107 protein-coding genes and 1 riboswitch (1 of these 108 only partly in view) are annotated in these 114,003 nt (G+C 56.0%); of the genes, 45 read left to right on the top strand and 62 right to left on the bottom strand.

The annotated features are described in order from the left end of the window. On the top strand, positions 1 to 489 hold the 3' end of the coding sequence (polA, locus tag HFD97_RS19390; protein WP_140925487.1) for a DNA polymerase I. The gene continues 2,298 nt to the left of window position 1, outside the view; 489 of the gene's 2,787 nt are visible here — the last part of the coding sequence; the start codon falls outside the window, past its left edge; it ends in the stop codon at positions 487 to 489. 418 nt (positions 490 to 907) lie between these two features. Here the strand turns inward: polA and yihA are convergent, their stop codons facing one another. Continuing rightward, the gene (gene yihA / locus HFD97_RS19385) at positions 908 to 1,543 is read right to left on the bottom strand and encodes a ribosome biogenesis GTP-binding protein YihA/YsxC (RefSeq protein WP_167432394.1); all 636 of its coding nucleotides are present in this window, start codon (positions 1,541 to 1,543) and stop codon (positions 908 to 910) included. Positions 1,544 to 2,092: 549 nt separating this feature from the next. Here yihA and yihI point away from each other — a divergent pair. After that, entirely contained in the window at positions 2,093 to 2,617 is a 525-nt protein-coding gene (yihI, locus tag HFD97_RS19380) for a Der GTPase-activating protein YihI (protein WP_009088161.1), read from the top strand. 233 nt (positions 2,618 to 2,850) lie between these two features. Continuing rightward, positions 2,851 to 4,224 carry an oxygen-independent coproporphyrinogen III oxidase gene (gene hemN / locus HFD97_RS19375; protein WP_167432393.1) on the top strand — a complete coding sequence of 458 codons (1,374 nt, stop codon included), beginning with the start codon at positions 2,851 to 2,853 and terminating at the stop codon, positions 4,222 to 4,224. 40 nt (positions 4,225 to 4,264) lie between these two features. On the opposite strand, the gene glnG is transcribed toward hemN, so the two are convergent. The 3 genes from glnG to glnA all read right to left on the bottom strand — a co-directional run bounded on the left by glnG (position 4,265) and on the right by glnA (position 8,279). Next, positions 4,265 to 5,674: a nitrogen regulation protein NR(I) gene (gene glnG / locus HFD97_RS19370; RefSeq protein WP_009088155.1), complete on the bottom strand. Its 1,410-nt coding sequence runs from the start codon at positions 5,672 to 5,674 to the stop codon at positions 4,265 to 4,267. Positions 5,675 to 5,681: 7 nt separating this feature from the next. Next, positions 5,682 to 6,731 carry a nitrogen regulation protein NR(II) gene (gene glnL / locus HFD97_RS19365; protein ID WP_009088153.1) on the bottom strand — a complete coding sequence of 350 codons (1,050 nt, stop codon included), beginning with the start codon at positions 6,729 to 6,731 and terminating at the stop codon, positions 5,682 to 5,684. Between the two features lie 138 nt (positions 6,732 to 6,869). Continuing rightward, positions 6,870 to 8,279, bottom strand: a complete 1,410-nt coding sequence (gene glnA / locus HFD97_RS19360) for a glutamate--ammonia ligase (RefSeq protein WP_009088151.1) — start codon at positions 8,277 to 8,279, stop codon at positions 6,870 to 6,872. 438 nt (positions 8,280 to 8,717) lie between these two features. Between glnA and typA the strand changes: the two genes are divergently transcribed. The 5 genes from typA (at position 8,718) to fabY (ending at position 13,659) form a co-directional block, all read left to right on the top strand. Continuing rightward, the gene (typA, locus tag HFD97_RS19355) at positions 8,718 to 10,541 is read left to right on the top strand and encodes a ribosome-dependent GTPase TypA (RefSeq protein ID WP_009088150.1); all 1,824 of its coding nucleotides are present in this window, start codon (positions 8,718 to 8,720) and stop codon (positions 10,539 to 10,541) included. 210 nt (positions 10,542 to 10,751) lie between these two features. After that, on the top strand, positions 10,752 to 11,348 hold the full coding sequence (gene yihX, locus HFD97_RS19350) for a glucose-1-phosphatase (RefSeq protein ID WP_140029965.1): 597 nt from the start codon (positions 10,752 to 10,754) through the stop codon (positions 11,346 to 11,348). Positions 11,349 to 11,351: 3 nt separating this feature from the next. Beyond that, positions 11,352 to 12,221, top strand: a complete 870-nt coding sequence (locus HFD97_RS19345) for a virulence factor BrkB family protein (RefSeq protein WP_009088146.1) — start codon at positions 11,352 to 11,354, stop codon at positions 12,219 to 12,221. Continuing rightward, a complete protein-coding gene (dtd, locus tag HFD97_RS19340; protein ID WP_009088144.1) occupies positions 12,218 to 12,655 on the top strand; it encodes a D-aminoacyl-tRNA deacylase in 438 nt (145 codons plus the stop codon). The genes HFD97_RS19345 and dtd overlap by 4 nt, the downstream gene beginning before the upstream one ends. Positions 12,656 to 12,711: 56 nt before the next feature. After that, positions 12,712 to 13,659 (top strand): fatty acid biosynthesis protein FabY, encoded by a 948-nt coding sequence (gene fabY / locus HFD97_RS19335; RefSeq protein ID WP_009088141.1) that lies wholly within the window; start codon positions 12,712 to 12,714, stop codon positions 13,657 to 13,659. A gap of 32 nt (positions 13,660 to 13,691) precedes the next feature. Here fabY and HFD97_RS19330 read toward each other — a convergent pair whose 3' ends face one another. From HFD97_RS19330 to gmk, 7 genes are all read right to left on the bottom strand, one after another. Next, positions 13,692 to 15,371 carry an AsmA family protein gene (locus HFD97_RS19330; RefSeq protein WP_167432392.1) on the bottom strand — a complete coding sequence of 560 codons (1,680 nt, stop codon included), beginning with the start codon at positions 15,369 to 15,371 and terminating at the stop codon, positions 13,692 to 13,694. A gap of 118 nt (positions 15,372 to 15,489) precedes the next feature. Next, positions 15,490 to 16,863 (bottom strand): uracil-xanthine permease family protein, encoded by a 1,374-nt coding sequence (locus tag HFD97_RS19325; RefSeq protein ID WP_167432391.1) that lies wholly within the window; start codon positions 16,861 to 16,863, stop codon positions 15,490 to 15,492. Between the two features lie 104 nt (positions 16,864 to 16,967). Continuing rightward, positions 16,968 to 19,046 carry an ATP-dependent DNA helicase RecG gene (recG, locus tag HFD97_RS19320; protein ID WP_140029963.1) on the bottom strand — a complete coding sequence of 693 codons (2,079 nt, stop codon included), beginning with the start codon at positions 19,044 to 19,046 and terminating at the stop codon, positions 16,968 to 16,970. Further along, positions 19,043 to 19,741, bottom strand: coding sequence for a tRNA (guanosine(18)-2'-O)-methyltransferase TrmH (gene trmH / locus HFD97_RS19315; protein ID WP_009088135.1), 699 nt, complete (start codon positions 19,739 to 19,741; stop codon positions 19,043 to 19,045). The genes recG and trmH overlap by 4 nt, the downstream gene beginning before the upstream one ends. 3 nt (positions 19,742 to 19,744) lie before the next feature. After that, complete coding sequence (gene spoT, locus HFD97_RS19310) at positions 19,745 to 21,850, bottom strand: bifunctional GTP diphosphokinase/guanosine-3',5'-bis pyrophosphate 3'-pyrophosphohydrolase (RefSeq protein ID WP_009088134.1); 2,106 nt, start codon at positions 21,848 to 21,850, stop codon at positions 19,745 to 19,747. A 20-nt stretch (positions 21,851 to 21,870) separates the two neighbouring features. Beyond that, positions 21,871 to 22,146, bottom strand: a complete 276-nt coding sequence (gene rpoZ, locus HFD97_RS19305; protein ID WP_003851346.1) for a DNA-directed RNA polymerase subunit omega — start codon at positions 22,144 to 22,146, stop codon at positions 21,871 to 21,873. Between the two features lie 54 nt (positions 22,147 to 22,200). Continuing rightward, on the bottom strand, positions 22,201 to 22,824 hold the full coding sequence (gene gmk / locus HFD97_RS19300; protein WP_009088132.1) for a guanylate kinase: 624 nt from the start codon (positions 22,822 to 22,824) through the stop codon (positions 22,201 to 22,203). 239 nt (positions 22,825 to 23,063) lie between these two features. On the opposite strand from gmk, the gene ligB reads away from it, so the two are divergent. Then, entirely contained in the window at positions 23,064 to 24,815 is a 1,752-nt protein-coding gene (gene ligB / locus HFD97_RS19295; protein ID WP_167432390.1) for an NAD-dependent DNA ligase LigB, read from the top strand. Here the strand turns inward: ligB and HFD97_RS19290 are convergent. The 9 genes from HFD97_RS19290 to HFD97_RS19250 all read right to left on the bottom strand — a co-directional run bounded on the left by HFD97_RS19290 (position 24,753) and on the right by HFD97_RS19250 (position 33,046). Further along, positions 24,753 to 25,370: a trimeric intracellular cation channel family protein gene (locus HFD97_RS19290; protein WP_167432389.1), complete on the bottom strand. Its 618-nt coding sequence runs from the start codon at positions 25,368 to 25,370 to the stop codon at positions 24,753 to 24,755. The genes ligB and HFD97_RS19290 overlap by 63 nt on opposite strands. 432 nt (positions 25,371 to 25,802) lie before the next feature. Beyond that, on the bottom strand, positions 25,803 to 26,447 hold the full coding sequence (locus HFD97_RS19285; RefSeq protein WP_111207998.1) for an oligosaccharide flippase family protein: 645 nt from the start codon (positions 26,445 to 26,447) through the stop codon (positions 25,803 to 25,805). Positions 26,448 to 27,209: 762 nt separating this feature from the next. After that, entirely contained in the window at positions 27,210 to 27,605 is a 396-nt protein-coding gene (locus tag HFD97_RS19280) for a hypothetical protein (protein WP_009088126.1), read from the bottom strand. A gap of 135 nt (positions 27,606 to 27,740) precedes the next feature. Then, a complete protein-coding gene (locus HFD97_RS19275; protein WP_167432388.1) occupies positions 27,741 to 28,883 on the bottom strand; it encodes an alanine racemase in 1,143 nt (380 codons plus the stop codon). Between the two features lie 218 nt (positions 28,884 to 29,101). Then, positions 29,102 to 30,025: a kdo(2)-lipid IV(A) palmitoleoyltransferase gene (gene lpxP, locus HFD97_RS19270; RefSeq protein ID WP_167432387.1), complete on the bottom strand. Its 924-nt coding sequence runs from the start codon at positions 30,023 to 30,025 to the stop codon at positions 29,102 to 29,104. Then, positions 30,003 to 30,179 carry a hypothetical protein gene (locus HFD97_RS19265; protein WP_158000249.1) on the bottom strand — a complete coding sequence of 59 codons (177 nt, stop codon included), beginning with the start codon at positions 30,177 to 30,179 and terminating at the stop codon, positions 30,003 to 30,005. The genes lpxP and HFD97_RS19265 overlap by 23 nt, the downstream gene beginning before the upstream one ends. Positions 30,180 to 30,593: 414 nt before the next feature. Beyond that, positions 30,594 to 31,073, bottom strand: coding sequence for a DUF943 family protein (locus tag HFD97_RS19260; RefSeq protein ID WP_009088120.1), 480 nt, complete (start codon positions 31,071 to 31,073; stop codon positions 30,594 to 30,596). Then, positions 31,073 to 31,885: a DUF3289 family protein gene (locus HFD97_RS19255; protein WP_167432386.1), complete on the bottom strand. Its 813-nt coding sequence runs from the start codon at positions 31,883 to 31,885 to the stop codon at positions 31,073 to 31,075. Before HFD97_RS19255 ends, HFD97_RS19260 begins: the two co-directional genes overlap by 1 nt. Positions 31,886 to 32,182: 297 nt before the next feature. Then, complete coding sequence (locus HFD97_RS19250) at positions 32,183 to 33,046, bottom strand: YicC/YloC family endoribonuclease (protein WP_009088118.1); 864 nt, start codon at positions 33,044 to 33,046, stop codon at positions 32,183 to 32,185. A 158-nt stretch (positions 33,047 to 33,204) separates the two neighbouring features. Here HFD97_RS19250 and HFD97_RS19245 point away from each other — a divergent pair, with 158 nt between their 5' ends. Continuing rightward, positions 33,205 to 33,630 (top strand): DUF3574 domain-containing protein, encoded by a 426-nt coding sequence (locus HFD97_RS19245; RefSeq protein WP_140029957.1) that lies wholly within the window; start codon positions 33,205 to 33,207, stop codon positions 33,628 to 33,630. A gap of 35 nt (positions 33,631 to 33,665) precedes the next feature. Here HFD97_RS19245 and HFD97_RS19240 read toward each other — a convergent pair whose 3' ends face one another. Then, positions 33,666 to 34,850, bottom strand: a complete 1,185-nt coding sequence (locus HFD97_RS19240; protein WP_167432385.1) for a NupC/NupG family nucleoside CNT transporter — start codon at positions 34,848 to 34,850, stop codon at positions 33,666 to 33,668. A 150-nt stretch (positions 34,851 to 35,000) separates the two neighbouring features. Here HFD97_RS19240 and rph point away from each other — a divergent pair, with 150 nt between their 5' ends. Next, positions 35,001 to 35,717 (top strand): ribonuclease PH, encoded by a 717-nt coding sequence (gene rph / locus HFD97_RS19235; RefSeq protein WP_009088115.1) that lies wholly within the window; start codon positions 35,001 to 35,003, stop codon positions 35,715 to 35,717. A 49-nt stretch (positions 35,718 to 35,766) separates the two neighbouring features. After that, entirely contained in the window at positions 35,767 to 36,408 is a 642-nt protein-coding gene (gene pyrE / locus HFD97_RS19230) for an orotate phosphoribosyltransferase (protein ID WP_009088114.1), read from the top strand. A 28-nt stretch (positions 36,409 to 36,436) separates the two neighbouring features. Here pyrE and slmA read toward each other — a convergent pair whose 3' ends face one another. From slmA to coaBC, 3 genes are all read right to left on the bottom strand, one after another. Next, positions 36,437 to 37,033, bottom strand: coding sequence for a nucleoid occlusion factor SlmA (gene slmA, locus HFD97_RS19225; protein WP_009088113.1), 597 nt, complete (start codon positions 37,031 to 37,033; stop codon positions 36,437 to 36,439). A gap of 118 nt (positions 37,034 to 37,151) precedes the next feature. Next, entirely contained in the window at positions 37,152 to 37,610 is a 459-nt protein-coding gene (gene dut / locus HFD97_RS19220; protein WP_033736106.1) for a dUTP diphosphatase, read from the bottom strand. Then, positions 37,588 to 38,808, bottom strand: a complete 1,221-nt coding sequence (gene coaBC, locus HFD97_RS19215) for a bifunctional phosphopantothenoylcysteine decarboxylase/phosphopantothenate--cysteine ligase CoaBC (protein ID WP_167432384.1) — start codon at positions 38,806 to 38,808, stop codon at positions 37,588 to 37,590. Before coaBC ends, dut begins: the two co-directional genes overlap by 23 nt. Before the next feature lie 180 nt (positions 38,809 to 38,988). On the opposite strand from coaBC, the gene radC reads away from it, so the two are divergent. The 4 genes from radC (at position 38,989) to mutM (ending at position 41,189) form a co-directional block, all read left to right on the top strand. Continuing rightward, positions 38,989 to 39,645, top strand: coding sequence for a DNA repair protein RadC (gene radC, locus HFD97_RS19210; RefSeq protein WP_009088110.1), 657 nt, complete (start codon positions 38,989 to 38,991; stop codon positions 39,643 to 39,645). Positions 39,646 to 39,885: 240 nt separating this feature from the next. Then, positions 39,886 to 40,122, top strand: coding sequence for a 50S ribosomal protein L28 (gene rpmB / locus HFD97_RS19205; RefSeq protein ID WP_006121249.1), 237 nt, complete (start codon positions 39,886 to 39,888; stop codon positions 40,120 to 40,122). A gap of 20 nt (positions 40,123 to 40,142) precedes the next feature. Beyond that, on the top strand, positions 40,143 to 40,310 hold the full coding sequence (gene rpmG / locus HFD97_RS19200) for a 50S ribosomal protein L33 (protein WP_001051798.1): 168 nt from the start codon (positions 40,143 to 40,145) through the stop codon (positions 40,308 to 40,310). A gap of 69 nt (positions 40,311 to 40,379) precedes the next feature. After that, complete coding sequence (gene mutM, locus HFD97_RS19195; RefSeq protein ID WP_167432383.1) at positions 40,380 to 41,189, top strand: bifunctional DNA-formamidopyrimidine glycosylase/DNA-(apurinic or apyrimidinic site) lyase; 810 nt, start codon at positions 40,380 to 40,382, stop codon at positions 41,187 to 41,189. On the opposite strand, the gene coaD is transcribed toward mutM, so the two are convergent. From coaD to rfaD, 11 genes are all read right to left on the bottom strand, one after another. Next, entirely contained in the window at positions 41,186 to 41,665 is a 480-nt protein-coding gene (gene coaD, locus HFD97_RS19190) for a pantetheine-phosphate adenylyltransferase (protein ID WP_046100859.1), read from the bottom strand. The two genes, mutM and coaD, sit on opposite strands and share 4 nt — an antisense overlap. Next, positions 41,662 to 42,438 carry a glycosyltransferase family 2 protein gene (locus tag HFD97_RS19185; RefSeq protein ID WP_167432382.1) on the bottom strand — a complete coding sequence of 259 codons (777 nt, stop codon included), beginning with the start codon at positions 42,436 to 42,438 and terminating at the stop codon, positions 41,662 to 41,664. Before HFD97_RS19185 ends, coaD begins: the two co-directional genes overlap by 4 nt. After that, positions 42,438 to 43,712: a lipid IV(A) 3-deoxy-D-manno-octulosonic acid transferase gene (gene waaA / locus HFD97_RS19180; RefSeq protein ID WP_009088102.1), complete on the bottom strand. Its 1,275-nt coding sequence runs from the start codon at positions 43,710 to 43,712 to the stop codon at positions 42,438 to 42,440. The genes HFD97_RS19185 and waaA overlap by 1 nt, the downstream gene beginning before the upstream one ends. Before the next feature lie 92 nt (positions 43,713 to 43,804). Next, on the bottom strand, positions 43,805 to 44,938 hold the full coding sequence (locus HFD97_RS19175) for a glycosyltransferase family 4 protein (protein WP_167432381.1): 1,134 nt from the start codon (positions 44,936 to 44,938) through the stop codon (positions 43,805 to 43,807). Next, a complete protein-coding gene (rfaQ, locus tag HFD97_RS19170) occupies positions 44,931 to 46,007 on the bottom strand; it encodes a putative lipopolysaccharide heptosyltransferase III (RefSeq protein ID WP_009088099.1) in 1,077 nt (358 codons plus the stop codon). Before rfaQ ends, HFD97_RS19175 begins: the two co-directional genes overlap by 8 nt. Before the next feature lie 73 nt (positions 46,008 to 46,080). Then, the gene (locus HFD97_RS19165; protein WP_223812786.1) at positions 46,081 to 47,067 is read right to left on the bottom strand and encodes a glycosyltransferase; all 987 of its coding nucleotides are present in this window, start codon (positions 47,065 to 47,067) and stop codon (positions 46,081 to 46,083) included. Positions 47,068 to 47,392: 325 nt separating this feature from the next. Beyond that, the gene (locus HFD97_RS19160; RefSeq protein WP_167432380.1) at positions 47,393 to 48,382 is read right to left on the bottom strand and encodes a glycosyltransferase family 8 protein; all 990 of its coding nucleotides are present in this window, start codon (positions 48,380 to 48,382) and stop codon (positions 47,393 to 47,395) included. A gap of 9 nt (positions 48,383 to 48,391) precedes the next feature. After that, a complete protein-coding gene (locus HFD97_RS19155; RefSeq protein ID WP_009088095.1) occupies positions 48,392 to 49,468 on the bottom strand; it encodes a glycosyltransferase family 9 protein in 1,077 nt (358 codons plus the stop codon). Further along, complete coding sequence (gene rfaC, locus HFD97_RS19150) at positions 49,465 to 50,442, bottom strand: lipopolysaccharide heptosyltransferase RfaC (RefSeq protein WP_167432379.1); 978 nt, start codon at positions 50,440 to 50,442, stop codon at positions 49,465 to 49,467. Before rfaC ends, HFD97_RS19155 begins: the two co-directional genes overlap by 4 nt. Continuing rightward, entirely contained in the window at positions 50,430 to 51,485 is a 1,056-nt protein-coding gene (rfaF, locus tag HFD97_RS19145; protein WP_167432378.1) for an ADP-heptose--LPS heptosyltransferase RfaF, read from the bottom strand. Before rfaF ends, rfaC begins: the two co-directional genes overlap by 13 nt. A 17-nt stretch (positions 51,486 to 51,502) precedes the next feature. Next, a complete protein-coding gene (rfaD, locus tag HFD97_RS19140; protein WP_009088090.1) occupies positions 51,503 to 52,435 on the bottom strand; it encodes an ADP-glyceromanno-heptose 6-epimerase in 933 nt (310 codons plus the stop codon). A 230-nt stretch (positions 52,436 to 52,665) separates the two neighbouring features. Between rfaD and HFD97_RS19135 the strand changes: the two genes are divergently transcribed. Continuing rightward, positions 52,666 to 53,862 (top strand): glycine C-acetyltransferase, encoded by a 1,197-nt coding sequence (locus tag HFD97_RS19135; protein ID WP_167432400.1) that lies wholly within the window; start codon positions 52,666 to 52,668, stop codon positions 53,860 to 53,862. Between the two features lie 10 nt (positions 53,863 to 53,872). Beyond that, a complete protein-coding gene (gene tdh / locus HFD97_RS19130; RefSeq protein WP_058957367.1) occupies positions 53,873 to 54,901 on the top strand; it encodes an L-threonine 3-dehydrogenase in 1,029 nt (342 codons plus the stop codon). 28 nt (positions 54,902 to 54,929) lie between these two features. Here the strand turns inward: tdh and HFD97_RS19125 are convergent, their stop codons facing one another. The 4 genes from HFD97_RS19125 to envC all read right to left on the bottom strand — a co-directional run bounded on the left by HFD97_RS19125 (position 54,930) and on the right by envC (position 59,374). Continuing rightward, the gene (locus HFD97_RS19125) at positions 54,930 to 55,841 is read right to left on the bottom strand and encodes a hypothetical protein (RefSeq protein ID WP_009088083.1); all 912 of its coding nucleotides are present in this window, start codon (positions 55,839 to 55,841) and stop codon (positions 54,930 to 54,932) included. Further along, the gene (locus HFD97_RS19120) at positions 55,834 to 57,063 is read right to left on the bottom strand and encodes a glycosyltransferase (RefSeq protein ID WP_167432377.1); all 1,230 of its coding nucleotides are present in this window, start codon (positions 57,061 to 57,063) and stop codon (positions 55,834 to 55,836) included. The genes HFD97_RS19125 and HFD97_RS19120 overlap by 8 nt, the downstream gene beginning before the upstream one ends. 103 nt (positions 57,064 to 57,166) lie before the next feature. After that, positions 57,167 to 58,069 carry a divergent polysaccharide deacetylase family protein gene (locus HFD97_RS19115; RefSeq protein WP_058957365.1) on the bottom strand — a complete coding sequence of 301 codons (903 nt, stop codon included), beginning with the start codon at positions 58,067 to 58,069 and terminating at the stop codon, positions 57,167 to 57,169. 3 nt (positions 58,070 to 58,072) lie between these two features. Beyond that, positions 58,073 to 59,374 (bottom strand): murein hydrolase activator EnvC, encoded by a 1,302-nt coding sequence (envC, locus tag HFD97_RS19110; protein ID WP_167432376.1) that lies wholly within the window; start codon positions 59,372 to 59,374, stop codon positions 58,073 to 58,075. Positions 59,375 to 59,626: 252 nt separating this feature from the next. Here envC and HFD97_RS19105 point away from each other — a divergent pair, with 252 nt between their 5' ends. The 5 genes from HFD97_RS19105 (at position 59,627) to cysE (ending at position 62,754) form a co-directional block, all read left to right on the top strand. Then, on the top strand, positions 59,627 to 60,058 hold the full coding sequence (locus HFD97_RS19105) for a rhodanese-like domain-containing protein (protein ID WP_009088074.1): 432 nt from the start codon (positions 59,627 to 59,629) through the stop codon (positions 60,056 to 60,058). Between the two features lie 26 nt (positions 60,059 to 60,084). After that, complete coding sequence (grxC, locus tag HFD97_RS19100; RefSeq protein WP_008926942.1) at positions 60,085 to 60,339, top strand: glutaredoxin 3; 255 nt, start codon at positions 60,085 to 60,087, stop codon at positions 60,337 to 60,339. Between the two features lie 38 nt (positions 60,340 to 60,377). Beyond that, a complete protein-coding gene (gene secB, locus HFD97_RS19095; protein WP_009088070.1) occupies positions 60,378 to 60,848 on the top strand; it encodes a protein-export chaperone SecB in 471 nt (156 codons plus the stop codon). Continuing rightward, complete coding sequence (gene gpsA / locus HFD97_RS19090; protein ID WP_185155365.1) at positions 60,848 to 61,864, top strand: NAD(P)H-dependent glycerol-3-phosphate dehydrogenase; 1,017 nt, start codon at positions 60,848 to 60,850, stop codon at positions 61,862 to 61,864. The genes secB and gpsA overlap by 1 nt, the downstream gene beginning before the upstream one ends. 68 nt (positions 61,865 to 61,932) lie before the next feature. Further along, positions 61,933 to 62,754 (top strand): serine O-acetyltransferase, encoded by an 822-nt coding sequence (gene cysE / locus HFD97_RS19085; protein ID WP_009088067.1) that lies wholly within the window; start codon positions 61,933 to 61,935, stop codon positions 62,752 to 62,754. Here cysE and trmL read toward each other — a convergent pair. Genes trmL through cpxR form a run of 3 tightly spaced genes read right to left on the bottom strand, consistent with a single transcriptional unit; the run spans position 62,751 to position 65,335 of the window. Further along, the gene (gene trmL, locus HFD97_RS19080) at positions 62,751 to 63,224 is read right to left on the bottom strand and encodes a tRNA (uridine(34)/cytosine(34)/5-carboxymethylaminomethyluridine(34)-2'-O)-methyltransferase TrmL (RefSeq protein WP_009088065.1); all 474 of its coding nucleotides are present in this window, start codon (positions 63,222 to 63,224) and stop codon (positions 62,751 to 62,753) included. The genes cysE and trmL overlap by 4 nt on opposite strands. A 36-nt stretch (positions 63,225 to 63,260) precedes the next feature. Continuing rightward, positions 63,261 to 64,640, bottom strand: a complete 1,380-nt coding sequence (gene cpxA, locus HFD97_RS19075; RefSeq protein ID WP_009088064.1) for an envelope stress sensor histidine kinase CpxA — start codon at positions 64,638 to 64,640, stop codon at positions 63,261 to 63,263. Further along, positions 64,637 to 65,335 carry an envelope stress response regulator transcription factor CpxR gene (gene cpxR / locus HFD97_RS19070; protein ID WP_009088062.1) on the bottom strand — a complete coding sequence of 233 codons (699 nt, stop codon included), beginning with the start codon at positions 65,333 to 65,335 and terminating at the stop codon, positions 64,637 to 64,639. The genes cpxA and cpxR overlap by 4 nt, the downstream gene beginning before the upstream one ends. 148 nt (positions 65,336 to 65,483) lie before the next feature. Here cpxR and cpxP point away from each other — a divergent pair, with 148 nt between their 5' ends. The 6 genes from cpxP to HFD97_RS19040 all read left to right on the top strand — a co-directional run bounded on the left by cpxP (position 65,484) and on the right by HFD97_RS19040 (position 70,973). Beyond that, the gene (cpxP, locus tag HFD97_RS19065; protein ID WP_046100843.1) at positions 65,484 to 65,993 is read left to right on the top strand and encodes a cell-envelope stress modulator CpxP; all 510 of its coding nucleotides are present in this window, start codon (positions 65,484 to 65,486) and stop codon (positions 65,991 to 65,993) included. Positions 65,994 to 66,447: 454 nt separating this feature from the next. Next, positions 66,448 to 66,603, top strand: coding sequence for a general stress protein (locus tag HFD97_RS19060; RefSeq protein WP_003851267.1), 156 nt, complete (start codon positions 66,448 to 66,450; stop codon positions 66,601 to 66,603). A 241-nt stretch (positions 66,604 to 66,844) separates the two neighbouring features. Next, positions 66,845 to 67,747 carry a CDF family cation-efflux transporter FieF gene (fieF, locus tag HFD97_RS19055; RefSeq protein WP_167432375.1) on the top strand — a complete coding sequence of 301 codons (903 nt, stop codon included), beginning with the start codon at positions 66,845 to 66,847 and terminating at the stop codon, positions 67,745 to 67,747. 205 nt (positions 67,748 to 67,952) lie between these two features. Next, positions 67,953 to 68,915 (top strand): 6-phosphofructokinase, encoded by a 963-nt coding sequence (gene pfkA / locus HFD97_RS19050; protein WP_009088057.1) that lies wholly within the window; start codon positions 67,953 to 67,955, stop codon positions 68,913 to 68,915. 143 nt (positions 68,916 to 69,058) lie between these two features. Next, positions 69,059 to 70,048: a sulfate ABC transporter substrate-binding protein gene (locus HFD97_RS19045; RefSeq protein WP_167432374.1), complete on the top strand. Its 990-nt coding sequence runs from the start codon at positions 69,059 to 69,061 to the stop codon at positions 70,046 to 70,048. A 151-nt stretch (positions 70,049 to 70,199) separates the two neighbouring features. Further along, complete coding sequence (locus HFD97_RS19040) at positions 70,200 to 70,973, top strand: CDP-diacylglycerol diphosphatase (RefSeq protein ID WP_167432373.1); 774 nt, start codon at positions 70,200 to 70,202, stop codon at positions 70,971 to 70,973. Positions 70,974 to 70,999: 26 nt separating this feature from the next. Here HFD97_RS19040 and tpiA read toward each other — a convergent pair whose 3' ends face one another. Then, positions 71,000 to 71,767 (bottom strand): triose-phosphate isomerase, encoded by a 768-nt coding sequence (tpiA, locus tag HFD97_RS19035; RefSeq protein WP_009088051.1) that lies wholly within the window; start codon positions 71,765 to 71,767, stop codon positions 71,000 to 71,002. Between the two features lie 120 nt (positions 71,768 to 71,887). Next, entirely contained in the window at positions 71,888 to 72,478 is a 591-nt protein-coding gene (locus HFD97_RS19030) for a DUF1454 family protein (RefSeq protein WP_009088047.1), read from the bottom strand. A 96-nt stretch (positions 72,479 to 72,574) separates the two neighbouring features. Between HFD97_RS19030 and HFD97_RS19025 the strand changes: the two genes are divergently transcribed. Next, entirely contained in the window at positions 72,575 to 73,009 is a 435-nt protein-coding gene (locus tag HFD97_RS19025) for a DUF805 domain-containing protein (RefSeq protein WP_009088044.1), read from the top strand. Here HFD97_RS19025 and fpr read toward each other — a convergent pair. Beyond that, a complete protein-coding gene (fpr, locus tag HFD97_RS19020) occupies positions 73,000 to 73,746 on the bottom strand; it encodes a ferredoxin--NADP(+) reductase (RefSeq protein ID WP_009088043.1) in 747 nt (248 codons plus the stop codon). The genes HFD97_RS19025 and fpr overlap by 10 nt on opposite strands. Positions 73,747 to 74,019: 273 nt before the next feature. Here fpr and emrD point away from each other — a divergent pair, with 273 nt between their 5' ends. Continuing rightward, complete coding sequence (emrD, locus tag HFD97_RS19015) at positions 74,020 to 75,213, top strand: multidrug efflux MFS transporter EmrD (RefSeq protein WP_280117075.1); 1,194 nt, start codon at positions 74,020 to 74,022, stop codon at positions 75,211 to 75,213. Here the strand turns inward: emrD and glpX are convergent. The 3 genes from glpX to HFD97_RS19000 form a co-directional block, all read right to left on the bottom strand. After that, entirely contained in the window at positions 75,203 to 76,213 is a 1,011-nt protein-coding gene (glpX, locus tag HFD97_RS19010) for a class II fructose-bisphosphatase (protein ID WP_009088038.1), read from the bottom strand. The two genes, emrD and glpX, sit on opposite strands and share 11 nt — an antisense overlap. A gap of 96 nt (positions 76,214 to 76,309) precedes the next feature. After that, the gene (gene glpK, locus HFD97_RS19005; protein ID WP_009088036.1) at positions 76,310 to 77,821 is read right to left on the bottom strand and encodes a glycerol kinase GlpK; all 1,512 of its coding nucleotides are present in this window, start codon (positions 77,819 to 77,821) and stop codon (positions 76,310 to 76,312) included. A 30-nt stretch (positions 77,822 to 77,851) separates the two neighbouring features. Continuing rightward, positions 77,852 to 78,706 carry an MIP/aquaporin family protein gene (locus tag HFD97_RS19000; protein WP_009088034.1) on the bottom strand — a complete coding sequence of 285 codons (855 nt, stop codon included), beginning with the start codon at positions 78,704 to 78,706 and terminating at the stop codon, positions 77,852 to 77,854. Between the two features lie 405 nt (positions 78,707 to 79,111). On the opposite strand from HFD97_RS19000, the gene zapB reads away from it, so the two are divergent. Beyond that, positions 79,112 to 79,351, top strand: coding sequence for a cell division protein ZapB (gene zapB, locus HFD97_RS18995; protein ID WP_003851242.1), 240 nt, complete (start codon positions 79,112 to 79,114; stop codon positions 79,349 to 79,351). Positions 79,352 to 79,422: 71 nt separating this feature from the next. On the opposite strand, the gene rraA is transcribed toward zapB, so the two are convergent. The 6 genes from rraA to priA form a co-directional block, all read right to left on the bottom strand. Continuing rightward, a complete protein-coding gene (gene rraA, locus HFD97_RS18990; protein ID WP_009088032.1) occupies positions 79,423 to 79,908 on the bottom strand; it encodes a ribonuclease E activity regulator RraA in 486 nt (161 codons plus the stop codon). A gap of 158 nt (positions 79,909 to 80,066) precedes the next feature. Then, on the bottom strand, positions 80,067 to 81,404 hold the full coding sequence (gene hslU, locus HFD97_RS18985) for an HslU--HslV peptidase ATPase subunit (protein WP_046100836.1): 1,338 nt from the start codon (positions 81,402 to 81,404) through the stop codon (positions 80,067 to 80,069). A 10-nt stretch (positions 81,405 to 81,414) separates the two neighbouring features. After that, a complete protein-coding gene (gene hslV, locus HFD97_RS18980; protein WP_009088029.1) occupies positions 81,415 to 81,945 on the bottom strand; it encodes an ATP-dependent protease subunit HslV in 531 nt (176 codons plus the stop codon). A gap of 88 nt (positions 81,946 to 82,033) precedes the next feature. Beyond that, positions 82,034 to 83,023: a cell division protein FtsN gene (gene ftsN / locus HFD97_RS18975; RefSeq protein WP_167432372.1), complete on the bottom strand. Its 990-nt coding sequence runs from the start codon at positions 83,021 to 83,023 to the stop codon at positions 82,034 to 82,036. A gap of 152 nt (positions 83,024 to 83,175) precedes the next feature. Continuing rightward, the gene (gene cytR / locus HFD97_RS18970) at positions 83,176 to 84,213 is read right to left on the bottom strand and encodes a DNA-binding transcriptional regulator CytR (RefSeq protein WP_009088024.1); all 1,038 of its coding nucleotides are present in this window, start codon (positions 84,211 to 84,213) and stop codon (positions 83,176 to 83,178) included. Positions 84,214 to 84,375: 162 nt separating this feature from the next. Further along, the gene (gene priA / locus HFD97_RS18965) at positions 84,376 to 86,571 is read right to left on the bottom strand and encodes a primosomal protein N' (RefSeq protein ID WP_150030381.1); all 2,196 of its coding nucleotides are present in this window, start codon (positions 86,569 to 86,571) and stop codon (positions 84,376 to 84,378) included. A 226-nt stretch (positions 86,572 to 86,797) separates the two neighbouring features. Here priA and rpmE point away from each other — a divergent pair, with 226 nt between their 5' ends. Beyond that, positions 86,798 to 87,013 (top strand): 50S ribosomal protein L31, encoded by a 216-nt coding sequence (gene rpmE / locus HFD97_RS18960; protein WP_003851227.1) that lies wholly within the window; start codon positions 86,798 to 86,800, stop codon positions 87,011 to 87,013. A gap of 76 nt (positions 87,014 to 87,089) precedes the next feature. Here rpmE and HFD97_RS18955 read toward each other — a convergent pair whose 3' ends face one another. From HFD97_RS18955 to metJ, 3 genes are all read right to left on the bottom strand, one after another. Further along, positions 87,090 to 88,679, bottom strand: coding sequence for a filamentous hemagglutinin N-terminal domain-containing protein (locus HFD97_RS18955; RefSeq protein ID WP_167432371.1), 1,590 nt, complete (start codon positions 88,677 to 88,679; stop codon positions 87,090 to 87,092). Between the two features lie 62 nt (positions 88,680 to 88,741). After that, positions 88,742 to 90,346 carry a ShlB/FhaC/HecB family hemolysin secretion/activation protein gene (locus tag HFD97_RS18950; RefSeq protein WP_244319832.1) on the bottom strand — a complete coding sequence of 535 codons (1,605 nt, stop codon included), beginning with the start codon at positions 90,344 to 90,346 and terminating at the stop codon, positions 88,742 to 88,744. 401 nt (positions 90,347 to 90,747) lie between these two features. After that, the gene (gene metJ / locus HFD97_RS18945) at positions 90,748 to 91,065 is read right to left on the bottom strand and encodes a met regulon transcriptional regulator MetJ (protein ID WP_009088019.1); all 318 of its coding nucleotides are present in this window, start codon (positions 91,063 to 91,065) and stop codon (positions 90,748 to 90,750) included. A gap of 273 nt (positions 91,066 to 91,338) precedes the next feature. Between metJ and metB the strand changes: the two genes are divergently transcribed. The 3 genes from metB to metF all read left to right on the top strand — a co-directional run bounded on the left by metB (position 91,339) and on the right by metF (position 96,036). After that, positions 91,339 to 92,499: a cystathionine gamma-synthase gene (gene metB / locus HFD97_RS18940; RefSeq protein WP_009088017.1), complete on the top strand. Its 1,161-nt coding sequence runs from the start codon at positions 91,339 to 91,341 to the stop codon at positions 92,497 to 92,499. A 2-nt stretch (positions 92,500 to 92,501) separates the two neighbouring features. Then, positions 92,502 to 94,937, top strand: coding sequence for a bifunctional aspartate kinase/homoserine dehydrogenase II (locus HFD97_RS18935; RefSeq protein ID WP_009088015.1), 2,436 nt, complete (start codon positions 92,502 to 92,504; stop codon positions 94,935 to 94,937). 199 nt (positions 94,938 to 95,136) lie between these two features. Further along, a complete protein-coding gene (metF, locus tag HFD97_RS18930) occupies positions 95,137 to 96,036 on the top strand; it encodes a methylenetetrahydrofolate reductase (protein ID WP_009088014.1) in 900 nt (299 codons plus the stop codon). Between the two features lie 93 nt (positions 96,037 to 96,129). Here metF and ppc read toward each other — a convergent pair whose 3' ends face one another. Together ppc and argE are read right to left on the bottom strand one after the other, a co-directional pair. After that, positions 96,130 to 98,781 carry a phosphoenolpyruvate carboxylase gene (gene ppc / locus HFD97_RS18925; protein ID WP_046100828.1) on the bottom strand — a complete coding sequence of 884 codons (2,652 nt, stop codon included), beginning with the start codon at positions 98,779 to 98,781 and terminating at the stop codon, positions 96,130 to 96,132. 353 nt (positions 98,782 to 99,134) lie between these two features. Continuing rightward, on the bottom strand, positions 99,135 to 100,283 hold the full coding sequence (gene argE, locus HFD97_RS18920) for an acetylornithine deacetylase (protein WP_167432369.1): 1,149 nt from the start codon (positions 100,281 to 100,283) through the stop codon (positions 99,135 to 99,137). A gap of 167 nt (positions 100,284 to 100,450) precedes the next feature. On the opposite strand from argE, the gene argC reads away from it, so the two are divergent. The 4 genes from argC (at position 100,451) to argH (ending at position 104,956) form a co-directional block, all read left to right on the top strand. Continuing rightward, positions 100,451 to 101,455: an N-acetyl-gamma-glutamyl-phosphate reductase gene (gene argC, locus HFD97_RS18915; RefSeq protein ID WP_046100827.1), complete on the top strand. Its 1,005-nt coding sequence runs from the start codon at positions 100,451 to 100,453 to the stop codon at positions 101,453 to 101,455. A gap of 14 nt (positions 101,456 to 101,469) precedes the next feature. Next, positions 101,470 to 102,246 carry an acetylglutamate kinase gene (argB, locus tag HFD97_RS18910; protein WP_058957349.1) on the top strand — a complete coding sequence of 259 codons (777 nt, stop codon included), beginning with the start codon at positions 101,470 to 101,472 and terminating at the stop codon, positions 102,244 to 102,246. 24 nt (positions 102,247 to 102,270) lie between these two features. Continuing rightward, the gene (locus HFD97_RS18905; RefSeq protein WP_167432368.1) at positions 102,271 to 103,491 is read left to right on the top strand and encodes an argininosuccinate synthase; all 1,221 of its coding nucleotides are present in this window, start codon (positions 102,271 to 102,273) and stop codon (positions 103,489 to 103,491) included. A 91-nt stretch (positions 103,492 to 103,582) separates the two neighbouring features. After that, positions 103,583 to 104,956 carry an argininosuccinate lyase gene (argH, locus tag HFD97_RS18900; RefSeq protein ID WP_009088004.1) on the top strand — a complete coding sequence of 458 codons (1,374 nt, stop codon included), beginning with the start codon at positions 103,583 to 103,585 and terminating at the stop codon, positions 104,954 to 104,956. 120 nt (positions 104,957 to 105,076) lie between these two features. On the opposite strand, the gene HFD97_RS18895 is transcribed toward argH, so the two are convergent. Next, the gene (locus tag HFD97_RS18895; RefSeq protein ID WP_140029930.1) at positions 105,077 to 105,811 is read right to left on the bottom strand and encodes a glutathione peroxidase; all 735 of its coding nucleotides are present in this window, start codon (positions 105,809 to 105,811) and stop codon (positions 105,077 to 105,079) included. Between the two features lie 122 nt (positions 105,812 to 105,933). Here HFD97_RS18895 and oxyR point away from each other — a divergent pair, with 122 nt between their 5' ends. Next, on the top strand, positions 105,934 to 106,851 hold the full coding sequence (gene oxyR / locus HFD97_RS18890) for a DNA-binding transcriptional regulator OxyR (protein ID WP_009088000.1): 918 nt from the start codon (positions 105,934 to 105,936) through the stop codon (positions 106,849 to 106,851). Here the strand turns inward: oxyR and sthA are convergent. Beyond that, a complete protein-coding gene (sthA, locus tag HFD97_RS18885; protein ID WP_009087998.1) occupies positions 106,834 to 108,234 on the bottom strand; it encodes a Si-specific NAD(P)(+) transhydrogenase in 1,401 nt (466 codons plus the stop codon). The genes oxyR and sthA overlap by 18 nt on opposite strands. Positions 108,235 to 108,426: 192 nt before the next feature. Here sthA and fabR point away from each other — a divergent pair, with 192 nt between their 5' ends. Both fabR and HFD97_RS18875 read left to right on the top strand, forming a co-directional pair. Next, the gene (gene fabR, locus HFD97_RS18880; RefSeq protein WP_009087996.1) at positions 108,427 to 109,071 is read left to right on the top strand and encodes an HTH-type transcriptional repressor FabR; all 645 of its coding nucleotides are present in this window, start codon (positions 108,427 to 108,429) and stop codon (positions 109,069 to 109,071) included. A 17-nt stretch (positions 109,072 to 109,088) separates the two neighbouring features. After that, on the top strand, positions 109,089 to 109,442 hold the full coding sequence (locus tag HFD97_RS18875) for a YijD family membrane protein (RefSeq protein ID WP_009087994.1): 354 nt from the start codon (positions 109,089 to 109,091) through the stop codon (positions 109,440 to 109,442). Between the two features lie 40 nt (positions 109,443 to 109,482). Here the strand turns inward: HFD97_RS18875 and trmA are convergent, their stop codons facing one another. Continuing rightward, on the bottom strand, positions 109,483 to 110,586 hold the full coding sequence (gene trmA / locus HFD97_RS18870) for a tRNA (uridine(54)-C5)-methyltransferase TrmA (RefSeq protein WP_167432367.1): 1,104 nt from the start codon (positions 110,584 to 110,586) through the stop codon (positions 109,483 to 109,485). A 110-nt stretch (positions 110,587 to 110,696) separates the two neighbouring features. Further along, a riboswitch (cobalamin riboswitch) is annotated at positions 110,697 to 110,879 on the top strand. A 69-nt stretch (positions 110,880 to 110,948) separates the two neighbouring features. Here trmA and btuB point away from each other — a divergent pair. Continuing rightward, positions 110,949 to 112,829 (top strand): TonB-dependent vitamin B12 receptor BtuB, encoded by a 1,881-nt coding sequence (btuB, locus tag HFD97_RS18865; RefSeq protein ID WP_009087992.1) that lies wholly within the window; start codon positions 110,949 to 110,951, stop codon positions 112,827 to 112,829. Then, positions 112,774 to 113,625, top strand: a complete 852-nt coding sequence (gene murI, locus HFD97_RS18860; protein ID WP_009087991.1) for a glutamate racemase — start codon at positions 112,774 to 112,776, stop codon at positions 113,623 to 113,625. The genes btuB and murI overlap by 56 nt, the downstream gene beginning before the upstream one ends. Positions 113,626 to 114,003 lie beyond the last annotated feature (378 nt).

Genomic DNA, 114,003 nt, shown 5'->3' with positions numbered 1-114,003 from the left:
ATGAGTGCCTTTGGCCTGTCACGTCAGCTCAACATCGGTGCAGGTGAAGCGAAAAAGTATATGGACCTCTACTTTGAACGCTATCCGGGCGTACTGCGCTATATGGAGAACACCCGGCAGCTGGCGGCGAATAAAGGCTATGTCGAAACGCTGGAAGGGCGCCGGCTCTGGCTGCCGGATATTAAATCCAGCAATGCGATTCGCCGCAAAGCTGCAGAGCGTGCCGCCATCAATGCGCCAATGCAGGGAACGGCAGCAGACATCATCAAACGCGCGATGATTGCCGTGGATGAGTGGCTTCAGCAGCAGAATGACAGCGCAGTAAGAATGATCATGCAGGTTCACGATGAACTGGTGTTCGAAGTGAAATCGGAGGCGGTGGAAGCGGCCAGCCAGAAAATCCGTGCGTTAATGGAAGGCAGTGTGAAGCTCGACGTACCGTTACTGGTTGAAGTCGGCGTCGGTGACAACTGGGACGAAGCACACTGATTACCGCCTCCGGGCCGGTTCTGTCGCACAAAACTGGCCCTGATTCAGGCATAAGTAATTCGTTTAGTTGAGCGGTCAGCTGTAACCGGGCGACACCGGGAGCGAAAGCGCGTTTCTAACTGCTTATCGGCTAAACATTTTTTTCGTCATTAAACTACATCACAACGCTATTTTTGTGACGGGTATGGTAAAAAAAGTCCTGTTTTGATGTAAGTAAGCAACAAAAAAGCCTTTGTCAGGCACAAAAAATCAGGTAAAGTTCGTCGCGTAGGGTACAGAGGTAAGATGTTCTATCTTTCAGACCTTTTACTTCACGTAATCGGATTTGGCTGAATTTAGCCGCCCCAGTCATTCTGTGACTGGGGCGTTTTTTATTGGGGTTTTTGTTACCGCAGTGTCAGCGGATCAGAGATGCTGCTCACGCGTCCCCGTGCTGATCCTCAGTCGTCTCATCAGGCATCGCATACCAGCTGTCCAGTTTCTGACGAACCTTATCCACGCCGATTTTCTTCAGCGATGAGAAGAGCTCTACCTGGATATCGCCGCCGAAGCTAAGCGCCGCCTCACGCACGACGTTGAGCTGGGCTTTGCGGGCACCGGAAGCGAGTTTATCGGCTTTGGTGAGCAGCAGCAGAACCGGAATTGCGCTTTCCACCGACCACTGAATCATCTGGCGGTCGAGATCTTTCAGCGGATGACGAATGTCCATCAATACGACCAGCCCCTTCAGCGCCTGACGCTTTTGCAGGTACTCGCCTAACGCACGCTGCCACTTCAGCTTCATCTCTTCCGGCACTTCGGCATAACCGTAGCCTGGCAGGTCGACCAGACGCTTCCCTTCTTTGACTTCAAACAGGTTGATCAGCTGGGTACGTCCCGGTGTTTTACTGGTGCGCGCCAGGCCTTTCTGATTGGTTAACGTGTTCAGCGCACTCGATTTTCCCGCGTTCGAGCGGCCAGCAAAAGCCACCTCAATTCCGGTATCGGCAGGCAGATGACGGATATCCGGCGCGCTCATGACAAAGTGGGTAACGTGATAATTCAATTCAGACAAGGTAACACTCCAGAAAACGCATTAGGGCAATGGCGGCGATTATACGCGTTATGGCGCGAAAGTGCTCAATCGCGTCGTGATAACAGTCCATGTAAGAGATTGACCATTCGCGCTGCGGGTTATGTCGATTTTTACGCGGATTTCTGAAAATAAAATCATCATAATTTCAATGATTTAATAAATTTTGCTCTTTTTTTAAGCCAACTATTGGTGGCGCTGACTTGAGGCTTTTACCAGTTGGTCTACATTATTGTGCAGTGAATGGCAGCACACATCAGGATGATGCGCTCAGGGATGTCAGGATGGCAATGAGCGATGGAATGGAACAGGTCAGGGACATGGCCAGACAGGGACAGGGAATAGCTCAGGAGTTGAGCAGGCGCGGGATTGACCGGGATGTTACGAGCCGAAAAGGATTTAAAACATGATTCCTTCTTGTGAAGGTATGAAATAAGGCGACAGCTTGAGCTGTCGCCTTTTTTCTTTGTCGGGTTTCTGCTAGATTTCGCCGCAATTCTATACTGAATAAAAAAGCCAGGACCGAATACTATGAAGCAACCTGCACGAGCTGCCCACGGCAAACCTGCCGTCAAAGCCAAACGCAAATCGCGTGACGAAATTAACCTCGAAGCGCGCGATCGCAAACGCGATAAAAAGCATCGCGGACATGCATCTGGCAGCCGTGCTAATCCGGCGGCGTCGGACAGCAATGGCGCACGCCAGTCAGCCCCCGCAAAAGATCCGCGCATCGGGAGTAAGAAGCCGGTGGCCCTGATCGCCGATGGCAAAACCACCGCCGTCAGGCCACAGAAAAGTGCAGATAAACCGGCAGCCCCGAAGAAAGTGCGCCTGACGCCGGAAGAAGAGCTGGCGAAGCTGGAAAACGATGAACGTCTGGATGCGCTGCTGGATCGCCTGGAAAATGGCGAAACGCTGTCGGCAGAAGATCAGGGCTGGCTGGATGCCTCGCTGGATCGCATCGACGAACTGATGGAGCAGTTAGGCATTGTGATGGACGATGGCGAAGATGAACAGGCAGAAGAAGATATGTACCGTCTGCTGAAGGGCAACTAAGCAAATTTGATCGGCATGCGAGTTCCGCATGCCGTGCTTCTCAGGTAAACGACAATGTTTTGGCCTGGATCAATTTTCGCGCTGCTGGCGACATGTTATCTGCTGTGGTTATTGTTTAAACTACGACGCCTGTCGCGTCTGAAGCAACGTTTACGTCGGGTCTCATCCCGCTCACCTTTCATCCCTTCTTCTTCGCGACCTTCTCTCAGACGACGTCACCGGAAGGAGTGAGCATGCCATCGCTGCAGATTGCCTGGGATCAGGCGTTAATTGAAAAGTACAATTACGCCGGGCCACGTTACACCTCCTATCCCACTGCGCTGGAGTTCAGCGAAGACTATACGGAAACCGATTTTCAGCATGCTGTGGCACGCTATCCCGGGCGTCCGCTGTCGCTTTACGTTCATATCCCTTTCTGCCACCGTCTCTGCTACTTCTGCGGCTGTAATAAGCAGGTGACGCGTCAGCACCACAAAGCGGACCGCTATCTGGATGTGCTGGAGCAGGAGATTATTCAGCGCGCGCCGCTGTTCCGCCAGCGCCGGGTGACACAGCTTCACTGGGGCGGCGGCACACCGACCTTTCTCGACAGGCAGCAGGTTTCGCGGCTGGTGGGCCTGCTGAAGCAACACTTCAATGTGACCGATGATGCCGAAATGTCGATCGAGGTCGATCCGCGGGAAATGGCGCTGGATATGATCGATCATCTCCGATCGCTGGGCTTTAATCGTCTCAGTATGGGCGTGCAGGACTTCAACAAAGCGGTGCAGGCGCGGGTTAACCGGGTGCAGGATGAGGAGGTGATCTTCAGTCTGATGGCCCGCGCTCGTGAACAGGGCTTCCGCTCAACCAGCATCGATCTGATCTACGGTTTACCTCTGCAGACGCCCGACAGCTTCGCCTGGACGCTGGAGCGGGTCGTGGCGCTGAATCCGGACCGTCTCAGCGTCTTCAACTATGCGCATCTGCCGGCGCTGTTTGCGGCACAGCGCAAAATCAAAGAGGATGAACTCCCCTCGGCCCGGCAGAAACTGGATATTTTGCAGCAGACCATCGCGACCCTGACGCAGCAGGGCTATCACTATATCGGCATGGATCACTTTGCGAAGCCGCAGGATGAGCTTGCTGTCGCGCAGCGCGACGGGAAGCTGCATCGCAATTTTCAGGGTTACACGACGCAGGGCGACAGCGACTTGCTGGGGCTGGGTGTCTCCGCCATCAGCATGGTGGGTGACAGCTATGCGCAGAACCAGAAAGACCTTAACAGCTGGTACAGCAGTGTGGAACAGCAGGGGAATGGCCTGTGGCGCGGCGTCGCCTTAACCCGCGATGACTGTCTGCGGCGGGATGTGATTAAAACACTGATTTGCCACTTTTCGCTCGAATTTGCCGCAACAGAGGCGCAGTGGGGAATCTGCTTTCATGACTACTTTGCTGAAGATCTGGCGCTGCTGAAACCCTTAATTGCCGACGGGCTGGTGGAGCAGACGACGACGGGGCTGGAAGTGACGGGGATTGGCCGGTTGCTGGTCCGCAATATCTGCATGTGCTTTGATCGCTATCTGCGGCAGAAAGTTCGTCAGCAGCAGTTTTCGCGCGTGATCTAAAGAAACGGGCTGGCAGACCTCGCCAGCCCGAACTGAACCTCTATTCCATCCCCAGCTCTTTCAGCTTGCGCGTCAGGGTGTTGCGTCCCCATCCCAGCAGACGTGCGGCTTCCTGCTTGTGGCCCTGGGTATGGCGCAGCGCCGTAGTGAGCAGCGTCCGCTCCATCTCGGGCTGGGCTTCTGACAGCAGATTCTGATGACCGGAACGCAGGGCGCGGTCGGCCCACTGAGCCAGCAGTGTAGCCCAGCTGTCAGGCAGTGACTGCACCGGGTTTTCCGGTGTGCTGGACTCAAACAGCTCGCCGGGCAGATCCTGAATCAGCACTTCCTGACCGGCCGCCATTACCGTCAGCCAGCGACAGGTGTTTTCCAGCTGGCGCACGTTACCTGACCAGTGCAGACGGGTCAGCGCCGTTTCGGTTTCCGGATGCAGAATCTTCGCTTCTACCCCCAGCTCACGGGCCGCCACCTGCAGGAAATAACGTGCCAGACGCGGGATATCTTCACGACGCTCACGCAGCGGCGGCAGATGCACACGGATCACATTCAGACGATGGAACAGATCCTCACGGAACTTGCCTTCCTGCACGCGTAATTCCAGGTTCTGGTGGGTAGCCGCAATGATCCGCACATCCACTTTGACCGGCGCATAGCCGCCGACGCGATAGAACTGACCATCGGCCAGCACGCGCAGCAGTCGGGTCTGCACATCCAGCGGCATGTCGCCAATCTCATCCAGAAACAGCGTGCCCCCATCTGCCTGCTCAAAACGGCCCTGACGGATCTGGTTTGCACCAGTAAAGGCGCCTTTCTCGTGACCGAACAGTTCTGACTCAATCAAATCTTTGGGGATCGCCGCCATATTCAGCGCGATAAACGGTGCTTTGGTGCGCGGGCTGTGCCGGTGCAGCGCATGGGCGACCAGCTCTTTACCGGTGCCCGACTCACCATTGATCAGGACGCTGATTGAGGAGCGCGACAACCGCCCGATGATGCGGAACACATCCTGCATCGCGGGTGCTTCCCCGATAATATCGGTGGTCGGTCCGCTGACCGGCTGATTACGCGGCTGCTGCTGCTCCTGATAGTGACTGATGGCACGCTCTACCAGCGCAACCGCCTCATCAATATCGAACGGCTTAGGCAGGTAATCAAACGCCCCCTGCTGATAGGCGCTGACTGCGGCATCGAGATCGGAATGTGCCGTCATAATGATGACCGGCAGCATCGGATGACGCTGTTTAATCTGTTTCAGCAGCGCCAGGCCATCCATACCGGGCATGCGAATATCTGACAGTAAAACGTCCGGGGTTTTGGTTGAGAGGGCATCCAGCACCTCACCTGCGCTGTCAAACGTCGCACAGCTCAAACCGGCTCCAGTGAGCGCGCGTTCAAGCACCCAGCGGATGGAGCTATCGTCATCGACGATCCAGACTATCCCTCGTTGCATAGAAACCTCACTGGCGAATAGGCAGGTAGACCGAGAATTCGGTGTGACCCGGCCAACTGTTAAATTCTATTTTTCCTGAATGCTGATCAATCAGGCTACGGGCGATGGAGAGACCTAAACCGGTTCCGCCTTCACGTCCACTGACCATCGGATAGAAAAGCGTATCCTGCAGCTGGGCCGGAATACCGGGGCCATCATCTTCAATATCTATTCGTGCTACCAGGCGATAACGGGTGCCGTGCAGCGTCAGCTGAAAAGCCGTACGGGTGCGAATAACAATCGTCCCGCCGTCGTCGCCCAGCGCCTGAAGCGCATTGCGTACGACGTTAAGCAGCACCTGTTCAATCTGGTCAGGGTCGTGCGGCAGTTCCGGCAGGCTGGGATCGTAATCCCGCACCAGGGAGACATTCTCCGGCAGCTCCATCGACACCAGATTAACCACCCGCTCAGCCACCTGGTGAATGCTCTGGGTAATGTGCATCCCCGGCTGCTGTGGCCCTAACAGACGATCCACCAGATTCCGCAACCGGTCGGCCTGTTCAATAATGACCCTGGTATATTCATTCAGCGAGGGATCGGGCAGGGCGCGTGATAAAAGCTGTGCCGCGCCGCGCAATCCTCCCAGCGGATTTTTTATCTCATGGGCCAGGCCGCGAACCAGATCGCGTGCTGCCACCTGCTGGGCGTGCTGTAACTGCTCCTGACTGAGGCGACGCTGGTTATCCATCGGCGCCATTTCCATCAGAATCAAGCCATCGGGTAAACGCTGTGCGGTCAGCGACATAATATGTGCGCGACCATCGACTACCAGCGTGACCTCACTGTCAGTGAATCCCTGGCCAGCCTCAAGACTCTCGCGCATCACCTCAATATTCAGCGAAAAGTAGCCGGTTAAATCCGGTAACGGCGTGCCGAACAACTTGCGTGAGCTCTGCGCCAGTAATTGCTGCGCCGCCGGGTTGGCGTAATGAATAACCAGGTCGTTATCCACCAACAAAATACTGTTGATTAAAGCGTTGAGAATCTGCCCGGCGTCGGGCAGAGAGCCAGTTGCCATACAACGTTCCTCTGCACTAAATAGGTGCATTCTGGTGTTTAAGCCGAAAAGCGGGAGAATGAACGGTGAATTCGCGGAGAAAAAAGCCCATCCGAAGATGGGCTAAAAGTTTCCACGGCAACAAAAACGTCTGATCAGTTAAACGCTATAGTACAGCTCGAACTCAACCGGGTGTGGCGTCATGCGAACGCGGTCCATCTCAGTTTTACGCAGTTCGATGTAAGCATCGATAGATTCATCAGTGAAGACACCACCGCGGGTCAGGAACTCGCGATCTTCGTTCAGTGCATTCAGCGCTTCTTCCAGCGAGCCTGCAACTTTTGGAATCTCAGCTTCTTCTTCCGGTGGCAGGTCGTACAGGTTTTTATCCATCGCATCGCCAGGGTGGATTTTGTTGATGATGCCATCAAGGCCAGCCATCAGCAGTGCGGTGAACGCCAGGTATGGGTTAGCCGCTGGATCCGGGAAGCGCGCTTCAATACGACGGGCTTTCGGGCTGGCCACGACCGGGATACGGATAGATGCGGAACGGTTACGGGCAGAGTAAGCCAGCATAACCGGTGCTTCGTAACCCGGAACCAGACGCTTGTAGGAGTTGGTGGTCGGGTTCGCCAGGGCGTTGATCGCTTTAGCGTGCTTGATGATACCGCCGATGTAGAACAGCGCCATTTCAGACAGGCCGCCGTACTTATCGCCCGCGAACAGGTTCTGGCCACCTTTAGAGAGTGACATGTGGCAGTGCATGCCTGAACCGTTGTCGCCAAACATTGGCTTCGGCATAAAGGTCGCGGTCTTACCGTAAGCGTGCGCGACGTTGTGAACGACATATTTGTAGATCTGAATTTCGTCAGCTTTTTTGGTCATGGTATTGAAGCGGGTCGCCACTTCGTTCTGACCCGCAGTCGCCACTTCGTGGTGATGCGCTTCAACTACCAGACCCATCTGCTCCATGGTCAGACACATGGCAGAACGGATGTCCTGTGATGAGTCAACCGGTGGAACCGGGAAGTAGCCGCCTTTCAGACCTGGACGGTGACCTTTGTTACCGCCTTCGTACTCTTTACCGGTGTTCCATGCCGCTTCGATATCGTCGATAGCAACGTGTGAGCCGGAAGTCGATGAACCGAAACGGATGTCATCGAACAGGAAGAATTCAGGTTCTGGTCCAAACAGGACGGTATCGGCGATACCGGAAGAGCGCAGGAAATCTTCAGCGCGTTTGGCGATAGAACGTGGATCGCGGTCGTAGCCCTGCATGGTGCCTGGCTCGAGAATGTCACAACGGATGATCAGCGTAGAATCTTCGAAGAAAGGATCCATGACCGCCGTGGTAGCGTCAGGCATCAGCACCATGTCTGATTCGTTGATGCCTTTCCAGCCGCCGATAGACGAACCATCGAACATTTTGCCTTCTTCGAAGAAGTCAGCGTTAACCTGGTGAGCAGGGATCGTAACGTGCTGTTCTTTACCTTTGGTATCGGTAAAACGCAGGTCAACAAACTTAACTTCATGCTCGTTCATCATCGAGAGAACGTGTTCAGCGGACATACTCAACTCTCCTGGAAATGGTCTTTCATTATCTACATGGCGAGGAAACGTCGTTTCCGGAGGGCGTGGCGGGAAAGGAAATTCCTGACCACTCTTTTCCGGCACGCTCTTCAACCGACATCTGACTGGCGTTTACGCTTGTTACAGATAAAGCGAATTCTGTGCCAACTTTTTTGATGTTGCTTAAATCGCCTTATGATGCACCTTTTTGTCGTAATGCGGCTGCACCACGATGGTTTTAGTGCACCATAACAGTGCTGAAGGTGAATTTACAGGCACCATTTTGGTGCATAGGACCAACTTAGTGCATTTTCTGCACCGGGAACAGTGCGAATTTGCGTCAATGCAATAATCTTTCAGTGAAAAGTGTGATCGTGTTCAGTCTTCCGCTTAATCCGTGTACAATAGCGCGCTATTTCTAATGCCTGAGGCAAAGCTGTGATCGAAAATTTGCGTAACATCGCCATCATCGCGCACGTTGACCATGGAAAGACCACCCTGGTTGACAAACTGCTGCAACAATCCGGTACTTTTGATGCCCGTACCGAAGCAACCGAGCGCGTGATGGACTCCAATGATTTGGAGAAAGAGCGTGGGATTACCATCCTCGCAAAAAACACCGCCATTAAGTGGAATGACTACCGTATCAACATCGTTGATACCCCAGGACACGCCGACTTCGGTGGTGAAGTTGAGCGCGTCATGTCCATGGTGGACTCGGTGCTGCTGGTTGTAGATGCGATGGATGGCCCTATGCCGCAAACCCGCTTCGTGACCAAAAAAGCGTTCGCGCATGGTCTGAAGCCGATTGTGGTTATCAACAAGGTAGACCGCCCGGGCGCACGTCCGGATTGGGTTGTGGATCAGGTGTTTGACCTGTTCGTTAACCTGGATGCGACTGATGAGCAGCTCGACTTCCCTATCATTTTCGCCTCTGCGCTGAATGGTATTGCAGGTCTTGACCACACCGATATGGCTGACGATATGACCCCGCTGTACCAGGCCATCGTTGACCACGTTTCACCTCCACAGGTTGAAGTTGAAGCGCCACTGCAGATGCAAATCTCGCAGCTGGACTACAACAACTACCTGGGCGTGATCGGCATCGGCCGCATCAAGCGCGGTAAAGTGAAGCCTAACCAGCAGGTCACTATCATCGATAGCGAAGGCAAAACCCGTAACGGTAAAGTCGGCAAAGTCCTGACTCACCTGGGTCTTGAGCGTATCGACAGCGATCTGGCTGAAGCGGGCGATATCATTGCTATCACCGGTCTGGGTGAGCTGAACATCTCTGACACCATCTGTGACACGCAGAATGTGGAAGCGCTGCCAGCCCTGAGCGTCGATGAACCTACCGTAACCATGTTCTTCAACGTCAACACCTCACCGTTCTGCGGTAAAGAAGGTAAGTACGTGACGTCGCGCCAGATCCTGGAGCGTCTGAACAAAGAACTGGTTCACAACGTGGCACTGCGCGTTGAAGAAACCGAAGACTCGGACGCATTCCGCGTTTCAGGTCGTGGTGAGCTGCACCTGTCTGTTCTGATCGAAAACATGCGTCGTGAAGGTTTCGAACTGGCGGTATCCCGTCCGAAAGTTATCTTCCGCGAATTCGAAGGCCGTAAACAGGAGCCATTCGAGAACGTCACGCTGGATATCGAAGAAACGCATCAGGGTTCCGTTATGCAAGCCATGGGCGAGCGTAAAGGCGACCTGAAAAACATGGACCCGGACGGTAAAGGCCGCGTACGTCTTGACTACGTGATCCCAAGCCGTGGTCTGATCGGCTTCCGTAACGAATTCATGACCATGACTTCCGGTACCGGTCTGCTTTACTCCACCTTCAGCCACTACGACGACATTCGTCAGGGCGAAGTGGGTCAGCGTCAGAACGGCGTCCTGATCTCTAACGGTCAGGGTAAAGCGGTTGCGTTCGCCCTGTTCGGTCTGCAGGATCGCGGTAAGCTGTTCCTGGGTCACGGTGCAGAAGTCTATGAAGGCCAGATCATCGGTATTCACAGCCGTTCTAACGACCTGACCGTGAACTGTCTGACCGGTAAGAAGCTGACCAACATGCGTGCTTCCGGTACAGATGAAGCCACCACCCTGGTTCCACCGCAGAAAATGACGCTGGAGCAGGCTATCGAGTTCATCGATGATGACGAACTGGTAGAAGTGACTCCGCTGTCAGTGCGTATCCGTAAACGCCATCTGACCGAAAACGACCGTAAACGTGCTTCACGTGGTCCTAAAGACGCGTAATCGCGCTTTAGCGTAATAAAGAGCCCCGCCATGCGGGGCTTTTTTTTGCCTGCGATTCCGCGCCTGCCCGCCGGGCCAGCCAATTATTGTCTGCTGTGACACGCTTTTTGCCCACCCGCTGCCGTTTACGCTTTTCTCTCCGGTGCTGGCTGTTCAGCCTGCGTTTTTGCCGCTAGAGTGAATACTCCAGGGAACCGAAGGAGGCGCACCATGCTGTATATCTTTGATTTAGGCAATGTGATTATCGATATCGACTTTAACCGCGTGCTGGGCGTCTGGAGTGACCTTAGCCGTGTGCCGCTGGCCTCACTGCAAAGCCATTTCCGGATGGATGAGGCGTTCGAACAGCATGAACGCGGTGAGATCAGCGATGAAGATTTTGCGCTGGCCCTCTGCGAAAAGCTGGAGATCGCTCTCAGCTATGAACAGTTTGCCGCGGGCTGGCAGGCGGTGTTCGTTGACGTGCGTCCGGAAACGCTGGCGCTGATGAACCGGCTGCGGCTGGAGGGGCATCGGGTCGTGATCCTCTCCAATACCAATAAGCTGCACTGCGCCTTCTGGCCGACGCAGTACCCCGACGTGCAGCAGGCGGCTGACAAGCTCTACCTGTCACAGGAGCTGGGCATGCGGAAGCCGGAAGCCCGCATTTATCAGCATGTGCTGGATGCGGAAGGGGTAACGGCCGAGCAGGCGGTCTTTTTTGATGATAATGCAGAAAATATCGAGGCGGCCCGGGCGCTGGGTATCGAAAGCGTGCTGGTGACGGACAGCCGCACGGTTCCCGACTGGTTTGCAGGTCGACAGTAACGCATGAAGTCACGAACATTTCGTCCCGGGCTGCATGCCTTCTGGCTGTGGCTCAGGCTGCTGTGGAAACGCATTGACGAAGATGGCATGACAACCCAGGCGGGCAACCTGGCCTATGTCTCACTGCTGGCGCTGGTGCCGCTGATTGCGGTGGTGTTTGCGCTGTTTGCGGCGTTTCCGGTCTTCTCCGACATCAGCGTGCAGCTGAAGCAGTTTGTCTTCAACAACCTGATGCCCGCCGCAGGCAATACGCTGCAACGTTATCTTGAGCAGTTTGTGGCTAACGTCAACCGGATGACGGCGGTCGGGGCCGTCGGCCTGATTGTGACCGCCCTGCTGCTGATGCATTCGGTCGATACCGCGCTGAACACCATCTGGCGCAGCCACAAGAAGCGGCCGATGGTTTACTCTTTTGCGGTCTATTGGATGATCCTGACTCTCGGCCCGCTGCTGGCCGGTGCCAGCCTGGCGATCAGCTCCTATCTGCTGTCGCTGCGCTGGATTAATGCCACCGGAGTCACCAGCCTGGTTGATCAGATGCTGCGTATTTTTCCACTTCTGCTCTCGTGGCTCGCCTTCTGGCTGCTCTACAGTATTGTGCCCACCCAGCGCGTGCCGCCGCGTGATGCGCTGATTGGTGCACTGGTCGCCGGGGCGCTGTTTGAGCTGGGCAAAAAGGCCTTTGCGCTCTATGTTACGATGTTCCCCTCTTATCAGTTGATCTACGGTGTTCTGGCCGTGATCCCGATTCTGTTTCTCTGGGTCTACTGGACCTGGTGTATTGTGTTGCTGGGCGCTGAAATAACCGTGACGTTAGCCGATTACCGGCAGCTGAAACAGCAGCACAAAGATGAGCAACGCGAGGAAAGATGATTGCATTGATTCAGCGCGTAACGCGCGCCAGCGTCAGCGTCGATCAGGATGTGACCGGTGAAATTGGTGCCGGACTACTGGTCCTGCTGGGGGTGGAGAAGGGCGATGACAATGCGCGTGCGGAACGTCTCGCAGAACGCGTACTGGGCTATCGCATCTTTAGTGATGAGCAGGGCAAAATGAACCTGAGTCTCCGCCAGACGGGGGGAAGCGTGCTGGTGGTGTCCCAGTTTACGCTGGCTGCTGACACGCAAAAGGGGATGCGCCCCTCCTTTTCTGGTGGCGCCGAGCCGGCTGAGGCTGAGCGTCTGTATGAGTACTTCAGCGACTGCTGTCGGCAGCAGGGCATTACCACGGCGAATGGCCGTTTCGCGGCAGATATGCAGGTTTCACTGGTGAACGATGGTCCGGTGACGTTCTGGTTACAGGTGTGAGATCGTCAGCTGAGCGGCAGGGAACAGGCCACACCTCCGAGCGGGAGAAACATTTTATGTATCACCTTCGTGTGCCTCAGACAGCGGAAGAGCTGGATATCTACTATCAGTTCCGCTGGGAAATGTTACGTAAACCGCTGCGTCAGCCGCAGGGGTCTGAACGTGACGCCTGGGATGCCTTAGCGCATCATCAGATGGTGGTGGACGAGCAGGGAAATCCGGTCGCCATCGGTCGTCTCTACATTAATGCCGACAACGAGGCCGCGATCCGCTTCATGGCCGTTCATCCCTCCGTGCAGGGCAAAGGGCTGGGAACGCTGGTGGCAATGACGCTGGAGTCAGTGGCGCGTCAGGAAGGCGCCAAGCGGGTGACCTGCAGTGCCCGGGAAGATGCTGTCGCTTTCTTCGCGAAACTCGGCTACGTCAATCAGGGCGAGATAACCGCGCCGCAGACCACACCGGTTCGTCACTTTCTGATGATTAAGCCGGTCATTACGCTGGATGACATTCTGCACCGCGCCGACTGGTGCGGGCAGCTGCAACAGGCCTGGTACGATCACATCCCGCTCAGCGAGAAGATGGGGGTCCGCATTCTGCAGTTTACCGGGCAGAAATTTATTACCACTATGCCCGAGGCGGGCAACCAGAATCCGCACCATACCCTGTTCGCCGGCAGCCTCTTTTCGCTGGCAACACTGACCGGCTGGGGCTTGATCTGGTTGCTGCTGCGCGAGCGTCATCTCGGTGGAACGATTATTCTGGCAGATGCCCACATTCGCTATAGCCATCCCATCAGCGGGCGGCCCGGCGCGATTGCCGATCTGGGCTCATTGAGCGGCGATCTCGATCGTCTGGCGCGTGGCCGTAAAGCGCGCGTGCAGCTTGAAGTGGAGCTGTTCGGCGATGATGAGTGTGGCGCAGTGTTTGAAGGCGTTTATATCGTGCTGCCCGCCGATCCCGACGGACCGCTGGAAGAGGGCGGTTCCGGCGCACGTATCAATTAATCAGCAGGGCCGCACCCGCGGCCCTGCTGCGATTATCGGACCTCACCGGCCTGCATGGTCTGCTGCAGCTGCTGACTGTCGGTTGTCACCGACAGCGTGCCATTTACCGTCGGACGCAGTGGCTGATCAGCGCGTAACGCACCGCTGAGTTGCAGCTGCATATTGCTGTCTCCCGTTAGCGGCAACGCGGGCCATCCCCAGTTCTGCAATACGTTCACCGGCACCGCACGGCCGGTCAGCTGCAGCGTCAGCGGACGGGCGGATTGCTGGCCCACGCTGGCCGTTCCTTCGAGCAGTCCCTTGTTACTGAACGCGCTCAGCTCCGTTACCTGAATCTGCTCTGCGTCAGCACTCAGCGCAATGGATGGGTGACGCAGATCGGTACGGTTAAAGGTGGACTCCGCCGCATTCAGGCTCAGCTTACCCGACCAGATCCCCCACTGATGCTGCTGCGCCAGTCGCAGATTCTCACCCGTACCATCCAGTGATGTCAGCTGGAAAGGAAAGGCCGGATTGATATCGATAATCAGGTTCCGGTTCGACATAAAACGCGTCACCTCTACACTATCCACCCACGCGGGCAGGGTTGCCTGCCAGCGGTCGCGCCAGTCCTGCGGCAGGGTATATTCCAGCCCGGCAACGGCCAGATTTTTCAGGGTCAGGCGTTTATCGCTGCGCGACCAGTCACCGTCAGCCCGAATCACACCGTTCGCCCAGCGTGAACTGAACTGCGTCAGTGCGATGCCCTGCGGAGAAAAATCCAGGTTAACGATAGGGTCGTTAAGCTCGAAACCCCCGTTGATAAAATTGCTGGCATTTAGCGCCAGTGAACCATCATTACTCTGCCAGTCGTCTCCCTGCCAGTTAACGTTTCTCAGCGTCAGGTCGAGGTCGGTTACCGCCCAGTCCGGTCCCTGCAGACGGGCATCGGTCAGATCGAGGCGCGTAATCGCGATGGAGGGAACCACCTGCAGGCTGTGCAGGAAATCTTTCAGGCTGCTGGCGGTCTGCAGACGGATATCGTTCAGTCGCAACTGGTTAATTTTCCAGTTGCCCTGGGCATCCCGTTCACCGTTACCGGTCATGGAGCCGCGCGCCAGATCGGCACCGATGTTGTCAAAGCGCATCCGGCCCTGGGAAACACTTCCCTGAATCAGTACGTTCTCGCCCGCCACATTGTTCAGCGTCATGCTGCCGGCGCTCATCTGGAAGCGGGCATCGCGGCCCAGCATATCGCGGGCGGTCGGTTTCCACGGCAGAATGCCGCCATTCACCTGCTGAGCAAACAGCGGTAACGCGCTGCCGGGGCTGTCGAGACGCATGTTATTGAGTTGCAGGCGGTCAGCCTGAATCGGAAGCGCGCTGTCTGGCGTCAGGTTGGCCAGATTCACTTCCCCGTCGCGCAGCTCAAGGCTGCTGAAATGCAGCGGGTCGCTGAACTGAATCAGGGCCAGACCGAGATCGACCCGCTTTGCTACCAGCACCGCCGGCTGCCCATCGTGACCAAAGCTGAAATCATCCAGAATGATGTGAGAGGGCGAGGAGAAATTGTGTTCAATTTTACTCAGGGAGAGATGCCATTCGGTTTTGTCGCTCACCCACCGGCTAAACCAGCCTGCACCCCACTGTGTCTGCAGCAGCACATAGATCACCACCAGGGTGAAAAGCAGCAGTAACAGTATGGTGAGGAAAAACTTTCCAAGAAATTTCATCGCATCCTTCCCGCGTTCAATCCGGTGAGAGGTTGTTATGCCTGAATTACCGTTACAGCTCAACAGCCTGGATGTAAATACGAAGAAATAGCAGGCAGGCCGAAGCCTGCCCGTGGACTTACTTCTCTGGCGGGAAAATCAGGTTGAGCAGGATAGCGGTAATACCGCCCGCGGCAATGCCCGAAGAGAGCAGGGTTTTCAGCCAGTCAGGGGCAAACTGCAGGATCAGTGGCTGCTGGGAAACACCCAGGCCCACGGCCAGCGACAGCGCGATAATCATGATGGCGCGGCGGTTGAGCGGCTCGCGTGACACGATGCGAACGCCCGATGCAGCAATGGTGCCGAACATCACAATGGTGGCACCGCCAAGCACCGGCTCAGGGATCAGCTGCACCAGACCACTGACCGCCGGGAACAGCCCCAGCACAATCAGCATCAGCGCCACCACAAAGCCCACGTAGCGGCTGGCCACGCCGGTTAACTGAATCACCCCGTTATTCTGTCCGAAGCAGGAGTTAGGGAAGGTGTTAAACAGCGCAGAGACAAAGGAGTTCAGGCCATTCGCCAGCACGCCGCCCTTCAGGCGTTTCATATAGAGAGGGCCGCTCACCGGCTGCTCTGATACATCCGAGGTGGCCGTGATGTCGCCGATAGTCTCCAGTGAGGTCACCATAAACACCAGCATCAGCGGGATGAGCAGGTTCCAGTCAAAGCCCAGTCCGTAATAGAGCGGGCTGGGCACCCTGATCAGCGGTTGATCGGTCGGGAGACCTGAGCCAGGCAGCATGCCCATGGCCCAGGCCAGCAGATAGCCGACCGCCATCGCAATCACCAGGGAGGCGACACGCAGGTAAGGGTTTTTCTGCCGGTTAAGCAGCACGATCACCAGCAGCACCGCGCCAGCCAGCATCAGGTTTTTCGGCGCGCCAAAGGTGTGATCGTTAATCGCACCGAATCCCCCGCCGATAGAGGTGAGTCCCACCTGAATCAGCGACAGGCCGATAATCATTACCACGATACCGGACACCAGCGGGGTAATGATCCGGCGTGCCAGGTGGAGAACACGGGACAGCACCATTTCAGTACAGGAGGCCACCATCAGCGTACCAAACAGGGCCGCCATCATGGTGGGAACATCCGCACCGCCGTTTTTCAGCGCCATCCCCCCCATGATTAAGGGGGTGACGAAGTTGAAGCTGGTTCCCTGAATCGACAGCAGGCCCGAACCGACCGGCCCCCAGGTTTTGATCTGCAGCAGTGATGCCACACCCGAGGCAAACAGCGACATGCTGATAATGTGCCGGGTGTCTTCTGCGGGCAGGCCCAGTGCCTGACAGATCAGTATCGCGGGCGTGATGACGGCAACAAACATGGCCAGCAGATGCTGAGCGGCAGCAAACAGCGTCTGCGGAAGGGGAGGACGATCGTCGAGGCGGTAAATCAGTTCGCTTTGCAGGGCGTAGGGCTGGTCTGGCTGCGGATTGGTGGACATCTTCTGCTCTTCCCGAAAAAGTGTGTGGCGATTGTAATCATCCGCAGGCCAAAAGCAATCGTTTGCCCGGCTAAGTGAAAAGTGGGTGCGGGCAGGGGCGTGACTCAGACGTTGGTATAACGGGTATTTTCAGGCAGCCAGCGTTCAATCAGGGCGCTGGCCTGTTCGGGATAGTGCTGGTGGATGTGACGCGCGACACGCTGAACTTCGGGCACCATCGCCTGATCGCGCAGCAGGTCGGCCACTTTAAACTCGGCGTTACCGGTCTGGCGGGTGCCCAGCAGCTCACCTGGCCCGCGGATCTCCAGATCGAACTGGGCAATGACAAAGCCATCGTTGCTGTCTCGCAGCACCTGCAAACGCTTCTGCGCCGTCTTGCTGAGCGGCGCTTTGTAGAGCAGCACACAGTGTGAGGCTACCGCACCGCGACCGACCCGGCCCCGCAGCTGATGCAGCTGTGCCAGGCCTAACCGTTCCGGATTCTCAATAATCATCAGGCTGGCGTTAGGCACGTCTACCCCGACTTCAATCACGGTGGTCGCCACCAGCAGTTGCAGCTCGTTCGCTTTAAATGCCTGCATCACCGCCTGTTTCTCTGCGGGTTTCATCCGGCCATGCACCAGGCCTATATTCAACGCAGGCAGCGCCGTTTTAAGGGCTTCCCAGCTCGCCTCTGCCGCCTGCGCCTCCAGTAATTCTGACTCTTCAATCAGGGTGCAGACCCAGTAGGCCTGACGCCCTTCGCGGCAGGCGTGTTCCACCCGTGCGACGATCTCATCCCGCCGGGAGTCGGGAATGGCCACGGTGGTCACCGGTGTGCGTCCCGGCGGCAGCTCGTCGATGGTTGAGGTATCCAGATCGGCATAGGCGGTCATCGCCAGGGTGCGCGGAATGGGGGTGGCGGTCATGATCAGCTGATGCGGATGGAAACCCTGCTCCTCACCTTTTTCCCACAGCGCGAGGCGCTGGTGGACGCCGAACCGATGCTGTTCATCAATGATGACCAGCGCCAGTCCCTTAAACTGCACCTGTTCCTGAAACAGAGCATGGGTGCCGACGACCATCGCCACCTGACCGCTGGCGATCGCTTCCTGCTGCGCCTGACGCGCTTTGCCTTTCTGTTTCCCGGCCAGCCAGCCGACTTCAATTCCCAGCGGTGCAAACCACTGACGGAAGTTACTGGCGTGCTGTTCAGCCAGCAGTTCGGTCGGTGCCATCAGCGCCACCTGTTTACCGTGGGCGATCACGTTCAGCGCAGCGAGCGCAGCCACCAGCGTCTTGCCTGAGCCAACATCACCCTGCACCAGCCGCATCATCGGAAAGTCATTCGCCAGATCGTTTTCTATCTCCGCCACCACGCGCTTCTGCGCCTGGGTGGGCGAGAAGGGCAGCGCGGCCAGCAGCTGGTCACTCAGGTTATGGCGCGGCGGCATGGGCAACGCATAATAGCGCTGCGCACCGGCGCGCACCGCCAGCATACTCAGGTTGTGCGCCAGCAGCTCTTCCAGAATCAGGCGGCGCTGGGCCGGATGGCGGCCACTCTCCAGTTCGCTGAGCCGGAGGTCGGGCGGTGGGCGATGCAGCGTGCGTAAAGCATCGGGCAGGCTGATCAGACCGCCGCTCAGCTCCTGCGGCAGCAGTTCGGCTATCGGGCAGCTCTCCAGCAGCGTCAGCGCCTGATCGGTCAGATTACGCAGCGTGGCCTGGCGGATACCTTCGGTGGTGGGATAAACCGGCGTTAAGGTCTCTTCCAGCGTCACACTGCTCTGTTCGCCCTGGATGCGGTATTCAGGATGGATAATCTCAGCACCACGCTGGCCGCGCTTGATTTCACCATAGGCGGTAACGTGACGACCCGGCGACAGGTTGTTCTTCATACCGGCATTGAAATTGAAGAAGCGCATGGTCAGCACGCCGCTGCCATCGCTGATCTGGCAGACCATCATCCGGCGGCGACCAAAGGTGATATCCGTGTGCAGCACTTCGCCTTCTACGGTGGCCCAGATGCCAGGCAGCAGATCGTTAATGGCATAGAGCTGAGTGCGGTCTTCGTAGCGCAGCGGGAGATGAAGCAGAAGATCCTGGATGGTGTGCAGGCCTATTCTGGCCAGCTTTGCTGCCTGGCTGGCACCGACGCCGGTCAGGGTACTGAGCGGGATGGCATCCAGCAGACGGCCTTTCATCGTCTTTTACCGGTCGATTGCATCGTCGCCCACCAGCTGGGATCGGCGTCGACTTCGCCCTGGGCGTTGATACGCGGATAGGGCAACCCTTTCTGTCTGGCGACGCGTGCCAGCACCGGGAATCCGCCTTCGAACAGCAGGCGCTGCTGTTCCTCTTCGTCCAGCAGGCTGTAGTCGCGCAGATAGAGCCCCGCATTCTGCCGCTGCCGCTGTGCTTCGTACAGGATCAGCGCGCAGGCGACCGAGACATTCAGCGACTGAACCATCCCCACCATCGGAATAACGATCTGCCGATCGGCCAGCGCCAGTGCTTCTTCGGTAATCCCGGTTTTTTCCTGTCCCATCAGGATGCAGGTCGGCAGGGTGTAATCGATCTCGCGGAAATCAACGGCATCCGCAGAGAGATGGGTCGCTAAAACCTGCATCTTCTGCTGTTTAAGCTGCTTTACGGCATCGCCGATGGTGGGATGGGTGACCACTTTCACCCAGCTGTTGCTGCCGGCAGAGGCAGAAGCCTGCGTGCGCATCCGCTGGCTGGGCCAGACCGCATGCACTTCGTGGATGCCCACGGCGTCGGCCGTGCGGATCACTGCGGAAACATTGTGCGGCTTATGCACCTGCTCCATACAGACCGTGAGATCGTGCTGGCGCAGTGCCAGCATCGCCTGAATCCGGGCAAAACGTTGATCGTTCATGCACTAATTACGGTTACGGTGGACTTTAATCACATCCGGCATCACGCGGATTTTCCGCATAATGTTGGCCAGATGGACGCGGTCACGCGCGGTCAGGCGGATAAAGGCGCTGTAAACGCGGCCATCGCGCTCTTCGGTATTCAGGCTCTGAATATTCGAGCCGGCGGTATTAATCGCCGCCGTCAGGTTAGCCAGCGCGCCCTGATGGTTAAACATGTCGACCTTGATCTCCGCCACGAACTCCTGCTCGGTGACTTTGTCCCACTCGACCGGCATGAATTTTTCGGGCTCTTTCTGATAGCCGCGAATATTCCGGCAGGATTCGTGATGCACCACCAGCCCTTTTCCGGGGCTGACGTGGGCCACAATCGGGTCACCAGGAATAGGGCGGCAGCATTTGGCGAAGGTAATCAATACGCCATCAGCGCCCTTGATCGGCAGCTTACCGCGTTTGCTGTTGCTGATCGTCTTGTTGTCAGCCTGCAGCAGGTTCTTCGCCACCACCACGCTCATCGCGTTGCCCAGACCGATCTCGGCCAGCAGATCGTCGAGCGAGGTCAGCTTCATGCGATCCAGCTCCTGGCGGATATTCTCAGCCGGGATTTCAGCCAGTTTACGGCTGCCGCCCAGCGCATGGCTGAGCAGGCGGCGACCCAGATTGACCGAGTCTTCGCGCTTAAGATTTTTCAGCAACTGACGGATTTTGGCACGGGCTTTGGAGCTGACGACGAAGTTAAGCCAGGCGGCGTTAGGCCGGGCGCCTGGAGCGGTAATGATCTCAATCGTCTGCCCGCTGGTCAGCGGCTGCGACAGCGGATAAGGCTGGCGATCGACGCGCGCACCGACGCAGGCATGACCAATATCGGTGTGAACCGCATAGGCGAAGTCCACCGGTGTCGCGCCGGTGGGCAGTTCCACAATGCGGCCTTCAGGCGTAAAGACGTAGATCTCGTCAGGAAAGAGATCGGACTTCACGCTCTCAATAAATTCAAATGAGCTGCCCGCACTCTGTTGCAGCTCCAGCAGGCTTTGCAGCCAGCGCTGGGCGCGAATCTGTGCGGTGGTGCCACTTTCGCCCGCCTGTTTGTAGGCCCAGTGCGCAGCGACCCCCATCTCCGCCATCTGATCCATATCCTCGGTGCGAATCTGCACTTCAACCGGCACGCCGTGCGGGCCAATCATGGAGGTATGGAGCGACTGATAGCCGTTAGCTTTGGGGATGGCGATGTAATCTTTCACGCGACCGGGACGCGGCTTATAGAGGCTGTGCATCTGGCCCAGAACGCGATAGCAGGTATCCAGGTCTTTCACGATGACGCGAAAGGCGTAGATATCCATGATCGAGTGAAAACGCTGCTCTTTCAGCGTCATTTTGCGGTAGATCGAGTAAAGATGCTTTTCACGACCGCTGACGCGGCAGGGGATGCCCGCTTCCTGCAAACGGCCATCGATCTCAGAAAGAATCTTCTGGATCATCTCTTTACGGTTACCGCGCGCGGCTTTCACCACCTCTTTAATCACCCGATAGCGGTTCGGATAGAGGGCCTCAAAACCGAGCTCTTCCAGCTCCGTTTTCAGATGGTGAATACCCAGGCGGTGCGCCAGCGGACTGTAAATCTCTAACGTCTCCAGCGCAATGCGGCGACGTTTGTCCGGGCGTAATGACCCCAGGGTGCGCATATTGTGGGTGCGGTCAGCCAGCTTGATGAGAATGACGCGGATATCCTGCACCATCGCCATAATCATCTTGCGGAAGTTCTCTGCCTGCGCCTCTTTCTTGTCGCGGAATTTCAGCTTATCCAGCTTGGAAACGCCTTCGACCAGTTCCGCCACGCTTTTACCGAACAGCTGTTCCATGTCCTGGTAAGTGGCAGGCGTATCTTCGATGACGTCATGCAGCAGCGCGGCCATGAGGGTCTCATGGTCGAGCTTCATTTCCGCCAGAATACAGGCTACGGCAACCGGATGGGTGATATAAGGCTCACCGCTGGAGCGTGTCTGTCCCTCGTGGGCATCACGTGCGACAAGATAGGCTTGCTGGAGGCGCTTGATCTGCTCCTCTGGCAAGTATTTTTCAATCAGTTGATTGAGGCTCTCAAACAGATACAAGGGCGACCTGCAGGTGGCTGTTAACGACGACCTTCAGCGATAGCGGTAACGGCCTGTAACTCAGCGGCTTCCTGCTCTTGCTGTTCCTGACGATCACGCACATCTAAAATCTGATTGGTGACCAGACCTTCTTCGATTTCGCGCAGAGCGATAACGGTAGGTTTGTCGTTCTCTTCCGGAACCAGCGGATCTTTACCGCCAACCTGCATCTGACGTGCACGACGTGCAGCGACCAACACCAGGTCAAAACGATTACCAACTTTTTCTACTGCGTCCTGAACGGTTACGCGTGCCATAGGTGTGCTACTCCACAGATGAAGAAATGACTGCGCATCATACTGAAACTGTATTCAGACTGCCAACAGTTTGCTGATTAAAGCATCGTGACGCGCCTTCTGACGTGCCATGCGCAGACGTTCTGCGCGAATGATGGTTTTCAGATCGGACAGCGCCAGATCGAAATCATCATTCACAATTAAATAGTCATATTCGGCGTAGTGGCTCATTTCCGCGACGGCCTGCGCCATGCGGCGCGTGATGACCTCTTCGCTGTCCTGGCCACGACCGCGCAGACGGCGATCGAGCTCTTCTTTCGACGGCGGCAAAACGAAGATGCTGCGTGCGCCGGGCATTTTTGCGCGAATCTGCTGCGCGCCCTGCCAGTCGATATCGAGAAAAACATCCACGCCGGTCGCCAGCACCTGCTCAATTGCCTGACGTGAGGTGCCGTAGTAATTGTCGAAAACTTTAGCATGTTCGAGAAAAGCTTCTTCCTCGATCATCCGCTCAAATTCATGTTTTTCAACAAAGAAGTAGTGTTCGCCATGGGTTTCACCCGGACGCATACCGCGCGTCGTGTGCGAAACAGAGACCTGCGTGTCATACAACGGCTGGGTCTTTAACAGTGCCTGAATCAGGCTGGATTTACCTGCGCCGCTGGGAGCAGAAACAATATAGAGCGTGCCTTGAGCCATGGTTTTCTTGAATTGATTAAAAGCGGAGTCGATTTCCTGCACAGTATACACAGCTTCCGGTTGCCACGCAGCGTTTGCGCAGCGGCAATAGCCAGTTTTTGCGCATCCTGACGCAATGACCTGTCGTGCCGCTGCAATAGCGGGCAGATGACGACAGCCTCTCTTCCATCATTCTTCATCGCCGCTGGCTGGTGCTGATGGCCTGAGGTTGAATGCCATAAAACTTCAGGAGAGAGAAGATGAAAGGAGTTGGCTGGAGGCTGTTTGGGGTGGCGCTGGGGTTCGTCCTCTGTCCGGCGCACAGCGCCCTGTGTCCGGTCTGGACCCCCATCCGGGCGGAGAATGAGATCGCTCGCCTGCAGCAGCAGCTGCAACACTGGGACGAGGCCTACTATCAGCAGGGGCAGAGCCCGGTGGCGGACAGCGATTACGATGCGCTGCAGCAGCGCCTGAATCACTGGCAGCACTGCTTCAGTCCTTTGCAGCCTGCCTATACACCGCAACTGCCGCACAAGGGAGAGCATCTGCATCCGGTTGCGCATACCGGCGTGAAAAAGCTGCGGGACAAGCTGGCTCTGGCCTACTGGATGCAGGGACGGCACGATCTCTGGGTACAGCCGAAAGTCGATGGCATTGCTGTTTCGCTGGTTTATCGCCAGGGCCGGCTGGTTTCCCTGTTGAGTCGCGGCGATGGCTTACGCGGTGAAGAGTGGCTGAGTAAAGCCGCTGAGATTCCGGCGATCCCACAGCATATCGACACCCGCCTTGATGAGGTGGTGCTGCAGGGTGAGCTCTTCCTGTCGATGACCGGTCATCAGCAGGCAACGGATGGCGGCAGGAATGCGCGCGCGCAGGTGGCGGGTGCCATGATGAGCAAAACGCGGGCTCCGCTGCGGCAGTCGCTCGATATCTTTATCTGGGCCTGGCCCGATGGTCCCGCCGCAATGACGGAACGCCTGCAGCAACTCAGCCGCTGGGGACTGGGTGTGGCGGAAAAATGGAGTCACCGGGTAAACGACGAAGAGGATGTCGCCGCCTGGCGAACGCGCTGGTTCCATGCTGCGCTGCCTTTTGTGACTGACGGTGTGGTGGTACATCAGGCCCGGCGACCTGCGGGTAAAAACTGGCTGCCGGGCGAGGGGAGCTGGGCCGTTGCCTGGAAATATGATCCTCCTGAAGTGAGCGCGGAAGTGCTTTCGGTCGATTTCCCCATCGGCCGGACCGGGAAAATCGCGGCGGTTCTCAATCTGCAGCCGGTTCAGCTGGATGATAAGACCGTCAGACGGGTCAGCATCGGATCGCTGCGTCGCTGGCAGGAGATGGACATCGTTGCAGGCGATCTGATTACGCTGAGCCTGGCGGGCCAGGGTATTCCCCGGCTGGAGCGGGTGATCTGGCGCGTGGCAGAAAGGCACTACCCTCAGCCTCCCGATGTGGCGCGCTACACGCCGCTGAGCTGTTTCACCTTCAGTGCCGCATGTCAGAAACAGCTGCTGGCAAAATTACGCTGGCTCAGCCAGAAAGCGGTGCTGAATATTCCGGGCGTAGAGCGCAGCACCTGGCTGCGCTTACTGGAAAGCGGCGCAATGACGCACCTCTTTGGCTGGCTGACGTTAACACCGGAACAGATCGCCGCCGCAACAGGCCTCTCTCCGGAACGGGCAAAGGCAATCTGGCACCGCTTTAATCTCACCCGCCAGCAGCCCCTTCGCCGCTGGGTGGCGGCGTCAGGCGTTTCGCTACCACGCAAGGCGCTGAACACGCTGCCCGACAGGCAGTGGGAAAGCTTAACGCAGCGGGATGTGGCGGGCTGGCAGGCGCTACCGGGCGTTGGCGCAGCACTGGCCCGGCGCCTCGTTGCGCAGTTTCATGATGCCCGGCTGCAGGCCGTGATCGCGTTCCTGCAGCAGCAGAACATCCCCGCTTCCTCAATGCTCGGGATGGGGATAGTTGAAAATGGGCAAACCGAGACGGAAGCGCAGCGCCAGTAAGCGCGCAAAGAATCCGAACAGCAGAGTAATGATGATGACGGCTTCATGCGCCAGGGTTGTTTTCAGCAGCAGGATATACATCCAGCCCGAGGCGAAGGCGATACCGGCGTAGAGCTCTTTCTGAAACACCAGCGGAATGCGATTACAGAACATGTCGCGCAATACGCCGCCGAAGACACCGGTAATAACCGCGCTGATGGCGGCAATAATCATGGCATGTCCGGAATCCAGTGCAACCTGTGCGCCAATGATGGAGAAGACCACCAGGCCCAGCGCATCCAGCACCAGAAACACTTTGCGCAGGTGCGTCATCAGGGGAGCCACGAATGTCGTCACCACCGCTGCTGCCGCAACGATCATGATGTATTCAGGATGCTTCACCCAGCTCAGCGGATAGTGACCGAGCAGAATATCGCGCACCGACCCGCCGCCAATGGCGGTCACCGAGGCGATAATAATGACGCCGAACAGATCCATTTTGCGGCGACCGGCCGCCAGCGCGCCGGTCATGGCTTCGGCGGTAATACCAATGATGTAGAGAACAGTCAGTAACATAGCAGGCTCCAGTGAGACGGCGACAAGGCTACGCCATTGCCTTAGCGCCAGCGACTGAGATTTTCTGGCGTCCGGCGTCCGGGATGAGCGCAGTTTATACCAGCCAGCCACGACGTCAGCATATAAAGGCTCTCTGACGAGCGGACTGTGCTGAACGCATGAGAAAATCTGAGATGAAGGCGCAGAGATCCGGGGCATGTTTCTGTCCGGATTGCGCTTACGCAGAACGGGGTATACCGTGACCGCAAAGGCTTTTTCGCTACCCGGCGGAGATTCGTCCGGACAGGAAGGAATAAGCAGAGGTGAGGATAGAGGAAATAACCGGTCAGAGGGAAAAGATATCCGGCGCAATAAAAAAGAAAGGCGTGCTGGTTAACAGCACGCCAACGCATCGTTTCGGATGCTCAGAGCCCACCTAACAGACTTATTATATTATTTGTTTCTTGCACGAATTTTAGCAAAGGCATTCAGGCTAAAACGATATTCTGGCTGGAACCATGAACGACCGTAGTAGCAGTAAATCAGCATGCGAATAGACGCCATCGCCAGATAACCCCAGATTGCACATAATACGGAAGGTGTCAGCCAGACGGTAAATAAGGTCACGCCCAGTCCGGCCAGTACTGACGATGTTTCCGCAAAGGCGATACGGGTGTACTGTTTTTCGCGCTGTAATATCGCACGATAATGCTGGCCCTGTGGAATAATAATAAAGACCACTGAGACCATCTGCAGCATTAATGCCAGCTCGGGCTGATCAAACAGGTTACTGAGCAGATGGCTGCCAGAAAAGAGCAGGCCAAATATTGCCACACCCACCAGGACATTCCCCCAGTAAAGGATGGACAGATCATTGATCGAGAGCATGCAGCGGCGGATCAGTGAGTTTGAGAAGCCACGATCGGCCAGCGTATCGATAGCCAGCAGAGCAATCACGGCGATCGCCAGCAGGTTCAGTTCGTTTGCCTGCAGAATCTGCGCCAGCAACGAAAGTTGCAGAACGCCGATGCCAATAATTTTAATGGAAGAGAGCAGAGACCATTTTGCGCTATTAAGACTGCTTTCGCGTATTGCCATAATATACTCGTTAGAGTCCGGCGACTCTGTGAGAATGTTGTCTTTGTGCAACGGCAAGAGATGATTGCTGTGACACCGTTAATGAGTGCAATTCTTTCTGAGCGGAGTCCTGGAAAAATTTATCAGGCTTGCCCTGTTATTATGTGCTGCTTTAAATAATCCCGGAAAGTATCCCTGGTAAAGTCCCTGTTTCGTGTCATGGCGGAATTCCCTGCTATCACAAAGAATTCCGCCAGATCACGAATAAATCCTGTTGTTGTTTTATATTCTCCTGCCAGCATCCTTGCGGCAAACTCAACGCTTTCATTTAACGATGCGCTGAGCGGTCCATGACTTTTTACTGCTTTATCATTATGGTTATTGCTGTGTGTGAAATGATTTATACATTGTTTTATTTAATTTAACACCATAAGAAAAGTCTGATAACGGGGCCGCAGAAATAAATGGTTTCACTTTGTGCATGATAAATATTAAATCCTCAGTGGTGGCATAATAAACGCCGATTAAGGATTAATGTGTGCAGGAAACAATCAAAACATGCAGGAGACATTAAAAGCCCTGAAATCCCGGGGAATCCCTGCTTCTGACAGGGTTTTCCCAGGAATTTTCCTGGAAGGGAAGCTTAAGCAGGGTTGTTACTAATGGTGAAGGCGCGGTCACCAATCAGATAAGTGCTTTATGCTTTCTCCGCGCAAAATTTTCTGTTTTTTTTCATTACCGGCCAGCCATAATTACAGAAAGAAATCGCGCTAAGTTATTGATTTACTGAGTCAGCAGATGATTGAGTTTTTCCAGATCGTTGCTAACCCATTCAATATCCTGCTTAAATTTCTCATCAGAGGTAAATGGCTGGCGATAGACCGTCACCATCACTTCGGCGCCCTGTTCATTCGCTATCACGCGCATAGGCACGTAGATCTCTCTGCCAGAGCCGCTATCAATCCAGTGATCCATCACACCAAACGGATTATGGGGCGAGAAACGGAGCTTCACATTTCCCTGCGGGCCTTTAGCACGCCAGCGATTGCCATCAGGTTCTAACGCGCTGTGCGTCAGGCCGGAAGCCCACTTAGGAAAAAATTCGGGCTTCCAGATGGTTTCATAGAGATCTAACCAGTGGCGCGGAATCGTCAGGCTCAGCGTGCGCGAGGAGAGCATATAACCTCCGGGGGAGAAGCAAAAATGCATTAAAGCACGGCCACCGGTATGTTAAAACGTTGTAACAACAGAAGTGTGGTGCTGGCAGGGTTTCGTACAGGGCGCAGACAGCGTAAGGCGCTGTCTGCAACAGATTTAGATGAAGTTACCGCGCGCAGACACCGCCTGGTCTTCACTCTGGCCGGTGGCGTGACGCAGAACAAAGCCATCTGACTGGGCCATTACGGCGCAACTGTGATTGGGGAAAATGCGCAGCAGCGTGCCGACTTCAGGGCGATGATGCTGATAGAGCAGGAACCCATGTTCTTCCGATAGTTTCGTAACCTCATAGGTCTGACCTGCTTCATCCACGGCAATGCCAAAGCCGCTGGCATTGGTGCCGTGCGGCCCTTTATCCGAACTCAGCATTTTTGATCCTGCATCCACAATCACAAAGTGATCGTTCACCGCGACCACACGGGTAATCACGCTCATTGCCAGCTGATCGACTTGGCTTAAACCGAGACGGCAGGCGGTCAGATCCAGCAGGGCATAATTGCCGGGCCGGATTTCCCTGGTGCCGGGCGCAATATCTGCCGCCAGCGCGGTCGGGGTTGAGCCGACAGAAACAGGGCAGTCGCCAAAACCGGCAGCCTGCAATTTTGCCTGCAGTCGCAGCATCAGGATCATTTCCTGTCGGGCAATCTCAGCAATGGCCGTAGCCTCACCGGCACCATAAGCGTGACCGGCATGCGACACCAGTCCGGCAAAACGTAACCCTTTGTCCTGCAAAGCCTGCGCTATCTCCACAGCTTCATCGCTCTCAGGGTTGACGCCAATCCGGTGTAAACCGACATCAACTTTAATCGCCACCGCCAGTTCGCATTGCGGTTGCTGCTGCCAGGCCGCAGCTATCGCCTCCACACCCTGCAGTCTGTCCGCAATCAGTGTGACTTTCGCCTGGTGTTGCACGGCGAGACGCAGTAATTCTGCCACGCTCTGTGGTTGCACCACCGGATAGGCTAACAGCAGATCGCGAATGCCGCCCTGAATGAAGGTGATGCCTTCACTGGGTTTAGAAACGGTGACGCCCTGTGCGCCGAGCGCAAGCTGCTGCTGAGCAATCCAGACGCTTTTATGCGTTTTGATATGAGGGCGAAGTGCAACGCCGGCCGCCTGTGCTTTTTGCTGCATCTGCTGCAGGTTCTGCTCCAGTCGCGCTGCATCCACTTCAATATAGGGGGTGAGGCGGTCATCAATCAGCGGCCGCTGCCACTGCTGTTTATCGTTGATATCCATATGAAGGTCCGGCCTTGAGGTAATAAGGGTATTTATGATTGCTGAATTAACGATCTGATACCAGTCTGCCCACTCGCCGCGTGAGGCCGGACAGCAGGAATGGCAGGAACGTGTTAAGCAAAGCCCGGCAGGGAACCGGAAGAGGACGCGAACGCCAGACCGCAGGAAGGAGAAGCTGAAAAAATAAAGCAGGCGCGTGGCCTGCTTTATCCGTTAATTCAGACGTAGAGCGATGCTTCGCCCGGTGGCCGGGTTTTGAAGCGACGATGCAGCCAGAGATACTGCTCGGGCGCACGCAGGATCTGATTCTCAATGACTTTATTCATATAAGCCGCCGCCGCTACCTCATCCGTATGCGGGTAATTTTCCAGCATCGGTTCAATGATCAGGTGGTAGCCATAATTATCGGGATTACGAATCAGCATAATCGGCACCATCGCGGGCTTCGCCAGACGCGACAGGACAAATGTCCCGTTGGTGGTGGCGGCTTTTTCTACCGCAAACAGTGGCGCAAAGGTGCTGCCTTTAGGGCCATAATCCTGGTCCGGTGCAAACCAGACTGATTCACCCTGTTTCAGCGCATGCACCATACCGCGCAGGTCGCGACGGTCGATCATCGCTTTGTTTGAGCGCATCCGACCCCGGGTCTGTACATACTCCATCGCCTGATTGTTATGCGGGCGATACATCGCCATCATCGGCTGGCAGAGACCGCTGATGCGACCGCCCAGTTCCAGCGACATGAAGTGCACGCCAATCAGCATCACGCCACGCTTTTCGTTCTGCGCCGCATGAAGATTCGCCATCCCGGTGACATTAAACAGACGCCTTACGGCACGATCGGACCAGAACCAGGCGATACCGGTTTCTGCCAGGGCCATGCCCAGCGAGGCAAAATTGCCGGCGATCATCGCCTCTGTTTTTTCTTCACTGATGCCCGGAAAGCAGAGTTCAATATTCCGGCGGGTGATGCGCTCGCGGCGCTGCAGGAAATGACGGGAGATCCTGCCTGCACCGGCACCCAGACGCATAAGAAGAGGGTAGGGGAGCTGGACGATGAGCCACAGCACACTAAGACCAAACCAGGTAAACCAATAACGCGGATGCAGCAGCGAGCTGCTAAATTTTCCGGTGTTTTTCATTAAAACCTTCATGAGATAAATGGATGCATCGCATAAAGAACACTTCCATAAAGTCTCCAGGCGCTACAGCTGTACTGATTTCGACCAGCACTTTATCAAAAAGTGCCTTCAAAGAAAGGGAAACTACTGACTCCACAGGATTGACCAGTTTCATGGAGCGAGCGCATTGAGGGTGTTCAGAAGAGGATTTTATAGAAAAGTCTCCTTAATTCAGTGCATTAGAAGATGTAGTTCTGAAAGGAAAAACGTGACAAATGACCGTTCAGGAACAGTCCGGAAATGATTATTTATCTATCTTTACGAAATTATGCGGCAGTTAAGCAGCACTATCCTTCTGTATACCACTACATCTCAGCCCACCTTGTACAAAATGTGAGTAAGCTGCCATCGCTGACGCTTACTCACTTTCCACCATATAAAGGCTTACTCAATATTAAGAATCTGAAGGTTGATTGTTTGAAATTAGTAATACATATCAATTAAGTGACTGATTTATTGTGATTTATTTGATTTTTCTCACTAAGTCACTCTTCAGTGAGCACTTCTACAATCTCGTCGGCTAACATGCTCACTTAATGGTTGTCGTAAATCGCTCACCTTTGACCAGTTCACCAGAAGGTTTTCGATAGTAAGACTCGCCATCAAGTCGGTAGTAAGTGTATCCATCTTTTGTTTTTGTGATGTCCATGATCCAGTTTGACTTGTCTATACAATTTTCATCTGATTTCATGTCATCAAAGCACAGTAAGTAGTCAGTGTCGTGGTCTGGAAAAGCACCTGAGTTTTTAGGAGCGAGCTTTTGATACTTACCATCGGATTTCCAGATTGAAACATTGTAGGTTTCACGGGAAAAAATGGTGTTGACTCCATTTTTATCCCACCATTTTATTTTATCACTATCTGAGAAAGGCATGTTTTTAACCAAAAAATCTTTTCTGGTATCAGAACCATGAATTGCTAGCACTTTTGGAGAATTAAAGAAGCTAACATAAAATAATGCTAACATTGTCAATGCCACTATGAAAACTGTACTCTTTTTGAATCTCATTAATTTCTCCTGCTATTTATTTCAAACTCAGCTTTCATATTTGTTAAGAAAGGTTTGAAAGCGAAGTGTTCCCATCTTTGAAGGACAAACCAAATACGAAACGCTCTGATAAAATGAAAATTAGGATTCATGATGTCATTTTTATCGAGGCCGAAATGATCTTGCCCTGTAAATGTTATTTTTGCTACATAACCATTATCAGTTATATCGAGCTGATTTATCTGTATGTTTGTAGCATGAATATCATGTATCGACATGCCTAATCCATTGAAGCTGTCAGCCCATCTATTGAACTTGGGAAGTATCGAATTTCTTAAAGCCTGTGTTATTAAATCTTTATCTGTATCTGATAAGCTTTTTTGTCCAGAAAACAAAATCTTATCTAATGAAGACTTAATTACAGTAAGGGGGGAAAGTGGCGAAGATTGTCCGCTCAAAATTAGATTTTTATATGCGCTATCAAGAAAAGGGCTGGAATAAATCTTTCCATTGCCGTGATAAAGATGCTTTACAAGATTGTTGAATATTTGGTGCTGTCCAAGATAATATGCAGGCATAGAAACACGAAGAAACTCATTGAAAAGAAGTTCAGCCATTTCTGCTCTGGATTTTTGACGGGTATCCCGGAATGAGTTGAAGATTGATACTTCTTTTCCAGTCCAGGGATCAACCACATCAGAAACATCATCCAGACCCAAATCGCCTCTGAGTTGCTTCTCAGTAAGATCACCACACTTCATATCATCAGTACTATAATCGTTAAACTTATGCTTTGTTTGATAGATCGTAGCAGGCAACGTTAATACTGACATGATAACCTCCTTGTGATATCAATATTTCGTACTCAATTTTAAAATTATTAAATATTTCAGAATCGCTACATCTGTAAAAACTGAACCCTTGTTTATTACAGTACAGCTCATAAAGCTACCACTCTAAAGATAGAACCGATCCCTGCAATGCTAAACGGCATAATTGAGAAAGTGAAGTGGTATGTGTCTCACTTTTCATTTTGATTCGGTTTTTCCTGCTGAATTAACCGGAACTCAGGACCTATTTAAAAGCCCATTTAACATGGGCTTATGGATATCGGTGGATAGATATAAATATTACTCGATGTTCTGAATCTGCTCGCGCATCTGCTCGATCAGCACTTTCAGCTCAATGGCTGAAGCGGTGATATCGGCGTTAATCGATTTTGACGCCAGCGTGTTTGATTCGCGATTAAACTCCTGCATCATGAAATCGAGACGACGGCCCACGGCCTCTTTCTTTTTCAGGATGTTGTAAGTCTCTTTAACGTGCGCATCCAGACGATCCAGCTCTTCAGCGACGTCAACACGCTGCGCCATCATCACCAGCTCCTGCTCAAGGCGATTATTTTCCAGCTGGACTTCCGCATCTTCCAGCTTAGCGACGAGGCGCTCGCGCTGCCATTTGATCACTTCAGGCATCTGTGCGCGAACCTTACTGACTTCCTGTGAAACGCCTTCCAGACGCTGTTCAATCATCGCTTTCAGCGCGGTGCCTTCGCTTTCGCGAGCTGCAACGAAGTTATCCAGCGCATTGTCCAGCGCCTGCAATAACTGCGTGTTGATGGCATCCAGATCCTGCTCCTGGGCAGACATCACGCCAGGCCAGCGCAGAATATCCAGCGGATTAATCGCGCCTTCATCGCTCTGCATTTTGACCCAGTTAGCGGCCTGAACCAGCTGTTTTGCCAGCGTTTCGTTCAGCATCAGCTCGCCCTGTGCGCTGGGATCGGCATCATAACGCAGGTTGCACTCGATTTTCCCGCGCGTCAGACGCTGGCGAATGCGCTCGCGGATAACCGGCTCCAGCCCGCGAAACTGTTCCGGCAGGCGAATGTAGGTTTCCAGATAACGCTGGTTCACGGAACGCAGCTCCCAGGCGGCGCTGCCCCATTCGCCTTTGGCTTCGCTGCGGGCATAAGCGGTCATACTGCGGATCATAAGTGGCACTCTTTTACGGAAAGATGGGTGAAGTATAGCGAGGCGAGCCACGGCATAACAGGCATAAGCGTCTCACAGGGCAATAACGAACGCTTTACGCCTTTAGTGACAGCCACTTATGATGACCACTGACCCCCCTGTGTGAGGATTACTGATCGATGTCTCGCGTGATTGCTCTTCCCGTTATGCTGGCGCTGCTGCTGTCAGGTTGCCAGACTCGCCATCCGGCACCCACTAAACCGCAACCGATCTGCGCAGGTGGCGACATGATGATGCAGACCACCTTGTGGTTTGGACTGAGCAAGCCCGATGGCGGTACGGTCAGCTCACTCGACTGGATGAACTTCGTGGACAATGAGGTCACGCCACGCTTCAAAGCGGGCCTGTCGGTCTATGACGCTAAAGGTCAGTGGCTGGGGGAAAACGGGAAGCTGGCAAGAGAGAACAGTAAAGCGCTGCTGCTGATACACGGCATCGATCCCGCCATCAACCATGATATTGAGGCGCTACGCAGCCTCTATAAAAAACGCTTTCATCAGGAGTCGGTCATGCGGGTGGATGCGCCCGTCTGTGTCGGGTTCTAGGGGGAAGGGGCGGCAGAGCCACCGCCCCTGCATCATCAGATAAACAGACCGGCAAAAGCCGCAGAAAGGAGGCTGACCAGCGTAGAGCCGTAAACCAGCTTCCAGCCAAAGCGGGACACCACATTACCCTGCGTCTCGTTCAGGCCTTTTATTGCTCCCGCCACGATGCCGATTGAAGCGAAGTTGGCGAAGGAGACCAGGAAGACCGACAGAATCCCCAGTCCGCGTGCGCTCATACCTGCCGCTACCTTCTGCAGCTCGATCATCGCCACAAACTCATTTGCCACCAGCTTGGTCGCCATAATAGTGGCCGCCTGCAGGGCATCGGCTTTGGGAATGCCAATCAGCCAGGCCAGCGGATAGAACAGATAGCCGAGCAGCTGCTGGAAGCTGTACCCGAACAGCGCCGCGAACAGCGCGTTAACGGCAGCAATCAGGGCGATAAAGCCAATCAGCATGGCCAGAATGATCATGGCCACTTTGAAACCCGCCAGAATGTACTCGCCGAGCATCTCGAAGAAACTCTGCTCTTCATGCAGTTTTTCCAGGGCGATAGGCTGCTCATCCTGCTGTTTCATCGGGTTGATGATCGACAGGATAATAAAGGTGCTGAACATGTTAAGCAGCAGTGCGGCAACCACATACTTTGCTTCGATCATCGACATGTAGGCGCCGACAATCGACAGCGACACGGTAGACATCGCGGTCGCCGCCATGGTGTACATCCGGCGCGGCGGAATATCACCGAGGATCCTTTTGTAGGCGATAAAATTTTCCGACTGACCGAGAATCAGCGTGCTGACGGCATTGAACGATTCCAGCTTGCCCATACCGTTAATTTTCGACAGCAGCGTCCCGAAAATACGGATCAGCAGCGGCAGGATACGCCAGTGCTGCAATATGCCGATCAGCGCGGAAATAAAGACAATCGGGCAGAGCACGCCGAGGAAAATAAAGGCCAGCCCCTGTTTGCTCATGCCGCCAAACACGAACTCCGTGCCCTGTGCAGCGAAGCCCAGCAATGTCTCAAAGAAGCCGGCGAACGAACTGACCAGCGCCAGCCCTCCGGCAGAGTGAAGGAAGAACCAACCCAGCGCGGCTTCCACCACAATCAGTTGAATAATAAAGCGCAGGCGAATCTGTTTACGGTCATGACTGACCAGCAGCGCAAGGGCGAAAATCACCACCAGCGCCAGCAGGAAATGAAGAATGGCGGCCATATGTCTTTTTAATCAGAGTGAAAGGAACGCGCATTTAGCCACAGCTGGCGCGGAATTTCATCTGGAGCCTGCGCCCGACCAGCGCAAGAGACAGCGGGCATGGAAGTCCGTATAATGCGCAGCCAATCATTAGCAAGCCGGAGATAACCCATGCGTCCAGCAGGCCGTCGCGCACAGCAGGTGCGTCCAGTCACATTGACCCGCAATTACACCAAACACGCAGAGGGTTCTGTTCTGGTGGAGTTCGGCGAAACGAAAGTGCTTTGCACTGCCTCCGTAGACGAAGGGGTTCCGCGTTTCCTTAAAGGGCAGGGCCAGGGCTGGATAACAGCTGAATATGGCATGCTGCCGCGTTCGACCCACAGCCGCATGGCGCGTGAGGCCGCAAAAGGCAAGCAGGGTGGTCGCACGCTGGAAATTCAGCGTCTGATTGCCCGCTCACTGCGCGCCGCCGTCGATCTGAAAGCGCTGGGAGAATTCACGATTACACTCGACTGTGACGTGATCCAGGCCGATGGCGGCACCCGCACCGCGTCCATCACCGGTGCCTGTGTGGCGCTGGCCGACGCGCTGAACAAACTGGTCGCCAGCGGCAAGCTGAAAGCCAATCCGATGAAAGGCATGGTCGCCGCTATTTCCGTAGGGATCGTGGCGGGCGAAGCGCTGTGCGATCTGGAGTATGTGGAAGATTCAGCCGCAGAAACCGACATGAACGTCGTGATGATGGAAGATGGCCGCATGATTGAGGTTCAGGGCACCGCCGAAGGCGAGCCGTTCAGCCATGAAGAGCTGCTGGCACTACTGGCGCTGGCACGCGGCGGAATTGAGGAGTTAATTCAGGCGCAGAAAGCGGCACTGAACAGTTGATGTAACAGGCGACCACAGAGTCGCCTTTTCTTTATTTGAGGAGTGAGAAATGAAAGCCTGGCAGCGTCAGTTTATTGAATTTGCCCTGAACAAACAGGTGCTGAAGTTCGGTGAGTTCACTTTAAAGTCCGGACGTAAAAGTCCCTATTTCTTTAACGCCGGTCTGTTTAACAGCGGACGGGATTTAGCGCTGCTGGGACGCTTCTACGCGCAGGCGCTGGTGGATGGCGCTGTCGATTTCGATCTGCTCTTTGGCCCGGCCTACAAAGGTATTCCGATTGCGACCACCACCGCGGTGGCGCTGGCCGATCATCATGACCGCGACGTGCCTTACTGCTTCAACCGCAAAGAAGCCAAAGATCACGGCGAAGGCGGCCTGCTGGTGGGCAGCCCGTTGCAGGGCAAAGTGATGCTGGTTGACGACGTGATCACTGCAGGTACGGCGATTCGTGAGTCGATGGATATCATTGGTGCGCACAACGCTACGCTGGCGGGCGTGCTGGTTTCGCTTGATCGTCAGGAGCGTGGCCGTGGTGACATGTCAGCCATTCAGGAAGTGGAACGTGATTATGGCTGTAAGGTGACGGCGATTATTACGCTGGCAGACCTGATTACGTGGCTGGAAGAGAAGCCGGAGATGGCCGATCACCTGGCTCAGGTGCGTGCCTATCAGCAGGCATACGGGATTTAACTTGGGCGGGCGCGATGCCCGCCTTTGCTCAGACCAGCTGGGCCGCGATAAGTGGCCAGCGGCTATCGAAGTCTGCGGTAGGACTGAAGCGAAACTCCGAGCGGACATAGCGCGACAGTAAGCCTTCACAAAAGGCCAGCAGCTGACTCGCCAGCAGCGCTTCATCAGCCTGAAAGGCTTCACCCTCACGCATTTTACGCTCACGCATGACCTGCCGCAGCTGCACTTCAATCCGCTCAAACAGCTGGTTGATGCGTCCCTGCAGCCGGTCCTGCTCAAACATCAGCGCATGACCGGTCAGAATGCGCGTCAGTCCCGGATTACGCTCACCAAAACCCAGAATCAATTGCACGATCAGACGCAGCCGCGTCATGGTCTCTTTTTCATCTTTGAGGATCAGATTGATGCGGGTAATGAGACTGTCTTCGATAAACTCGATCAGACTGTCGAACATCCGTGTTTTGCTGGGAAAGTGACGATAGAGCGCCGCTTCGGATACGCCTACATTGGCTGCCAGTTTGGCTGTGGTAATACGCTGACTGCCATCACCGGACTGCAGCATCTGCGCCAGCGCCTGCAAAATCTCTTCACGACGATTTCGCTTCACGACTTTTTTTTCTGCCATGACCTTAAAAACCCCTGAAATTCACCTGAAACAGGCAACACCTACGCATCTGCCACAAGCACGCGTCTCATGGCGATGAGGAAAAATAACGGGCGTAAGTGAAAGTCGGTAATACGGGTTACTGGCGGCCTGAGTGGCCGAAGCCGCCTTCGCCGCGCAGGCTGGCGTCAAACTCTTCTACCAGATTAAATTCTGCCTGCACTACCGGAACGAAGACCAGTTGCGCCATGCGGTCGCCAGGCTGCAGTGAGAAGCTTTCCTGACCGCGGTTCCAGACGGAAACCATCAGCTGTCCCTGATAGTCGGAGTCAATCAGACCGACCAGGTTGCCCAGCACGATGCCATGCTTATGGCCAAGGCCGGAGCGCGGCAGGATGACCGCAGCCAGATCGGGATCGGCAATATGAATCGCCAGACCGGTCGGAACCAGCGTCGTGGTGCCCGGTGCGATGTCGAGAACATCATCAATACAGGCGCGTAAATCTAACCCAGCGGAACCTGACGTGGCGTAGGTTGGCAGAGGAAATTCTTTGCCGACGCGCGCATCGAGGATTTTAACGTCTATTTTTTTCATCATAATGGCTGACAATCTCGTCTATTAATTGTTGGCCAAGGAGAGACTTATCGCTGAGCGGTAAGCGCTTTTCTCCATCCTGCCAAAAAAGGTGAAGAGCATTGGTGTCGCTATTAAACCCCTGTCCGGTTTGAGCGACGTTGTTAGCGCAGATCAGATCCAGATTCTTGCGCACCCGTTTTTGCCGGGCGTATTCTTCCACATTCTGTGTTTCAGCAGCAAATCCAACGACGAATGGCCGGTTTTCCTTAAGTGCGGCGACGCCGGCAACAATGTCGGGATTCTTTATCAGGTTCAGCGTAACGGTATCATCGCCGCCCTGTTTCTTGATTTTATCGGCCGCAATATCGGCTGCCCGGTAGTCTGCCACGGCTGCGCTTGCAATGAAAATATGTTGTTTATCTATCTCACTCATCACCGCGGCCTGCATCTCCAGCGCGCTGGTGACATCAATGCGCCGCACGCCGGCAGGGGCAGACAACGTGACCGGGCCGCTGACCAGCGTAACCGTTGCGCCGCGTCGGGCGGCGGCGGCGGCAATCGCAAACCCCATTTTTCCGGAGCTGTGGTTGGTGATGTAGCGCACCGGGTCGAGCGCCTCACGGGTCGGGCCGGCGGTAATCATAATGTTGAGATGTTGCAGATCGTTGACGGGAGTGGCCCACGTGACCGCATGGTCCACAATCGCCAGCGGATCGAGCATCCGGCCGGGGCCGACATCGCCGCAGGCCTGGCTGCCGCTGTCCGGTCCCCAGATCAGCACGCCACGCGCCTGTAACTGCTCCAGGTTGTGCTGCGTCACCGCCGCGCGATACATCTGCTGGTTCATGGCGGGCACCACGGCCACGGGCGAGGCGGTCGCTAACACGGCGGTGGTCACCAGATCGTTTGCCATACCGGCGGTAATACGGGCTATCAGATCAGCCGTCGCCGGTGCCAGTACAATCAGGTCGGCCCACTTTGCCAGCTCAATGTGACCCATCGCGGCTTCCGCCGCCGGGTCGAGCAGATCGTCAAACACCGGATAGCCGGAGACGGCCTGTAAGCTGAGCGGCGTAATAAACGCCTTCGCGCCCTGCGTCATCATGACGCGGACATCGGCACCGCGATCGCGCAGGCGGCGCACCAGCTCCGGAGTTTTATAAGCAGCAATGCCGCCGCTTACGCCAAGAAGAATTTTTTTGCCGGCTAATCCCATCATGATGTTGGCCTCACTAAGCTCTCTGCCGCACGGGGCGGCGAATGCACGGACTTTATCACAAAAGTGCGGATGCGCCTTTTCACGGACTGCGTTTGCGAGCCGCCTCGAAGATTGTGGCTGCGCTGATGGCACCCTGGGCATGGCTGGGTCATGCTGGGGTTGATCTCAGGGAGAGCAGACATGAAAAACAGTGGACCACGGGAAAAACTGCAGAAGCTGGGCGCGCATGCCCTCAGCGATACCGAACTGCTGGCCATTTTTCTCCGCACCGGCTCGCCGGGGCAGAACGTCATTGAGCTGGCCGGACAGATGCTGCAGGAGTTTGGCTCGCTTTATCAGCTGATGACATCGGGCAAGGCGGCATTCAGTAACATAAAAGGCGTTGGTGATGCCAAACTGGCCCAGCTGCACGCGATTGCCGAACTGGCGAAGCGTTTCTTCGCCAGCAAGCTGGCGCGCGAAAGCGTCATGGAAAATCCCCAGATCACCCGCCAGTATCTGCAAAGTTTATTAGCCCATCAGGAGCGCGAGATCTTTATGGCGCTCTTTCTGGATAATCAGCACCGGGTGCTGCGGGCACAAAAAATGTTCTCGGGGTCGATTAACAGTGTGGAAGTGCACCCACGCGAGATCGTCCGGGAGGCGCTGAAGCTCAACGCCGCCGCGCTGATACTGGCGCATAATCATCCGTCGGGCATGGCAGAACCGAGCCGGGCTGACCGCCAGGTGACCCATAAAGTCAGCGAAGCCTGCCAGCTTCTCGACATCCGCCTGCTCGATCATCTGGTGATAGGTCATGGCGAATATGTCTCCTTTGCTGAGCGGGGATGGCTCTGATAGCGGGAAAATTCGCGCCAGGTGGCGGCTTTTTGCCCGATCATTCGGGATCTTTATCTGTTCGGGACTTGAGCACTTGGGCTGAGCGGCGTATACTACGCCACCTTTGAGAATCTCGGGTTTGGCGGTTAGGCCAGCTTAGCGGGTTCCATGGAACTCGCCTGGCGGGCTGCAAGCCTGACGAGGCGGCCAAAACCTAATTTTTAAAGCTCGAGCTGATTTGATTTTTGGAGAATAGACATGTCACGAGTCTGCCAGGTAACTGGAAAGCGTCCGGTGACCGGTAACAACCGTTCCCACGCAATGAACGCGACGAAACGCCGTTTCCTTCCGAACCTGCACTCACACCGTTTTTGGGTTGAGAGCGAGAAGCGCTTCGTTACTCTGCGTGTATCTGTAAAAGGTATGCGTATTATTGATAAAAAGGGCATTGATACGGTGTTAGCCGACATGCGTGCCCGTGGTGAGAAGTACTAAGAGTACTAAGGAACTGAATCATGGCTAAAGGTATTCGTGAGAAGATCAAGCTGGTTTCCTCTGCTGGTACAGGTCACTTCTATACCACCACGAAGAACAAACGTACTAAACCAGAGAAGCTGGAACTGAAAAAGTTCGATCCGGTTGTACGTCAGCATGTGATCTACAAAGAAGCTAAAATTAAGTAATTTTAGTGTTCTGCTAAAAACCCGGCTCCGGCCGGGTTTTTTGTTTGTGTAAAACGCTGAGGAGAGGGGATGCCAGAGTTGCCAGAGGTTGAAACCAGCCGCCGCGGTATCGAACCGCATTTGGTGGGTGAAACCATCCTTCACGCCGTGGTGCGTAATTCCCGTCTGCGCTGGCCTGTTTCACAGGAGATCCATGCGCTGAGCGATCAACCGGTGCTCAGCGTGCAGCGCCGGGCGAAATATCTGCTGCTGGAGCTGCCGCATGGCTGGATCATTATCCACCTGGGCATGTCCGGTAGCCTGCGCGTGCTGCCGGAAGAGCGGCCTGCGGAGAAGCATGACCATGTTGATTTGGTGATGAGCAACGGCAAAGTGCTGCGCTACACCGATCCGCGGCGTTTTGGTGCCTGGCTCTGGAGCAGCGAACTGGCAGGCAGCAGCGTGCTGGCGCATCTGGGACCGGAGCCACTGAGCGACCAGTTTGACGCGGATTACCTGTTTGAGAAGTCACGCGGCAAGCGAACGGTGATTAAGCAGTGGCTGATGGATAACAAAGTCGTGGTGGGGGTGGGCAACATCTACGCCAGCGAGTCACTGTTTACCGCCGGGATCCTGCCCGATCGTGCCGCCGGCAGTCTGTCGCAGGCGGAAGCAGAGCTGCTGGTCAACACCATCAAGGCGGTGCTGTTACGTTCCATTGAGCAGGGCGGAACCACGCTGCGGGACTTCTTACAGAGCGACGGTAAACCGGGCTATTTTGCTCAGCAGCTGCAGGTCTATGGCCGGGCAGGTGAGCCCTGCCGAGCCTGTGGGACACCCATTATCAGCGGCAGGCATGGGCAGCGCAGCACCTACTGGTGCCCCCGCTGCCAGCACTAAGCCAGCTTAGCCAGCAACGCCTGATGGACGGGCGCGGACAGGAAGGCGGAGACATCACCACCGTGACGCGCCACCTCTTTGACCAGCGAAGAGGAGATAAACGAGAAGCCCTCAGACGGCATCAGGAAAACGCTCTCCAGCGTCGGCAGCAGGTGACGATTCATCTGCGCCAGCTGCATTTCATACTCAAAGTCTGACACCGCACGCAATCCGCGCACCAGCACATTCGCCTGCTGGTCTCGCGCAAAATTGGCCATCAGGTCGCTGAATCCCACCACCTTAACGTTGGGCAGATGGGCCACCATCTCACTCGCCAGCGCCACGCGCTCCTCCAGACTGAACAGCGGCTTTTTGCTGGGGCTGGCGGCAACGGCCAGAATAACCTGATCAAACATCTGCGCGGCCCGCGTCACGATGTCGAGATGGCCAAGGGTGACAGGATCAAATGTTCCGGGATAGATGGCTTTCGTGCTCATACCTGCCCTTTTTCCGCAGCCTGATTCAGCGCCCAGAGGGCGGCATATTTGTTAAAGGTATATTGTGCGTTGACCACCGCCAGTATCCAGCCCTGCTTTCCGTCGAGAAAACCGGCGCGCAGCAGCAGCGTTTTCACAAACGCGCCCAGCGTATGACCGAACAGGGAGAACAGACCGCAACGCTTACCACGCTGGTGGCGTTCCGTGGCCCAGGCTTCGGCATAGGCCAGTTGCTTACGCTGAAAAGCGATCAGATCGCGGCAGGTCAGATGCTGTAAATCGCCGGGTAACGCCACCACCGGTGCGCCGTCACGCTGCAGCGATTCATGCACCAGATTATCATTGTAGCGGAAGGTGCGCGGATAGAGCCGCATCACGCGGTCAGGGTACCAGCCACTGTGGCGCATAAAGCGCCCCAGAAACAGATTGCTGCGGCCTAGGCTGTAAATCGTGCGGCCCGGCGGCGCGATAAGCACCTGCTCAATCGCCGCGCGCAGTTCCGGTGTGACGCGCTCATCGGCATCAATCATCAGAATCATATCGCCGGTGGCATAGTGCTGCGCGCGCTGGCGCTGGATGCCATACCCCTGCCAGTCATCGCTGTGGTAGACCTTCGCGCCAGCCTGCGTGGCAATATCGGCACTGTTATCGTGACTGCCTGAATCCAGCACGATAATCTCATCCGCCCAGCTGACTGAAGCCAGACAGTCTGGCAGCAGTTCCGCTTCATTTTTGGCGATCATAACGACTGAAAGACGCTGGCGTGCTGACATCAGTGAGCCCGTGGAGGTAAATGCGGTTCAAGTAACTGGAGCAGACGCTGTAACGCACCCTGGTTCTGGTGCAGCACGTCCACGGCATGACGGCCGTAATAACGACGATAGTCATCATCCTGCAACAGGTTGGTGACCTCTTTTTCCAGCGAGAACACGTCGGTGACAGTAATCAGTCCCTGGCCTTCCTGCAATTTGCCGCAGATATCTTTGAAGTTCCAGATATGTGGCCCCATCAGAACCGGAATCGCGTGCGCTGCAGGCTCCAGCGGATTGTGTCCGCCGCGCTCCACCAGGCTGCCGCCGACAAACGCCAGATCGGCAATGCCATAAAGCAGCATCAGTTCGCCCATCGAGTCGCCGATGACCACCTGGGTGGAGCCCGAGGGGATCTCGCCGCTGCTGCGCAGAATAAAGCTGAAGCCGCGCGACTGGGTCAGTTCACGCGCATCGTTAAAGCGCTCAGGATGACGCGGAACCAGAATCAGCAGCAGATCAGGAAACGTCTGCAACAGGCGGCGGTGAGCATCCAGCACAATGGCCTCTTCGCCTTCGTGAGTGCTGGTGGCAATCCAGACCGGACGGCGTGGCGCCCACTGGCGACGCAGCGTAACGGCTCTGGCGGCCAGCTCTGGCGTGACAGAAATATCAAACTTCAGGCTGCCGGTGATCGCCAGCTGAGAACGTTTCAGGCCAAGCTCCAGGAAGCGGTCGCCATCTTCACTGTTCTGCGCTGCTATCAGCGTGATGCTCTGCAACAGCCTGCGCATGAATTTACCCAGCTTGCGATAGCCTTTGGCGGATCGGGCTGAGAGACGCGCGTTGGCGATCACCAGCGGAATGTTACGCTGATGCAGAATGCGGATGATGTTTGGCCACAGCTCGGTTTCCATGATGATCACCAGCCGGGGGTTGACCGTGTCCAGAAAACGATTAATCGATCCGGGCAGATCGTAAGGGAGATAGACGTGGTGCACATCTTTGCCAAAGGCTGACTGTGCACGCTCAGAGCCGGTTGGCGTCATGGTCGTGACGGTAATCGGCAGGGTCGGGTAACGATGACGCAGCGCGCGCACCAGCGGCACCGCGGCCAGGGTTTCCCCCACGGAAACCGAATGCAGCACAATGCCGTCGGGCTTCACTTTGCCAACGCAATAGCCATAGCGCTCCGCCCAGCGTTTGCGATACGCCGGTGCTTTACGACCGCGCAGCCACAGGCGCAGCCAAATCAGTGGCTGAATAAAGTAGAGCAATGCGGTGTAAATGGTCGTCATAGTTACCGTTACAGCAGGTTCGCGTCTAAAAACAGGTTAAAATCAGATGGCGGCATGTTATCAGAAACCCCGCATGCACTCATCCCGGATTGTCAGTTGGTACTCAATACCTGTTGATAAAGCGAAGTCAGCGCCTGTGCCAGCCGTTGCGGGCCATAGGGTTCAACTTTACGCCGGGCCGCATCACCCATGCGTGAATCTTCCGTCAGCGGCGGAATGGCGCAAACGGCCTGATTTAATCCGTTGATATCCAGCGCATCACAGACGAAGCCCTCCTGACCGGCGGTAATAAACTCAGCCCCCCCGCAGCCGGTGCTGGTAATAACCGGCAGGCCGCAGGCCATCGCCTCCAGCACCACGTTAGGAAAAGGATCGTAGAGCGTGGGCAGCAGCAGGCCGTCCGCCGCGTGATAAAACGGCTGCACATCCTGCTGTACACCAACAAAGCGCAGGCGATCCAGGCAGTTCAGCTGGTTAGCCAGCTGCTGATAACGCTGCAGCTGTTTATCCTGACCCACCACAATCAGGTAACGGTCACTGGCGGCCAGCGCCTGAATCGCTGCTTTCAGCCCTTTGCGCTCAAAGCCGGAACCGACGTAAATCAGTACGGTGGCCGCATCCGGCAGCCCCAGCTGCTGGCGGGTCGCATGGCGGGTCGCTTCCGTGGCGGGCTGAAAACGACGGGCATCGATAGCGTTATGGATGACGTGGATTTTTCCGGCGTCGAGTGAGAAACAGCGCAGGATATCGCGCTTAACCATCTCTGAATTGCAGATCACCGCTTTCAGCGTCGGCGAATTAAACATCTCCGCTTCCGCCTGCAGAACGTAGCGATGATAGGGACTGAGGGTTGCGCTCAGTCGTTGCCACGGTGAGACGATGCGGGCGCGCTGCTCCAGCCAGACGCGATGCACGCCATCACCCGCGCGAAAGATGTCACAGCCAGCGATGCGTTCATGACTCTGCACAATATCGAATTTTTCACGCTCCCAGCAGGCGCGTGCGGCACGGGCAAAGCCGCGCTCGCGGGAAACCCTGCCCAGCTTTGCAGGATTACAGATATGGAGATGCCAGTCCGGATTGGGCGTGCCCTGCCAGCTGCGGGTAATGATGTTGAGATCGAGCTGTTCGCTGCCCAGTGCTTCCAGCGCACGGGAGATAAAACGCTCAGCACCGCCATCCGGCCGGTATTTCTGCCGGACAATCGCCAGCCTTAACTTACTCATTCAGGAAGCTCCTCGCCGCCGCCACCACATCCTTCACCGGAATGGCTGACAGATAACGCTGATCCGTTCGGGTGTCGATAGAATCGGGTGAGGGCAGTGGGCCATAATCCCCCGCCCAGATGACATGGTTGTTGTTCCCCCATGGCCGCCAGTGCTGCAGCTTGGTCGGGCCAAACAGGGCGATGCAGGGCGTTTCCAGCGCCGCCGCCATGTGCATCGGCGCAGAATCGACCCCGATAAACAGCGTGGCGTGATCGATAAGCGCCGCCAGCTGCGGCAGCGTAAACTGACCCGCCAGCGACACGACATCCGGCGAGGCGCACAGCGCGCGGATGCGGTTGATCATCGCCAGCTCCTGTTTGTCCGGCCCGGCGGTCAGCACCACCTTCCGTCCAGCCCGTGCCAGCTCATCGACCGTGGCGGCCACGCTCTCCTCTTCCCAGCATTTAAAGCCCCAGCGTGAGGTAGGCTGAACCACGATATAGGGGGTGGTCACCTGATGTTCTGACAGGCGGGTCAGCACGATCTGCTGGTCAGCGTCACTGTAGTGCATCGAAACGCGCGCATTGTCGCTGCTGATCCCGAGCGGGGCCAGGGCGGACATGTTCTGCTCAACGGTATGCAGTCTGCTGTGGTTATGCGTCGGGACCAGCCGGTTGTGACACCAGCGCCACAGGACGTTATCGCGTTTTTTAAAGGCGAAACCAATGCGCACCGGCGCAGCGGAGAGCCGGGTGATCAGCGCCGCACGCCACTGGTCTGCCAGATTAATCACCAGGTCATAATGGGCGTCACGGACGGCACGGATTAATGCCCGTTCATGGCCCAGCTTGCGCCAGGTGCCCTCCTGCTTCCATTTCCGGTCGATGACGTGCAGATGGCGGATAGCCGGATGCGCTTCCAGCATCGGGCGTGTCTCCTGATAGAGCAACACGTCGATACTGGCCTGCGGATAACGCGCATGCAGCGCATTGATGGCGGGCGTGGTGAGCAGCATGTCGCCGTGGTGGCGCAGCTTAATCAGTAAAATACGTTTTGGAGAGATGTTTGCTGGAGTCAGGCTGGCCATAAACAAAGGTTCTCAGATTTCAGTGAACCGATTGTAGGGCAAACGCTTTTTAGGATAAAGCCAGCCTCAGGGGTTATTTATCGCGCCAGCGATAGAGCCGTCCCAGCCACAGCAGTAACTGATACCACTGCTTAATGCCGCGGGCGTTGCGTAACATGCGCCGGTGTGTCCGGGTTGCGAACAGATCGGCGATGATCGCCTGGCGTGCGCGGGCATCAGGCTCACGTCTCACGCTATGGCAGACACTGAGCGCTTCATGCGTCACCTGAGCGTGAAACGACGGGTAGATCCGCACGCGGTCACGATAGCGGATATTAATCTCTTCCAGCAGCCGCGCAATCTTCAGGTAGTGGCGCTGATATTCGACGTTGCGCTCGCCGGTGCGTTTGCGGTTACTGATTGACGCGTCATGCATATAGTAGCGGTAGAGCACCGCATCGGTGTAACGCACGCGTTTTGCCAGCAGCATAAACTCGGTGGTCCAGGGAATATCCTGATGATGCAGGCCCGGCTCGAACTGCAACTGATGCTGCTCGATTAGCGACCGGCGGTAGATGCCCAGCCAGACCACATGCATATAGCGGCGGGTTTTCAGCGCGGTATTGAGCCAGTCAGCGCCGCTCAGCACCGGCGTGCTGCGCAGGCGATCCAGTGGTATCAGGGGTTTTACCCGCTGGCTGTGTTTGAAAAACCATTCGGCGTTGCACTGTGCCGCATCCAGATTGTCCGTTTCCGCCAGCGTCACCAGCGTCTGGTACATCCCGGGCTGCATGGTGTCATCCGCATCCGGAAAGGTGACATATTTGCCGCGCGCTATCGCCAGCCCGGCGTTACGGGCGCGCGACACGCCGCCATTTTCCTGATGAATCACGCGAATGTGGGAGTGATGTTCTGCATAGTGGTCAGCACGCTCGCCTGAGCCGTCAGTAGAACCATCATCGACGATGATGATCTCCAGCGAGGTCAGCGTCTGCGCCAGCAGTGCCTGCATGAACTCATCAAACATGCTGCCCGCATTGTACATCGGGGTAATGATACTCAGCAGAGGAGAAGTACTCATGACAATATCTGCACCAGCATTCTGTTCACTGTCAAAGGGCGTTGCCTCGTCATAAATCATTTCCAAATCAGCAGAATGGCATACATTAATCCACGATTATAAAACGGTGTCGCCTCCCTGCTTCACGAAAAACCACGCGCGCGCGTAATAATGCACTATCTGCCTCTTTTTTACGCAACGTGGCCGCGCCGGTAAACAGCATAGTGTGCCTGGGGTTTATCAGCAGCATTTTCAAAAGGATCTGGCAGACAGCGGTGGGGTCAGAGGGAAAAGATGGCGCGGCAGTCACCGCGCCCGGAGCGGTTTGACAGGTGGAGAGCGCTGACTAAAAAAATTTGAGCCTGACGTAATGCATCATCCAGCTCACGCTTTCTGCATACTGCTTCTGATGCCACTTGATACGGGCAAAGCGCTTCATCTCTTTATAATGTCTAGGTAAATCAAGCGGCTGAGAAGCCCAAGGCGAGCGCTGGTAATAGCTGTAGTAGAGCAGGGACAGGTCGCTGCCGGCCCAGGCATGCCAGGGCTTACACTTACCGGTGTAGTGAATCATCACGGTGTCAGCGGGCACGCGGGAGTGGTCCCAGACCTTGTTCGCGATGATGTCGTAGATGTGGTTGTAGCGATCCGGCAGGATCAGCACCTCATCCTCCAGCACAATATTCAGCGCATCCTGGTCGGGAAAACCGAACGCTGCGCCCCGGGTCACCAGAACCTCAGTAATCCGCGCGGTAGTCTGCCTGGCGAGCCAGCGTGGAATATTGATCAGCATAAAGCCGGAGTTGAAATAGTCATGGCGCTGCAGCCCGAGTCGCGCGCACTGGTTATGACGCGCACGCGGGGTGTCGTTGCAGGCTGCCAGCGTGTAGTCCGTGATATCCAGCGTGAACAGGGGGGAGTAATCGCCGACGACCAGCGTATCCGCATCGATGTAGATTACCCGGTCACTGTAGCGCGCCACCGTTTCAGGGATCAGAAAGCGGTAATGGATACTTTTGGGATAGCGTCCGACCGCCGGCAACTGATCGACCCAGGCACTGTTAAAAATATGCAGGGTGATGGCCAGACGATGGCCCGACGCCATTGAGCGCAGCTTTTCCACATCCTCTTCCTGCAGCGAGTCAGAGAAAATATGGGCGTGGAAAGCGGTGTCGGGGTGATGGCTGAGAAGTGAAAACAACGTAATACCCAGACCACGCGCGTAAGCGTGGTTGATGCCAAACGCAACGTGAACCGGATTATCATCCGCATCCGCAAGCGTGTTGACCAGCAGCTGACTTTGCTGAACGGCATCAGCAAGAGGGGTAATTGCCATTACGCTTCACTATTCCAGATTATGAGTAATAAACGTTTGTATTCTAGTCAGTTTGTCGGCATCCAGCCCGAATAATTTTTCAGCGGGCTGATCAAACTTAAATCGCGTGGCAAAAACAAAGGTCGATGCGGCGATATTGTCCGGTCCGATAAACAGGACATTATTAACCGGGCGCTGTTCCCTGATCTCACAGGGGCCATAGAGCATAATGACCGGTATCTGTCGGGCGTCAGCAATATAAGCATTACCGGAATCCGATGAAATATAAAAATCCATCTGCGAGATGGCCCATGGCACCTCTTCCAGCTTCAGCGCGCCAATCAGGCTGACAATATTCTCCTGCGGGCCGGTCAGGCTCAGTAATTCATCCAGCCACGGCTGCTCGGCTGGTGGACCAAAGACATAAAAGGTGCAGGGCAGCTCAGCCAGCGACGCCATCAGCTGCTGCCAGATGGCGGCAGGAATGGTTTTGGCCCGATTCCCGGCAGAAATGCTGATGCCGATCTTAATCCCGCTGCGCGGATGCAGCAGCGCGGCAGGAGGCGCAGGCGGCTGCCAGAGCGGTGACGTGGCGTGCTTGGGAAAATCGGTGTAACGGTAGTCCCGATTAATCAGCTTCAGATAGCTGTCGAGCGTCAAATCCGTTTTCGCGTGGTCGACGATGCCACTGGCGCTGCGATAGAAGATCGCATGATAGGATTTACGCACATAGGTGCGCAGAAACTGTTTGTTCGGTGCGTTGCACAGCGCCGCGAAAAAGAGATTAACGCTGTTGGGCTGAACCAGATAAACATGGTCATAACGGTTCATCAGCGTGAACGCGAGTCTGAGTTTGGCAAAAAAGCTGCGCTTCGCCTCTTCAATCAGAAAATAGCGGCTGACCGTGTCATCGTGACGCGCCAGCGGCTCTACCGATTTGCTGATCAGCAGTTCAGACTGACCCAGGGCGCGCAGCATCGGGGTGATGTTAATAAAATCCCCGATCTTCGCCGTCTGAATCACCAGACTGCGGCCGGTGGGCCGGTAAAAGAGCCGCATCAGGGTGCGGAAAGGCAGCAGCAGCAGATAGATCAGCACATAGTTCATGGCGCATTTTTCCCGATAACGGCCTGCAGTTTCTCTGCCACGGCGTCAGCCGTCAGCTCCGCCAGATTGTGATTCGGGGCGCTCAGCGCCTGTTGGTTCTGCCCGTAGCCGCCAATCAGGCCTGGATCGGTCGGGCCATACAGCGTGAGATTAGGACGATCCAGTGCGGCGGTCAGATGGCTTAAACCGGTATCCACAGAGACCACCGCCCGCGCGCCTGCCAGCTGTCGCGCGATCGCTTCCAGCGTCAGCTTAGGCAGCACCTCGACATGCTCAAAACCTTCAGCCAGGCGCAGCGCACGCTGATGCTCATGCTCGGCACCCCAGGGCAGCTTCACCCGCAATCCGCTGGGCTGCATCTGCTCAATCAGCTGTCGCCAGTGGGATTCCGGCCAGTGCTTGTTGTCACGCGTTGTGGCATGCAGAAAGATCAGATAGTGATGCGCATCCGCGGGCAGATGATGCAGAAAATGCCCGGCAATCGCGTAGTCACCCTGGGTTTGCGGCTTTTCATAGCCCAGGCTTTTGGCGAACAGCTCGCGCGTCCGCTCAACGGCGTGCTGGCGTTTGCTGATCTCATGGCGGACGTCATACCACCAGCTGGCAAAAGGTTCACGCGCGCTGCGGCTATCCTGCCCGTGCTTTACCCCTTTGGATAAGCGGGTCACCAGCGCCGCGCTTTTGATCAGCCCCTGAGCATCAATTACGATATCGTACTCGCGCGACTGTAACGCGCGCTTAAACTGCACACGCTCTTCACGCTGCTGACTGCCAAACCAGTGTTTGCGCCAGCGGCGAATCGCGACCGGCAACACCTGGTCCACGGCAGGGTGCCAGCCAGGGATCTGGGCGAAATTCTCTTCCACTACCCAGTCAAAACGGATGCCGGGAATGGCATGCATCGCATCGGTCAGAGCCGGCAGCGAATGCAGCACATCCCCCATTGAGGACGTTTTAACAATCAGGACGTGCATGGCACCTCCTGCGGCGCAAAGAGCTCATTCAGCGTCTGAAGAACGCGCTCAGGCTGAATATCAATCAGGCTCTGGTGATACCCCTGTTCGGCATCGCCCTTACGCACTTTGTGATAGCCGGTAATCAGGCGAATAATACGCGCCTGGCGGGCCAGCGGTGGCGTAAAGTCAGGGCTGCTGGGTCCATAGAGTGCCACCAGCGGACGATCCAGCGCGGCGGCGATGTGCATCAGGCCGGAGTCGTTACTGACCACGGCGCGGCATTGCGCCAGCAGGATGACCGCCTGCTCCAGCTGGGTTTCACCCGCCAGATTGCGGCAGTGACTGCGACTCTCTTCCGGCAGTACCGCGATGATCTCTTCGCCGGTCGGGCGATCTTTGGCGGAGCCAAACAGCAGGATCTGAAAGCCTTCGGCGATCAGCTGGCGGGCCAGGGCGGCGTAGTGGTAGTGCGGCCAGCGTTTAGCCGGGCCAAATTCCGCGCCCGGACAAAAACCGATGATCGGACGCGTTGCGGTGAGCTGAAACTGTGCGGCCGTTTCCCGCTTCTCCTGCTCTTCAACCTGCAACTTTGGCCACAGGAGCGGCTGCGGCAGCTGCGCCGCCGAGGCGACAGGCGTGTCGTAGCCCAGCGCCACGTAGCGCTCAACCATCAGCGGGAACGCGGCTTTATCCAGCACCCGCAGATCGTTCAGCAGGCCATAGCGCATCTCCCCCCGCCAGCCGACGCGGCGTGGTATGCCGGCAAAGAAGGGAACCAGCGCTGACTTAAAAGAGTTAGGCAGCACGTAGGCCCGGTCATAATGGCTGTCGCGCAGTGCCTTGCCCAGCCGGCGACGCTCGCCGAGTTCCAGCGCGCCATGGCCCAGGGGCATGGCCAGCGCCTGTCTGACCTCTGGCATGCGTGACAGCAGGGGACGGCACCATGCCGGTGCCATCACGTCTATCACCGCATCGGGATGTTCGGCCTTGAGGGTGCGATAGAGACTTTGCGACATCATCATATCGCCGACCCACGACGGGCCGATTACCAGAATTTTCATCGCCGGAGCAGCTTCCTTTATGCGTTGCGATTCAGCCAGACCATATAGTCAGCGACGCCCTGCGCCACCGTTTTAAACGGCTTGTCATAGCCCGCGGCACGCAGCTTCGTGAGATCGGCTTGGGTGTAAGCCTGATAACGGCCTTTGAGTTTTTCCGGGAACGGGATGTACTCAATCTGCCCTTTCTGATGAAACTTCAGCACGGCGTCGGCCACTTCCTGGAACGATTCGGCGCGGCCTGTGCCGCAGTTGTAGATCCCGGAGACGCCGTTTTCCCAGCACCACAGGTTCACGGCTGCCACATCATCAACGTGGATGAAATCGCGTTTGAAGCCGTCACTGCCTTCAAACAGTTTTGGATTTTCATCGTTGCTGATCTGGGTGTTCAGATGAAACGCCACGCTTGCCATGCTGCCTTTGTGGCCTTCGCGCGGTCCATAGACGTTGAAGTAGCGGAAGCCACACACCGGCGAGTTCGCTTCCGGCAGCATCTGACGAACATAGTGGTCGAACAGCATTTTGGAGTAGCCATACACATTCAGCGGCTGCTCATACTGACGCTCTTCGATGAAGTTTTCATTGCGGCCGCCGTAGGTCGCTGCAGAAGAGGCGTAAAGGAACGGGATCTCGCGCTCCAGGCAGTAGTGCAGCAGCTCTTTGGAGTACTGATAGTTGTTCTCCATCATGTACTTGCCATCCCACTCGGTCGTGGAGGAGCAGGCACCCTGATGGAATACCGCTTCAATCGGGCCTAAATCGTCGCCCGCGATCACGCTCATCAGAAACTCTTCTTTGTCCATGTAATCGACGATATCCAGGTCGACTAAATTGGCAAACTTAGTGCCATCCTTCAGATTATCCACCACCAGAATGTCGGTGTGACCGCGATCGTTCAGCGCTTTGACGATGTTGCTGCCAATCATTCCTGCGCCGCCAGTTACGATAATCATGTTGTTACCTTCAATGTTGTGGGGTGAAACAGGAGGTTTCACACACGAATACCTCACATCATAACATTTCATCAGGGTGCAGACAGCCAGATGACTCTGTAACGCCACAGGGCTGCCACCTCGTGGCGTGAACTATGCTGCAAAAATGACATTCTGTTGGGCGTTTTATCGTGAAGAAGCGCCCTGTTCAGTAAGATATGCCAGGTTTTTGCCATCTGAGGAGAGCAATGATGCCTGCGCAATTTTATCAACAACTTCGTCAGCAACTGGATGATGCACGTCAGGAAGGGCTGTTTAAACAGGAGCGGATCCTCACCTCTGCCCAGCAGACAGAGATAGCGGTAGATCACGGTCCGGCAGTGATTAACTTTTGCGCCAATAACTATCTGGGCCTGGCCAATCATCCGGCGCTGATTCAGGCCGCGAAGGCGGGGATGGATTCGCACGGCTTTGGCATGGCGTCGGTGCGCTTTATCTGTGGCACGCAGGACAGCCATAAGCAGCTGGAAAAGCGGCTGGCCGCGTTTCTCGGTATGGAAGATGCCATTCTCTACTCCTCCTGCTTTGACGCCAACGGCGGCCTGTTTGAAACGCTGCTGGATGCAGAGGATGCCATTATTTCCGATGCGCTGAATCACGCCTCCATCATCGACGGCATCCGGCTCTGCAAAGCACAGCGCTACCGCTACGCGAACAACGACATGACGGCGCTGCGGGATTGCCTGCAACAGGCGCGCGATAAAGGCGCACGCCATATCCTGATCGCCACCGATGGCGTTTTCTCCATGGATGGGGTCATCGCCAATCTGTCCGCCATCTGCGACCTGGCTGAAGAGTTCTCTGCGCTGGTGATGGTGGATGATTCCCACGCGGTGGGTGTTGTCGGGAATGGCGGACGTGGCACCCACGAATATTGTGACGTGATGGGCCGGGTTGACATCATTACCGGCACGCTGGGCAAAGCGCTGGGCGGCGCCTCCGGTGGCTACACCGCAGCAAAAGCGGAAGTGGTGGAGTGGCTGCGCCAGCGTTCCCGTCCCTATCTCTTCTCCAACTCGCTGGCCCCGGCGATTGTGGCCGCCTCGCTGCGGGTGCTGGATCTGCTCAGCGAAGGCGATGGGCTGCGTCAGCGTCTCTGGGATAACGCCCGTTTCTTCCGGCAGCAGATGACCGCAGCGGGCTTTACGCTGGCCGGGGCCGATCACGCCATTATTCCGGTGATGCTGGGTGAGGCCAGCGTCGCGCAGCAGTTTGCCCACCTGCTGCAACAGGAAGGCATTTACGTTACCGGCTTCTTCTATCCGGTCGTGCCAAAAGGGCAGGCACGCATTCGCACGCAAATCTCTGCGGCACATACCCAGCAGCAGCTGGAACGTGCGGTGGCCGCCTTTACCCGTATCGGCAAACAGCTGGGCGTCATCGCCTGAGGAGTCCGTTATGAAAGCACTCGCCAAACTGAAGAGGGAAGCGGGCATCTGGATGGTGACTGATGCGCCGATTCCTGAGCCGGGCCACAACGACCTGCTGATTAAAATCCGTAAAACCGCTATCTGCGGTACCGATGTCCACATCTACAACTGGGATGACTGGTCGCGCAAAACCATTCCGGTGCCGATGATTGTCGGTCATGAATATGTGGGTGAAGTCGTAGCAACAGGTCAGGAGGTAAAGGGCTTCACGCCTGGCGATCGGGTGTCGGGAGAGGGGCATATCACCTGCGGGCATTGCCGCAACTGCCGCGCCGGGCGAACGCATCTGTGCCGGAACAGCATGGGCGTGGGCGTTAACCGTCAGGGCTGCTTTGCGGAATATCTGGTCATCCCGGCCTTTAACGCCTTCAGAATTCCCGACAACATTTCCGATGAGCTGGCCGCGATCTTTGACCCGTTTGGTAATGCCGTGCATACCGCGCTGTCGTTCGATCTGGTTGGCGAGGATGTGCTGATCTCCGGCGCGGGGCCTATCGGCATCATGGCCGCGGCGGTCTGCCGCCATGTCGGCGCGCGTAACGTCGTGATCACCGACATCAATGACTACCGACTGGCGCTGGCGCGAAAAATGGGCGTCACCCGCGCGGTCAATGTGGCCCATGAAAATCTGCGCGACGTCATGCATTCGCTGGGGATGACGGAAGGATTTGATGTCGGACTGGAGATGTCCGGTGCGCCTCCTGCGTTTCGCGCGCTGCTCGACGTAATGAATCACGGCGGGCGGATTGCCCTGCTGGGTATTCCGCCGGGTGAGATGGCTATCGACTGGAATCAGGTGATCTTCAAGGGGCTCTTTATTAAGGGCATTTATGGCCGGGAGATGTTTGAAACCTGGTACAAAATGGCGGCGCTGATCCAGTCCGGTCTCGACTTAACGCCGGTCATTACGCATCGCTATGGGATTGACGACTTCCAGCAGGGCTTTGATGAGATGCGTTCAGGACGCTCGGGAAAGGTAATACTGAGCTGGGATTAACACACCGGCCGCCGCAGCGGCCGGATAATCAGCGTTGTTTCTTCTCTTCGTCGGTCAGATAGCGCACCTTGCGCGTGTAATCCTGACCTTTAAAGTGGAGCGGCTGTTGCGGATCGGCCAGATATTTTTGCCATTCCGACAGCGGAAAGCCGCCGTGTGCACCAACCACCTCCGCCGGGATCACCGCAGACTGACCGCCGATTTTCTTGGAGACCGGCCAGTTAGCCCATTCGCCCAGATTGACAGTTTTAATGTCCAGCATATCCAGCAGCACCGCGAGCGGCAGCTGATCGGTCGGCGGCTGACTGTCGTTCATCAGATGCCAGGTGTCATTGAACAGCGTCAGCCACAGCGGTGAAATACGCTGCCAGACCTCACGGGTCGCCGCCAGATAGGCACCGTTAACGTGATCCACCAGATAAGGCCGGATACTGTGCGGGTAGTAGGCAGGAATCGCCTCCTGCGGCGCATCAGCCAGCTTGGCAATCATTTTCCCCTGACGAAAGCTGGAGTAGAGATGGCCAGGTTTCATCATGATCTCCGGCATCTTTAGCAGATTGAGGTCGGAATCGATCATCAGAATGCCGTCGCCTTTTGCCTGCAACGGGGCCTGCAGTTTGATTAAGCGACTGCGATAGATCTGCTTGTAGCGATAGTGCTCTTCGCGCTGCGGTACATCCAGCGTGGCCACGCGGGTTTTAGCGGGCAGGCTGCCAAAGGCGTCGGCAGGCTGATCGCTGACAATCACAATCTCCTCTGCCTGCGTGGCAAAGCGCGCCGCAAAATCGGCACTGAGCAGCGCCTCTTCGATATAGTCCGCGCCCGTGCAGGGGATCACAACAGAGGTAACCGGTACCGAGCCCTGAACTTCTTTTAGCGAATAAGGCAGGTTATGGCTCGCCCGGATATGGCGATAACGGGGATTTAAAAAATTAAGCATGAGGTTTCTTATTAGCGACACTTTGCAGAATATTTTCAACGCCGCTGATGTAGGTTTCAATGGCGTACTGTTCACGAACGCGTTTCGCTGCCGCATTGATCAGGCGCTGACGTAAGCCGGCATCCTGCCACAGCGCGGTTAAGTGCTGGGTCAGCTGCACCACGTTGCCATAATCGAACAGCAACCCGGTTTCGTCATGACTGATCAATTCGGCAGTACCGACCACACGGGAACCGATGACGGCGGTATTCACCAGCATCGCCTCCAGCACGACCCGAGGTAAGCCCTCACTGCGTGAGGCAAGAATAAACGCATCAAAGGCGGTGAGGTAATCCAGCGCATTGTTCTGAAAGCCCGTAAAGACCACATGCTGCTGGATATTCTCCGCCGTTGCGAGTTGCAGCAGGTGCTGGAGTTCCGGGCCGGCACCGACAATCACCATCCGCCAGTCCGCGTCGGGATGAGCCCGTTTGAAACGGCCCAGCGCCTGCAGAATGTGATGATTGGATTTACGTAATATCAGTGAGCCGATGGTGCCAAACACAAAGGTGGTCGGGGAGAGTTTAAAACGCTGGCGAACGTCGAGGCGGTCAGGTAAAGGCTGGTGGATGTCGATCGCATTGTTGACGGTAAAACAGCGTTCCGCATCAACACCGTGGCTGATCAGCGTCTTATTTACCCCCTGCGACACGGCAATAATCGCCTGGCACTCCTGGTTCACCATGCTGACCAGGCGTGGTTCCAGCACCGGGTCGATACGGCAATGCTGTACCACCGCCACATCCAGGCTGCGCGCGGCCAGATAGCCCTCCACATTGGTGCTGGGCTGGTTATTCATGTAGAGCGTGTCAAATTTTCCCAGCTGGAGCAGGGAGTTGATTTTGCTGGCGTTAGGCATGATGCGCCAGCGTGTATCGATCTCATCGATAGCCCGCTTCTTCAGCTTTTTATTAAAAAACAGCAGCGCCCGCACGGCCTCTTTGACAAATTTTGCCCAGCGCGGCTGCCTGATCTGCGGGATAAAAAAGACCGGAATGGCCAGCGCGTTGAGCGTGGCCTCAATGGTTTCGTCGTTGCCACGGCTGTAGTTGTGATAGAAGCAGCAGGTAATATCAAATTTCTGACGATCGATACGTTTCAGCAGCTCCAGCATACTGTTGGTGCCGCCTCCCCACTCTCTGCCGTTATCCAGCAGCAGGATTTTTTGTTTATTAATCGTCATCCGTCTTACTATTCCCGCACCGCATATTATCGCCCGACCGGGATTATAGTAATTTTTACCTGCAATTGAACTTTAAGCTTAGCACTTAGCATTCATGGCAAATTCAGAACAGACTTTTCAGGGTGCTAAACAGCGGGCTGTGACTCACGCTTTCGCCTACCACCGTTAACGCCCGGGTCGCCGGAACCGGCGCCAGCGGCTGTTTCACTTTACACAGTTCTGCTGGCTGGAAGCGCGGTTTCGCCGGTTTCACCGGAACCGCTGGCGTCCGTGAGCCGCTGTGGCGTGTTTCGTTCAGCAACTGGCTGGGGCGAACCAGCGTAATGTCTGCGGGCAGCGAGGGCAGCATCTGCTGCAGCACCCGAACGGTGTTGGGGTGGGGATGACCGATAGCAATGGCATACCCGTCGCGCTGTGCCAGCTTCACCGCCCGGCTGAACTGCTGGCGGATAGCATTAATATCCTGACTGTCATCCAGGAACACCCGGCGTTTCAGAACTTTGACCTGGGTGCCCTGCGCGGCAGGAATCGCCTGGCTGTTGGCGATGGTCATGCTATCCAAGAAGTAGAGGTTATAGTGATTCAGCGCCTGCATCACCTTCTGCATACCGGAAAGGCTCGAGGTCATCCTGCTGCCCATGTGGTTGTTCAGGCCGACTGCGTAAGGCACGTTGCTGACCGCATTGCGCATAATGCGGGTGATCTCTTCGCTGCTCATCTCCGGGGTCAGCGTATCTTTTTCCAGTGGCTGTTTGCTGAGTGGCGCCATCGGCAGATGGATCAATACTTCGTGTCCACCCTGATGGGCTCTGGTGGCCATCTCCCGTGCATGGGGTGCGTTGGGCAGAACAGCCACTGAAATCGCCTGCGGCATCTGCAGAACTTTGTTCTCTTCGGCAGGCCGGTAGCCCACATCATCGATAACAATAGCCAGCTTGCCTGCCTGCGCCGCGAAGCTGAACAGCAGCGCGCTGAATAAAACGGAGATTTTTCGACGTTGCAGCAAAACTTATTTTCCTAACCACGGGAGTGGATTGACAGCCTGTCCCTGACGTCGGATTTCAAAATAGAGCGACGGGGTACCGCGCCCCCCGCTGGTGCCCACCAGGGCGATAGGCTGTCCTGCCTTCACCTGTGTCCCCACGCTCACCAGTGCACTCTGGTTGTAGCCATAGAGGCTCATGTCGCCTTTACCATGCTCCAGCACCACGACCAGACCGTAGCCCTGCAACCAGTCGGCCATCAGGACCCGCCCGTCGGCAATGGCTTTCACCTCGGTGCCTTCCCGCGCATCAATCACCAGGCCTTTCCAGCGCAGTTCACCCTGCAGCTGTTCACCAAAGCGATGTTCGATGCGTCCGCGCACCGGCCACAACGCCTGCCCGCTAGCGCGACCGAGTCCTCCGGTACGGGCAACCAGTTCGCGTTCGCTCTGGGTCGGCTGATAGCTGGAGCCTTTGGCTTTGGCCTGCGCCTGGCGCTGACGCACTTTTTCTGCCTCACGGGCTTCGCGCGCCGCGCGCTCACGCGCTTCCCGTTCTGCCCGGGCGATCTTATCCTGCAGACGGCTTTCGTTCTGACGCATCTCGACCAGATCGGCCTGATCTTTTTCCAGCGCGCTTTCCAGCGACGTAAGGGTTTTCCTGCGCGCGTCGCTCGCCTGCTGCAGCTTCTGCTGCTGGCCCTGCTGCTGGGCTAATAGTGCTTTCTGCTGCTGTTGCTTCTGCTCCAGCGTAGCGCGTTGCTGATCCAGGTCCTGACGCGTCTGTTGCAGTGAGGCGATACTTTTCTGGCGTGCCGCGTTCAGATAGCCAAAATAGGCCAGAATACGCTCGCTGCGCTGGCTCTCTTCTCCGCCCATCAACAGCTGTATACCGTTATGCTGGCCCTGACGAAATGCGGCATCAAGCTGTTGCGACAGCAGGCTTTCCTGCTGGCTTTGCTGCTTTTCAAGCCGGGCGATGGAGGTGGTGAGCTGTTTAATATCGTTATTCAGGGCGGTGAGGCTGTTGCGGGTTTCGCGCAACTGACGGCTCGCCTGGGCGATGATTTTTTCCTGACTCTGCAACTGATCCAGTAATTTGCTGCGCTGCACTTTCTGCGCCTTAACGCTTTTCTCTTTTTCAGCAATGTTCTGCTGAATAGATTGCAGCTGAGATTTACTGTCTTCCGCACTCTGTGCCACAGCTGGCAACAACAGTGCTCCCGCGCAAAGCAGGCTGAGGGAGAGGATGGACAACGGTGTGAACAACGGCCGATTTTCGCCGCTGGAACGGGTCCTTGTGTGCAAAACGGTAGTTTTTCCCTTCATAGGCCAATGATTATTCCACGATGAATCGCCGCTTACCAGTGCTCCCCACCGGCATTTGCTTTACCAGTTATGTCCGCTTTCACAATGAGATGGATTAAGCCTTACGCCATTTTTGCTATTCAGCCACTTTTTTTGGAAAATGGCGCACAAATCGATACTCTCGCCGCATAGCATCTGTACATGCGAAGTGGCGCAGGTATACTCAGAACCCTTGTTTTAGCTTATTAGCCCGGTCTGGAGTCGTTACCCCTCATGCAAGAAATTATGCAGTTTGCAAGCAATCACCCCATCCTGAGTCTCGCATGGGTCGTTTTACTCATTCTGGTGATTGTGACTACCGTTAAAGGAATGTTCTCTAAGGTAAAAACGATCAGCCGCGGTGAAGCGACCCGCCTGATTAACAAAGAGGACGCGGTGGTTGTCGACGTGCGTTCGCGCGACGATTTTCGCAGAGGGCATATTTCAGGTGCGCTGAATGTGGCAGCCGCTGAGATTAAAAAAGGCAACGCAGACGAACTGGAAAAGCACAAAGCGCAGCCCATAATTGTGGTATGTGCAACCGGACAAAGCGCGGCTGATTCCGCTGCACATCTGAGTGCTGCTGGTTTCCCGCAGGTCTTTGTTCTGAAAGATGGCATCAGCGGCTGGAGCGGCGAAAATCTGCCGTTAGTTCGCGGTAAATAACCTGTAACCTGACAGAGGTGCGTAGCATGGCAAATGTTGAAATGTACACCAAGGCCACCTGTCCTTACTGCCATCGGGCGAAAGCGCTGTTAACGCAAAAAGGCGTGTCGTTCCAGGAGATCCCCATTGATGGAGACATGGCGAAACGCGAAGAGATGATCAAGCGTAGTGGCCGCACCACCGTGCCTCAGATTTTTATTGATGCGCAGCACATTGGCGGCTGCGATGACTTATTCGCACTCGATAATCGCGAAGGGTTAGATCCCTTACTGCAGGCGTAAGTTTACGCCGGACAATCTCATACATAGGATTTGGTCACATGTCAGAACATAACACGAACGAAATGCAATTCCAGATTCAGCGCGTCTTCACAAAAGATATCTCTTTTGAAGCGCCTAATGCCCCGCAGGTTTTCCAGAAAGAGTGGGAACCGGACGTTAAACTGGATCTGGATACTGCATCTTCTCAGCTGGCTGACGATGTTTACGAAGTGGTACTTCGTGTGACTGTAACCGCCAACGTGGGTGAAGAGACCGCTTTCCTGTGTGAAGTTCAGCAGGCCGGTATCTTCACCATCAGCGGTATCGAAGGAACGCAGATGGCACATTGCCTGGGCGCTTACTGCCCGAACATCCTGTTCCCGTATGCCCGTGAATGCATTACCAGCCTGGTATCACGTGGCACCTTCCCGCAGCTGAACCTGGCACCGGTCAACTTTGATGCACTGTTCATGAACTATCTGCAGCAGCAGCAGGGTGAAGAAGGTGCTCAACAACATCAGGATGCCTGATGACCACTCACGCTTCGATTAGCGTCATCGGTGCCGGCTCCTACGGCACCGCTCTGGCGATTACGCTGGCCCGTAATGGCCATCCGGTACTGTTGTGGGGACATAACCCGGCGCATCTGGCGCAGCTTCAGACCGACCGCTGCAACACGGCTTTCCTTCCTGACGTTCCGTTTCCCGATAACCTCTCTCCTGAACCCGACCTGCAAAAAGCCATTGCAGCCAGCCGCGACATATTGATCGTGGTGCCGAGCCATGTCTTTGGCGACGTACTGCAACAGATAAAGCCTCATCTGCGGTCTGACTCGCGGATTGTCTGGGCGACCAAAGGGCTGGAAAAAGAGACCGGGCGCCTGCTGCAGGATGTGGCGCGTGAGATTCTGGGCGAGTCCATCCCGCTGGCCGTGATCTCCGGGCCGACCTTCGCCAAAGAGCTGGCCGCAGGCTTACCGACGGCTATCGCGCTGGCCGCCACGGATGCGCAGTTTGCTGACGATCTGCAGCTGAAGCTGCACTGCGGTAAAAGTTTCCGCGTTTATAACAACCCCGATTTTGTCGGTGTCCAGCTGGGCGGCGCGGTGAAAAACGTGATTGCTATCGGAGCCGGGATCTCTGACGGTATCGGATTTGGCGCCAACGCGCGAACCGCACTGATCACCCGCGGTCTGGCTGAGATGAGCCGGCTCGGTGCTGCACTGGGTGCCGATCCCACCACCTTTATGGGGATGGCGGGCCTGGGCGATCTGGTCCTGACCTGCACGGACAATCAGTCGCGCAACCGTCGGTTTGGCATGATGCTGGGCCAGGGCGAAGATGTAGATAGCGCACAACGCATTATCGGACAAGTTGTAGAGGGCTACAGAAACACGAAAGAAGTCAAAGCGTTGGCTTCGAGATTGGGTGTGGAAATGCCGATTACCGAGCAGATTTATCAGGTGCTGTATTGCGAAAAACCGGCGAGAGATGCAGCATTGAGCCTGCTGGGACGAACAAGGAAGGACGAAAACAGCACTGGCTAACGCAGGACGCGTAGCATCATCACCTGCAGCGCCCATTCAGGCGCTTTTTTTATCGGGAGAAAGCAGCAATGTCGTCTGATGAGTTAGAACTGGTCTGGAATAATATCAAAGCAGAAGCGCGAGCCCTGGCTGATTGTGAGCCGATGCTGGCCAGCTTCTTTCACGCGACATTGCTTAAGCATGAAAATCTCGGTAGCGCACTGAGTTATATGCTGGCTAACAAACTGGCAAACCCGATTATGCCCGCCATCGCCATCCGTGAAATCGTTGAAGAAGCCTACCGTGAAGATCCGTCGATGATACTGTCAGCGGCTTACGATATTCAGGCGGTGCGTCAGCGCGACCCGGCAGTCGATAAATACTCTACGCCGCTGCTCTACCTTAAAGGGTTTCACGCCCTGCAGGCGTACCGCATCGGCCACTGGTTGTGGAATGAGGGCCGTCGTGCGCTGGCGGTTTATCTGCAGAATGAAATCTCCGTCTCGTTTGCAGTCGACATCCACCCCGCTGCCAGCATCGGTCACGGTATCATGCTCGACCACGCCACAGGCATCGTGATTGGTGAAACCGCCGTGGTTGAGAATGATGTCTCTATCCTGCAGTCGGTGACGCTGGGCGGTACCGGTAAAACCAGCGGCGACCGCCATCCTAAAATCCGTGAAGGGGTCATGATTGGAGCCGGTGCGAAAGTGCTCGGCAACATTGAAGTGGGCCGGGGGGCAAAAATCGGTGCCGGTTCAGTGGTGTTGCAGCCTGTGCCGCCGCACACCACGGCAGCAGGCGTACCCGCCCGTATCGTCGGCAAGCCAGGCAGCGACAAGCCATCAATGGATATGGATCAGCACTTCAACGGCAGCCTGGCGGGTTTTCAGTTCGGCGACGGCATCTAATCCTTAATCAGCGCGCCGGCATAATCCAGCTGGCGCCACGCTTCATACACCACTACCGAAACGGCGTTTGACAGATTCATGCTGCGGCTTTCTGCCCGCATCGGGATGCGAATTTTCTGCTGCGCGGGTAACGCCGCCAGGATCTCAGCCGGCAGCCCACGGCTCTCCGGTCCGAACAGCAGATAATCGCCCGCCTGATACGTCACAGCACTGTGTGCAGGCGTGCCTTTGGTCGTCAGCGCAAACAGACGCTCTGGTGCCTCTGAGGCGAGAAACGCCGCATAATCCGCATGGAATCTGATGGCCGTAAACTCATGGTAATCCAGCCCGGCGCGGCGTAAGCGCTTGTCATCCCAGGCGAAGCCAAGCGGCTGGATCAGGTGAAGCTGAAAGCCACTGTTGGCGCACAGGCGGATGATATTGCCGGTATTCGGCGGAATTTCTGGTTCAAACAAGACAATGTTAAGCATTAAGGCCCCCGATGACAGGGGCCGAAGCATAACAAATTATTGACGACCGGAGGAGTAGAGCGGTAACCAGAGGGTCAGTCTCAGACCGCCCAGTGGGCTGTCATCGGCTTTCACCCAGCCGCGATGCTGCTGCACGGCCGTGTCGACAATGGCCAGGCCCAGCCCGGTGCCGCCCGATTCGCGATCGCGCGCTTCATCGGTCCGGTAGAAGGGACGGAAAATCTGTTCCCGATCTTCCGGGCTTACGCCAGGACCATCATCATCGACGTGAACCGTGATACCGGAAATATCGACGGAGAAGCTGACGCTGATGTGAGTGTGTGAATAGCGCAGCGCATTGCGCACGATATTTTCGAGCGCACTCTCCAGAGCGTGCGGATTGCCATAGAGCGGCCACGGGCCCGGAGGATAGGGGATATCCATCTTCTTGCCCATCTGCTCAGCTTCGAAACGGGCATCTTCCAGCACCCCATTCCACAACTGATTGGCCTTCATCGCTTCGCTGACCAGTGCATTCTTGTGCTGTGTGCGCGAGAGCACCAGCAGATCGTTGATCATGCCATCAAGGCGTTGCGCCTCCATCTCAATGCGTCCCAGCTCTTTACTTTCACCCTGGCGACGACGCAGCAGCGCGGTTGCCAGTTGCAGGCGGGTCAGCGGGGTACGAAGTTCATGACTGATGTCCGATAGCAGGCGCTGCTGACCGGTCATCATCCGCTCCAGCGCACTCACCATCTGGTTGAAGCTCGACCCGGCGGCCAGGAACTCCTGCGGGCCTGACTCCAGTTCCGGATGCTGGCGCAGGTTTCCGCTCGCCACCTCATCGGCGGCATATTTCAGCTTACGCGCCGGGCGCGCCAGGCTCCAGGCCAGCCACAGCAGCAGCGGGGAGCTGATCAGCATCGTCACGATAAGCAGCAGTAACGGGCGGTCAAACAGCAGATTGACAAAATCGAGCTGGGAGCTGTTGGCGGGACGGATCATGTAAAGCTGGTAGTTGTCTTCGCCATCCTGCACGGAGAAAGGCCCGACCAGCTCCACCCGACCATATTTCTTTTTCTGCGGATGATCGGCATTGTCAGACTGGCCGATAAAGTTACGGATCACCTGCATTTCGTTATGTTGCGCGCCGATCACCCGACCTTCGCTGGTGACTAACAGCAGTCGCTGACCCGGCGGTGCCCATTTTTCGACGGCACGAAACAGACGACGCCACCACATCAGATCGTTAGGGGGATCCTGTGACAGCTCGGCTTCGACGTGCTGCTCAATCATGATGCCCTGCCGCTGTTCACTTTCCAGCAGCGAGGTCATCTGACGTGAATCGAGTTTAGGTACCATGAGCACCAGCATCAGCACCAGCGCCAGGGTTAACCAGAAGATAGCGAAGATGCGGGTGGTCAGACTGCCAATCATGATGCCGAAACCATCAGATAGCCGCGGCCACGTAACGTTTTAAACCAGGGATGGCCATCACGACGCTCAGGCAGCTTGCGACGCAGATTGGAGATATGCATATCAATGGCGCGGTCAAACGGCGTCAGACGCTTGCCCAGTACTTCCTGACTCAGGTGTTCGCGTGAGACCACCTGGCCCAGATGCTGCGCCAGCAGATAGAGCAGGGTAAATTCCGTGCCGGTCAGATCCAGCGTTACATCATCAAAGCTGGCCTCCTGACGACCTGGATTGAGACGCAGGCAGTCCACTTCCAGCGTCGGTGAGCTGTTATCGTGTTGCTGTTGCTGTTCACTCCAGTTCGAACGCCGCAGAATCGCGCGGATACGGGCCACCAGTTCACGATCGTTAAACGGCTTAGGCAGATAGTCATCTGCGCCCAGTTCGAGGCCCAGCACGCGATCCAGCTCGCTGCCGCGCGCGGTCAGCATGATGACGGGAGTCTGATGTTGCTGTCGCAGTTCTTTCAGGGTGTCGATACCGTTTTTCTTCGGCATCATGACATCCAGTAAAAGCAGATCAATAGAGTTGTCGAGCAGGTTCAGCGCTTGTTCACCATCGCTGGCCACTACCACTTCAAACCCTTCCATTTCTAACAGTTCTTTCAAAAGCGAAGTTAATTCGCGGTCGTCATCTACCAACAGGATTTTATTCATTTTTGTAGCCCTCCGCAGGCAAAATACCGTGTTCCTGGCGCACCTATCCATCGCTTTACGTAGTTTTACACCCCCTGACGGATGTTTGCAGCTGTCGCCGTACACTGGCTCTCGTTGAATCGCAAAACGGAACGAACTGGAGTACACGATGCGCAAATTAACCGCCGTCGTCCTTGCCTCAGCGATGACCCTGAGTATCGCCAGTGCAGGTGCTAAAGATGCGACGACGATTGACGAGATGCATCATGGCGGATTTCCGACAGGCAGTATGACGCAAAATCCGCAAAGCCACATGTTCGATGGCATTGAGCTGACGGAAGAGCAACGTCAGCAGATGCGTGACCTGATGCAACAGGCCCGACATGATCGCCCGGTGGTTCATATTGACGATATCGCAGCACTTCATGAGTTAGTGACTGCAGACCAGTTTAACGAAGCGGCCATCCGCAACAGAGCGGAAATTATCGCCAGAGTTCAGGTTGAACAGCAGGTTGAGATGGCACGCGTACAGAATCAGATGTTTCAGCTGTTAACGCCGGCCCAGCAGGCCACGTTACAGAAGAACTACCAGCGGCGGCTGAACGAGCTGCGCCAGTTTTCGAATTTGCAGTCGGCCTCATCGCTGCAGGCAGTGAGTAGTACCAGCAGTAACCAGTAACATAGTATCCCTGTTTTCCTTGCCATAGACACATCCCTGTCTTCCCCCGCCATGATGGCGGGGGTTTTTTTTATCTTTTTTTCACTTTTTCTGTTTTGACCCGAATCATCACCGCACAACAAAACCCCGGTTTTGTTACCGCTGTTGGCCCTTTACCGTCTTTTAGTTGCTGAAAGATGAACTGACCGGGGTTCTGGTTACGTTTAAGCGCACCGGCAGGGCAAAACAGGGAAAAAATATTTTAACCCGTTGAAAAGAGTATGTTTATTCGTCTGTTCGGAAAAATAAATACTATTTTTCAGTGAGATAGGGATTTTACCGTTGTGCTTGCTGGCGCCCTGGCTTTATCTACACTTAATCCTGTCACTGCAGGGAAGTGAAGTGATTTCGCGAAGTCTCAGGGAGCAACAACCACATTATGTAATCCCGAATGAATCTATTAACGGAGTAAATTATGGCAGAGCATCGTGGTGGTTCAGGTAATTTCGCAGATAATCCGCAAAAGGCCTCTGAAGCCGGTAAAAAAGGCGGCCAGAACAGCGGCGGCGGAAACTTTAAAAACGATCGTGAAAAAGCATCAGAAGCCGGTAAGAAAGGCGGCAAAAAGTAACAGCTGCAACGTTTCCTGAACAGACCTGAACCTGAGGGTCTGGCACTGATGTAACTGATGTGTATGACACGCTGCCCCGTCCTTTTTCAAAGGGCGGGGCTTGTTTTTATCGGTTGCCCCCGCCGTAAAGAACCTCTCTCCGTTGCGCCTCCTTAAGCATTGCCCGACTCAGGGTGTTAAACTTCAGCCTTTCTTCCATCTGAATACGCCTCATCTGATGATGGGGTGCAGGGGATCCGGCATGCAACCCTCTTATGGCCGACTGGTAAAGCGTGCTGCGCTGGCCGCTACCCTTCTCGCGTCAGTGCTGTTGATCGTGAAAATCTTTGTTTGGTGGTACACCGGTTCGGTGAGTCTGCTCGCTTCGCTGGTGGACTCGCTGGTTGATATTGCCGCGTCACTCACGAATCTGCTGGTGGTGCGTTATGCGCTGCAGCCCGCCGATGAAGACCATACGTTCGGGCATGGTAAAGCGGAATCGCTGGCGGCACTGGCTCAGAGCATGTTTATTTCAGGCTCGGCGCTGTTTCTGTTCCTGACCGGCCTGCAACATCTGGCGTCGCCGGATGTTCTGCGGGCTCCCGGTGTCGGGATTGTGGTAACGGTTGTCGCGCTGAGTTCAACCCTGTTACTGGTGGCCTTTCAGCGCTGGGTGGTGCGGAAAACCCGCAGTCAGGCCATTCGGGCTGACATGCTGCACTATCAGTCCGATGTCATTATGAATGGCGCGATTCTGATCGCGCTGGTGCTGAGCAGCTATGGTTTTGCAAGAGCAGATGCCCTGTTCGCGCTGGGAATCGGCATTTTTATTCTCTACAGCGCGTTGCGTATGGGCTACGACGCAGTGCAGTCCCTGCTGGATCGCGCATTGCCGGAAGAAGAGCGTCAGCAGATTCTGACGCTGGCGACGAACTGGCCGCAGGTGCAGGGGGTACACGATCTGCGTACCCGCCAGTCCGGCCCGACAAAATTTATTCAGCTGCATCTGGAGCTTGAAGACCAGCTGCCCCTGGTGCAGGCGCACCGTGTGGCCGATCAGGTTGAGAGGGCGTTACGCGACGCATTTCCCGGGTCAGACGTAATTATCCATCAGGACCCCTGTTCTGTGGTACCGTTCGAGAAGGAGGATTCTCCAGGTTTTTAACCTAAACGAATCAATTTGATACGTAAGGGACGACGTAACGCTAACATTGCTGCAAAAAATAGTGAAAAGTTGTCTGACCTGAATCAATTCAGCAGCAAGCCTTTGATATACTATCTGCCATCACATGTCGCGCTGGCCTTTAATGATGTTCAGCAGCGATCGACAGGCAGGATTAACCCTTCGTTTTAAAAATCCAGAGGTTGTCATGATCAAAAAAATTGGTGTATTAACCAGCGGCGGTGACGCCCCAGGCATGAACGCAGCTATTCGTGGAGTCGTGCGTTCCGCGCTGAGTGAAGGACTGGAAGTTTTTGGGATCTATGATGGCTATCTGGGATTGTACGAAGACCGCATGATCAATCTCGATCGCTACAGCGTCTCCGACATGATCAACCGCGGCGGCACCTTCCTGGGCTCTGCGCGTTTTCCTGAATTCCGTAATGAAGATATTCGCCAGGTGGCCATCGAGAACATGAAAAAGCGCGGCATTGACGCGCTGGTGGTGATCGGCGGCGATGGCTCCTACATGGGGGCGAAACGTCTGACCGAAATGGGCTTCCCCTGCATCGGCTTACCGGGCACCATCGACAACGACGTTGCCGGAACGGATTACACCATCGGTTACTTTACGGCGCTGGAAACCGTGGTGGAGGCCATTGACCGCCTGCGTGATACCTCTTCGTCGCATCAGCGTATCTCCATCGTTGAAGTGATGGGCCGCTACTGCGGCGATCTGACGCTGGCGGCGGCCATTGCGGGTGGCTGTGAGTTCATCGTGCTGCCGGAATTTCCTTATACCCGTGAAGAGCTGGTCGCGGAAATCAAAGCGGGCATCGCCAAAGGGAAAAAGCACGCTATCGTGGCGATTACCGAACATATCTGCGATATCGACGATCTGGCGCGCTTTATTGAAACAGAAACCAAACGCGAAACCCGTTCCACCGTGCTGGGCCATATTCAGCGTGGTGGCGCGCCCTGTGCCTATGACCGTATTCTGGCGTCACGCATGGGCGCTTACTCCATTGAGCTGCTGATGCAGGGCTACGGCGGTCGCTGTGTTGGTATTCAGAATGAGAAGATGGTGCATCACGACATCATCGACGCGATTGAAAACATGAAGCGTCCGTTTAAGCGCGACTGGCTCGACACCGCGAAAAAACTCTACTAATCCCTCTGCGGGGTGTGCGTTACCGCACGCCCCTGCATCGCCAGCCTATATTCCCCACAGTTATAACCACTTATTTTTAATTCTTTAAGCTCTGTATTGGTTTATGTCACGCTACGCCCATAACGACATTGGGAGAGTGCGTAATGAACAAGTGGAGTATCGGCGTTACCCTGTTGCTGGCCTCAACCAGCGTTCTGGCAAAAGACATTCAGCTGCTTAACGTGTCCTACGATCCAACACGTGAGCTTTACGAACAGTACAACAAAGCGTTCAGTGCGCACTACAAACAGGAAACCGGCGATAACGTCGTGGTGCGTCAGTCCCATGGCGGCTCCGGCAAGCAGGCAACCTCCGTAATTAACGGCATCCGGGCAGATGTGGTGACGCTGGCGCTGCAATCCGATGTCGATGCCATTGCAGAACGCGGGCGTATTGATAAAAACTGGCTTCAGCGTCTGCCGGACAACTCCGCTCCTTACACCTCAACCATTGTCTTCCTGGTACGCAAAGGCAATCCCAAAGGCATTCATGACTGGAGCGACCTGATCAAACCGGGTGTCTCTGTCATCACCCCTAACCCGAAAACCTCCGGTGGGGCACGCTGGAACTATCTGGCGGCCTGGGGCTGGGCGCTGGATCACAACAATGGCGATCAGGCTAAAGCGCTGGCTTACGTCAGAGAGCTGTTTAAAAACGTTGAGGTGCAGGATTCCGGTGCGCGTGGCGCGACCAACACCTTCGTTGAGCGCGGCATTGGTGACGTCCTCATCGCCTGGGAAAACGAAGCCTATCTGGCGGTGAACAAGCTGGGCAAAGATAAGTTCGAGATTGTGACGCCGAGTGAATCTATTCTGGCTGAGCCGACCGTGTCGGTAGTCGATAAAGTGGTGGACGAAAAGGGTACGCGTAAGGTTGCGGACGCCTATCTGAAATACCTCTACTCGCCGGAAGGCCAGACGATTGCCGCGCAGAACTACTACCGTCCGCGTGATGCTGAGATTGCGAAGAAATTTTCCAGCACCTTTGCGCCCGTGAAACTGTTCACCATTCAGGACAAGTTTGGTGGCTGGACACAGGCTCAGAAAGCCCACTTCGCCGACGGCGGCAGCTATGACCAGGTCATGAAACCGTAAGGCATGGCGGTCAGCGCATCTCTGCGCTGACCGCTTAACGCGACACCTCTCTCTTCTCCACCCCTGCTGCGCTATCAGCCAGAATTCCCCGTGACATTCTTTTCCCGCCAGGCGAGGATGCAGGCTGCGAAGCCACTCAGGAAGCGTTGTTATGCCGATACACCGTCATGCAGCCCGCGGGATGGCGATCCTGCTGGTGCTGGTCATTGCGGGGATGCTGGCGGCCGCACTGCATTTTAAAAAGAACAGTGATGCGCTGTGGCAGATCGTCAGCGAGAAATGTGTGCCCCACCAGCAGAGCAGTGGCAACCCGGCGCCCTGTCAGCGTGTCGATCGGCCACATCGTTATGCCATGCTGAAAGATATCCATGGGCCATTGCAGTTTCTGCTGATTCCGCTCGACAGGATCACGGGCATAGAAAGCCCGCGCTTACTTCAGCCCGCCACACCCAACTATTTTGCCTTTGCCTGGCATGAACGCTATCTGCTCGCGCAGCGGCATGGCTCGCCGATTGACGACCGGGTTCTGTCGCTGGCTATTAATTCAGAGTATGGCCGCACCCAGAACCAGCTTCATATTCATCTCTCCTGCCTGCGCCCCGATGTGCGTCGGCAACTCGATACGCTGACGCCGCAGCTTAACGGCCAGTGGCAGCGCAGCACGCTGCGTCAGCATCACTACTGGCTGCGTGCCCTGACGCCAGCCGAACTGGCGCAGCAGAGTGCCTTTATCCGTCTGGCCAGTGAGCGGCCACAGGCGCGCACAGAGATGGGGAAATATGGACTGGCGCTGGCGCAGTTAAGCGACGGGCGACTGGTGCTGATGGCGATAGAGCGAAACTGGCTGCTGCTGAATAGCGGGTCGGCGGAGGAGGTGCAGGATCATAGCTGCCAGCTGATTGCGCCCATAAAAAAGGCGGCTTAAGCCGCCTTTAATCTGTGTATCAACGCTTAGGCGCTTTTTGCTGCCGCCGCCGCTTTCACGATGACCGCAAACGCGTCAGCTTTCAGTGACGCACCGCCAACCAGCGCACCATCGATGTCAGGCTGGGTGAACAGCTCTGCCGCATTTTTGTCGTTAACGGAGCCGCCGTACTGAATGATGACCTGCTCCGCGACTGCCGCATCTTTCTTCGCGATGTGGTCACGGATGAATTTGTGCACAGCCTGAGCCTGCGCAGGGGTCGCCGATTTACCGGTACCGATAGCCCAGACGGGCTCATAGGCGATGACCGCACCGTTGAACGCTTCAGCGCCCTGGGTTTCCAGCACGGCATCCAGCTGACGAGCGCAGACTTCTTCGGTTTTACCCGCTTCGTTTTCTGCTTCGGTTTCACCGATGCAGAGCACGGGAACCAGACCCACTGACTTCAGCACCGCGAATTTCTTTGCGATGAACTCGTCGCTCTCTTTGTGGTAAGTACGACGCTCTGAGTGGCCGATAATGATATATTTCGCGCCGATATCTTTCAGCATCTCTGCGGAAACTTCACCGGTGAAGGCACCAGACAGGTTAACGTCTGCGTTCTGTGCACCCAGTGCAATGTGACTACCGGAGAGGGCGTGTTTTGCCTGCTCGAGATAGAGTGCCGGCGGTGCAATGGCAACGCCACAACCGTCAACGCCAGACAGTTCCTTGCGCAGACCGGCGATCAGTTCAGCTGTGATCTGCTTGCTGCCATTCAACTTCCAGTTACCCATAACCAGTGGATGTCGCATTCTATCCTCCGCATAACGCGATACATGAAAAATCGCTGCCAGCCGGCAGCGTTGTCTGCCAGACAGTATAGAGATCAAATGTTGCGATGGCTTTGCTTTTCGTCATTTTCGGCCACATCATCAGGGGCTGGCGAGCGCCAGTTTGACCGGCTCAATCGCAAAGGTCAGCCCCTTATCACCGCTGTCAGAGACGACAAATCGCAGCGCGCCGTCGACCTGCGCATAGTAGGGTGAATCCTTGCCGGCATTCAGCAACGCCTCCAGCTTTTTACGCCCCTCTTCGGCACTTAATCCCGGCACAAAGAAGCGCAGCAGGGCGGTCATGTAGGCTAGCGCCTTTTGCTGCGAGGCGCTCTGATCCGGGCCAGGTAACGGCAGCCAGGTAATCTGCAACGTTTTGATTTTGCCGGTGCCGGGCTCCAGCGCCGTAGAGGCGTAGAGCGTCTCATTGATTTTGCTGGCAGCCCGCGTCAGGTTGCTTTTGTCACCGCGATTATCAATAGCGCGATACTCCGGCAGGATGAGCGCGGCATTGGCCAGATTATACTTTTCGCGAAACTGGCCGATAGTCATATCAAAGGTGGGCGCACCCGCCAGCAGATAGGGGGCGGGAGGCAACGCATCGGTCCGCTCCTGCGGTGGCGGATCGGCGGCAAAGACCGGAACCGTCAGCGCAAACGATAACAGCAGTGCGCCAGGCAAATTCTTCATTTTGTCGATCCTGTCCCGTAAACTCAGGCGCAAATTAAAACGGTTTTTATCCGCGAGGTCAAAAGCGCGGCAGCTCTCTTTTCCGGATGATAAAGCATGACGTTACAACAATGGTGTTTTTCCTGGCGCGGCCGGCTGGGACGACGTGATTTCTGGATCTGGCAGGCGGTCTGGCTGCTGACAACGACACTGCTCTTCGTGCTGGCGGCTAATGACTGGCTCGATACCCAGATGGCGGCCTTTGGCGTGGTCTGCCTGCTGTGGCCTGCCAGCGCGGTGATCGTCAAACGGCTGCACGATCGCGATCGTCCCGGCTACTGGGGGTTGCTGGTGATCGTGGCCTGGCTGCTGGTGGTGGGGAACTGGAGCATGCTGGCGGGCATCCTGCCCTGGCTGCTGGGACGCGCCATTCCCTTTGTTTTACTGGCGGGCCTGCTGCTCGACCTCGGCGTTTTTCGCGGCTCCCCCGGCGCTAACCGGTTTGGCCCGGCGACTCAGCCGGTGCGATACCGCTCAACGGCTCACCAGTAATGTTCGCTGGTGATATGTCCCGGCTTACGCTTAAGGTGTTTGCGCATCTCACGTGTCTCTTTCAGGAGTTGCTGAGTATCACGCACCATCTGCGGGTTACCGCACAGCATCACATGGCTGCTCTCTGCATCCAGTGTCAGACCGGTGGCCCGCTCCAGCTCGCCATTCTCAATCAGCGCAGGCACCCGGCCAGTCAGCGAACCGGCAATCTCTTCGCGACTTACCACCGTCTGAATCTGTAGCTGGCCCTGATAACGCTGCTGCAGCTGCTGCATCAGCGGTAAAAAACTCAGGTCGGCCGCATAACGCGCGGCATGCACCAGCACGATATTTTCAAAGCGTTCCAGTCCTTCGCCCTGCTGCAGCATCGACAGGTAAGGACCAATAGCGGTGCCGGTCGCCAGCATCCACAGCGTCCTGCACGGCGGAACCTCATCCAGCACAAAGAAGCCCGCGGCTTCTTTAGTGACCATCACCTGATCGCCTGGCTGAAGGGCCTGCAGATGTGGGCTGAGCTTGCCCTCTGGCACCGTAACCAGATAGAACTCCAGCAGATCATCTTTCGGCGCGTTGACGTAGGAGTAAGCGCGCTGTACGCGTTCCCCCTCAATTTCCAGCGCCAGTTTGGCAAATTGCCCGGCGATAAAGGGATCGACCGGTGCCGTCACCCGCAGACTGAACAGCGCATCCGTCCAGTTTTTGACTTCCTTAACTTCAGCATTGACCCACTCAGCCATACTCACTCCCTGGTTGTTGATGATTCAGGCAGGTCACTATTTTCGCGGCTGCCCGGCGCGATTGCCAGCCTGCGCCCTCGCAAAGGCTCGAATCGACAAACTGTTGCATTCCCTTTACAGGCTGGTGCATAAACTTGACAGGCGCAAGCCAGGACCTTTTCGCCTGCCTCTCGCTTTGTCACCTAATCCTGATATTTTGCCCGCCATAATAAGATGTCCGGCGGGTGAACCGCTGTTTTAACCTCCTTTCACAGAAAGATATTTTGTATAACCATGATGACGAAACTGGAAAATCGCCCGCTGCTGGTGATGCTCATTGTGCTGGTGGCCGTGGGTCAGATGGCGCAGACCATTTATGTTCCGGCTATGGCGGTAATGGCCGATGCGCTGAACGTGCGGGATGGCGCGCTGCAACGCGTGATGGCGGCCTATCTGATGACCTATGGCGGATCGCAACTGATCTACGGCCCGCTGTCGGACAGCGTGGGGCGGCGCCCGGTGATCCTGGCAGGCATGCTGATCTTTATGATCGGGGCGGTGACCGCGCTGATGGCGACCTCGCTGGATATGCTGGTGCTTGGCAGCGCCGTACAGGGGCTGGGAACCGGCGTGGCTGGCGTGATGGCCCGCACCATGCCGCGCGATCTCTATGAGGGTCACGCGCTGCGCCGTGCTAACAGCCTGCTGAATATGGGCATTCTGGTCAGCCCGCTGCTGGCCCCGGTGATTGGCGCGCTGCTGACCCAGCTCTTTGGCTGGCATGCCTGCTTTGCCTTCCTGCTGCTGCTCTGCCTGACGGTCACCGGCGCGATGGCGCGCTGGCTGCCGGAGACCCGGCCGCAGAGTGCGGAAGTGACGCCCTTCTTTAAACGCTATGTCCGTCTGCTCAGCGACGCGAATTTCGTCCGCTACATCGTGCTGCTGATTGGTGCGCTCGCCGGAATTGCGGTATTTGAGTCGAGCTGCGGTGTATTACTGGGCGGCGTGCTGGGCCTGCACAGCCTGACTGTCAGTATCCTGTTTATTCTGCCGATTCCGGCGGCCTTCTTTGGCGCCTGGTTTGCCGGACGCGAGCAGGGCTCCTGGCATAGCCTGATGTGGTGGGGCGTGAACAGCTGCCTGCTGGCGGGCATTCTGATGTGGATCCCGGCGTGGTTCGGCGTGATGAATATCTGGACCCTGCTGGTGCCGGCCGCGCTCTTCTTTTTTGGTGCCGGTATGCTCTTTCCGCTGGCAACCTCTGGCGCTATGGAGCCTTATGCCTGGCTGGCGGGTAGCGCGGGCGCGCTGATTGGCGGGCTGATGAACCTGGGCTCGGGTCTGGTCGCGTGGCTGTCAGCGATGATGCCGCAGCGCGACCAGTTCAGCCTGGGGATGCTGATGTTCTTCACGGCGCTGGTGATGCTGCTCTGCTGGTTGCCGCTCTCACGTCAGCCGGAGCGCGGCAACCAGGCGATTACAGGATAAACGGATGAAGCGCCGGATCCTTGCGGTCAAGATAGTGAATCGACTGGATACGGCGGATGGTGCGTGATTTACCGCGAATCAGCAGGGTTTCGCTGGTGGCGATATTGCCCTGACGCGTAATGCCTTTCAGCAGCTCGCCACTGGTAATGCCGGTGGCGGCAAAGACCACGTTGTCGTTGCGCGCCATCTCACTCAGCGTCAGCTTTTTCCCTGCCTCAATCCCCATCTCTGCACAGCGCTGCAGCTCCTGCTCGCCGAGCAGACGGTTTTCCGCGCTGTCGCCCTTAACGTGATGACGCGCCAGCAGTCGGCCCTGCATATCGCCGTCCAGCGCCCGGATGACGGCCGCAGAGACCACGCCTTCCGGCGCACCGCCGATGCCATACATCACATCCACTTCGCTGTCCGGCATGCAGGTCAGAATGGAGGCGGCCACGTCGCCATCCGGGAAGGTGAAGACCCGCACACCCAGCTGCTGCAGCTGATCAATCACCGCGTCATGGCGGGGTTTTGCCAGAATCGACACGGTTAACTGCGACAGCGGCTTGTTCATCGCGATAGCGATATTACGCAGGTTGGTTTCCAGCGGCAGGTCGAGATCGATTGCCCCGTGGGCGGCCGGCCCCACAATCAGCTTCTCCATGTACATATCGGGTGCATGGAGAAAACTGCCCTTGTCGCCCACGGCCATGACGGCCAGCGCGTTAGCCTGACCCAGCGCCGTCATGCGGGTGCCTTCAATCGGATCGACCGCAATATCGACCGCGTCGCCGCGACCGGTGCCGACTTTTTCACCGATATAGAGCATCGGGGCTTCGTCGATTTCGCCTTCGCCGATCACAATCTGGCCGTCGATCTCAATGGAGTTGAGGACGTGACGCATGGCATGGACAGCCGCGCCATCGGCCGCATTTTTGTCGCCGCGCCCTAACCAGTGATAGCCCGCCAGAGCGGCAGCTTCGGTTACGCGGGAAAATTCAATGGCAAGTTCTCGTTTCATGGTCTCTGCCTGACAAAAAACAGACAGGCAGTGTAACACAGCGGGAGAGTGGGGCGGGGAAAAGGCCCGCGACGCAGACGGTCGCGGGCCCCGGTATTACTCTTCTTCTTCCCACGCCTGCGCGCGGGCGACGGCTTTTTTCCAGCCGGCATAGCGGAAGTTACGTTCGGTGGTTTCCAGGCTTGGGCGGAACTCACGCTCAATCACCGATTTTGCACGGACTTCATCCAGATCCTGCCAGAAGCCGACAGCCAGACCCGCCAGATACGCTGAACCCAGCGCCGTGACTTCACGCACTTCCGGACGCTCAACACGGGTGCCGAGGATGTCAGACTGGAACTGCATCAGGAAGTTGTTGGCCACCGCGCCCCCATCCACACGCAGCGCCTGCAGACGGGTGTTCGCATCGTTCTGCATCGCTTCCAGAACGTCGCGGGTCTGATAAGCGATCGACTCCAGCGTGGCACGGATGATGTGGTTAGCGTTCGCACCGCGCGTCAGACCGAAGATCGCGCCACGGGCATACGGGTCCCAGTAAGGTGCGCCCAGACCGGTGAATGCCGGCACCATGTAGACGCCGTTGGTATCTTTCACTTTCATCGCAAAGTATTCAGAGTCAGCGGCATCGCTGATCAGCTTCATCTCATCGCGCAGCCACTGAATCGAGGCACCCCCGATGAACACCGCGCCTTCCAGCGCATAGTTCACTTCACCACGCGGGCCACAGGCGATGGTGGTCAGCAGGCCATGCGTTGAGGTTACCGCTTCAGTACCGGTGTTCATCAGCATAAAGCAGCCGGTGCCGTAGGTATTTTTCGCCATGCCAGGCTGGACGCAGAGCTGGCCATAGAGCGCCGCCTGCTGGTCACCGGCAATACCGGCGATAGGAATACGCGTGCCGCCTTTACCGCCGATGTTGGTCTGACCATAGACTTCAGACGACGATTTCACTTCCGGCAGCATTTCACGCGGGATATCCAGAATATCCAGCAGGCGCTGATCCCACTCCAGCTTGTGAATGTTGAACATCATGGTACGGGAGGCGTTGGTGTAATCGGTGATATGTACGCGGCCCTGGGTCATTTTCCAGACCAGCCAGGTATCAACGGTGCCGAACAGCAGCTCGCCACGTTTCGCACGCTCACGCGCGCCTTCAACGTTATCGAGGATCCACTTCACTTTGGTGCCGGAGAAGTAGGGGTTAATCACCAGACCGGTGGTGTGCTGGATATACTCTTCCAGTCCCTCTTTCTTCAGTTTGTTACAGTAGTCTGCGGTGCGGGGATCCTGCCAGACGATGGCGTTATAGACCGGCTTACCGGTCTCTTTGTCCCAGACGATAGCGGTTTCGCGCTGATTGGTGATACCGATAGCGGCAATTTCATCGGAGCGAATATCGGCGTGTGCCAGCACTTCAACCAGCGTGGAGCTTTGAGAGGCCCAGATATCCATCGGATCATGCTCAACCCATCCCGCTTTCGGGTAGATCTGGGTAAATTCACGCTGCGAGACGGCGACGATGTTGGCGTCATGATCGAGGATCACGGCGCGTGAACTGGTTGTGCCCTGATCGAGCGCGACAATGTATTTTTTATCTGTGGTAGTCATAAATTCAGTCCTGATGATAAAAGGTGAAACTTACGCTTTACGCTGCTGAGCGCGTGCAACCGGTTTGTCTGCAGGAACACTGGCAGGTTCCTTCGCGGTGCCTGGCAGATAGCGGCCAATCAGTGCGCGATAACCTACGGCACCCAGGCAGGCACCGACCAGCGGACCAAAAATCGGTACGAGGAAGTAAGGGATGTCACGACCGCCGGTGAAGGCAACGTTACCCCAGCCTGCCAGCCATGCGAAAATCTTCGGTCCGAAATCACGTGCCGGGTTCAGGGCAAAGCCGGTCAGCGGACCCATTGCGCCACCAATTACCGCGACCAGCAGGCCGATCAGCAGGGGTGCCAGTGGGCCGCGTGGGATGCCGTTACCGTCATCCGTCAGACCCATGATGACCGCCATCAGTACCGCCGTGATGACCATCTCAACCAGGAATGCCTGACCGACACCGATGTGCGGGTTAGGATAGGTTGAGAAGATGCCCGCCAGGTCGAGACTCTCAACCGTGCCGCGCACCATCTGATGGCTCTGCTCATAGTCAATAAAGAGGCTGTAGTAGAGGCCATAGACTAGCGCTGCGGCACAAAAGGCGCCGGCAACCTGTGAGATGATGTAAGGCAGAACTTTACGTCCTTCAAAATTAGCAAACAGGCAGAGCGCCACGGTAATGGCCGGGTTCAGGTGCGCACCCGAAATGCCTGCGGTGAGGTAGGCGGCCATGGAAACGCCCAGCCCCCAGATGATGCAGATTTCCCACTGACCGAATGCGGCACCGGCGAGTTTCAGTGCGGCCACACAGCCCGCGCCGAAGAAAATAATCAAGCCTGTCCCCAGAAATTCGGCAATACACTGACCTTTGAGCGTGTTAGTTGTCTGACTCATAATAGTGGTTCCTGAAGCGAGGTTAAATTTTATCAGTTTTTGTTCTCATTCCATGAGTCGCCCAGCTTTATTGTAGGGTTGGTGTGAATTTATCGTTAACGAACATAAACGAGAAATAGCGAAATCATTTTTTGTGTACTGCGTCATAAAAATGCGCGTTTTCGCGTATTCCGGCTTTCTTTCGCCCTTAAATGCGCCGGATAGCGGGCGTGGCGGAGGGATCTCTGTGTGCCGTTGATCGGAGCGCAGCATAAATTCAGGCATAGACTGAAAAGTGTTACAGACTACGCCCGCCGCGCCCGCGTTGCTGGACTTGCGGGGTGAGGGTACATACAATCGGGACAACGTTGCTGGCTAGCGCTGGCATCATCAACGCCTTGCAGGAATTTAGGAGAGGTCAGAAAGATGTCATTTGAAGTGTTTGAGAAACTGGAAGCGAAAGTACAGCAGGCGATTGATACCATCACCCTGTTGCAGATGGAAATCGAAGAGCTGAAAGAGCAGAACAACTCACTGCGTAACGATGCGCAACAAGTCGCGGGCAACCACGATGCGCTGATGCGTGAAAATCAGCACCTGAAAGAAGAGCAGCACGTCTGGCAGGAACGTCTGCGCGCACTGCTGGGAAAAATGGAAGAGGTTTGAAGCCTCAGCTGATGTGAAAAACGGGTGCTCAGGCACCCGTTTTCATGTCTGCTCCCGGTTGCTGTCGGACCTTATTCGAGGTCCAGCGCATCCTCTGACAGAATGATACCGGTGTTGTCGGCATAGAGATGGTCACCGGAAAAGAAGGTCACACCGCCGAAATTGACGCGCACATCGCTTTCACCAATCCCTTCACCCGCCGCGCCGGCCGGGATGGCGGCAATCGCCTGAATGCCAATTTCCAGCTCTTCCAGCTCGTCAACCTGACGTACTGACCCGTAGATGACCAGGCCTTCCCACTCGTTAGTGGCTGCCAGACGTGCCAGCTGCGCATCCACCAGCGCCCGACGTACGGAACCGCCGCCATCAATCACCAGCACCCGACCGCGGCCATTTTCTTCCAGCAGGTCGTAGAGTAAGCCGTTGTCTTCAAAGCATTTCACTGTGGTAATCTGACCACCGAATGAAGTGCGCCCACCAAAGTTTGAAAAAAGCGGTTCAACAACATTCACTTCTTCATGGTAGATATCGCAGAGTTCAGATGTATCGTATTTCATAAGGGTTTCGTCTGTTTGCCACAGGAATGCTAAGTATATCGCTATATGCAGATTGTTGGCAAAATCATCACCCTGAAAAAAGCATCGTTCGATCAAGAACATGCATAAAAAAGCCCAGCCGGTTCGGCTGGGCTTCTGAAAAGTGCGACATCCGTGAATCAGAGAATGAAGCGGCTCAGGTCTTCGTCAGCCACCAGTTCATCCAGATGTTTACCCACATAATCAGCATCGATGGTGACCGATTCACCGTGACGATCGCTGGCGTCATAGGAGATATCCTCCATCAGACGTTCCAGTACGGTATGCAGACGACGCGCACCGATGTTTTCGGTGGTTTCGTTAACCTGCCATGCGGCCTCAGCGATCCGGCGGATACCATCCTCGGTGAACTCAATATTCACGCCTTCGGTATTCATCAGCGCTTTGTACTGTACGGTCACTGACGCGTTAGGCTCTGTCAGAATGCGCTCGAAATCATTCACGGTCAGCGCCTGCAGTTCAACGCGGATAGGCAGACGACCCTGCAGTTCCGGGATTAAATCGGACGGGCTGGCAACCTGGAACGCGCCCGAAGCGATAAACAGAATGTGGTCCGTTTTCACCATACCGTGCTTGGTTGAGACCGTGCAGCCTTCCACCAGCGGCAGCAGGTCGCGCTGAACGCCTTCGCGTGACACATCCGGACCGCCAGCATTCTGGCCGCCGCGCTTACAGATTTTGTCGATCTCATCGATAAACACGATACCGTGCTGCTCGACGGCATCGATGGCGTCCTGTTTAAGCTCTTCCGGATTCACCAGTTTTGCCGCTTCTTCTTCGATCAGCAGCTTCATCGCTTCTTTGATCTTCAGCTTGCGGGCTTTCTGCTTCTGGCCGCCAAGGTTCTGGAACATCGACTGCAGCTGGCTGGTCATCTCTTCCATTCCCGGAGGCGCCATGATTTCGACGCCCGGGCCGCTGGCGGCCAGGTCGATCTCGATCTCTTTGTCATCCAGCTGGCCTTCGCGCAGTTTTTTACGGAACGACTGGCGCGCCGCAGATGGTTCCGCGCTCTGCTCTGACTGGCCCCAGTTGTTTTTGGCTGGTGGAATCAGAACATCCAGGATGCGCTCTTCCGCCATCTCTTCTGCACGGTATTTGTTCTTTTCAATCGCCTGGCTGCGCACCATCTTAATGGCGGAGTCGGTCAGGTCGCGAATGATCGAATCGACTTCCTTACCGACATAACCCACTTCGGTAAATTTGGTCGCCTCGACCTTGATAAAGGGCGCATTGGCCAGTTTAGCCAGACGACGGGCGATCTCCGTTTTACCGACACCGGTCGGTCCGATCATCAGGATGTTTTTCGGGGTCACTTCATGGCGCAGCTCTTCATCCAGCTGCATGCGACGCCAGCGGTTGCGCAGTGCAATAGCCACGGCGCGCTTGGCGCTGTCCTGGCCGATAATAAAGCGGTTCAGTTCGCTGACGATTTCGCGTGGAGTCATCTCAGACATAGTTATACCTTTACGCCCTGGAGGTTAATTCTTCGAAATTAACGTTATGGTTAGTGTAGATGCAGATATCGCCTGCGATGTTCAGCGACTTCTCAACGATGTCGCGCGCGCCCATGTCGGTATTCTCCAGCAGCGCACGTGCCGCGGCCTGGGCGAAAGGTCCGCCGGAGCCGATGGCAATCAGATCGTTTTCAGGCTGAATTACATCACCATTACCGCTGATGATCAGTGAGGCGGACTCATCCGCGACCGCCAGCAGGGCTTCAAGCCGACGCAGCATACGGTCAGTACGCCAGTCTTTAGCCAGTTCCACCGCGGCTTTCACCAGGTGGCCCTGATGCATTTCCAGTTTACGTTCGAAAAGTTCAAACAGGGTGAAGGCGTCTGCGGTGCCGCCAGCAAATCCGGCAATCACCTTATCGTTGTATAAACGACGCACTTTTTTAACGTTGCCTTTCATCACGGTATTGCCGAGCGTAGCCTGGCCATCACCGCCAATCACTACCTGGCCGTTGCGTCGTACACTTACTATTGTTGTCACGGGCAGACCCCTTGTTGCAGTCGGAAAAGGACTCCGCGCACGGGGCGCGGAGTATCATGCAACAGATATGGGGCGGGTTTGACGGGTTTCAACCCCCGATTGAGAGGGGAATGCAGCCGGAGTGGCCGGAACTGCGCAGACGCTTCAGTGTGCTGTCCGCAGAGGCGCGATCTTTATACGGACCAATCACCACGCGATTCCAGCCGCCACCGGTCGTAATGCGGCTTTCAAATCCTTCAAAGGCTAAACCGGCACGCACTGACTCTGCCTGGTCGGTGCCTTTGAATGACCCGCACTGCACCATCCAGCGCTGCGAAGAGGCTTTCTCCGCCGGTTTCGCTTTTGCGGTCTCCTGCGGTTTTGACTGCACCTCGGGTTCCCGCGTAACTGGCGCAGGCTGCGTCTGGCGCTGAACATTTTGCTGCTGCTGCTGCTGCTGCTGCTGACGCTGTTGTTGCTGCTGCAACTGCTGCTGGCGCTGTTGCTGCTGTTGAGCCTGCAACTGCTGACGTTGCTGCTGCAGCTGTTGTTGCTGAACCTGCTGCTGCTGACGTTGCTGCTGTTGCTGGAATTGCTGCTGCTGGCGTTGCAGCTGCTGTAACTGCTGCTGATGCTGCAGCGTCTGCTGACGTTGCGCCGGTGTCTGTTCGTTCCACGGCACTTCGTTCAGCTGCGTTGGCTGCTGGCGCATATCCGCCTGCATCTGCTCCAGCAGCTGACGCTGCTCGTCAGTCAGCTGCGTCTGCGACTTCACCTCGCCACCCGAAGAGGGTTCGATAGGGGTCGGCACGGTAACCTGACGGTTCTCCAGCTCTTTAATATATTTCCAGCGCTCTTCGGGCTTCGGCGGTAAGCCATTGCCGTTGGCTTTATGATCCGTAATGACCGGCACGTCCTCTTTCTTGTGATGCGCCAGGAACCATAAACCACCGGCAAAGGTCACCAGCACGGCGACCGCCAGTACAATCATCAGTTTGGATGTTCCCGAACCGCCTTTGCTCTTCTTGCCGCGGCTGGGGCTTTTTTTGCGACGCGTCCCTGTTGAACGCCCGCGGCCTACGTAATCTTTTTGTGCCACTCTCGTTCTTATACCCTTCAAAAATAGTGCCAGATGGGCGAAATGATGATTTTTACGCGCCCGGCAAGGAGTCCGCCATGTTACTCAAGGGTCGGAACTTTGACCAGCAGTGTTCGCTTTAAGAATCTACTGAAAAAGCGCGGCGAATACGCTTATTTTTCACGCTTTTTTGCGCGCGCCGTGCTGCCCCGAATGGTCAGACCCGCGTCCAGTAGCCGCGAACCGCTGATGACCCGTTTGCCATTCAGCTCATCCAGCAGCAGCAGCATCGCTTCCCGGCCGATCTGATAGCGCGGTTGGGTAACGGTAGTCAGCGGCGGCTCGCAGTAGCGCGACAACTCGATGTCATCAAATCCCACCACAGAGAGATCGTCAGGTATCCGCAGCCCGCAGCGTCTGGCCTGATTCATCGCCCCGAGCGCCATAATGTCGCTGTGGCAGAACAGCGCGCGCGGTGGCTGCGGCAGGGTCATCAGCTGATTCATCGCGGCAACGCCCGCTTCGAAGGTGAAATCGCCGCGCACAATATAGGTGGGATCAACCGTCAGGCCACTGCGCCGCATCGCCTGGACATAGCCCTGTAACCGATACTGACAGAGCGGCATCTCTTCCGGCCCGGCGATGCAGGCAATCTGTGTGTGACCTAACTGCAGCAGATGATTAACCGCTTCAAACGCGGCGGTCAGGTTGTCGATGTGCACCGAGGGCAGTGACATTTCGGGGGCAAACTCATTCGCCATCACCATCGGCGGCAGGTTGCGCTGCTCATCAATGCCGGCATCAAAGGGCAGCTGTGAGCCCAGCAGGACCATGCCATCTATCTGGCGTGTCACCATCAGGTTGAGAAAGGTTCGCTCCTGCTGATTCTGATGGGCGCAGTCGCCAATCAGCACCAGATAACCCTCTTCGGCTGCCGTGACTTCAATGCCGCGGATGATTTCACTGAAGAAGGGATCGCAGATATCGGGGACAATGACGAGGATGGTTCGGGTCTCATTGCGACGCGCGTTGCGTGTGGGACCATGTGCTGCATAGCCGACGGCGGCAACGGCCTGTTCGACTTTCTGTCGGGTGGCCGCAGAAACTTTCTCCGGATTCATCAGCGCACGCGATACGGTGGCGGTTGAGACACCCGCATGTTCCGCGACATCCTTCATCGTGGCGGCGGGCGGTTGTTGATTCTGCTCCAACACATGCTCCTGACGCATTATGGCGTGTTCGATTCTGTTTTTGCCTGCTCAGAGGCAAACCAGCCACATTGTTAACGATTGCGTGGCTGGTTGTTACTTAATTTGCATAAAAATTGTGACTTATGCGACATTTTTCGATCTGGCTCGCAACGTCAGCGGAGATCAGCTCTCGGTAGGATCAATATCCAGCGTCCATTTCACTTTGCGCGCGGCGGGCAGGGTGGAAATCAGCGGCAGCGAACTGCTCAGCAACTGCTGCAGACGCTGCCGGGATGGGTGCTGAACCAGCAGTTGCCAGCGCCAGCGGCCGCTGCGTTTTGGCTGCAGGGCCGGGACCGGCCCCATAAACCACATGGCCTGATCGTTGAGCGGACTGGCCTCCAGCAGGTTACGAAGCTGTTGCAGAAATTCAGCTGCCTGCTGATTATCCATATCTTCAGCGCGAAACAGCGCATGGCGGCTCCAGGGTGGCAGGTGAACCGCCTGGCGCTCCAGCAGTGCCTGCTGCGCAAACGCCGTATAGCCCTGATGCAGCAGGGTCTGAAGCAGCGGATGTTCCGGGTGGTGGGTCTGCAGCAGGACTTCGCCCTGCTTACCGGCACGCCCGGCACGTCCGGCGACCTGGGTGTAGAGCTGAGCAAAGCGCTCCGCCGCCCGGAAATCGGCGGAAAACAGCGCCCCATCGACATCCAGTAGCGACACCAGCGTCACGTCAGGGAAGTGGTGGCCCTTCGCCAGCATCTGAGTACCAACCAGAATGCGCGCGCCTCCGCGATGCACATCGGCCAGATGCTGCTCCAGCGCCCCTTTACGGCTGGTGGTATCACGATCGATTCGCGACACCGGCACGCCAGGGAACAGCGTGCCGAGCTGCTGTTCCAGCTGTTCCGTGCCGACACCGACCGGCAGCAGGTGAGTTGAGCCACACTGCGGGCACTGATGAGGAAGCGGACGCTGGCTGTCGCAGTGGTGGCAGCGCAGCTGGCGATGATGCTGATGCAGCGTGTAGTAGCGGTCACAGCGGTGACACTCGGCAATCCAGCCGCAGTCGTGACAGAGCAGGGCGGGCGAAAAGCCGCGGCGGTTAAGAAACAGCAGCACCTGATTATCCGCCTGCAGATGCTGACGCATTTTGCCAATCAGGCCCGGTGCCAGGCCGCCGATCAGCTGCACACCTTTTAAGTCGATCAGCTGTTGCAGCGCCGGTCTGGCATTGCCTGCGCGCTTTGTCAGGTCGAGCTGGCGATACTTGCCGCTGCGCACATTGTGCAGCGTCTCCAGCGCGGGCGTCGCCGATCCCATTACAATCGGGATATTTTCTTCATGGGCGCGAAACACAGCCAGATCGCGCGCCTGATAGCGCCAGCCCTCCTGCTGCTTGTAAGAGCTGTCGTGCTCTTCATCAATGATGATGACCCCCGGCCGGGCCAGCGGGGTAAACAGCGCCGAGCGGGTGCCAATCACAATCGCCGTTTCACCGCGCCGCGCACGTAACCAGACGGCCAGCCGCTCACTGTCGTTTAAGGCGGAGTGCAGCACGTCAATCGGCGCATCAAAACGCTCCCGGAAACGGGCAATGGTCTGCGGGGTCAGGCCGATCTCCGGGACCAGCACCAGCGCCTGTTTTCCCCGAGCCAGCACATTCTCCAGCACGCTGAGGTAGACCTCCGTTTTGCCGGAACCGGTGATGCCCGCCAGCAGCCAGGCGGCGTAATGTTCGTCATCTGCCCGAATTGCACCGACCGCCATCGCCTGATCGGTATTCAGACGCAGGCGTTCGCCTTTAACGGCGAAGGTGGTTCGCCAGTCGTGCCGCTGCGGCTGATGCTCATACAGCTCGCACAGCCCTTTGGCGCGCAGAGCCTGAAGCGTCGCCTCCGTCAGGTCGTGTTCGCTGACCTGATGGCGATAGAGCGGCTGCTGACGCAGGGCAGCCAGCGCCTGCTGCTGTTTGGGCGCGCGCTTTAAACTCTCCGGCGTGGTCGCCCGGCCCTGCTCGGTAATTTCCCAGCGCCATAACGGGTTATCCTGCGCGGGTTTGCCCTGACGCAGCAATACCGGGATGGCATGGTTCAGCACTTCGCCCTGGGGAGAGTGATAGTAGCTGGCGGCCCAGTTAAGGATGCGCCACAGCGAAGAGGGATAGAGTGACTCGCTATCCAGCACCTCAATGACGCGCTTGAGCTGTCCTTCGGGCAGATCGCTGCTCTCACGCAGGGCGACCACAATGCCGATCATCCTGCGATTGCCAAAGGGCACACTTACGCGACCACCAATGACCGGCTGCGCGCCCTGTGGCGGCAGATAATCAAACAGGCGGGGCAAGGGGACGGGCAGGGCAACCTGGACAACGGGCATAACTCTCTCTTTCCGGCTCGGGCATCGGGAGGGCTAGTGTACACGCTGGACCCGGATGGCGGGTATCCCAGGATAAATTTGCAGCAATGATAACTTCTCTGTATAATATGCCGCCTTCGGTGAGAAAGACCTTGCCGGAGTACACCCTATAATGTTCAACCGCGTGTGGTGCTGTGCAGGTTTACGCCTGGCACGGAGAGCGACACGGCCTTCTATGAGGTTTCCCATGAAACAAGGTATTCACCCGAAATACGAAGCAGTTACTATTAAATGTACCTGCGGCAACGAGATCCACACCCGTTCAACACTGACTCACGAACTGAACCTGGACGTCTGTGGTAAATGCCACCCGTTCTATACCGGTAAGCAGCGTGAAGTGGCAACTGGTGGCCGTGTTGACCGCTTTAACAAGCGTTTCAGCGTGCCAGGCGCTAAAAAATAAGATTAAAAGGCACCTGAACCTGCGGGTTCGGCGGCAACAAAAAACCCAGCCTCGGCTGGGTTTTTTTATGGCCCGGTTACAGGCTGGAGTCTGTTTCAGGCTTGTTCAATTCCAGAAGCTGCGTGGTGTAATCACCATCTAAATCAGCAATGGTAGTGATCTTAGGGGCTGAAATCGAAATTTTATCCGCTTTCATGGTGCCCTGCCTGCACAATAACCACAGCCGGCAGGATGTGTTACTGATTTTCCCATCCGTTGTCAGCGCCAGGGTTGCCGCCTTCAGGGTACCCTTATTAGAAATTCCACTTTTACCGGTCACGCTTAACCGCTCAGTCGCCTGCATCACACCCTGATTGCTGAAGTCGTCAGAAACGAGAGAGGCATTCTGCGCTGTGAGGGTTCCGGCGTTAGAGACAGTTACGGCAGAAACAGAGGCTGTGCTCTGTGCGGTAACATCGCCTGACCGGAGGCTGACCTCTTTAACGGCGTATAAGCCAATAGTGTCCGCCTGAATCGAGCCGGAGTTAATCAGGCTGGTGTTGGCGACAGGCGTGATAACGCCATTCACCGTGCTGTAGCCGGTCTGCATTGTCAGGGATCCAGCCGTGCTGATGGTGCCTTTATTTTCGATATCTCCCGCCAGCGAAAAAATGCTGACGGTGCCATCGCCACTGATCTGCCCTTTTTCGTTGTTAGTCACTTTTCCATAACTCACGATGCTGGCGTAATTGGTGGCTTTAACAGTGCCTTCATTCGTGAATGTATTTGTTGTCTGCAGAGCAGCCTGGCTGGCAGAAAGCGTCCCTTTGTTCGTCATGCTGCCGCTGGCTGCGATGCTCATCACGCCAGCGTCAAGCGTTCCGTTGTTGGTTAACGTGCCATTGGTTGAGATATACAGGCTGTTGGCATTCAGTACGCCATTGTTGTTGACGCCCGCACCGGCTTCCGTGGTTTGCAGCTGGATCAGGCCTGCTGTTGCTCCGCCCAGCGCGCTGACATCGATGCTGTTGCCGCCAGTCCGGCCTGTCGTGCTGGCTGTGGCCTGACCCGAGGCCCTGTTATAGGTGTATTTACCGGCAATCGCTTTCAGCTGGGTTGTCTCAACTTTGCCATTGAGCGTAATTTTCTGCGCCAGCAGGTCCGTATAATCGGCGCCTGTCAGCCCTTTGCCTTTAACCGTAAGGGTGCCTTTCGTCACATTAAAGCCCGTCAGTGCACCATCGGTTAAAACTGGCGTGCCGGTGGTCAGGGTGGCGCGTCCGGTATTGATAAAATTACAGCCGGAACAGGTGATCCCGTTTGGGTTGGCGATAATTACATCGGCCTTCTGACCTGCGACTTCAATAAAGCCGTTCAGTGAAGAAGCTTTATTTGAGATGACCTCGTTCAGAATCAGACTGGCTGAGCTATTCAGATTGCTGTTCCGGGCAATATTACCACTGTCGCGAACCATATCTGTGGTGCTGTTATTCAGTACCAACCCCTTTTCTGAGACGTTGAAGCTCTGATACATATTATGTGACAGACCATTCGCATCCGGCTGATTAATATTCACCACGGTCGAACCATTTGCATGCTGATAACTGTTCAGTGCAGAAAGCGCAGGCTGACTACACAGGGTGGCGAGCGTCGCCAGGAATAGCAGATTAAACTTATGCGTATTCATTTTTTTCCTCTGGATGTGTGTGTTTATTTTCAAACTCTTTTTATAAACGCTTTTACTTCTTACTAATATTTCCACTGCAGTGAAAAACCGAGCGTAACGGGATCGGTGTGGAAAGCCTGGGGTTTTTTAACCGGGGTGCCGGCAAAAAGATCAAAACGTGTTTTCAGGAGTGTTCCCCGCAGGCCCGCCACGCTGCCTATAACGGTTTTTCCGGCATATTCCTGCTGGCTGCTATTACCGTAGACCTGGCCTGCGTCAATACCGATATAAGGCTGAACCGGTTTGTCAGGGAAAATCCAGCTGATATCGTTGCGCCAGAACCAGCCTTTATTATCCTGAAGCGCGTATTCGCCATCGAAGCCACGAACCGTCCAGCGGTTTGCCAGCGAAAAGCGATTCAGCGAAGAGAGGGTGTCGGATGAATATTGCACACTGACATGGGGTGAGTAGTTCAGCCAGTTATCTCCGAACTGGAAATTAACCGAACCTTTCAGATCCAGCGTCATAATCCGGCCCTGCGTATCAATGAGCCCATACGTCTGTTCAACGGTATGGCTGCTGTTAAACCAGGGCATCTTCCGTTGATAGCTCAGGGTAGTTGTCAGCGCCGCGTTATCGTCATGCATCTCATGCTGCAGCAACGCTTTCCAGCCCGCACTTTTTTTATGCATGCTGATGAGGTCCCGGTCATTAAGTGAATAACGCGATAACGTATTGAAGATTTGCAGGCCAGCTGTGGTGGTCTGAAAGAGGGTTCGCGAAAGCAGTCGGTTGAGCTGCGCACTGTAGTAGCTGTTCTTATTATCCAGTGCCCATTCTGACCAGTTTCCGGTCAGGCGTTGCTGATAATGACTCTGGCTGGCATAGAGATCGAGCCACCAGAAACCCCATGGCACCGAATAACCCATCGATTTATTATCATTGCCTTTGCGGGTCTGTTTCGGCGCAATATCGTGGCCGTAAGAGACGTAAAATATGTCACTTAATGACGCAATGTTGTTTAAATAGAGTGCGGTTCCCCCCTGATAACGCCCCGTCGCCGCCGAGCCGGCATCATTCAGCCAGGCGCTCATCTGCCAGTATTTATCCTGTTCGCGCTGGATAACGATATCGCTTTCACCTTTGCTGCTGCCTGGCAATAACTGAACGTTAACCCGCGATCCCGGAACGCGCTGAAGATTAAGGCTGCCCTGTTCCAGATCGCTGAGTTCGAGCAGATCACCCGCGCTGAACGGCAGGGTACTGGTCAGGTTAATGTCGTCGCCACTCGCCTTATTTAGCACGATTTTTCCGACGTGACCGGCATGAATATCAAACGTTAACGTACGGCCCGACAGATTCTGTTCGGGCAAATTAACACGCGTTGTAATATATCCCAGCCGGATAATTTCATTCTGCAGCGTTTTAGCCAGAAGTTTTATTCCGTTAATGCCCAGGCATTTCCCTTCTGCCTGTGCAGTGAAATAGCGTAGTTTTCTGAGGTGCAGTTTTTTACTGTCCTGATTCAGCGAAATATTATCGATCGGATAGCAATTTTCCTCATGCGGAAACGGAATCGCTTCCGGTCTGAAGTCCTCTTTTTCAGACATGCCAGGCGGCAGGTCAGGCGCTAATTGCGCTTTGCGCTCCCGATCCTGTTGCCGGGCATTAATATTCTCATTTTGCACCGTTATAGCCGGTGCCACGCTGGATGCAGAAGTGAAATAACTGGTTGTGCTGGTGATGAAAAGAATAAAAAAAGTGGGTGCGAAGGATTTTATTTTATATTTGATGCTCATTGGCTTTCCGTGAAATTGTCGCTCTGACAAAATCTTACGGATGCGCATAATAGTGAACAATAGTAATAATTCTATTGTCCGGATAAAACAATATTCTTATTGCAATGGAAATAACGCAATAATAAGGAAAAGAGGGTAGATTTTTCTGATACGTCTGGCAGGCAATATGCAGGCGATGGCGTCAGGCCGGAAGAGAGGAGCGTCACAGGGGGCAGAACGGATCAGAAAAGCGGCTCCCTGAGCGGAGCCTGCTTCTCTGCAGCGAGGTCAGGCGACAACGGCGCCGGGGATTAATATTCCCATGTATCCGGATCAACACCCATCTGGCGCATAATTGCTTTCGCTTCTTCCGGGATCTCATCGCTGCGCTCTTTGCGCAGGTCGACGTCATCCGGCAGCGGTTGACCCGTAAAGGCATGTAAAAAGGCTTCGCAAAGCAGCTCGCTGTTGGTGGCGTGACGCAGGTTATTCACCTGACGACGGGTACGCTCATCCGTTAAAATCTTCAGCACGCTCAAGGGGATAGACACTGTAATCTTCTTGACCTGCTCGCTCTTCTTACCGTGCTCAGCGTACGGGCTGATATATTCGCCGTTCCATTCAGCCATGGGTTACCTTAATTAATAAACGTTAAATGTGAGGAAATCAGCGGATTATGCCTGATTTTTTCCTGCCTGACCCCTGATATGGCGGGTTTTCTTCGTTCACTGCCTCTGTATTTCAGAGAGGAACGCCAGGCGATGACGCATAATTTTAGCGGGTATTGCGTTTCTGCTCAATCTATACGCAAAGACATTTAGATGTCCAGATGTATTGACGTCTAATTAGAGGGTGATATTCTGTGAGCCACATTTTATTCACTTTTCAGGAACAATTCGCTCATGACGCGTAAACCGGCAACCATCGCAGTGCGTAGCGGTTTGAATGATGACGAGCAGTATGGCTGCGTTGTCCCGCCTATCCATCTTTCCACAACCTATAACTTCCTGGATTTTAATGAGCCGCGTGCGCATGACTATTCCCGTCGGGGTAACCCCACGCGTGATGTCGTGCAGCGTACGCTGGCGGAACTGGAAGGCGGTGCGGGCGCGGTATTAACTAATACCGGGATGTCGGCGATTCATCTGGTGACGACGGTGTTCCTGAAGCCTGGCGATCTGCTGGTTGCGCCACATGACTGTTATGGCGGCAGCTATCGGCTGTTTGACAGCATGAATAAGCGCGGCGCATATCGGGTGAAATTTGTTGATCAGGGCGATCCGGTGGCACTGCAGGCGGCACTGGATGAGAAACCTAAACTGGTGCTGATCGAAAGCCCCAGCAATCCGCTGCTGCGCGTGGTGGATATCAGCGCGATTTGCACCGCTGCCCGGGCGGCGGGTGCCATCAGCGTGGTGGATAACACCTTTATGAGTCCGGCCCTGCAGAATCCGCTGGCGCTGGGGGCAGACCTGGTGATCCACTCCTGTACGAAATATCTCAACGGTCATTCCGACGTGGTGGCAGGCGCGGTGATTGCTAAAGATCCGCAGCTGGCGACGGACCTGGCCTGGTGGGCAAACAACATTGGCGTCACGGGCGCGGCCTTTGACAGCTACCTGCTGCTGCGCGGGATTCGCACACTTTCACCACGCATCGCAGCGGCGCAGCGCAATGCGCTGGCGATTGTGGAGTATCTGAAGCAGCAGAAACGGGTGAAAAAGTTGTATCATCCTTCGCTGCCGGAGAACGCCGGACACGAACATGCCGTTCGTCAGCAGCGCGGCTTTGGTGCCATGCTGAGTTTCGAGGTTGACGGTGACGAGGCGCTGCTGCGCCGCTTCCTGAAAGCGCTGCGGCTGTTTACGCTGGCGGAATCGCTGGGTGGCGTTGAGAGTCTGATCTCCCACACCGCCACCATGACGCACGCGGGGATGTCGGCAGAGGCACGCGCTGCAGCGGGCATTTCCGATACGCTACTGCGGGTTTCTGTTGGTATTGAAGATCACGAAGATTTAATTGCCGATCTGGATAATGCATTCCGGGTCGCAGCCGAGGGTTAAGCATGATGATTTCAGCAGGCACGGGAACGCCGACTATCAGGCAGTTGCATAAATTTGGCGGCAGTAGCCTGGCCGACGCACGCTGCTATCAGCGTGTGGCCAGCATCATGGCGGATTACAGTCAGCCGGGCGACATGATGGTGGTCTCTGCGGCTGGCTCGACCACCAACCAGCTGATTAGCTGGCTGAAGCTGAGCCAGAGCGACCGGCTCTCCGCGCACCAGGTGCAACAGGCTTTACGGCGTTACCAGAGCGAACTGATCGGTGCGCTGCTGCCTGCTGAGATGGCGGAACCCTTAACCGCGGCATTTATTCGCGACCTGGAAAAGCTGGCCGCGCTGCTGGATGGACCGATAACCGATGCGGTCTACGCCGAAGTGGTCGGCCACGGTGAACTCTGGTCGGCGCGCCTGATGGCAGCGGTGCTGAGTCAGCGCGACATGCAGGCCTGCTGGCTGGATGCGCGTGAGTTTCTGCGTGCTGAACGTGCGGCCCAGCCGCAGGTCGATGAAGGCAAATCCTGGCCGCTGCTGCAGACCCTGCTGGCACAGCATCCGCATCAGCGCATCGTGGTGACCGGCTTTATCAGCCGCAATGATGCGGGTGAAACCGTCCTGCTTGGCCGCAACGGTTCCGACTACTCCGCCACGCAGATTGGTGCGCTGGCAGGTGTGGGACGGGTCACGATCTGGAGCGATGTGGCAGGCGTCTACAGCGCCGATCCACGCAAAGTTTCTGATGCCTGTCTGCTGCCGCTGTTAAGGCTGGACGAAGCCAGTGAGCTGGCGCGTCTGGCGGCCCCGGTGCTGCATACCCGCACCCTGCAGCCGGTTTCCGGCAGCGATATCGACCTGCAACTGCGCTGCAGTTATCAGCCGGAGCAGGGTTCCACCCGCATCGAGCGGGTGCTGGCCTCCGGAACCGGCGCACGCATCGTGACCAGTCATGATGATGTCTGTCTGATTGAAATCCAGTTGCCGGAGCAGCATGACTTCGCCATCCTGCACAAAGAGATCGACCTGCTGCTGAAGCGGGCACAGCTGCGTCCGCTGGCGTTTGGCGTCCATCCTGACCGCCAGCTGCTACAGCTCTGTTACACCTCTGAAGTGGTCAACAGCGCCTTTACACTGCTGCAGGATGCCGGACTGCCGGGCCATCTGCAGCTGCGTGACGGCCTGGCGCTGGTGGCGCTGGTAGGCGCAGGCGTGACCCGCAATCCGCTGCATACCCATCGCTTCTGGCAGCAGTTAAAAGATCAACCTGTTGAATTTATCTGGCAGTCTGAAGAGCACATCAGCGTGGTCGCGGTGCTGCGCGTCGGTCCCACTCAGCATCTGATTCAGGGATTGCATCAGTCACTGTTCCGTGCAGAAAAGCGTATCGGCCTGATGCTGTTTGGCAAAGGCAATATCGGCTCACGCTGGCTGGAGCTGTTTGCCCGCGATCAGGAAACGCTCTCAGCGCGTACCGGCTTTGAATTTGTGCTGGCGGGTGTGGTGGACAGCCGTCGCAGCCTGCTGAGTTATGACGGACTGGATGCCAGCCGTGCGCTGGCCTTCTTTGACGATGAAGCGGTGGAGCGTGACGAAGAGTCGCTGTTCCTGTGGATGCGCGCCCATCCGTTTGATGATTTAGTGGTGCTGGATGTCACCGCCAGTACGCCGCTGGCGCAGCAGTATCTCGACTTTGCCAGCCACGGTTTCCATGTCATCAGCGCCAATAAAGTGGCCGGTGCATCCGACAGCCAGACCTGGCGGCAAATCCGTGATGCTTTTACCAAAACCGGACGTCACTGGCTCTATAACGCCACTGTCGGTGCGGGTCTGCCGATCAACTATACGGTGCGCGATCTGCGTGACAGCGGTGATACCATCCTGGCGATCAGCGGGATCTTCTCCGGCACGCTGTCATGGCTGTTCCTGCAGTTTGACGGCACGGTTCCCTTCACCGAGCTGGTGGATCAGGCGTGGCAGCAGGGCCTGACCGAGCCCGATCCGCGGGCCGATCTCTCAGGGCAGGATGTGATGCGCAAACTGGTGATCCTGGCGCGTGAGGCGGGCTATAACATCGAGCCGGATCAGGTGCGGGTCGAATCGCTGGTGCCAGACAACTGCCAGCAGGGCTCGGTTGACCATTTCTTTGAAAATGGCGATGAGCTGAATGAGCAGATGCTGCAGCGACTGGAAGCGGCGCGGGAGATGGATCTCGTGCTGCGTTATGTTGCCCGTTTTGATGCCAACGGCAAGGCGCGCGTCGGGGTTGAAGCGGTTCGTCCGGAACATCCGCTGGCCTCGCTGCTGCCCTGCGACAATGTCTTCGCCATTGAGAGCCGCTGGTATCGCGACAACCCGCTGGTAATTCGCGGGCCGGGTGCAGGCCGGGATGTCACCGCCGGTGCTATCCAGTCAGATATCAATCGCCTCGCACAACTGCTCTAGTCCTCCCCTCAGGCGCTTCGGCGCCTGTTTTCAATGCGTTACCGCTGCCTGTTGAATCTCTTTCATGCTGGTTGAAAATTGATCATCGCTGTTCACGATTTATTCGTTGACGGCACGATCGGATTGGGTCATTTTGAACATCTGGACGTCTAAACGTTCAGATGTTCGCGGTCCAGTTTTTAACCGATGAGGATGCAGGATGAGTTTCTTTCATGCCAATCAGCGCGAAGCGCTAAACCAGAGCCTGGCTGAGCTGAACGGGCGCATTAACGTCTCATTTGAGTTCTTCCCACCGCGGTCTGGTGAAATGGAAGAGACCCTGTGGCGTTCCATCGACCGTCTGAGCAGCCTGAAACCGAAATTTGTTTCTGTCACCTACGGTGCCAACTCAGGCGAGCGCGATCGTACGCACAGCATCATCAAAGGCATCAAAGATCGCACCGGCCTGGAGGCGGCCCCTCATCTCACCTGTGTTGATGCCACCCGCGATGAACTGCGCGCTATCGCCCAGGATTACTGGCATAACGGCATCCGTCACATTGTGGCGCTGCGGGGTGATCTGCCAGAGGGAGGCGGCAGGCCGGAGATGTACGGCAGCGATCTGGTGGCGCTGCTGAAAGAGGTCGGCGATTTTGATATCTCCGTCGCGGCCTATCCGGAAGTCCATCCCGAAGCGAAAAGCGCCCAGGCCGATCTGATTAACCTGAAGCGAAAAATCGATGCAGGCGCAAGCCGCGCCATTACTCAGTTTTTCTTCGACGTGGAAAGCTATTTACGTTTCCGCGATCGCTGTGTCGCGACCGGCATCGACGTTGAAATTGTGCCAGGCATTCTGCCGGTTTCTAACTTTAAACAGCTGCAACGCTTTGCCACGCTGACCAATGTGCGCGTGCCGGGCTGGATGAACGCGATGTTTGCCGGACTGGATGAGGACCCGGAAACACGGAAAATGGTCGGGGCAAACATCGCGATGGACATGGTGAAAATCCTGTCACGCGAAGGGGTGAAAGATTTTCATTTCTACACGCTGAACCGCGCTGAAATGAGTTACGCCATCTGCCACACGCTGGGCGTGCGTCCGGTTGCGGTGGCGGCTTAACCGCTCTCCTTCAGGCAATAAAAAAGTCGGGACAGTCCCGACTTTTTTTATGGCGACGTTCAGAGGGCGCGGACGATATGCCGCGCCTGCGCGCTAACCGGTGTTACGCATGCCTGCTGCCACACCGGCAATGGTCACCATCAGGGCCTGCTCAACGCGCGGATCCGGCTCATCGCCGCGTGCTTCCTGTGCGCGTGAACGATGCAGCAGTTCCGCCTGAAGGACGTTAAGCGGGTCGGTGTAGACGTTACGCAACGCAATTGACTCGGCAATCCACGGCTGGTCGGCCATCAGGTGCGAGTCGTTGGCGATGGTCAGCACCGCTTTGATATCGGCATCAAGCTGATCGCGCAACTGCTTGCCCAGCGGCCAGAGGGATTTGTCGACCAGACGCTGATCGTAATACTCTGCCAGCCACAGGTCCGCTTTTGCGAACACCATCTCCAGCATCCCCAGACGGGTAGAGAAGAAAGGCCAGTCACGGCACATCGCCTCCAGCTGATCCTGATGACCTGCCGCCATCGCCTGCTGCAGGGCCGCACCGGCACCCAGCCAGGCAGGCAGCATCAGGCGGTTCTGCGTCCAGGCGAAAATCCATGGGATGGCACGCAGCGACTCCACGCCGCCGGTCGGGCGACGTTTAGCCGGGCGTGAGCCGAGCGGTAATTTACCCAGCTCCTGCTCCGGGGTGGCTGAACGGAAGTAGGGAACGAAGTCGGCATTTTCACGCACATAGCCCCGATACATCGCACAGGAGTCAGCGGAGAGCTGATTCATGATGTCACGCCATTCGCGTTTTGGCTCCGGCGGTGGCATCAGGTTCGCTTCCAGAATTGCGCCGGTATAGAGCGACAGACTGGCGATGGTGACGGCCGGTAAACCATATTTGAAGCGAATCATCTCGCCCTGTTCGGTGACGCGCAGACCGCCGCGCAGACTTCCTGGCGGCTGCGACAGCAGCGCGGCATGAGCCGGTGCGCCGCCACGGCCAATGCTGCCGCCGCGTCCGTGGAACAGGGTCAGTGAGATGCCCGCTTTCTCGCAGGTTTTGATCAGTGCATCCTGCGCCTGATATTGCGCCCAGCTGGCGGCCATCACACCGGCATCTTTCGCCGAGTCAGAGTAGCCAATCATCACCATCTGTTTGCCCTGAATAAAGCCGCGATACCAGTCGATGCTCAGCAGCTGGCTCATCACATCATTGGCGTTGTTCAGGTCATCCAGGGTTTCAAACAGCGGTGCAACCGGCATCGCATAGCTGATGCCCGCTTCTTTCAGCAGCAGATGCACGGCCAGCACGTCAGACGGGGTTTTCGCCATTGAGATCACGTAGGCGGCGATGGAGCCCTGTGGCGCTTCAGCCGCGACGCGGCAGGTTTCCAGCACTTCACGCGTTTCGTCGCTGGGTTCCCAGCTGCGCGGCAGCAGAGGACGCTTAGAGTTCAGCTCACGGATCAGGAAGGCCTGCTTGTCCGCTTCAGACCAGCTTTCATAGTCGCCCAGTCCCAGATAGCGGGTGACTTCGGCAATCGCTTCGGTGTGACGGGTGCTCTCCTGGCGCAGATCGATACGCACCAGCGGCACGCCAAAACATTTCACGCGGCGCAGCGTATCAAGCAGCTGACCGTTGGCGATAATGCCCATGCCGCACTGCTGCAGCGACTGGTAGATGGCAAACAGCGGGTCCCACAGCTGATCGTTGGAGACCAGCAGGTCGGCCGGACGCGGCAGACGCTCGCCTTTCAGGCGATGTTCCAGGAACGACTGCGTGCTCATGAGCTGGCTGCGCAGACGCTTCAGGATCACACGATAAGGTTCGATCGCTTCCGGATCGCCGCTGAGTTCACGGATCTCATCGCTGCACTCCGACATCGACAGCTCGGAGATCAACACGCCGATATCGCGCAGGAACAGGTCAGTGGCTTTCCAGCGGCTCAGCTGCATCGCATGACGGGTGATCGACGCCGTCACATTCGGGTTGCCGTCGCGGTCGCCGCCCATCCAGGAGGTGAACCGGACCGGGACGAAATCCACCGGCAGCTTAATGCCAAACGCCTCTTCTACCTGTTCGTTCAGCTCACGCAGAAAGGCAGGAACGCCTTCCCACAGGCTGTTTTCCACTACGGCAAAGCCCCATTTGGCTTCATCGATAGGGGTCGGACGGTATTTGCGGATTTCATCGGTGTGCCATGCCTGCGCGACCAGCTGGCGCAGGCGGCGCATAATCTGGTTACGTTCGTAGTCAGAGACATCGCTGTGGTCGAGCTGTTTCAGGCAGCTGTTAACTTCGACCAGCTTGTGAATCAGGGTACGGCGGGTGATTTCGGTCGGATGCGCGGTCAGCACCAGCTCCAGCGACAGCGACTCAATGGCCGCCAGAATGTCGCTTTCACGGATATCTTTCTGCTGTTTCAGGGTCTCAAAGGTCTTTTTCAGCAGTTCCGGGTGATTCGCCCCTTCGCCACTCTGGGAAATGGTCTGATACTGCTCGGCCACGTTGGTGAGGTTAAGAAACTGGCTGAAGGCGCGTGCAACCGGCAGAAGCTCTTCGTTGGAGAGATTCTGCAGCGTATTGAGCAGTTCTTTACGATGTGTGTCATTGCCTGCACGGGATGACTTGGAGAGCTTACGGATGGCTTCAACCTGGTCGAGGATGTTCTCGCCCAGAGCTTCCTTAATCGTATCCCCGAGCAGTTTGCCGAGCATACTGACATTACTTCGCATTGCGGAATATTGTTCGTTCATTGGACCCTGACACCCTTATCGTCTTGAAAAACTTCTACACCCGACCTTTCAGGCAGCAGAAAAATCGGCAACGTTCTGCTCCCGCTAATCTACAGGGAACCGGCTCCGTTGCCGCCTGTCAGCATTCTGAAACGTTCTGGATAGTCACCCGGTGGGCATAACAACGTCTTTTATCTAGCCACGTAATGTTGCGTTCGTCAAATGCGTTAAAGTGGGCTGAACAGGTCGCTAAATAACGGAAATTCGAAGAATTTATCGGGAACAAAGCGGGATAAGTTATTCTTATTGGTAAATCCCGCAGAATGAGGGGGCATTTTACTGTTAATACAGTGAAATGCCCCATTTACTGTCAATCAGTGACAGAAATGCTGCACAACCTGACTGATAAGCGCCCGTGTCGGCTTGATAAATGCAGTATCAATAAATTCATCTGGCTGATGGGCCTGATTAATGGACCCTGGCCCCAGCACCAGCGTCGGACTGAGCTGCTGAATAAAAGGGGCTTCGGTACAGTAGTTGACGATTTCGGTCGGCGTGCCCAGCAGTTTTTCCACCACACTCACCAGTTCATGATTCGCCGGACACTCATAGCCGGGAATCGGTGGATGCAGTTCGGCCACCGTGACACGGCCTGGCCAGCGTGCGCTGACCGGAGCCAGCGCCTCGTTAAGCAGCCCATCCAGATCGCTGAGCGACAGGCCCGGCAGCGGACGAATATCCATATACAGTTCACAGCAGGCGCAGATACGGTTAGCGGCATCACCGCCATGAATATGGCCGAAGTTCATGGTGGGATAAGGGATGGCAAAGCCATCATGGTGATAACGCTCCTGCAGGGTCGTGCGCAGTTGCATCAGATGGGTAATCGACTCATGCATCAGTTCAATGGCGTTCACGCCGCGTGCCGGATCGCTGGAATGGCCCGATTTCCCTTCAATGCGGATCACATTCGACAGGTGTCCTTTGTGTGCCCGCACCGGCTTGAGTGAGGTGGGTTCACCGATAATGGCGCAGTCGGGGCGCAGCTGCGTCGATTCAGAGAAATATTTCGCGCCGGCCATCGTGGTCTCTTCATCGGCCGTGGCAAGAATATAGAGCGGCTTGCTGAGGGTGCTGACATCCACATCCCGCAGCGTATCGAGAATAAAGGCGAAGAAACCTTTCATGTCTGCCGTACCCAGGCCATAGAGCTTGTTGTCGTGCTCAGTCAGGGTAAAGGGATCGCGTGTCCAGCGGCCATCATCAAAGGGAACGGTATCGGTATGCCCGGCTAACAGCAGGCCGCCCGCGCCGGTGCCGGTCCGCGCCAGCATATTAAATTTATTGCGGGTGCCGGGTACAGGCTGCACTTCCACGCTGAAGCCGAGGTCACGAAACCAGCCTGCCAGCAAATTGATTAAAGTTTCATTACTCTGATCCAGAGCCGCATCGGTTGCGCTGATCGACGGTGTGGCGATTAACTGGCGGTAGAGTTCAATAAAAGGCGGTAATTTTGTCTTCACTGTTGACGGTCCTTGGGTTAGGATGTATCCATATTCATGCATTAATAGTGAATAAAAATACATTAACGTCCTCTGCAAGGAAACCTTAAATCACTGCAGAAGACTGAGTGGGTTACGGGGCAAGGCCGCGGCCCGGGACGTGCGACTGTAAAAGGGGTTACAGCCTGATGTTGAATACGCTGATCGTTGGTGCCAGTGGTTATGCTGGAGTAGAGCTTGCCACCTTCCTGAATCGTCATCCACATATCAACATAACCGCTTTAGCGGTTTCGGCGCAAAGCCCTGATGCAGGTAAGCGCTTGTCCGATCTTCATCCGCAGCTGAAAGGCGTGGTGGATCTTCCGCTGCAGCCACTGAGCAGCGCGGCGGAGTGGGCAGACAAAGTGGATGTGGTCTTTCTGGCGACGGCGCATGAAGTCAGCCACGATCTGGCTCCGGAATTTCTTAAGGCGGGTTGTGTGGTGTTCGACCTGTCGGGCGCTTTCCGGGTCAATGACGCTGAGTTCTACACTCGCTTCTATGGCTTCACCCATCAGCATGGCGACTGGCTGGACAAAGCCGTTTACGGCCTGGCGGAATATCAGCATGAAAACATCCAGCAGGCGCAGCTGGTGGCCGTGCCGGGTTGCTATCCGACCGCCGCGCAGCTGGCGCTGAAACCGCTGGTGGATGCCGGACTGCTAAACGACGCGCAGTGGCCGGTCATCAATGCCACCAGTGGCGTGAGCGGTGCCGGCCGTAAAGCCAATGTCGGCACCAGCTTCTGCGAAGTGAGCCTGCAGCCTTACGGCCTGTTCAATCATCGTCATCATCCGGAGATTGTGGCCCACCTTGGCACCCCGGTGATCTTCACCCCACATCTGGGCAGCTTCCCGCGCGGTATCCTGGCGACCATTACCTGCCGTCTGAAAGCGGGTGTCAGCCGCGAAGATATTGCCGCCGTTTTCCATCGCGCCTATGACAATAAGCCGCTGGTGCGTTTCTATGACCAGGGTGTGCCGGCGCTGAAAGCCGTCGTGGGCCTGCCTTACTGCGACATCGGATTTGAGATGCAGGGCGAGCATCTGATTGTCGTGGCAGCCGAAGACAATCTGCTGAAGGGTGCGGCATCGCAGGCGGTGCAGTGCCTGAACATCCGGTTCGGCTTCCCAGAAACGCAGTCACTGATTTAACGGACAAATAAACCATGACCAATCCATTGATTATCAAACTGGGCGGTGTGCTGCTGGACAGCGAAGAAGCGCTGGCCCGCTTGTTTGAAGCGCTGCTGAAATATCGCAGCACCCATCAGCGTCCACTGATCATTGTCCACGGCGGCGGTTGCCTGGTGGACGAGCTGATGAAAAAGCTGTCGCTGCCGGTGATGAAGAAAAATGGCCTGCGCGTCACCCCAGCCGATCAGATTGACATCATTACCGGTGCGCTGGCGGGAACCGCCAATAAAACGCTGCTGGCCTGGGCGAAAAAATCAGGCATCAACGCGGTTGGCCTCTGCCTGGGTGATGCGGGCATCGTGAATGTCACCGCCTTCGATCCGGAACTTGGCCATGTGGGCCACGCCATGCCAGGCGACCCGGCACTGCTGAATACGCTGCTGGCGGCGGGTTACATGCCGGTGGTGAGCTCTATTGGCATCACTGAGGGCGGCGAACTGATGAACGTCAACGCCGATCAGGCGGCGACGGCACTGGCTTCAACGCTGGGTGCGGATTTAGTTCTGCTCTCCGACGTGAGTGGTATTCTCGACGGCAAAGGTCAGCGCATCGAAGAGATGACCGCTGACAAAGCGGAGCAGCTGATCACCCAGGGCATTATTACCGATGGCATGATTGTGAAAGTGCACGCGGCGCTGGATGCCGCGCGTACGCTGGGCCGCCCGGTCGATATCGCCAGCTGGCGTCACGCTGAGCGGCTGCCTGACCTGTTTAACGGCGTGTCGATTGGCACCCGGATTCTCGCTTAACGACTCTGATTCAAGGATTACGAAATGCAAACGCAAAACATCAAAAAAATCGTTCTGGCTTACTCCGGTGGTCTTGATACCTCGGCAATCATTCCATGGCTGAAAGAGAACTACGGTGGCTGTGAAGTGGTCGCTTTTGTGGCGGATATCGGTCAGGAGCGTGGCGATCTGGAAGGTGTTGAGAAGAAAGCGCTGCAGTCTGGCGCCTCGGAATGCCACGTTGTCGACCTGCGTGAAGAGTTTATCAGCGACTACGTTTACCCGGTGCTGCAGACCGGTGCGCTCTATGAAGGCACCTATCTGCTCGGCACCTCGATGGCCCGTCCTATCATCGCGAAAGCGCAGGTTGAACTGGCACTGAAAGTAGGCGCGGATGCGCTGTGCCACGGTGCAACCGGTAAAGGGAATGACCAGGTGCGTTTCGAAACCACCTATACCGCCCTGGCACCGCAACTGAAAGTGGTTGCCCCGTGGCGTGAATGGAACCTGCGTTCGCGTGAAGCGCTGCTGGACTACCTGAAAGAGCGCAATATCCCGACCACCGCCTCACTGGAAAAGATCTACAGCCGTGATGAAAACGCCTGGCACATCTCTACCGAAGGCGGCGTGCTGGAGAGCCCGGCCAATGCGCCGAATAAAGATTGCTGGGTCTGGACCGTCGATCCGCTGGAGGCGCCCGATCAGCCTGAAGAGGTGACCGTGACCGTCGAGAAAGGCCGGGTTGTGGCCGTTAACGGCGAAAAACTGAGTCCGTTCCAGTGTCTGGAAAAACTCAACGTGCTGGGCGCAAAACATGGTGTCGGCCGTATCGACATCGTGGAAAACCGTCTGGTCGGGATTAAGTCCCGTGGCTGCTACGAAACCCCGGGCGGCACCATCATGGTCAGCGCGCTGCGTGCCGTTGAACAGCTGGTACTGGATCGCGACAGCTTCAAATGGCGCGAGCAGCTCGGCCACGAGATGTCCTATGTGGTCTATGACGGTCGCTGGTTTGCCCCACTGCGTAAGTCGATTCAGGCTGCTGCCGAATCGCTGGCGGAAGAGGTAAATGGTGAGGTTGTGGTGCAGCTCTACAAAGGCCACGCGACAGCCACCCAGAAACGCTCGACTAACAGCCTCTACTCGGAAGAGTTCGCCACCTTTGGCGAAGATGAGGTTTACGACCACCGTCATGCAGGCGGCTTTATCCGTCTGTTCTCGCTCTCTTCACGTATCCGTGCGCTGAACGAGCAGAAGAAGAAGTAATATTTCAGGCGAGGTGCGCCTCGCCTCACAGATTCAATCCAGGGGCGGCATTTATGCCGCCCCTTGTTTAACGATTCAGAGGAGTTTTCACATGGCACTTTGGGGTGGACGGTTTACTCAGGCAGCGGATCAACGTTTCAAACAGTTCAACGACTCGCTGCGCTTCGATTACCGCCTGGCAGAGCAGGACATTATTGGCTCTGTTGCCTGGTCCAAAGCGCTGGTGACGGTAAACGTGCTGACTCAGGATGAGCAGCAGCAGCTGGAAGCGGCCCTGAATACGTTGCTGGGTGAAGTGCGCGAGAATCCTGAGCAGATTCTGCAAAGCGACGCCGAAGATATTCACAGCTGGGTTGAAGGACAGCTGATCGACAAAGTGGGCGCGTTGGGTAAAAAACTGCATACCGGCCGCAGCCGTAACGACCAGGTCGCGACCGATCTGAAACTCTGGTGCAAGATGCAGGTTGAGGCATTGCTGGGCGCGACACGCGATCTGCAGCAGGCGCTGGTCGTCACTGCGGAAGCGAATCAGGATGCAGTGATGCCGGGCTACACCCATCTGCAGCGTGCGCAGCCGGTGACCTTCGCGCACTGGTGTCTGGCCTATGTGGAAATGCTGGCGCGTGATGAGAGCCGTCTGCAGGATACCCTGAAGCGTCTCGATGTCAGCCCGCTGGGCTGCGGCGCACTGGCCGGAACGGCCTACGAAATCGATCGTCAGCAGCTGGCAGGCTGGCTGGGTTTTGCCTCCGCCACGCGCAACAGTCTCGACACCGTCTCCGATCGCGATCATGTGCTGGAGCTGCTCTCTGATGCGGCGATCGGCATGGTTCATCTGTCGCGCTTCGCCGAAGATATGATCTTCTTCAACACCGGTGAAGCGGGCTTTATCGAGCTGTCAGACAAAGTCACTTCCGGCTCATCGCTGATGCCGCAGAAGAAAAACCCGGATGCGCTGGAGCTGATTCGTGGCAAATGCGGTCGGGTGCAGGGCGCACTGACCGGCATGATGATGACGCTGAAAGGTCTGCCGCTGGCGTACAACAAAGATATGCAGGAAGACAAAGAGGGGCTGTTTGACGCGCTGGACACCTGGCTCGACTGTCTGCACATGTCCGTGCTGGTGCTGGATGGCCTGCAGGTGAAACGTCCGCGCTGCCAGGAAGCCGCAGAGCAGGGCTACGCAAACTCCACTGAACTGGCCGACTATCTGGTCGCCAAAGGTGTGCCGTTCCGTGAAGCTCATCATATCGTCGGCGAGGTCGTGGTAGCGGCCATCGGGCAGGGTGTGGCGCTGGAAGCCCTGTCGCTGGCACAGTTACAGCAGTTCAGTGCGGTGATTGACGACGATGTCTATCCGATTCTGGCACTGCAATCCTGTCTGGATAAACGTAATGCGCAGGGGGGCGTCTCGCCACAGCAGGTTGCCCGCGCCATCGGTGACGCGAAGCAGCGGCTGGCATAATCCGCAGGCAAAAAAAAGGCGGGCACAACAGATGCCCGCTAACCTCTAGCTTCAGAATTACTACTTTATTATAGGCACATCATCAGAGCGCCCGCTCTCCCGGCCGACGCTAAGATTCTCTTACGCTGACAACAGGAACTGCTGCAGATCCTCACTGCCGCCGATATGACGACCGCCCATGAAAATCTGCGGCACCGTCGCCCGGCCTGATACGGCTCGCAGACTTACGGTTGTGGCATCCTGACCCAGCACAATTTCTTCATACTGGATGCCATGATCCATCAGCATCTGTTTTGCCTGGGCGCAGAAGATGCAGCCAGGTTTCGTAAAGATGGAGACTGACTCCTGTGCTTTGCACTCCGGGGCCAGATAGCGCAGCATGGTATCGGCATCGGAGACCTCAAAGGGGTCGCCAGGCTTGTTCGGCTCAACAAACATTTTCTCCACCACGCCGTTACGTACCAGCATGGAGTAGCGCCATGAGCGCGGGCCAAAACCGAGATCGGCTTTCTCAACCAGCATCTCCATACCTCGGGTGAACTCGCCGTTGCCATCAGGAATGAAGGTAATATTGTCTGCCCGCTGTTCGGCTTTCCAGGCGTTCATCACGAAGGTGTCATTGACCGAGACGCAGAGAATCGTGTCCACGCCATGTTGGGCAAACAGGCCCGCTAGTTCGTTGTAACGCGGCAGATGACTGGATGAGCAGGTAGGGGTAAAGGCACCCGGCAGGGAAAAAACAATCACCGTTTTGTCTTTGAACAGCGATTCTGTGGTGACATCGACCCAGCGATCGTCCTGGCGCGTATGAAACGTGACGGACGGAATGGCTTTACCTTCCTGACTTGCAAACATTTTTTCTCCTGATAACCCCTTTCCATTTGATGCGCGCATTATTCCGAACCGCCCTTGATAGGGCCAATCGTTCATTGCTATTCTATCTATCGCCACGGGCTATCGTGGTTTGGAGGGTAATAATGAATATTCGTGATCTTGAATATCTGGTCTCACTTGCTGAATATCGCCATTTCCGCCGTGCGGCAGATGCGTGTCATGTCAGTCAGCCAACGTTAAGCGGGCAGATCCGCAAGCTGGAAGATGAGCTGGGTGTGATGCTGCTGGAGCGTACCAGCCGTAAAGTGCTGTTTACCCAGGCCGGTTTGCTGCTGGTAGATCAGGCGCGCACGGTTTTGCGTGAAGTAAAAGTGCTGAAAGAGATGGCCAGTCAGCAAGGGGAAGCGATGTCAGGCCCGCTGCATATCGGCCTTATCCCGACCACCGGCCCCTACCTGTTGCCACAGATTATCCCGATGCTGCACCAGACGTTCCCGAAACTGGAAATGTATCTGCATGAAGCTCAGACGCAGCAGCTGCTGGCACAGCTCGACAGCGGCAAACTGGACTGCGCGATTGTGGCGCTGGTCAAAGAGAGCCAGGCCTTTATTGAGGTTCCGCTGTTTGATGAACCGATGAAGCTGGCGATCTACGAAGATCATCCGTGGCGCGACCGCGATCGGGTACCGATGTCCGATCTGGCGGGCGAGAAATTACTGATGCTGGAAGATGGGCACTGTCTGCGTGACCAGGCGATGGGATTCTGTTTTGAGGCGGGTGCCGACGAAGATACCCATTTCAGGGCAACCAGTCTGGAAACGCTGCGCAATATGGTGGCAGCAGGCAGCGGCATTACACTGTTACCGGCGCTGGCGGTTCCGCCGGAACGTATCCGCGATGGGGTCTGCTATCTTCCGTGCTACAAGCCGGTACCACAACGCACGATTGCGCTGGTTTATCGGCCGGGTTCGCCTCTGCGCAGCCGTTATGAACAGCTGGCAGAAGCAATCAAAACCCACATGCAGCACTATCTCGACACGACGTTAAAACAGGCGGTTTAGGCCGTTTAACGCCGCCACGCGATAGGCTTCCGCCATCGTCGGATAGTTAAAGGTGGTATTCACGAAGTACTCAATCGTGTTGCCACCATTTTTCTGCTCCATGATCGCCTGACCGATGTGAATAATCTCGGCGGCACGCTCACCAAAGCAGTGGATCCCCAGAATCTCTTTGGTTTCCCGATGGAACAGAATCTTCAGGCTGCCGACGTTCATCCCTACAATCTGCGCCCGCGCCAGATGTTTGAACTGCGCGCGTCCCACTTCATAGGGCACTTTCATGGCGGTCAGCTGCTGCTCGGTTTTGCCCACGGAGCTGATTTCCGGAATGGTGTAGATACCGGTCGGGATATCTTCAATCAGATGCGCTGACGCTTCTCCTTTAATAATCGCCTGCGCGGCAATGCGGCCCTGATCGTAAGCGGCAGAGGCCAGACTCGGATAGCCAATCACGTCACCGACCGCATAGATGTGCGGCTGCGCGGTCTGATACATGCTGTTGACTTTCAGCAGGCCACGGCCATCCGCTTCCAGACCGACATTTTCCAGCGACAGGGAATCGGTGTTGCCGGTTCGGCCGTTGGCGTAAAGCAAACAGTCCGCTTTCACTTTCTTGCCGGATTTCAGATGGATGATGACACCATCTTCCACGCCCTCAATCTTCTCAAACTCTTCGTTGTGACGAATCACCACACCGCTGTTCCAGAAGTGGTAGGAGAGCGAGTCAGACATCTCCTGATCGAGGAACGCCAGCAGACGATCGCGGGTATTGATCAGGTCAACCTTGACGTTCAGACCGCGAAAAATCGAGGCGTATTCACAGCCAATCACGCCGGCGCCATAAATGATGACGTGTCCCGGTTCGTGATGCAGGTTGAGAATGGAATCTGAGTCATAGACGCGGGGATGGGTAAAGTCGACATCGTCAGGATGGTAAGGACGTGAACCACAGGCGATGACAAATTTCTCTGCCGTCAGCCGCTCACGCGTCCCATCAGGTTGTTCAATCTCAATGGTGTTGGCATCAACAAAATGCGCATCGCCCTGGTACAGTTCGCAGCGGTTACGCTCGTAGAAGCCCTGACGCATGGCCGTCTGCTGGCTGATCACGTTTTCCGTGTGATTGAGAATGTCGGCAAAAGAGGAGCGAAGGAGTCGGGTGTGATCGCTGTAAAGCGGGTTCTGATTAAATTCGATAATGCGACTGACGGCGTGACGGAGGGCTTTAGAGGGGATGGTGCCCCAGTGGGTGCAGCCGCCGCCGATGTTATGGTAGCGTTCGATCACGGCGATGCGCGCTCCCTGTTTTACCAGCCCCATCGCCGCCCCTTCACCGCCGGGCCCTGAGCCAATCACAATGGCATCGTAATCGTAAGACTTTTGCATACCGATACGTCCTATTATTTATACATTTTTACAACGAGATTCTAACATCTCGTCGCGCACTTCTGAATTCTATCAGCGATTTTCATCACAGTTTGACAAAGAGTGAGGTTCACAGGCGGTGACAAAGATTGCCAATCTGTACGCTGAAATTTTTGATATAGTGCCTGCCTAACACCGCTAAAGGCAGAGAGAATGGGCGTCAGAGCGCAACAAAAAGAACGTACACGACGTACACTGATTGAAGCAGCGTTCAGTCAGCTCAGCGCCGAACGCAGTTTTGCCAGCCTGAGTCTGCGGGAAGTTGCCCGCGAGGCAGGTATCGCACCCACCTCCTTTTATCGTCATTTCAAGGATGTCGATGAGCTGGGCCTGACGATGGTGGATGAAAGCGGACTCATGCTGCGACAGCTGATGCGCCAGGCGCGCCAGCGTATCGCCAAAGGCGGCAGCATCATTAAAACGTCGGTGTCGACCTTTATGGAGTTCATCGGCAACAACCCCAACGCTTTCCGCCTGTTACTGCGTGAACGTTCCGGCACCTCCGCCGCTTTCCGTGCCGCCGTGGCGCGTGAAATTCAGCACTTTATCGCTGAACTGGCTGACTATCTTGAGGTCGAAAATCGCATGCCGCGCAGTTTTACCGAAGCGCAGGCTGAGGCGATGGTGACCATTGTCTTCAGCGCCGGTGCAGAAGCACTGGATGTTGATGCTGAGCAGCGTCGTAAGCTTGAGGATCGGCTGGTGTTACAGCTGCGTATGATCGCCAAAGGCGCCTATTACTGGTACCGCCGGGAGCAGGAGCGTCTCGCGGTTACCCTGGAAAAACCCGAAGAGTAATGAGTAAGGATCCGTCCATGACCCACCCGGCTTCCCGCGATAAAGGCACACTGGCACTGGCTTTTATTACCGGCTTAGCGATTAACGGCTCGTTTTCTGTGCTGTTCAGCGCCTTTGTTCCCTTTTCCATTTTTCCGCTGATTGCACTGGGCCTGGCGGCCTGGTGTCTGCATCAGCGTTACCTCAACACCAACATGCCGGAGGGGATGCCGGGCCTGGCAGCCGCCTTTTTCCTGCTGGGAATTCTGGTTTACAGCGCGCTGGTGCGGGCAGAATACCCGGACATGGGCTCCAACTTCATTCCCACCGTTCTGATGGTGGCGCTGGTGTTCTGGATTGCAACGCGATTTAAGCGCAAACGTAATCAGTAAAGAAAACGGGAACCGCAGGGTTCCCGTTTTTGTTTCCGCTTCAGGCTTTACGCGTCAGCAGAACACCGCATTCCATATGATGGGTGTAAGGGAACTGGTCAAACAGCGCCAGGCGCGCGACGTCGTGCGTTTGCGCCAGCGTCTGCAGGTTGTCGCTCAGGGTCTGAGGATTGCAGGAGATATAGAGGATGCGCGGATAAGCCTGCACCATCTTCACCGTCTCATCATCCAGTCCGCTGCGCGGCGGATCGACAAAAATCGTCTCGCAGTCGTAGCTGGTCAGATCAATGCCTTCCAGACGATTAAAGCTGCGGACACCGTTCATCGCCTGGGTAAATTCTTCCGCCGCCATGCGAATGATCTGCACATTATCGATCTGGTTAGCGGCGATATTATATTGCGCCGATGCCACGGAAGGTTTGGCGATTTCCGTGGCCAGCACACGGCGGAAATTGCGTGCCAGCGCCAGCGAGAAGTTACCGTTGCCGCAGTAGAGTTCCAGCAAATCCCCCTGTGAATCCCGGGTGACATCCAGCGCCCACTCCAGCATCTGAATATTCATTGCCGCGTTAGGCTGGGTAAAACTGTTTTCGACCTGGCGATAGATAAGCTCGCGGCCCGCCACCGGCAGACGTTCGTCAACGTAGTCGCGATCGAGACAGATTTTGGTTTTGGTCGCGCGGCCAATCAGCTGCACATCCAGCCCTTCGGCACGCAGCCGATCGCGCAGCGCAGCGGCAGCCTGCTGCCACTCGTCGTCCAGCTTGCGGTGGTAGAGCAGCGAAATGACAATCTGATTGCTCAGGGTTGAGAGATAGTCGATCTGGAACAGCTTGTGGCGCAGAGTACGGTTATCGCGGATCGCGGCGATCATCTTTGGCATCAGCTGATTGATCAGCTGGCTGGCCGCAGGGAACTGATCGACACGGATCCGTTCGCGCGTCTGCTGATCGAAGATGATGTGATAGATGTCATCACCGTCGTGCCACAGCCGGAACTCTGCGCGCATCCGATAGTGGCTGACCGGTGAACGGAACACCTCCACGTCAGGCTCAGCAAACGGCGTCATCATCGTCTCTAAACGACTGACTTTTTCCGCCAGCTGTGCGTCATACTCTTCAATGGGGAGATGTTCGGGTGTCATGAGCAATCCTGATTAATAGCTTACCAGCGGGCGATTGTAGGCATTCACTTGCTGATGTCCAGTCCCGTAGAGAGATGATTCCCGGCTATCTGGACTTCCGAATCGCCACTCCGTAGACTGCAGACGCCGGCCACAGCCTGAGTTAATAGGGAATCCAGTGTAAATCTGGAGCTGACGCGCAGCGGTAAGGAATGTCGTGATGAGTGCAATAGCAGACACTGTCCTGCGGGATGGGAAGTCATCATCATTTATGGTTCCCAGCCCGAAGACCTGCCGGTGTAACGTCGCTACTCGTACAATCATCGCGTGCTATCGATTGTCGGCCTGCGGCATCCTGCTTCGTCTTATGGATGCGATTTAAAATGATAAAAAAAAGTGTATCGCTGTTCGCTCTGAGCGCAACGGCGGCTTCTCTCTGGGCGCAAAACGGGTTTGCTCAGGCAAATGATGAGACGCAAATCGTGACCGCTAACCGTTTTGCTGAACCTGTCTCTGGCGTACTGGCACCCACCACCGTCGTGACGCGCGATGAGATTGAGCGCTGGCAGGCTAAAAGCCTGGCGGATGTGATGCGCCGTCTGCCGGGTGTCGATGTGGCGCAAAACGGCGGATTAGGTCAGCAGAGCTCCCTGTTTATTCGCGGCACCGAGTCCCGCCATGTCCTGATCCTGATTGATGGCATCCGGCTTAATCAGGCCGGAATCAGTGGTTCGTCCGATCTCAGCCAGATTCCGCTGACCCTGGTGCAGCGTATCGAATATATCCGCGGTGCGCGTTCTGCCGTCTACGGTTCTGATGCCATTGGCGGCGTAATTAATATCATCACCGGCCGGTCGCAGCCGGGAACCACGCTGACGGCGGGCATGGGCTCCAATGGCTATCAATCTTATGATGGCTCTACCCAGCAGAGGCTGAGCGACGCCACCACGCTGACCCTGGCAGGCAACTATACTTACACCAGAGGATATGATGTGGTGGCGGGCTATCCCAGTAATTATGGCCCGGCACAGCACGACCGCGACGGATTCATGAGCAAAACCCTCTATGGCAATCTTGAGCATCAGTTCAGCGATGAGCTGAGTGGGTTTGTGCGCGGCTACGGATTTGATAACCGCACCGCCTATGACGGGGCATACAGCTACGATGAGAGTTATACCAACATCATCGGTCTGCCGGACACCCGCCAGCTCTACAGTCAGACCTGGGACACCGGTTTACGCTTTAACCGTGATTTCTACTCGACTCAGCTCATCGCCAGCTATGGCCATACCAAAGATATCAACTACGACCCGCGCAATGGCCGCTACGGCGCGGCTTCCACGTTTGATGATGTCACCCAGTACAATCTGCAGTGGGGCAACACCGTCCAGATGGGGCGGGGCGCAGTGAGTGGGGGTGTCGACTGGCAGAAAGAGACCACTGAGCCAGGCACCAATTTTCTGTCAGAGGGGTATGAGCAGCGTAACACCGGCCTCTACCTGACCGGCCAGCAGCAGTTCGGCACGGTTACGCTGGAAGGGGCGGTACGCGGTGACGATAACAATCAGTTCGGCTGGCATAACACCTGGCAGACGGCAGCTTCCTGGGAGTTTATCTCGGGCTACCGTGCATTCGCCTCTTATGGCACCGCCTTTAAAGCGCCGAATCTGTCACAGGTTTACAGCCCGGTTTATGGCAATCGGGACCTCGACCCGGAAAAAAGTAAACAGTGGGAAGGCGGCTTTGAAGGCCTGACCGGGCCGGTCAACTGGCGCGTGTCGGGCTACCGCAATGACATCGATAACCTGATTGATGGCGATCCGGCGACCTTCCGGTACTACAACATTAAGCAGGCGCGTATTAAAGGCGTGGAAGCGACGGCAGGCTTTGATACCGGGCCACTGACGCATCAGCTCTCTTATGATTATGTCGATGCGCGGGATGGCAGCACCAATCAGCCGCTGGTTCGCCGGGCAAAACAGCAGCTGAAGTATCAGCTCGACTGGACGCTGTATGACGCGGACTGGTCCGTGACCTATCACTATCTGGGCGACCGCTACGATACGGATTTCAACAGCACGCCCAGCCGCCGCGTAAGGGAAGGTGGGGTCAGTCTGTGGGATCTCGCCGTCTCATATCCTGTCACTTCACAACTCACAGTTCGTGGTAGAATTGCCAACCTGTTCGATAAAGATTACGAGACAGCGTATGGCTATCAGACTCCAGGACGAGAGTATTACCTCAGCGGCAGCTACAGCTTCTGATTTGCGACCCACCGTGCTGGTATTTGACTCCGGCGTCGGTGGGCTTTCTGTCTATGATGAGGTCCGTCAGCTACTGCCGGATCTTCATTATCTCTACGCCTTCGATAACGCCGGCTTCCCTTATGGTGAGAAAAGCGAATCCTTTATCGTGGAGCGGGTGGTCGCCATCGTTGAGGCCATTACCCGCCGCACGCCTCTCTCATTAGTCATCATCGCCTGCAATACCGCCAGCACGGTTTCGCTGCCTGCATTGCGTGAACACTTTTCGTTTCCTGTTGTAGGCGTCGTTCCGGCGATTAAACCGGCTGCGCGCCTGACGCGTAATGGTGTCGTGGGCTTGCTGGCGACAAGAGCAACCGTTCGCCGTCCTTATACCCATGAGCTGGTGGCACAGTTTGCTGGCTCCTGCAAAATTGAGATGCTGGGATCGGCGGAGCTGGTGGAGCTGGCAGAAGCCAAGCTGCATGGCGGGGAAGTGGCACTGGATGAAGTAAGGCGTATTGTTCAGCCATGGCTGCGGATGGCGGAACCGCCTGACACGGTGGTTTTAGGCTGCACTCACTTTCCTTTACTGCGTGAAGAGCTGCAACAGGTCCTGCCGGAAGGAACGCGCCTGATTGATTCCGGTGCGGCAATCGCCCGACGTACGGTCTGGCTGCTGGAGCATGAAGCACCTGAGGTGCGTTCCTCACAGCAGAACGTCGCGTTCTGTACGGAGCTGGATGGCGAAGCGGTACAATTATCACCCGTTTTACACCGTTATGGCTTCCCGTTGCTGGAAAAACTGGCGCTTTAGGGGCTTTTAGCTGAAAAAAACAGCACTCGGAATTTTATTTGAAATTAGCACTTGTCAGCCTCCGAGAACTCCCTATAATGCGCCTCCACTGACACGGCACAACGGCTTACGAAGCGTCGCGTTAAGTGGTTCGAAATCATACGAACCAGTGAGTTAAGCGAAAATAAATGCTTGACTGACAATGCGGAAAGCGTAATATACGCAGCCCGCGCCGCAGGAAAACGCGGCACTGCTCTTTAACAATTTATCAGACAATCTGTGTGGGCACTCGCAGGATTGATATCAGCGTCCTTGGACGCACAAAAATATCAAAGCCTCACGAGTGAACACATAATGAAATTCATTATGACGTTTTACAGATGAGCACCGCTGAACTCG

The organism is Pantoea sp. EKM103V (genome assembly GCF_011800365.1).
Lineage (GTDB): Bacteria > Pseudomonadota > Gammaproteobacteria > Enterobacterales > Enterobacteriaceae > Pantoea > Pantoea anthophila.
This window is presented reverse-complemented; position numbering and strand designations above follow the sequence as displayed.

Excerpts from the sequence above, each read along its gene's own strand:
- yihI (WP_009088161.1), top strand. The coding sequence starts at position 2,093 with ATGAAGCAACCTGCACGAGCTGCCCACGGCAAACCTGCCGTCAAAGCC.
- hemN (WP_167432393.1), top strand. The coding sequence starts at position 2,851 with ATGCCATCGCTGCAGATTGCCTGGGATCAGGCGTTAATTGAAAAGTAC.
- glnG (WP_009088155.1), bottom strand. The coding sequence starts at position 5,674 with ATGCAACGAGGGATAGTCTGGATCGTCGATGACGATAGCTCCATCCGC.
- glnL (WP_009088153.1), bottom strand. The coding sequence starts at position 6,731 with ATGGCAACTGGCTCTCTGCCCGACGCCGGGCAGATTCTCAACGCTTTA.
- glnA (WP_009088151.1), bottom strand. The coding sequence starts at position 8,279 with ATGTCCGCTGAACACGTTCTCTCGATGATGAACGAGCATGAAGTTAAG.
- yihX (WP_140029965.1), top strand. The coding sequence starts at position 10,752 with ATGCTGTATATCTTTGATTTAGGCAATGTGATTATCGATATCGACTTT.
- HFD97_RS19345 (WP_009088146.1), top strand. The coding sequence starts at position 11,352 with ATGAAGTCACGAACATTTCGTCCCGGGCTGCATGCCTTCTGGCTGTGG.
- dtd (WP_009088144.1), top strand. The coding sequence starts at position 12,218 with ATGATTGCATTGATTCAGCGCGTAACGCGCGCCAGCGTCAGCGTCGAT.
- fabY (WP_009088141.1), top strand. The coding sequence starts at position 12,712 with ATGTATCACCTTCGTGTGCCTCAGACAGCGGAAGAGCTGGATATCTAC.
- HFD97_RS19330 (WP_167432392.1), bottom strand. The coding sequence starts at position 15,371 with ATGAAATTTCTTGGAAAGTTTTTCCTCACCATACTGTTACTGCTGCTT.
- HFD97_RS19325 (WP_167432391.1), bottom strand. The coding sequence starts at position 16,863 with ATGTCCACCAATCCGCAGCCAGACCAGCCCTACGCCCTGCAAAGCGAA.
- recG (WP_140029963.1), bottom strand. The coding sequence starts at position 19,046 with ATGAAAGGCCGTCTGCTGGATGCCATCCCGCTCAGTACCCTGACCGGC.
- trmH (WP_009088135.1), bottom strand. The coding sequence starts at position 19,741 with ATGAACGATCAACGTTTTGCCCGGATTCAGGCGATGCTGGCACTGCGC.
- rpoZ (WP_003851346.1), bottom strand. The coding sequence starts at position 22,146 with ATGGCACGCGTAACCGTTCAGGACGCAGTAGAAAAAGTTGGTAATCGT.
- gmk (WP_009088132.1), bottom strand. The coding sequence starts at position 22,824 with ATGGCTCAAGGCACGCTCTATATTGTTTCTGCTCCCAGCGGCGCAGGT.
- ligB (WP_167432390.1), top strand. The coding sequence starts at position 23,064 with ATGAAAGGAGTTGGCTGGAGGCTGTTTGGGGTGGCGCTGGGGTTCGTC.
- HFD97_RS19290 (WP_167432389.1), bottom strand. The coding sequence starts at position 25,370 with ATGTTACTGACTGTTCTCTACATCATTGGTATTACCGCCGAAGCCATG.
- HFD97_RS19285 (WP_111207998.1), bottom strand. The coding sequence starts at position 26,447 with ATGGCAATACGCGAAAGCAGTCTTAATAGCGCAAAATGGTCTCTGCTC.
- HFD97_RS19280 (WP_009088126.1), bottom strand. The coding sequence starts at position 27,605 with ATGCTCTCCTCGCGCACGCTGAGCCTGACGATTCCGCGCCACTGGTTA.
- HFD97_RS19275 (WP_167432388.1), bottom strand. The coding sequence starts at position 28,883 with ATGGATATCAACGATAAACAGCAGTGGCAGCGGCCGCTGATTGATGAC.
- lpxP (WP_167432387.1), bottom strand. The coding sequence starts at position 30,025 with ATGAAAAACACCGGAAAATTTAGCAGCTCGCTGCTGCATCCGCGTTAT.
- HFD97_RS19265 (WP_158000249.1), bottom strand. The coding sequence starts at position 30,179 with ATGAAACTGGTCAATCCTGTGGAGTCAGTAGTTTCCCTTTCTTTGAAG.
- HFD97_RS19260 (WP_009088120.1), bottom strand. The coding sequence starts at position 31,073 with ATGAGATTCAAAAAGAGTACAGTTTTCATAGTGGCATTGACAATGTTA.
- HFD97_RS19255 (WP_167432386.1), bottom strand. The coding sequence starts at position 31,885 with ATGTCAGTATTAACGTTGCCTGCTACGATCTATCAAACAAAGCATAAG.
- HFD97_RS19250 (WP_009088118.1), bottom strand. The coding sequence starts at position 33,046 with ATGATCCGCAGTATGACCGCTTATGCCCGCAGCGAAGCCAAAGGCGAA.
- HFD97_RS19245 (WP_140029957.1), top strand. The coding sequence starts at position 33,205 with ATGTCTCGCGTGATTGCTCTTCCCGTTATGCTGGCGCTGCTGCTGTCA.
- HFD97_RS19240 (WP_167432385.1), bottom strand. The coding sequence starts at position 34,850 with ATGGCCGCCATTCTTCATTTCCTGCTGGCGCTGGTGGTGATTTTCGCC.
- rph (WP_009088115.1), top strand. The coding sequence starts at position 35,001 with ATGCGTCCAGCAGGCCGTCGCGCACAGCAGGTGCGTCCAGTCACATTG.
- pyrE (WP_009088114.1), top strand. The coding sequence starts at position 35,767 with ATGAAAGCCTGGCAGCGTCAGTTTATTGAATTTGCCCTGAACAAACAG.
- slmA (WP_009088113.1), bottom strand. The coding sequence starts at position 37,033 with ATGGCAGAAAAAAAAGTCGTGAAGCGAAATCGTCGTGAAGAGATTTTG.
- dut (WP_033736106.1), bottom strand. The coding sequence starts at position 37,610 with ATGATGAAAAAAATAGACGTTAAAATCCTCGATGCGCGCGTCGGCAAA.
- coaBC (WP_167432384.1), bottom strand. The coding sequence starts at position 38,808 with ATGATGGGATTAGCCGGCAAAAAAATTCTTCTTGGCGTAAGCGGCGGC.
- radC (WP_009088110.1), top strand. The coding sequence starts at position 38,989 with ATGAAAAACAGTGGACCACGGGAAAAACTGCAGAAGCTGGGCGCGCAT.
- rpmB (WP_006121249.1), top strand. The coding sequence starts at position 39,886 with ATGTCACGAGTCTGCCAGGTAACTGGAAAGCGTCCGGTGACCGGTAAC.
- rpmG (WP_001051798.1), top strand. The coding sequence starts at position 40,143 with ATGGCTAAAGGTATTCGTGAGAAGATCAAGCTGGTTTCCTCTGCTGGT.
- mutM (WP_167432383.1), top strand. The coding sequence starts at position 40,380 with ATGCCAGAGTTGCCAGAGGTTGAAACCAGCCGCCGCGGTATCGAACCG.
- coaD (WP_046100859.1), bottom strand. The coding sequence starts at position 41,665 with ATGAGCACGAAAGCCATCTATCCCGGAACATTTGATCCTGTCACCCTT.
- HFD97_RS19185 (WP_167432382.1), bottom strand. The coding sequence starts at position 42,438 with ATGTCAGCACGCCAGCGTCTTTCAGTCGTTATGATCGCCAAAAATGAA.
- waaA (WP_009088102.1), bottom strand. The coding sequence starts at position 43,712 with ATGACGACCATTTACACCGCATTGCTCTACTTTATTCAGCCACTGATT.
- HFD97_RS19175 (WP_167432381.1), bottom strand. The coding sequence starts at position 44,938 with ATGAGTAAGTTAAGGCTGGCGATTGTCCGGCAGAAATACCGGCCGGAT.
- rfaQ (WP_009088099.1), bottom strand. The coding sequence starts at position 46,007 with ATGGCCAGCCTGACTCCAGCAAACATCTCTCCAAAACGTATTTTACTG.
- HFD97_RS19165 (WP_223812786.1), bottom strand. The coding sequence starts at position 47,067 with ATGAGTACTTCTCCTCTGCTGAGTATCATTACCCCGATGTACAATGCG.
- HFD97_RS19160 (WP_167432380.1), bottom strand. The coding sequence starts at position 48,382 with ATGGCAATTACCCCTCTTGCTGATGCCGTTCAGCAAAGTCAGCTGCTG.
- HFD97_RS19155 (WP_009088095.1), bottom strand. The coding sequence starts at position 49,468 with ATGAACTATGTGCTGATCTATCTGCTGCTGCTGCCTTTCCGCACCCTG.
- rfaC (WP_167432379.1), bottom strand. The coding sequence starts at position 50,442 with ATGCACGTCCTGATTGTTAAAACGTCCTCAATGGGGGATGTGCTGCAT.
- rfaF (WP_167432378.1), bottom strand. The coding sequence starts at position 51,485 with ATGAAAATTCTGGTAATCGGCCCGTCGTGGGTCGGCGATATGATGATG.
- rfaD (WP_009088090.1), bottom strand. The coding sequence starts at position 52,435 with ATGATTATCGTAACTGGCGGCGCAGGAATGATTGGCAGCAACATCGTC.
- HFD97_RS19135 (WP_167432400.1), top strand. The coding sequence starts at position 52,666 with ATGCCTGCGCAATTTTATCAACAACTTCGTCAGCAACTGGATGATGCA.
- tdh (WP_058957367.1), top strand. The coding sequence starts at position 53,873 with ATGAAAGCACTCGCCAAACTGAAGAGGGAAGCGGGCATCTGGATGGTG.
- HFD97_RS19125 (WP_009088083.1), bottom strand. The coding sequence starts at position 55,841 with ATGCTTAATTTTTTAAATCCCCGTTATCGCCATATCCGGGCGAGCCAT.
- HFD97_RS19120 (WP_167432377.1), bottom strand. The coding sequence starts at position 57,063 with ATGACGATTAATAAACAAAAAATCCTGCTGCTGGATAACGGCAGAGAG.
- envC (WP_167432376.1), bottom strand. The coding sequence starts at position 59,374 with ATGAAGGGAAAAACTACCGTTTTGCACACAAGGACCCGTTCCAGCGGC.
- HFD97_RS19105 (WP_009088074.1), top strand. The coding sequence starts at position 59,627 with ATGCAAGAAATTATGCAGTTTGCAAGCAATCACCCCATCCTGAGTCTC.
- grxC (WP_008926942.1), top strand. The coding sequence starts at position 60,085 with ATGGCAAATGTTGAAATGTACACCAAGGCCACCTGTCCTTACTGCCAT.
- secB (WP_009088070.1), top strand. The coding sequence starts at position 60,378 with ATGTCAGAACATAACACGAACGAAATGCAATTCCAGATTCAGCGCGTC.
- gpsA (WP_185155365.1), top strand. The coding sequence starts at position 60,848 with ATGACCACTCACGCTTCGATTAGCGTCATCGGTGCCGGCTCCTACGGC.
- cysE (WP_009088067.1), top strand. The coding sequence starts at position 61,933 with ATGTCGTCTGATGAGTTAGAACTGGTCTGGAATAATATCAAAGCAGAA.
- trmL (WP_009088065.1), bottom strand. The coding sequence starts at position 63,224 with ATGCTTAACATTGTCTTGTTTGAACCAGAAATTCCGCCGAATACCGGC.
- cpxA (WP_009088064.1), bottom strand. The coding sequence starts at position 64,640 with ATGATTGGCAGTCTGACCACCCGCATCTTCGCTATCTTCTGGTTAACC.
- cpxR (WP_009088062.1), bottom strand. The coding sequence starts at position 65,335 with ATGAATAAAATCCTGTTGGTAGATGACGACCGCGAATTAACTTCGCTT.
- cpxP (WP_046100843.1), top strand. The coding sequence starts at position 65,484 with ATGCGCAAATTAACCGCCGTCGTCCTTGCCTCAGCGATGACCCTGAGT.
- HFD97_RS19060 (WP_003851267.1), top strand. The coding sequence starts at position 66,448 with ATGGCAGAGCATCGTGGTGGTTCAGGTAATTTCGCAGATAATCCGCAA.
- fieF (WP_167432375.1), top strand. The coding sequence starts at position 66,845 with ATGCAACCCTCTTATGGCCGACTGGTAAAGCGTGCTGCGCTGGCCGCT.
- pfkA (WP_009088057.1), top strand. The coding sequence starts at position 67,953 with ATGATCAAAAAAATTGGTGTATTAACCAGCGGCGGTGACGCCCCAGGC.
- HFD97_RS19045 (WP_167432374.1), top strand. The coding sequence starts at position 69,059 with ATGAACAAGTGGAGTATCGGCGTTACCCTGTTGCTGGCCTCAACCAGC.
- HFD97_RS19040 (WP_167432373.1), top strand. The coding sequence starts at position 70,200 with ATGCCGATACACCGTCATGCAGCCCGCGGGATGGCGATCCTGCTGGTG.
- tpiA (WP_009088051.1), bottom strand. The coding sequence starts at position 71,767 with ATGCGACATCCACTGGTTATGGGTAACTGGAAGTTGAATGGCAGCAAG.
- HFD97_RS19030 (WP_009088047.1), bottom strand. The coding sequence starts at position 72,478 with ATGAAGAATTTGCCTGGCGCACTGCTGTTATCGTTTGCGCTGACGGTT.
- HFD97_RS19025 (WP_009088044.1), top strand. The coding sequence starts at position 72,575 with ATGACGTTACAACAATGGTGTTTTTCCTGGCGCGGCCGGCTGGGACGA.
- fpr (WP_009088043.1), bottom strand. The coding sequence starts at position 73,746 with ATGGCTGAGTGGGTCAATGCTGAAGTTAAGGAAGTCAAAAACTGGACG.
- emrD (WP_280117075.1), top strand. The coding sequence starts at position 74,020 with ATGATGACGAAACTGGAAAATCGCCCGCTGCTGGTGATGCTCATTGTG.
- glpX (WP_009088038.1), bottom strand. The coding sequence starts at position 76,213 with ATGAAACGAGAACTTGCCATTGAATTTTCCCGCGTAACCGAAGCTGCC.
- glpK (WP_009088036.1), bottom strand. The coding sequence starts at position 77,821 with ATGACTACCACAGATAAAAAATACATTGTCGCGCTCGATCAGGGCACA.
- HFD97_RS19000 (WP_009088034.1), bottom strand. The coding sequence starts at position 78,706 with ATGAGTCAGACAACTAACACGCTCAAAGGTCAGTGTATTGCCGAATTT.
- zapB (WP_003851242.1), top strand. The coding sequence starts at position 79,112 with ATGTCATTTGAAGTGTTTGAGAAACTGGAAGCGAAAGTACAGCAGGCG.
- rraA (WP_009088032.1), bottom strand. The coding sequence starts at position 79,908 with ATGAAATACGATACATCTGAACTCTGCGATATCTACCATGAAGAAGTG.
- hslU (WP_046100836.1), bottom strand. The coding sequence starts at position 81,404 with ATGTCTGAGATGACTCCACGCGAAATCGTCAGCGAACTGAACCGCTTT.
- priA (WP_150030381.1), bottom strand. The coding sequence starts at position 86,571 with ATGCCCGTTGTCCAGGTTGCCCTGCCCGTCCCCTTGCCCCGCCTGTTT.
- rpmE (WP_003851227.1), top strand. The coding sequence starts at position 86,798 with ATGAAACAAGGTATTCACCCGAAATACGAAGCAGTTACTATTAAATGT.
- HFD97_RS18955 (WP_167432371.1), bottom strand. The coding sequence starts at position 88,679 with ATGAATACGCATAAGTTTAATCTGCTATTCCTGGCGACGCTCGCCACC.
- metJ (WP_009088019.1), bottom strand. The coding sequence starts at position 91,065 with ATGGCTGAATGGAACGGCGAATATATCAGCCCGTACGCTGAGCACGGT.
- metB (WP_009088017.1), top strand. The coding sequence starts at position 91,339 with ATGACGCGTAAACCGGCAACCATCGCAGTGCGTAGCGGTTTGAATGAT.
- HFD97_RS18935 (WP_009088015.1), top strand. The coding sequence starts at position 92,502 with ATGATGATTTCAGCAGGCACGGGAACGCCGACTATCAGGCAGTTGCAT.
- metF (WP_009088014.1), top strand. The coding sequence starts at position 95,137 with ATGAGTTTCTTTCATGCCAATCAGCGCGAAGCGCTAAACCAGAGCCTG.
- ppc (WP_046100828.1), bottom strand. The coding sequence starts at position 98,781 with ATGAACGAACAATATTCCGCAATGCGAAGTAATGTCAGTATGCTCGGC.
- argC (WP_046100827.1), top strand. The coding sequence starts at position 100,451 with ATGTTGAATACGCTGATCGTTGGTGCCAGTGGTTATGCTGGAGTAGAG.
- argB (WP_058957349.1), top strand. The coding sequence starts at position 101,470 with ATGACCAATCCATTGATTATCAAACTGGGCGGTGTGCTGCTGGACAGC.
- HFD97_RS18905 (WP_167432368.1), top strand. The coding sequence starts at position 102,271 with ATGCAAACGCAAAACATCAAAAAAATCGTTCTGGCTTACTCCGGTGGT.
- argH (WP_009088004.1), top strand. The coding sequence starts at position 103,583 with ATGGCACTTTGGGGTGGACGGTTTACTCAGGCAGCGGATCAACGTTTC.
- HFD97_RS18895 (WP_140029930.1), bottom strand. The coding sequence starts at position 105,811 with ATGTTTGCAAGTCAGGAAGGTAAAGCCATTCCGTCCGTCACGTTTCAT.
- oxyR (WP_009088000.1), top strand. The coding sequence starts at position 105,934 with ATGAATATTCGTGATCTTGAATATCTGGTCTCACTTGCTGAATATCGC.
- sthA (WP_009087998.1), bottom strand. The coding sequence starts at position 108,234 with ATGCAAAAGTCTTACGATTACGATGCCATTGTGATTGGCTCAGGGCCC.
- fabR (WP_009087996.1), top strand. The coding sequence starts at position 108,427 with ATGGGCGTCAGAGCGCAACAAAAAGAACGTACACGACGTACACTGATT.
- HFD97_RS18875 (WP_009087994.1), top strand. The coding sequence starts at position 109,089 with ATGACCCACCCGGCTTCCCGCGATAAAGGCACACTGGCACTGGCTTTT.
- trmA (WP_167432367.1), bottom strand. The coding sequence starts at position 110,586 with ATGACACCCGAACATCTCCCCATTGAAGAGTATGACGCACAGCTGGCG.
- btuB (WP_009087992.1), top strand. The coding sequence starts at position 110,949 with ATGATAAAAAAAAGTGTATCGCTGTTCGCTCTGAGCGCAACGGCGGCT.
- murI (WP_009087991.1), top strand. The coding sequence starts at position 112,774 with ATGGCTATCAGACTCCAGGACGAGAGTATTACCTCAGCGGCAGCTACA.